Raw genomic sequence first — 112,144 nt, forward strand, 5'->3', positions numbered from 1 at the left:
GCCGTCGTCGTGGGTCGCTGGGACCTGCCAGCGCGGGCCCTCGAGGTCGAGCTGCTCGAGCAGGGCGCGACGGGCCGACCAGGGCTGTGTCGTCAGGTCCTGACCGAGCAGCCGCACCACGTCGAAGACGACGAAGGTCACCGGTCGGGCGGCCGCGGCCCGTGCAGCCTTGCGCGCGTCGGCCACGTGCATACGGTCGGCGAGCGCCGCGAAGGATGGTCTGCCGTCGACGAAGGAGACCACCTCGCCGTCGAGGAGCATGTCGTCGAAGAGGTCGGCCAGCGGGACCAGCTCGGGGAAGGCGACGGTGACGTCACGGCCGAGGATGCGCATGCCGTCCCACTTGACCTCGTGCACCCACTCCGGCCCGGGCGGGACGGTCTCGGTGAGGGTGGCGAGCATCGGGCGCATGGGTCCAATCCTGCAACACCGGACGTCGTGGGGACCTGACCGGCTAGAGGCTGCGTGGACGAGTGACGGCGGCGATCAGGCCAATCCCCATCAGCATCAGGCCGGTTGCTGCGCGGGGCGCACTGAGAGTGTCGTTGTACGCGATGTTGTAGTCCCAGGGAACCAGACCCGGGACGGACATGAAGATCGCGACGACGGTCGGCGTCACCACCCCCGGGCGCCCACGGGCCGCGAGCCCAACCAGGGTCAACCCCCAATACGCAAGCCAGAGGGCAGCGAGTTGCCCACTGGCGACCGTCGGTCCAAGGATCGTCAGCACGGTGGTCATCCCCAGCGCACTCAGGCACAGATGCATGGCGATGCGGACCGCATGAAGGGTGGTGTGGCGGCGGGGAGTCACCGCGACCAACCACGGCACGTCCCGGGTGAGCAGGTAGGCATGCGGCAGCGGCACGAACGCCAGGGCCACCCCGCCCCATTGCGTCAGCAACGTGGGCGGAAGGTCCACCCGTTGGGCCAGGTCCGGAAGCTCGAAGTGCGTCGCGGTCACCACCACGACCCACGTCGCGGCGAACCAGAGCAGCCAGCCCAGCGCTAGCCGCGGTGCACTACCGGGACCGAGTCCTGCCATGAGAGGCGGGTTCACGACGGCAGGTCGTCCACATCAAGCTCGCAATCCGTCGGGGGACGTTCCTGTCCGGCAAGCCAGTCCCGCACCTGTTCGTCGGGGAGATCGGCTAACCGGTCACCGAGGCGGATCGCGTTGTCCCACGCCGTTGGCTCGAGGACCTGAGCGATCATGGGCTGTGGGCCCGACCCGGCAGCGGCGAAGACGTCAATCGAGCGTTGCTGCCCCCACCACCGCAACAGCGCGATATTGGCACTGTTATCGAGGCACGGCCCCACGAGCAGGCTCACCGCCAGCTCGGCCTCCCACCGCTGGACGTCGACCCGTCGGGTCGGGGAATACCGCCCATCGCTCGGTTGCCACACGAGATAGCCGTCGTGGGCGATTCCTGGATAATCCGGCTCGGGCGGCTGTTCCCCGTGTCCGTCGCCGGCTGGTCCCGTCGAGGCCCGATCCGGACCGATGGTTGTCGGGCGCAGTTGAGACGGAAGGGGGGCCAGCGACAGGTTGGCTGCGCGCTGGTAGTCGGCCACACGGTTGGCGTAGCTCCCAAGTGTGCACATGCGGGGCGCCTCACCGGCGCACGTCACGTCAGTGCTGCCGGCGATCGGGGACCAACTCGGCGGTAGCAGCATGGTGGCTGCCAGCGCGACACTCAGGCACACCAAGGTCGGCCTCAGCCGCGCGCGGCCGAGACACGCCACGGCCAATGCTGTCATCGCCAGTGCCAGCCACCACGCCACCCGAACGATCGTGGACGAGGCCGTTGGTGAATCGAAATCCCAACCGGATGCGTCGTTGGACGCCAAGGCTGCCCAAGTAGCCCCGTCGCCTCGGGTGACCAAGAGCGCGTTCCAGGCGTAAGGGATCGCCACCGCGATTGGCAGAGCGAGAAATCCCGGTAAGAACCGAGCTGTAGCGACGCCGACGCTTGCCCAGCACACGGCGGAGCAAACCTGCACCGCGATGAGACCGGCCGATGCCCAGCCCAGCACCGGCCCGACGTCCACTGCCTTGGAGTAGCTCAGCCACACCATCGCGGCCAGCAGCATGAGGTAGCTGACTATGCCGCTGGTGGCACTGACCACCACGCTCGCGCGGTAACGAGCCTGCGCTGGTCGCGCTGACCCGACTGCCAGCTCACGCAGGAAGCCCGCGCGCAAGGGCAAGGCCAGCCAACAGCCGAAGCCGGCCACGACGCAGGTCCACACGAATGTCGGATCTTGGGAAGCGCTCACCGTTCCCGGCAGCCAGCCCAACCATTTGCCCCGGGTTGCCCAGACCATGATCAAGCCGGCTGCGGTGCACACAATGGTGATCCCCAACCAGAGCGCGGACACCCGCCGACGCAGCACAGGGGCGAGCCCGCGTGGCTGACCGCCTCGCCGACCCGCCGCTTGGCGAAAGTCGATACTCACGAGGTGAGTGGCGAGCTCATCCGCCGCAGGTAGAACGCGGCTCGGTCAGCGACATCCACGTCCGAGTTGGGTGCATCGATCGGTCGCAGCCCGCCGCCGACGGCTTCAATCGCTACGTCGGCGATGCTCGCCAAGTCCTCGAGGAGGTGTGTCGACAGCACGACGATCGACTCTTGCGCGACTAGTCGTAGGGCGTCGTACAGCGCAGTTCGGTGTTCGGAGTCGAGCCCGACGGTTGGTTCGTCCAAGAGGACGATCCGGGGAGTGGATATCAGCGCGGCCGCGAGCATCACTCGTCGCCGTTGCCCTCCCGACAGTCGGCCGACCGGCCGACCAGCGAGCTCACCCAATCCGGTAATGCTTAGGACACGCTCCTCTGCGTGTGGCCAAGCCTGCCTCGGCAGCTCCTTCAACCACGCCGCGTACCGCAGGACCTGAATCACGGTCGCCGAGCCGGGCATGTCGATCTCCTGCGGCACCCAGCCGACCTGAGTGCGATAGTCCCGCAGCGCCGCCGCGGAACCCCACACGTCCACCTCCCCATATAGAATCGATCCCGCGCGGGGTCTGATCAGCGTGGCGAGTGCGCGCAGCAGCGTCGACTTGCCCGCGCCGTTCGTGCCAACGACACAGGTGATCTCGGCCGCGAATCGCGCCGTGGCCTGCTCCAAAACATTCGTGCCCCCATACGCCAAGGTCAACCCGTCGATCTCCAACGCATCGGAGTGGGGGCGCCTCATGGCATCAATACTTGGCTGACGCAGTGCCGCACGGGTCAGGCACGCCGTTGATGTCCCGGCACAACCTGGATCGCAGGTTGTCGAAGTGACAGCCGGGAGCAAGGACTGTGACCGAACCGCCTCGCGTTACGTAGCTCGTCGAGTTGGTGTTCGGCGCGTACCGTCCCATCCACTTGTCAGTGCACGGCAGTGAAAACTCCACCTTCCCCGACGGGTACACGTACTTCGATGTCGAGTAGCTCCGGGTGCTTCCTGAGGAGTACCCGCCGTTGGAATAGGTCGCGGTGCGGACGTGAGAGCCCGACCCGTCGTTCGAGCCATAGGTGACGGCATGAGCGCCTAAAGGTGCTGCAATGATTGCCACCGCAAATCCAACTGCTGACGCGAACTGCCTCAGCCCCAACGACCGCTTGTTGCCATCCCCGAATTGATTCATGAACCTTGTCCCTCCCCTTGTCACGGATGTCCGTGACAATCACCCCTGACCTGATCGTCGTTGACCGGTTCCAGCGAGGATGATGTGGAGACAGAGGATGATGTGGAGACATCAGACCACGCTGTCGCTGCGGGCGCAATCACGGAGCGCTCGACGGCGGCCCGGGCTGTACTTCGGCATGCGCGACGCACCGTCTGCTCTGGCGGCGCCGCGAAGTTCGGGTGCTCGTCGACGAAGGAGACCACCTCGCCGTCGAGGAGCATGTCGTCGAAGAGGTCGGCCAGCGGGACCAGCTCGGGGAAGGCGACGGTGACGTCACGGCCCACTTGACCTCGTGCACCCACTCCGGCCCGGGTGGGACGGTCTCGGTGAGGGTGGCGAGCATCGGACGCATGGACCCATCCTGCCGTCGTCACGCGCCGACCGGGATATCGTGGCGCGGGGCGAAAGGACCGTGGGGACCTCGCCCAGCCAGCAGTCACGTCAGGGAGGGGACCTCGTGCGCCAGGACCAGAGCGCCGCACGCGCCGTCGTGGTCATCGGCGAGGGCCCGCTCGCTGCGGCGGCCGCGTCCATGCTCGCGGCGGCCGCCATCCGCCGTGAGGGCTACTCACTGCTGTCGAAGGGCGCCGAGCTGACGTCCAGTGGTCCCGGGGTCACCGTGGCGCACCGCCTGGCCCGGGGCGCGCAGGGACTGGTCATCGCGACGGCCAGCCACCCGCTGCACTGGGCGCAGGTCATCGACCGTGCCGACCAGGTCGTCATCGCCGCGACCACCGCCGACGTGGACTCCGCAGCGGCCAAGCTGCAGGCCCTCCACGGCTGGGGTGGCCGAGGAGCGGCCCTGGCCGCAGGGGCCGTCGTAGCGCTGTCCCGGGCCGACGCCCGGCACCCGGCGCCGAGCGAGGTGACCGCGAGGTTCGCGGGGCTCGCCCGCGCCACCCTCGTCGTGCCCCACGACCCGCACCCGCTGGCGGATCCGCTGCAGCAGGCAGCGCTCCCGCCTGCATCGCGCGTCGCGTGGGAGGGCGTGATGCAGGTCGTCGGTGAGGACGAGGTGCCCGAGGACGAGATGGACACCCAGCCGCGCATCGACGTGCGCGATCTCTTCGCGGGCGGACCCGCCGGTGGGTCAGCGGGTGGCGGACCAGCCGCTGGAGCCGGCCCGACGCCGGCCGGGTCCTGGGCCGGCCCGCCGAGCACCTGGGGTGCGCCCGCGCCAGCGCCCTCGCCCCGGCGAGGTCGCTGGGCACTGCTGGCCGCCGCGGTGGCGGTCGTCGTGGCGCTGGGGGCCACCCCCTTCGTCATCGCGGGGGGCCTGCCCTGGGGCGGGGACACCTCGACGGCCACCCCCGGTCTCTCGCCGGTGGGTCCGGTGCACGGCTGGACGAGCCAGACGGCATGGACCTCGCCGCCGATCGCGTCGGGTGACCGGGCGCCCACGGTGCTCTTCGCCGAGGGGACGGCGATCACCACCACGGGTGATGCCGCGTCTCCCGACATCACGGCACTGCGCGCCTCGGACGGTGCCGAGATCTGGTCCAGCCCGGTCGATGCGGCACTCACCGGCCCACCCCAGCTGATCACCTGGAAGGACGAGCCGGCCGTCATCGCCGCCACGGCCAACGACCTCTTCCTCTGGAGCGACCTCGACGCGACCGGCTCGGCTCCGACACCCCAGACGTGGAGCTTCACCGAGACGGACCTCGTGCTCGTCGCCGGCAGCCCGGTACCGCTGCTCGCCAACGAGGACACCCTCACCGCTCTCGTCCTGCACGACGGCGACCTGCGCAAGCGGACCCTGCCGTCGAGCGGTCACCCCGTGGCTGCTGACGCGGAGGGGCGCGTGCTGTCCGTCGGCTCGGCGGGTCACTGGTGGTCCTCCGGCGATGGTGGCGAGGTCACCACCGGAACGCTGCTCACCCCGCCGGCCTACGGGTCGTTGCCGGGCACCGTGCTCGGGGTCGGGGGCACGACCCTCGTGGTCAACTGGACCCGCAGCAACCAGACGACCCACCTGGTCGGGTACGACGTCTCGGACCAGATGAGCGTGGCGTGGAAGATGACCGTCCCCGGGAGGGTCGCGCAGGAGGACTTCCACATCTCCCCGGACGGGTCCTGGGCCACCGCCGGGACCGAGGCGATCGATCTGGTGACGGGCAAGAAGAACCAGCTGGGCCAGAACTGGGAGACCCTCCGGATCCTCGATGACCGGGCGTGGTCGCGCACGTCCTTGACGACGACGAAGGGAGCGGACACCGAGCCGCTCCCCAAGCCGGTCGTCGATCCCGACGGCGTACCCGTCGCGGTCACCGGCAAGGGACTAGGGTTGATCGTGGCGTCAGAGAGTGGCGGACCCTCGCGGATCTACGCTCTACGGCCCGACCCCGACGCGTAGGCTTCCACCGACCCACACCTGCGGGAGGACAGCATGCGTGCAATCTGGAAGGGCGCCGTCTCCTTCGGCCTCGTCAACGTCCCGGTCCGTCTGTACTCGGCGACGGAGAACCACGACGTCCAGTTCCGTCAGGTGCACCGCACCGACGGGGGCCGGATCAAGTACAAGCGCTTTTGCAGCAAGGACGGCGAAGAGGTCGCCTACGACGACATCGCCAAGGGGTACGAGACCGAGGACGGCAACATGATCGTCCTGACGGACGAGGACATGGCCGACCTCCCGACGCGCTCCAGCAAGGAGATCAGCGTCGAGAAGTTCGTCCCCGAGGACCAGATCGACCCGATGCTCCTCGACAAGAGCTACTACCTCGAGCCGGACAAGTCCGCGGCCAAGCCCTATGTCCTGCTGCGCGAGGCGCTCGAGGTCCAGGGCCGGATGGCGATCGTCACCGTCTCGATCCGCACCCGGATGACGATGGCCGTCCTGCGCGTGCGCGATGGCGTGATCGTCATGCAGACCATGCTCTGGCCCGACGAGGTCCGCGCTGCGGACTTCGCGACGATCGAGGACCAGGAGGTCAGCGACAAGGAGATGTCGATGGCCCGCATGCTCATCGACGAGCTGGCCGGCGACTACGACCCCAGCGAGTTCGAGGACGACTACGCGCTCGCCGTCGAGGCGCTCGTCAAGGCCAAGCTCGAAGGGGGCGAGGTCCAGCACGTGGAGTCCGACGAGGAGGAGTCCGGCGAGGTCGTCGACCTGCTCGCGGCGCTGGCCAGGTCGGTCGAGAAGGCCAAGGCCTCCCGCGGGGAGAGCGCTCCGGCTGCGAAGACTCCCGCCAAGAAGGCTCCGGCGAAGAAGGCGGCGCCGGCCACGAAGACCGCAGCCAAGAAGTCGACCACGAAGAAGGCTGCCACGAAGAAGGCACCCGCCAAGAAGACCGCAGCCAAGTCGTCGGCGGCGAAGAAGTCGGCTCCGAAGAAGAAGGCGAGCTGACCTCCCTTCGTCATGCCTGAAGGCCACACTCTCCACCGCCTCGCTCGCGACCTGCACGGCACCTTCGCCGGGCAGGTCGTCGAGGTGTCCTCCCCGCAGGGACGGTTCGGCGCTGGCGCGGCGCTACTCACCGACCACGAGCTGATCGAGGCGCGGGCACACGGCAAGCACCTCTTCGTCGAGTTCGCCGGCGATCGGGTCCTGCACGTGCACCTCGGGCTCATCGGGACCTTCACCATCGACTCCGCGGCGTACGTGGGGGAGCAACCGGTCGTCGGTCAGGTCCGCTGCCGGATCGCCACCGATGAGCACGTCGGGGACCTGCGCGGACCGATGACGTGCGCCGTCATCACGCCGGAGCAGGAGGACGCGGTCCATGCCAAACTCGGGCCGGATCCGTTGCGGGACACCGATGGTGGGCCGGCATGGGAGCGGATCCACCGGTCGCGCAAGTCGATCGCGGCGCTGCTCATGGAGCAGGACGTGCTCGCCGGTGTCGGCAACGTCTACCGGTGCGAGGTGCTGCACCGGCACCAGATCAACCCGGCGACTCCGGGTGAGCGGCTCAAGCGGGCCTCGTGGGACCTCATCTGGGCGGACCTGCGCCGCCTGCTGCCGCTCGGTGTCGCGACGAGCCGCATCGTCACCGTCGACGAGCAGATCGAGCAGGTCGAGTCCGCGCTGGCGATGGGGGAGGACGTGCACCTCGCCGAGCGGACGAGCTACGTCTACAAGCGGACCGGCCAGGAGTGCGACCGGTGCGGGTCGCAGGTCAAGGCCAAGGACGTCGCCGGTCGCGTCCTGTACTGGTGCGGGAACTGCCAGCGGCGCAGCTGATCAGGGCCGTTCGGGCCGCGTCAGGTGGACCACCTCCGGCGGTCGCCCCCACTCGTCACGGCCGAGCCGCGACATCGGGCGCAGCGCCTCCATGCTCGGGTGGCCGTCGACGAGGGCGTCGTCGGAGACGGTGATCGCGAGGACATCTCCGAGCACGAGGTGGCTGTTGCCCAGCTTGATGCTCGAGTGCAGACGGCACTCGATGGACACCGGTGAGTCCGCCACGCGCGGTACGGGGACGAGCTCGCTCGGCTCGAGGGTGATCCCGAGCGTGTCCGCCTCGTCCACCTCGGGGGCGAAGGGGGCGCTGCTCGCGTTGGCGAGGTCCGCGAGCTGCTCGCTGACGAGGTTGATGACGAAGTGCTGGGTCTGCAGGACATTGCGCAGCGTGTCCTTGCGGCCGACCGAGGTGAAGCTGACGATGGGGGGTCGCGCGCACGCGACATTGAAGAAGGAGTGCGGAGCGAGGTTGCCGGTGCCGTCGGACCCGATGCTCGTGATCCAGGCGATCGGCCGGGGCACGACCACGGAGGTGAGCAACGCGTAGGCGTTGGTGTCGGGATCGCTGACGTCGAAGACCGTGCGCATGACGTGAGCCTAGGTTGTCCACAGGGCAGGCGCTCTCGGCGCGCAGGCGCTGGGCCGCGACCCTAGTTTCGACGGCATGAGTCAGATCACCGGCGTCTCTGCCACCACGTCGATCCCGCGACCGCCGGTCACGGCACCGGTCCTCTCCGGTCGGCTGGCGGTGGGAGCCGCCGTGGGTTGGACGTTGGTCGCGGTCGCCAGCGCGGTCGTGGCCCTCGTGACGAAGGGGGAGATGCAGGCGTACGTCGAGGGCGCCGGCGACGAGTCACGCGGTTTCGTCATCCTCACGGTGCTGGGCGGTGTCCAGCTCGTGCTCATGAGCTGTGCATGGCTCGCCGGGTCGGTCTGGCTTCTGGGCGTGCGCGGTGTCGCGCGCGCGGTCGCTCCCCACCACCCGTACCGACGCTCGGACGTCTGGGCCGTCCTCGGCTGGATCGTCCCGATCGTCAGCCTCTGGTTCCCGCTCCAGGTGGTCAGCGACTCGTTGTCCGCCATGCGCGGAGCGACGCCTCGACGGCTCCTGACGATCTGGTGGACGGCCTGGCTCGTGGCGATCGTCCTCGGCAACGCCAGCTCCCGCATGGGCGCAGACCTCATGACGCCCGACCAGGTCGGCAGCTGGGTGCTCGGCACCTGCATCGCGGCCCTGCTCCTGCTCGTTGCCCTGCCGACATGGTGGGCGGTCGTGGCGAGCGTCAGCCGCGATGCGCACGAGGCTGCTCACCCCCCGACCCCCACGGCTGCCCAGACGCCGCCAGCCTCGTCAACGCGCTGATGGTGCTGGCCCTGGTGGACCTCGTGGCTCGTCACGATGCACCTGGGTCTCCAGTGGGGCGCGGTCGCTGCGGCGGGCCGGGGGAGGATGGGGTCATGAGCATCGTCAAGATCAACGCCATCAGCGTCCCCGAGCAGGCCCGCGAGGAGCTGGAGCGCCGCTTCGCCGCTCGTCAGGGAGCCGTCGACCAGTCGCCCGGCTTCGAGGGCTTCCAGCTGCTGCGCCCGACCGAGGGCGGCGACCGCTACTTCGTCGTCACCCGGTGGGCCGACGAGGAGTCCTTCGCCGCTTGGCGCGACGGGGACGCCCGAACCGCCCACTCCGGTGAGGCCAAGAAGCCGGTGGCCACGGGCGCGGAGCTGCTCGGCTTCGACGTCGTCCTCGACGTCCCGGCTCGCGCGCCAGAGTGATCAGGATCCGCTGAGAGCGAACACAGGGTGCACCCCACCGTGTCATGGAACAGGGTTGGGGGTACCTGCGTTGTGACCCCATGAGAGGCTCGCCGCCCGGCTCAGGCAGCGGGCACGGTTAGCATCGAGGTCAGAGCACCACGTGAAGGGGAGATCCCATGTTCGAACGGTTCACCGACCGGGCCCGCCGGGTCGTCGTCCTCGCCCAGGAGGAGGCGCGCCTCCTCAACCACAACTACATCGGGACCGAGCACATCCTGCTCGGCCTGATCCACGAGGGCGAAGGGGTGGCCAGCAAGGCACTCGAGTCGCTCGGCATCTCCTTGGATGCCGTCCGTGAGCAGGTCCAGGACATCATCGGCCCCGGCCAGCAGGCACCGTCGGGGCACATCCCCTTCACCCCCCGTGCCAAGAAGGTCCTCGAGCTCTCCCTCCGTGAGGCGCTGCAGCTCGGCCACAACTACATCGGGACCGAGCACATCCTGCTCGGCCTGATCCGCGAGGGCGAGGGTGTCGCCACCCAGGTCCTCGTCAAGCTCGGGGCAGACCTCGGGCGCGTGCGCCAGACCGTCATCCAGCTCATCTCGGGCTACCAGGGTGGCAAGGAGGGGCAGGCGGCCGGCGTCGGCGCCGGCGCAGGCCCCGCCGAGGGCCAGCCCGCGGGCTCCCTGGTGCTCGACCAGTTCGGCCGCAACCTGACCCAGGCCGCCCGTGAGGGGCAGCTCGACCCGGTCATCGGGCGCTCGCAGGAGATCGAGCGCGTCATGCAGGTGCTCTCGCGACGCACCAAGAACAACCCGGTCCTCATCGGTGAGCCCGGCGTCGGCAAGTCGGCCGTCGTCGAGGGTCTGGCCCAGGACATCGTCGACGACAACGTGCCCGAGACGCTGAAGGACAAGCAGCTCTACACGCTCGACCTCGGCTCCCTCGTCGCCGGCAGCCGTTACCGCGGTGACTTCGAGGAGCGCCTGAAGAAGGTGCTCAAGGAGATCAAGACGCGCGGCGACATCATCCTCTTCATCGACGAGATCCACACCCTCGTCGGTGCGGGTGCTGCCGAGGGCGCGATCGACGCCGCGAGCATCCTCAAGCCGATGCTCGCCCGTGGTGAGCTGCAGACCATCGGTGCGACGACGCTCGACGAGTACCGCAAGCACATCGAGAAGGACTCGGCCCTGGAGCGTCGCTTCCAGCCGATCCAGGTCGCCGAGCCGTCGCTGCCGCACGCCATCGAGATGCTCAAGGGCCTGCGCGACCGCTACGAGGCGCACCACAAGGTGACCATCACCGACCCGGCGATCGTCGCCGCGGTCACGATGGCCGACCGCTACATCAACGACCGCTTCCTCCCGGACAAGGCGATCGACCTCATCGACGAGGCGGGCGCGCGGCTGCGCATCCGTCGGATGACTGCCCCGCCGGAGCTGAAGGAGTTCGACGACAAGGTCGCCAAGGTCCGTCTGGAGAAGGAGTCGGCCATCGATGGCCAGGACTTCGAGAAGGCGGCGAGCCTGCGCGACGACGAGAAGAACTTGCTCGCAGAGAAGGCCAAGCGCGAGGCGGAGTGGAAGGCCGGCGACATGGATGTCGTCGCCGAGGTCGACGAGGAGCTGATCGCCGAGGTGCTCGCTGCCTCCACCGGTATCCCCGTCTTCAAGCTCTCCGAGGAGGAGTCGAGCCGACTGCTCAACATGGAGGCCGAGCTGCACAAGCGGGTCGTCGGCAACGACGAGGCCATCAAGGGCATCTCGCAGGCGATCCGTCGCACGCGCGCTGGTCTGAAGGACCCGCGTCGTCCCGGTGGCTCGTTCATCTTCGCCGGTCCGACCGGTGTCGGTAAGACCGAGCTGGCCAAGGCGTTGTCGGAGTTCCTCTTCGGCGACGAGGACAGCCTCATCACGCTCGACATGTCGGAGTACTCCGAGAAGCACACGGTCAGCCGACTCTTCGGCTCGCCTCCCGGCTACGTCGGCTACGACGAGGGTGGCCAGCTGACGGAGAAGGTGCGCCGCAAGCCCTTCTCGGTGGTCCTCTTCGACGAGGTCGAGAAGGCCCACCCGGAGATCTTCAACTCGCTGCTGCAGGTCCTCGAGGACGGGCGTCTGACTGACTCCCAGGGCCGGATGGTCGACTTCAAGAACACGATCATCATCATGACGACCAACCTCGGTACCCGGGACATCTCCAAGGGGTCCTTGGGCTTCACCTCCGGCTCCGACAACCAGTCGAGCTACGAGCGGATGAAGGACAAGGTCACCGACGAGCTGAAGCAGCACTTCCGCCCCGAGTTCCTCAACCGCGTGGACGACACGATCGTCTTCCCGCAGCTGAGCCCGGAGGAGATCGTGCAGATCGTCGACCTCGAGGTCGCCAAGCTCGACCAGCGGCTCAAGGACAAGGACATGGGTATCGAGCTCATGCCCGCGGCCAAGGAGCTGCTCGCCAAGCGCGGCTACGACCCGGTGCTCGGTGCGCGTCCGCTCAAGCGGACCATCCAGCGCGAGATCGAGGACGTGCTGTCCGAGAAGATCCTCTTCGGCGACCTCACTGCCGGCGAGATCGTCGCGGTGGACGTCGAGGGCGAGGGCAAGGCAGCGGTCTTCACCTTCAAAGGTTCACCCAAGATCGGCGATCTCGACGTCCCGCTCCTCGGAGCCGGTGACGGCGGCGCCGGGAGCTGATCCCGTCCGCAACGCTCCCTGAGGAGCAGCCGCAACGCTCCCTGAGGAGCTCGCGCAGCGAGCGTCTCGAAGGGCCGAAGGGAGGGTCCCACCAGCTGGTGGGACCCTCCCTTCGTCATGGGCCGTGTGCTGCCCTCAGGTCGGCGGAGACCACCTGGGGTCTCGCCCGATGAAGGCGAGGAAGCGGTCCTGATCGGTGGCATCTGGCGGCACCGGTTGCTGCTCACCGAACTGACCGGAGGCGCGGATCATCTCTGCCTGAGCGGTCATGCCCGCGAGCGCGCCGACGATGAAGTCTTCGTCGAGCCGGTCGTCCTGCCCAGTGGCCCGGGCGAGGTCCCAGGTGTGGAAGACGACATCGCTGGTGAAGAACTGGTCGAGCATCGCCGGCAGCGGCAGCTCGCCGATGTGCTCGTGGGCGAAGGTGACCTCCTGGCTCGCCGGGTCTTCCAGCAGGGCCCGGACCTGAGCATCGGTCGCGGCCCAGGCGCCGGCCGGGTCCTCGTCGGCGGACGGCACCGGGTCCAGCACGACCGGGCTGCCGGACGCGAGCAGGCCGGGCAGCCACGTGGTGAGGTGGCCGACGACGTCGCGAGCTCGCCACTCGGCCACGGGGGTGGGGGCGTCCCAGTCGCGGGTCCCGTGGACCCGGTCGGTGAAGGTGCCTGCCGCGGACCGGTAGCGATCCACGACGGACATCTCGGGCAGTGAGGTCATGCGACCTCCCCAGCCGCGAGCATCGAGTCGAGGGCCGCGTAGCCCTCGTTGATGCCGACCTCCATGCCGGAGGCGAGCATCGCCTCGCGGCCCTCGAAGGAGTCGACCAGCGACTGGCTGTGCAGGCGAGTCCAGCCGTCTCCGAGGTCTTCGAAGGTCATCGTCTCGAGCGAGACGCCGTCGGGGAAGCCCTCGAAGGTGAAGGTCTGCACGATGCGCTCGGGGGAGACCTCGTGGAAGCTGCCGTGGAAGCCGTACTCCTCGTCGCCGCGCGTGTTGAGGAATCGCCAGCTGCCGCCCGTGCGCGCATCCCAGTGGTCGATGACGGTGCCGACCGACTCCGGGCCGACCCATCGCGCGTAGAGCTGCGGGTCGGTGTGTGCAGCGAAGAGCTGCGCGGCGCTGGCCCGGAAGTCTCTGGTGATCCGGACGAGAGGTACGTCGGGGTCGGCCTCGATGGTCGCGGTCGTGATGCGGTCCGGGGTGGGGTTCATCGGTCTGCTCCTGATTCGGTGGTGTCGGACGAAGGGAGGTCCGCCAAGACCTCCTCGAGACGGGACATGCGCTGCTCGGCCCGCTGCTGGTGCCGCTCGATCCAACCGGTCATCGCGGCCAACGCCTGGCTCTCGAGATGGACCGGGCGGCGTTGGGCCTCCTTGCGCTGGCTGACGAGCCCGGCATCGGCCAGGACCTTCACGTGCTTGCTCACGGCTTGGAGGCTGATGTCGTAGGGGGAAGCGAGGTCGGACACGGTGGCGTCACCGATGGTGAGGCGGGCGACGATGTCCCGCCGGACGGGGTCGGAGAGTGCGGCGAATGCCCGGGAGAGCCGTTCGTCTGGGTGGTCCGTCACGCTGCTCCTTATTCAACCTTGAGGTTGAATACGACATTAGACCTGGGGGAGGTCAGGGTCAAGAGGGGAGTGGGTGAGTGGCCGGCGCGACGAGGGTCAGAGCCGCTTGCGCATGGCCTTCATCTGGTCGATCTGCTTCTGCTGGACGACATTGATGTCGTCGCCGAGCTCGCTCGTGCGCTCGTCTGATCCCTTGTCTCCCAGGGTCTTGCACATCGTCAGAGCGCCCTGGTGGTGCGTGGTCATCAGGTCGAGGTACAGGCGGTCGACGTCAGCACCCTTGGCCGTGGTGAGCGCGTCGAGCTGCTTCTGCGTGGCCATCCCGGGCATTTTTGCGTGCTGCGCGTGCCCGACCCTGGAGCCCAGGGTCGGGTTGGTCGCCTCGACCGGGACCTTTTCGTCCCAGGACTTCAGCGTTGCGGCCATGCCCTTCATCTCCGGCTTCTGCTCGTCCCGGATCCGACTGGCGATGCCGCTCACCTGCTTGTCGACCAGCCGCCCCTTGACCAGGTCGCTCATGACGATGGCCTGCGCGTGGTGGACGATCATGTCCTGCAAGAAGGTGACATCGGCATCGTTGTGGGTGACCTTGGGGGTCGCCACGGCAGAGGTCCCGCTCAACGAGGTGTTGGGTTCGCCCGGAGAGCCGGGCTGGAGCACCGGGGCATCGGGGGAGGTGGCCGGGGGCGTCGTCGGCTCGGCCGAGGTGCAGCCGCCCAGGGCCAACGTGAGGGTGAGTGCGAGCGGGAGTGCGAAGGGAGCGGCGAGGCGGCGGTTCACCCGGCCGACGGTAGCGGCCTTCGTCGCCGCGGCGGACCGCGTCGCGGGACCTGACCAAAACCTGACCCCACCGGGGAGCGATGCAGGAACCGTGGATGTGTGTTGCACGCAAGGGTGTGTCTACCCCCGCCGGGCACATCCCGCACCGGCGGACGCCACTTGGGAGGAACCATGCGTAGACCTACCCTGGCCGTCGCCGCGATCGCGGCACTGGCCTTCTCCGGCGCGGGCGTCGGCTCAGCCGTCGCCACCGGACCTGGTGATCGGATCGGCGTCTTTGGCACCGACCTGAAGACGGACGAGATCGGTCGCAGCGCCAATGTGAAGCATCTGGCCAACATCGCCCCGTCCGGAGCCCTCGCCGAAGGCCTCGGGACCGACATGGCCTTCCAGGACGGCAAGGCCTTCGTCGGCAACTACGACGGCTTCTCGATCATCGACGTCAGCAACCCCAGGCAGCCGCGGACCATCGTCCAGGTCAGCTGCCCCGGTAGCCAGAACGACATCTCGGTCTCGGGCGACCTGCTCTACCTGTCGACCGACTCCTCCCGCAGCGACGACTCGTGCGCCTCCACCTCTCAGTCGGCGACCCAGAAGGAGAGCTGGGAGGGGATCAAGATCTTCGACATCTCCGATGTGAAGAATCCCAAGTACCTGAAGTCCGTCGAGACCGCCTGCGGGTCGCACACCCACACCCTCGTCCCCGGCAAGGGCGAGACCAAGGGCAACGACTACCTCTACGTCTCGAGCTACTCGCCGCGCGCGCAGTACCCGGACTGCCAGACGCCGCACGACCTGATCTCGATCGTCAAGGTCGACAAGGCCAACCCGACGACGGCCGAGGTCATCGCCACGCCCAACCTCTTCCCCGACGGCGGCAACCCCGGTGGCCCCGGCCCGACGCCCATCGCCAACCGCTCCTCGACGACCGGTTGCCATGACATCACCGCGTTGCCGCACAAGGACATCGCTGCCGGTGCCTGCATGGGCGACGGGATCATCATGGACATCGCGGACCGGGAGCAGCCCAAGGTCATCGAGCAGGTCCAGGACAACGAGAACTTCGCCTTCTGGCACTCCGCGACCTTCAACGCCGACGCGACCAAGGTCGTCTTCACCGATGAGCTCGGTGGTGGCGGTGCTCCGACCTGCGACGCCGAGACCGGACCCGAGCGCGGCGCCAACGCGATCTACGACCTGTCCGCCGACCACGAGCTGACCTTCAGGTCCTACTACAAGATCCCGCGTCACCAGACCGAGACCGAGAACTGCGTGGCACACAACGGCTCGCTGATCCCGGTGGCAGGACGTGACCTGATGGTCCAGTCCTGGTACCAGGGCGGCGTGAGTGTCTGGGACTTCACCGACTCGGACAACCCGCACGAGCTCGGCTACTTCGAGCGGGGCCCGCTGCCCGCGGACGAGGGCATCGGGGGCACCTGGTCGACCTACTACTACAACGGTCACCTCTTCTCCTCCGACATCGCTCGCGGTTTCGACGTGCTGAAGTTCAACGACCCGGCGGTCAAGAGGGCTGACACGATCCGCATGGGCGAGCTCAACCCCCAGTCGCAGCCGGAGTACCCGGTGCGCTGATCTCCCTTCGTCCTGAGCCTGCGCCCCCGCCCTCGTGGTGGGGGCGTAGGTTTGTCCGGGTGACCCTGACCATCCGCCGCGCGCGCACCAGCGATGTGCGCGAGATCCGTTCCCTCGTGACGCCGTTGGCGCAGCGGCGAGTCCTCGTCAGCAAGGACACCGTCGCCTACTTCGAGGGGCTGCAGGAGTTCCGCATCGCGGAGGTCGACGGTCAGGTCGTCGGCTGCGGTGCGCTGCACGTCATGTGGGACGACCTCGCCGAGATCCGCACGCTCGCCGTCGCGGACGGTCAGCTGGGGAAGGGGGTGGGCGGAGCGCTCCTCGAGACCCTCGCGCAGGACGCGGTGGAGCTCGGCGTCGAGCGACTCTTCTGCCTGACCTTCGAGACCGACTTCTTCACCCGCCACGGCTTCGCCGAGATCGAGGGCCAGGCCGTCGACCCGGACGTCTACGTCGAGCTGCTGCGCTCCTACGACGAAGGCGTCGCCGAGTTCCTCAACCTCGAGCGGGTCAAGCCCAACACCCTCGGCAACACCCGGATGCTCCGCCAGCTCTGAGCGCCACCTGCGGCCTCGGCCCGCGCCGACGCCCTCCCCGGTGCGCTGCCCTGCATTGCCCTATGGCAATGCAGCCAGACGGGGACCTTGCATTGCCATAGGGCAATGCCCGCAGGGTTGCATTGCCCTATGGCAATGCTTCGTCTTGGCGTCGTGCGGTGCCCGGCTGGACGAAGGGGGAGGGCCGCTCAGCTGGGGAGGGCGTAGTGGTCGCCGGCACGCGGCTCGACCAGCCCGTCGTCGACCAGCGCTGCGAGGCAGCGCTCGAGCTTGCTCTCGTCGTCGGGCCAGGCAGTGCCCAGGGCACCGCGCGAGACCGGGTCGGGACTCTCGCGCAGCAGCTGGACGATGCGGCCGCGTACCTGCCGATCGGTGCCGTGCCAGGCCTGCCCGCGACGGACCGGTCCTTCATGGGCGGGACGGCCCGCGAGCTGCCACGCGCACAGGTGGGCGACGGGGCACTCGTCGCACCGTGGCGCGCGGGCGGTGCAGATGAGGGCGCCGAGCTCCATGGAGGCGGCATTCCACCGGTTGGCCTCGTCGGCGTCCTGCGGCATCGAGGCGTCGGCCAGGCGCATCTCGGCGGCGGTGAGCGCGGGTGCTGCGTGCTGCGTGCCGCTCACCGTTCGCGCCAGCACCCGCCGCACATTGGTGTCGACGACCGTGCGTGGGTCCTCGTACGCGAAGGACGCGACGGCCGCGGCGGTGTAGGAGCCGACCCCGGGCAGTGCCAGCAGGTGCTCATGATCGCGCGGGACCTGTCCCTCGTGCTGCTCGACCATGACCCGTGCCGACTCCCACAGCCGCAGTGCCCGCCGGGGGTAGCCGAGCCGGTCCCACATGCGCACGGCCTCACCGGGGGAGTCCGCGGCCAGGGCCGCAGGGGTGGGCCACCGCTCGAGCAACCGCTCCCAGACGGGCTGCACCCGCGCGACGGGGGTCTGCTGGGACATCACCTCGGACAGGTAGACACCCCATGGTGTGCAGTCCGGGTCACGCCAGGGCAGGTCGCGTCCGTGTCGGGCGTACCAGTCCAGCACGGCGGAACGCAGCGCCGGACCGGCGGCGGGGGCCGAGGGCTCGGGAGTCGTCACGGGAGGATGATCTCCTGGAAACGGGGCCGGTACATGTGCGGGTCGGTGCGGTAGAGACCGTGGTCCACGGGCGACTCGCTCCACGAGATGAGCAGCGTCCCCGCAGGGGTGACGAAGTCCGGGTGGGCCAAGGGCGTGTACCGCTGGATGCCGTCGGAGTTCTCCAGCGGCTCGATGATGTGCTTGGTCCAGGGCCCCGTGACGGAGGGCGACTTCCACACGGCGAGCGAGCGGCCCTGGAAGTCGCCCTCCTTGCTCACCGCGTACCAGGAGCCGTCGCGCTCGAAGACCGACAGGACGTGCGACACCCCCTGCTCCGCGGGGATCAGCTCGGCGGTGCCGTGGGCCGAGACGTCCGATCGCACCGCCCACCTCGTGCCGTCCCAGTACTCCCAGCGGTCCATGTCGCCGAGCTCGTCGGGCGTCGTGCGGGCGACGTGCAGGGACCAGCCGGCCGTCGTCTTGGTCTCGTTGCTGGCCGTGCCGAAGACGTAGACGTGATCGTCGTGGTCCCACATCGCGGCTCCCCAGGTCGGTATCCGGGGATCCTTCGAGTCCGCGGCCAGAGGCTGCTGGTCGACGACCTGCGGCATCCGGCCGGTCGGCACCTCGACGGTCACGAGCGAGGACCCGAGGGTCTGGAAGACGGAGGCGTCGCCGGTCTGGCGGACCCTGTTGGTGATGATCTGCACCTGGGTCCCTCCGGTGACGGCGACCGACCGCAGCGACATGGGCCAGTACCCGGTGTTGTCGGAGTCGTCGGGGATGAAGGCGTCCCCGGACGGGCCGGGTAGCGCCGTCACGCACCCCCGGTTGGCCACGAGAGCGGAGTTGCGGACCATGAAGGGGGACACCGTCACCGGGTCGCGGATGGTGTCGCCGTAGACGAAGAGCCGCCGCCCGTCGGCCAGAGCGGCGCTGCCGCCATGGTCGCCTCCCTGGAGGCGCGGCTCGCCGTCGAGCTGCTCCATCAGTCGGTTCATCCCGGCCGCGCCGACCGGTCGGGGCCGGCTGCAGGGTGGGCTGGCCGGGCTGTCCAGCAGCGAGATGGACGTGTCGGGGTCCGTGGTCAGCGGTGACGCCGCGCCGCCCGTGGACGAGGTCGTGTCGGTGGAGGGGGCCGCCACCGAGCTGGCGTCGGCCAGGAGGTCGTCGACGGTGCCGGCCCGGGACCATCCGACCCAACCCCCGAGGATGACGAGGATCCCGGCGCTCAGGGAGACGAGGAAGCGACCCACCGGTCGCTCAGACGTACCGCTCGAGGATCGAGGACTCGGCGAGTCGGGAGAGCCCCTCACGCACGGTCCTCGCGCGCAGCTCGCCGACCCCGTCGACGGCCATCAGGTCGTCGATGCCCGCGGCCAGGAGACGCTGCAAGGACCCGAAGTGGTCGACGAGTCGCTCGACGATCGCTCCCGGCAGGCGAGGGATCTTGCCGAGGATGCGCAGCCCCCGCGGGCTGACCGAGGCATCGATGGACTCACCGACGATGGCGAAGCCCATCGACTTGGCCACGTGCCCCAGGTCGAGCAGCTCGGTGGCATCGAGGGCGGAGAGGTTGTCGAGCACCTGGGCGCTGGAGGCCACGGCACCCTCGGGGTCGAGGTAGTCGAGGATCACGGCGTCGAGGGTGTCGTCCAACCCGGCCGTGAGCTCCTCGAGCTGCAGCGTGAGCAGGCGCCCGTCGACACCCAGCTCGAGGACGTACTCGGCGATCTCGGAGTGGATGCGCCGGACCATCTCGAGTCGCTGGAGGACGACTGCGATGTCACGCACGGTGACGAGGTCCTCGATCTCGAGGGCGGACAGCGTGCCGGTCACCTCGTTGAGACGGTTGGTGTAGCGCTCGAGGGTCTGCATGGCCTGGTTGGCCTGGGAGATCAGCTCGGTCGTCGTGCGCAGCACGTGCCGTCGTCCGTCGACGTAGAGCGCGATGATGTGCATCGACTGGCTCACCGAGACGATCGGGTGACCCGTCTGCTTGGCCACGCGCTCGGCCGTGCGGTGCCGGGTGCCGCTCTCGATGGTCTCGATGCTCGAGTCGGGCACGAGCTGCACCGCCGCCTTGAGGATGCGCGAGACGCTCGAGTCGACGACGACGGCACCGTCCATCTTGGCCAGCTCACGCAGCCGCGTCGCGGAGAACTCGATGTTGAGGTCGAAGCCGCCCGTGCAGAGGGACTCGACGAGCTTGTCGTGGCCGAGCACGATGAGGGCGCCGGTGTTGCCTCTCAGGATCCGCTCGAGGCCGTCGCGCAGCACGGAGCCCGGCGCGACCGCGGCAAGGGTCGACCGGAAGAGCTCATCATCGGTGTCGGGCACCACGCGAGTCTATGGGGTGCGGCTGGGCACGAGGTGTGGTCGGGCATGGCGGCCTCGGGCCCGGGTGATGGCCGTGGCGACGTCGACGACCTCGATGACCTCCATGCCCTGTGGGGCGGGGGAGTCGCCGAGAGCGCCCTTGGGCACCAGAGCCGTGCGGAAGCCCAGGCGGGCTGCCTCGGTCAGACGCCGCGCGACCCCGGCGGCGGGGCGCACCTCGCCGCTCAGACCCACCTCGCCCAGGGCCAGCAGGTCGTGCGCGATGGGCTCGTCGAGGACTGCGCTGGCGATCGAGACCGCGACGGCCAGGTCGCTCGACGGCTCGGTGATCTTGACCCCGCCGACGCTGGAGACATAGGTGTCCTGGTTGCCGATCGGGGCCCCCGCCCGCTTGTCGAGGACGGCGATGATCATGGCCAGCCGTCCGCTGTCGAGTCCGACATTGGCTCTGCGGGGTGTCGGGATCTGTGAGGGGCTGACGAGTGACTGGACCTCGACGACCAGCGGCCGGCGGCCCTCGAGCGTCACGGTCGCGCAGGTCCCCGGGACATTGATGTGTCGGCTGGAGAGGAAGAGCCCGCTGGGGTCGTCCAGGCCGATGATGCCCGTGTCGGACAGGTCGAAGCAGCCGACCTCGTCCGTCGGGCCGAAGCGGTTCTTCACGGCGCGCACGAGCCGCAGCCGCGAGTGCCGGTCGCCGTCGAACTGGACGACGACGTCGACGAGGTGCTCGAGCACGCGGGGGCCGGCGATCGACCCGTCCTTGGTCACGTGCCCCACGAGGAGCATCGCGAAGCCCGCGGACTTGGCGGCCTGGATGAGCGACCCGGCGACCTCGCGCACCTGCCCGACATTGCCGGGCGCACCGTCGACCTCGGTCGAGGAGATGGTCTGCACCGAGTCGATGACGACGAGGTCGGGACGGACCTGATCGATCTGGGCGAGGACGGTGGACAGGTCGGTCTCGGAGGCGAGGTAGAGGCCGTCGGTGACGGCGTCGATGCGCTCGGCGCGACCGCGCACCTGGGCAGCCGACTCCTCGCCGCTGATGTAGAGGACCCGGCGCTGCTCGCCCACGCGCGCGGCGACGTCGAGCAGGAGGGTCGACTTGCCGATCCCCGGTTCGCCGGCCACGAGCACGACCGAGCCGGGCACGAGGCCGCCGCCGAGCACGCGGTCGAACTCCGGCACCCCGGAGCTGCGGTGGGTCGCCGCCTCGGCGTCGACGTCGCGGATCGGTACGGCGGGACGCTCCACCCTCGCGGCAGCCAGCGTGCGCACGGTCGGGCCACCGACCTCGTCGACAGAGCCCCAGGCCTGGCACTCGCCGCAGCGGCCGACCCACTTGACGCTGGTCCAGCCACATTCAGTGCAGCGGTAGGTGGGGCCGCCCTTCTTCGATGCCATGCTCAGAACCTACGTGCCCACCCCGACAACGCCACGTCATCGGGGGGCCAGCCGCCCCGCGACCGTGAGCGCCGTGCGTTCAGAGGTCGGCGAACATCTTGCCGGGGTTGAGGATCCCCAGCGGGTCGAGTGCGGCCTTGACGGCCCGGTGGATGCCGCGGTTGCCCTCGTCGAGCTCGCGCGCCAGCCAACCCTGCTTGAGGTATCCGACGCCGTGCTCGCCGGTGATCGTCCCGCCGAGCTCGAGCCCGACCTCCATGATCTGGTCGAAGGCGGCGTCGGCTCGCGCGACGTCCTCGGCGTCGGACGCGTCGAAGAAGATCGACGGGTGGGTGTTGCCGTCACCGGCATGGGCGACGACCGCGAGGGTCAGCCCGGTCTCCGCCGCGATCTCGTCGAGGCGGTCGTAGAACTGCGGCAGCCGGTGCCGCGGGAGGCAGACGTCGTCGAGGAGCTGGCCTCCGCCGTGCGACTGGGCGTGGTGCTCGTAGGCCGTCTGCGCCAGGCGTCGCGCCGCGACGAGCGCCGCACTGTCGGCGGGGTCCTCCGAGAAGGCGACGTCGATCGCCTCGTTGGCCTCGGCGAAGGCGGCGAAGGCCTCGACCTCCGTGCGAGCCGTCTGCGGGTTGCCGCTGCCGTCCGACTGCATGAGCAGCATCGCGCCCGCCTCGTCGTCCAGCCCCATGTCGCGGTAGGCGTTGATCATCCGCAGGGTCGTGCCGTCCATGGACTCGAGCAGCGAGGGCTGCGCGCCCGAGGCCATCAGGTCGGCCACGGCAGCCGCCGCGTGGCGCAGGTCGGCGAAGGTCGCGACCGCGGTCAGCGGCTGCGGCAGGGCGGGGACGAGGCGCAGGGTGACCTCGACGACGACGCCGAGGGTGCCCTCGGACCCGACGAAGAGGCCGCGCAGGTCGAGGCCGGCGACCCCCTTCGCCGTCGTCGTGCCGATCGTCGTCAGGGTGCCGTCGGCGAGGACCACCCGCAGCTGCCGGACGTAGTCGCGCGTCACGCCGTACTTGACGCAGCACAGCCCGCCGGCGTTGGTCGCGACATTTCCGCCGATGGAGGAGATCGCCACCGACCCGGGGTCCGGGGGATAGGACAGCCCGTGCTCGACGAGCGCGTCCTTGAGGTCCTGGTTGATGATCCCCGGCTCGACGGTCACCGTGCGCTCGGACGCGTCGACGTCCAGCACTCGGGTCATCCGCTCCAGCGACAGCAGCAGGCAGCCCGGCACCGCGTTGGCCCCGCCGGACAGCCCGGTGCGCGCGCCCTGCGGCACGACCGGCACCCGGTGACGGGTGGCGAAGCGCATCGTCTCCTGCACGTCCTCGATCGTGCGCGCACGCACGAGCGCGAGCGCGCCCTCGTCGGGGCACCACAGCGCCTGGTCGCGCGAGTGGGACCCGACGACGTCTGGGTCGGTGACGAGCGCCCCGTCGCCGAGCAGCGGGCCCAGCTCGGACCGGATCGAGGTCGTGAGGTCGCTGGGCTCCACGGTCACTTCTGCTGGGCGGCGAGGGTGGCGGGGTGGACGAGCAGGGGCAGGAGGGCCCGGCCGGAGGGCGAAGGGCGGGACCCTCCCTTCGTCGTGGTGACGGCGGCGACGAGCGCCAGGTGGGCCTCGCAGCGCGCGGCGAGCTCCTCGTAGCCGGCGGCGCCCATGAGCTCGACGAGTCCGGCGCGCTCGGTGACGTAGACGGGGTCGACGGCGACGTGGGCGTCGGGGCTGCCGGAGCAGTACCAGTCCAGGTCGTGCCCGCCCGCGCCCCACCCTCGACGGTCGTACTCGCCGATGCTGACCTCGAGATAGCTGCTGTCGTCGGGCAGCTCGACCGTGCGGTAGGTGCGGCGGATCGGCAGCTGCCAGCACACGTCCGGCTTGACGGTGTGCGGCTCGACGTCGGTGAGCACCGCGTGCTGGTGGAGGGCGCAGCCCGCGCCGGCGGGGAATCCCGGACGGTTGAAGAAGATGCAGGCGCCGTCGACGACCTTGGTCTTGAGGTCCCCGTCCTCCTTCTCGGTCCACGCGGACTTGCGGGTGGAGCCGGGGTGCAGCTGCCACTCGTCCTCGCCGAGCTGGTCGGCGATCGCCTTGACCCGGGTGAAGTCGTCCTTGTCGGTGAAGTGCGCCCCGAGCACGCAGCAGCCGAAGTCGGGCTTGTCGGCGTCGATGCCGTGGCACCCGCTGCCGAAGACGCAGGTCCACGAGGACGTGAGCCAGGTCAGGTCGCAGCGAAAGCGCTGCTCGTCATCGCCGGGGTCCTCGAACTCGACCCAGGTGCGCGCCGTCGTCAGGTCGGTCTCGCCGGGGTGCTGGGGAGTGTCATCGCTCACGGCCGTCACCCTATGCCGCGGCAGCCACGACCCGGGCCCGCGGTGAGCAGGTTGTCCTCCTCCTGCGTCTACTGTGGCCACGTGCGCCTTGGTGTCATCGATATCGGTTCCAATACCGTCCACTTGCTCATTGTCGACGCCCACCACGGTGCGGCGCCGATCCCTGCGACGTCCCACAAGATCCTGCTGCGGCTCTCCGAGCACGTCGACGACGAGGGTCGGATCGACGAAGGGGGCGCTGCCGACCTCTCCCGGTTCGTCGCCGAGTGCCTCCAGGTCGCGGAGGACCACGGGGCCGAGGAGGTCTTCGCCTTCGCGACGAGCGCTGTCCGTGAGGCGCCCAACGGTGACGAGGTGCTCGCCAGGGTGCGCGCCGAGACGGGCGTCGACCTGCAGGTGCTCAGTGGTGAGGACGAGGCGCGTCTGACCTTCCTGGCCGCCCGACGGTGGGCCGGCTGGTCGGCGGGCAAGCTGCTCGTCATCGACATCGGTGGGGGCTCGCTCGAGCTGACCCTCGGTGACGACGAGGACCCCGACATCGCCAAGTCCCTGCTCCTCGGGGCCGGCCGCACGACCCGTGAGCTGCTGGCCGCGGACCCGCCGAGCGCGGACGAGATCAAGCAGGCGCGTCGCCACGTGCGGGCCACGCTCGCCAAGGAGATCCGCCCCTATGCCAAGGCCAGCTCGCCCGACACCGTCCTGGGCACGAGCAAGACGATGCGCTCGCTGGCTCGCATCGCCGGAGCCGCGCCCAGCACCGACGGGCCCTATGTCGAGCGTCGACTGCGCCGCTCCGACGTCACCGCGACGATCGCGCGGATCACGCCGATGACCGCGCTGGAGAGGGTCGAGCTGCCGGGCGTCTCGGCCTCACGGGCCCACCAGATCCTCGCCGGGGGCATCGTGGCCGAGGCCGCGATGGACCTGCTCGGTGTCGAGGAGCTGACGATCTGCCCGTGGGCGCTGCGCGAGGGCGTGCTCCTGCGGTACCTCGACGTGCTGGCCTGAGTCCGTCCCCCGCGCGGGGCTACGCTCGGTACATGCCAGATCCAGCACGCCAGCTGCCGGTGGGGCTGTCCACGGCCTCGGTCTATCCCGAGGGGGCGGCCGCGGCCTTCGAGACCGCCGCGCGACTCGGGTACGACGGCGTCGAGATCATGGTCTGGACCGATCCGATCTCGCAGAACGCCGGGGCACTGCGCGCGCTCGCCGACCACCACGGCATCGACATCGTCTCCATCCATGCACCGACGCTGCTGCTCACCCAGCGGGTGATGAGCCCGGACCCGTGGGGCAAGGTCGACAGGTCGATCGAGCTCGCGCACGAGGTGGGTGCGCCGACGGTGGTCCTCCACCCGCCCTTCCGCTGGCAGAAGGAGTACGCCCGCACCTTCGCCGACGGGGTCGCCGAGCGCGAGGACGAGAGCGGCATCGTCCTGGCCGTCGAGAACATGTTTCCGTGGGCGGCCCGCGGCCGGCAGGTGCAGGCATACCTGCCGCACTGGGACCCGGTGCCGCAGCCCTACGACCACGTGACGATCGACCTGTCGCACACCGCGACCGCGCGCAGTGACGCGATGCAGATGGTGCTCGACCTCGGTGATCGTCTCTCGCACATCCACCTCGCCGACGGCCACCTCACGACACTCAAGGACGACCACCTCGTCCCGGGCCGTGGGACCCAGCCGTGCGCCGAGGTCCTCCAGCACATCGCGACGAGCGGGTTCTCCGGATCGGTCGTGCTCGAGGTCGGGACCCGCCGCCGACCGCGTGAGCGCGAGGACGACCTGAGGGAGTCGCTCGAGTTCGCCCGGCGACACCTGGGCCAGGTCGAGGATGCCGGCGAGGCCGCGGTCGGCTCGGCGTCCTGATGGCCGCGCGGCGGATCAGATGACCCAGGACGCGATCGAGATCGACGGGCTGCGGGTCACGCGCCGGGGCAGGCTCGTCCTGCCGGGTCTCGACCTGCGGGTCCCCACCGGCCAGGTCGTCGGTCTCCTCGGGCCGAGCGGGGGCGGCAAGTCGACGGTGATGCGCGCGGTCGTCGGCGTGCAAGAGGTCGAAGGGGGCCGGGTCGAGGTCCTCGGCCTGCCTGCGGGGCACCCGGACCTGCGCCACCGGGTCGGCTACGTCACCCAGGCGCCGAGCGTCTACGGCGACCTGACCGTGGCCGAGAATGTTTCCCACTTCGCTCGGCTGCTCGGCGTGCGCGACCCCGGCGCTGCCGCCCGCGAAGCCGTCGAGCGGGTCGACCTCACCAGCCACGCGCAGTCGCGCACCGACGCCCTGTCCGGCGGGCAGCGCGGCCGAGCGAGCCTCGCGGCAGCGCTCGTCGGTGCTCCCGAGCTGCTCGTCCTCGACGAGCCGACGGTCGGCCTCGACCCCGTCCTGCGCCGTGACCTGTGGGGCCTCTTCCGTCAGCTCGCTGACGACGGCGTGACCCTCTTGATCTCCAGCCACGTCATGGACGAGGCCTCGCGCTGCGATCGTCTCGTCCTCCTGCGCGAAGGGGAGGTCCTCGCCGACGACACCCCGGCCCACCTGCTCCAGCGCACCGGGGCCGCCGACGCCGAAGGTGCCTTCCTGGCACTCGTGGACGAGGCGGCGGCATGAACCCGCGCCTGACGGTCGTCACCGCGGGCCGGGTCCTGCGACAGGTGCTCCGCGACCGCCGGACCCTGGCGCTCATGCTCGTCGTCCCCGTGGTCCTCATGTGCCTGCTCGCGTGGATCTATGCCGACGGGCCCCTCTTCGAGCGGGTCGGACCCACGCTGCTGACGGTCTTCCCCTTCGTCATCATGTTCGTCGTCACGAGCGTCGCGACCCTGCGGGAGCGCACGAGCGGCACCCTCGAGCGCTTGCTCACGACGCCGATGGGCAAGGGCGACCTCGTCCTCGGGTACGCGCTCGCCTTCGGCCTGCTCGCCGTCGTCCAGGGCATCGTCGTCACGTCGATCTCCGGGTGGCTGCTCGGGCTCGACACCGAGGCCTCTGCGGTCTGGCTCGTGCTCGTCGTCGTCGCGAGCGGCGTGCTCGGCACCTCGCTCGGCCTGCTCGCCTCGGCCTTCGCCGCCACGGAGTTCCAGGCCGTGCAGCTGATGCCGGCCACGGTGCTGCCGCAGTTCCTCCTGTGCGGCCTGCTCGTCCCGCGCGACCAGCTGCCACGTGCCCTCGAGCTGCTGTCGGACGTGCTGCCCCTGTCCCATGTCGTCGATGCCGCCACCGCCGTCGCGCAGCAGGTGCAGCCGCGAGGGGACCTCGCCACCCCGATGCTCGTCATCGCGGGGTGGATCGTCGTCGCCCTCGTCCTCGGGAGCCTGACCCTGCGTCGCCGTACCCCGTGACCTCCTGACCGTAGGCTGACGCTCGTGAGACGACTCCTCTTCATCGCCAATGCCTCCGCGGGGACCTCCGACAAGGAGAGCCAGGACGCTGCCCTGGCCGTCCTGCGCGCGGAAGCCGATGTCCTGGTGGTCGAGACCGAGTCGGTCGAGGAGCTCACCGAGGCCGTCGCCGGGCGTGATGGCCGCGAGGTCGTCATCGCCGGTGGCGACGGTTCGCTCAATGCCTTCGTCACTGCCCTGTGCCGTGCCGGCGACCTGGGCGAGGACCCGCCGACCGTGGGTCTGCTGCCCATGGGCACGGGCAACGACTTCGCCCGGTCGGTGGACCTCCCCACGGATCCCGCGGAGGCCGCCCGGGTCGTGCTGGCCAGCCCGGTCCGGCCCGTGGACGTGCTCATCGACGGTGAGGACATGCTCGTCGCCAATGCCGTGCACATCGGGGTGGGGGAGGAGGCCGGGCGGATCGCGGCCCCGTGGAAGGAACGTCTGGGCAAGCTGCACCTGGGGATCCTCGGCTACGCCATCGGGGGGATCGCCGCCGGCTTCGGCCAGCAAGGACGCCACCTCGAGGTCGTCGCCGACGACGAGGTGATCAGTGACGGCAGCCGGCGGGTGCTGCAGGTCGCCATCACGATCGGCACCAGCGTCGGCGGCGGCACCGAGCTCGCGCCGGATGCCCGCCCCGGCGACGGGCTCGCCGAAGTCGTCGTCTCCTACGCGGTCGCCCCCGCGCGTCGGGCCCGGTATGCCCTGGGCCTGAGCCGGGGCACTCACACCGACCTCGACGATGTCGTCACCACCAGAGCGCGCACCGTCACCGTGCGCGGGCGCCATCACAAGGTCGCCGCCAACTCCGACGGCGAGGCACTGGACCCCGCCCGCGAGCGCACCTGGCGCGTGGTACCCGGTGCCTATCGCCTGCACTCGCCGGCAGAGACCAGGTGAGCGCCCTGAACCCCGACCACCTGCGCACGCGTGTGCTCGACGGACTCCTGGCACCGCGACACCGCAATGCGGTCGCCCGTTCCCGAGTCATCGCCGCCGCCCGCGAGCGCTTCGTCTCCGGGGAGTCGATCGACGAGGCCGTCGTCACCGCAGCATGGCTGCGCCGCACCAACCGGCTGGCCGCCCTCCACCCGCTCCTGCCGGCCGCGACCGACACCGCGGGAGTCGAGGCCACGGTCGCCGAGGTGGTGACGGCGATCGAGCGGGTCGCCCCGGTGACCTCCGGCGGCGACTACCGGTCGGAGATCTACCTCGCTCCGGAGCATCTCGCGCTGGGGGCCGACCCCGTCCGGGCTGCTGACGCCCTGCGCCGCATCTGCCTCGTCGGGGACGAGCACCGGGTGGACGTGACCCTCCGCTCCGGTCCGCACAGCGACACCGACGCCCTCCTCGACCTCGTCCACCGGGCACGCGAGGAGCACCCGCGCCTCACGACCTCCCTCGTCGCCCGCCGGCACCGCAGCGAGGCCGACGCCCTCGAGCTCGCGGCCGCGGGAGCTCGCGTGCGGCTGGTCCGAGGCGGCACGGGTGAGCCCGGCTCGATCGCCTGGCAGGACCCGCACGAGGTCGACCTGGCCTTCGCCCGGTGCCTTGCGACGCTCCTCGGGAGCGGGGTCCACACAGTGGTCGCGACGCACGAACCGCTCCTCCTCGACCTGGCCGACGGCCTCGCCGACCAGTCCGGCCGCGGCCCCGAAGGCCTTGAGTACCAGTTCTTCCTCGGCGCCGACTCGGACCTGCAGCTGCGCACCGCTGATGCAGGCCACCGCGTGCGCGTGCTCGTTCCCTACGGTCCCGGATGGCTCGAGCACCTCCACGACCTCGCCCGCCGCCCCTCCGGGGTCCGCCGTCTCGTCGAGACGCTGACCGGCCGGGCATGACGACCTCCACCACCCACGAGCAGGAGCAGAGATGACGACCGCGATCTACGGAGTCGGCGCGATGGGCAGCGCGATCCTCGAGGCCCTCACGGCCGATGGCGAAGGGGAGGTCCTCGCCGTCGAGGGTGCGCCCGAGCGGGCCGACAGCCTGCGCCGGCAGTACGCCGACAAGGCGTCCGTCGAGATCGTCGACGCGACGACCGCGGCATCGCGGGCGGACGTGCACCTCGTCGTGGTCAAGCCCTACTCCGTGGCGGCCCTGCTCGCGCAGCTGGCTCCCTCCCTTCGCCCCGGGTCGATCGTGCTCTGCCTGGCCCTCGGGGTCTCCCTCGCCGACCTGTCCGAGGCGCTGCCGGACGGGGTGGCCGTGATCCGCGGCATGCCCAACACCCCGGCCCGCGTCGGTCAGGGGATGACCGTGCTCAGCCCGGCCGACGATGTCACCGACGAGCAGCTGCAGCAGGTGCGCGACCTGCTCGCGCCCACCGGGGAGACCATCGTCCTGCCCGAGTCCCAGCAAGGCGTGGCGACGGCCCTGTCGGGCTCAGCCCCGGCCTACTTCTACCTCGTCGTCGAGGCTCTGGTCGACGCCGGCGTGGCCCGAGGACTCACCCGTGCCGATGCGCTCGCGCTCGCCGGGCAGGCCGCCCGCGGGGCCGGCGCCATGCTCGTCGAGACGGGGGAGGAGGCCGCCCTGCTGCGCGCAGCCGTCACCTCGCCAGGCGGCTCGACCGCGGCTGCCCTGGCTCGTCTCGAGGCGCACGGCGTCCGCCACGCCTTCGCGGATGCCGTCGACGCCTGCACCGACCGGGCCAGCTGATGGACGACGGGTGGGGAGTGCGCCGCCTCTGCGGTGATGACTGGGAACGCCACCGCGCGGTCCGGCTGGCGATGCTCCTCGACCAGCCGGGGGCCTACGGGAGCACCTTCGCCCGTGAGGTGGCCTTCGACGAGACCACCTGGCGCGAGCGGCTCGACCACCCGGTCCTCCTCGCGGAGAGCGACGCGGGGCTGCCGTTGGGGGCAGCCACCCTCTATCGCCCCGACGAGTCCCACGACCCCGAGATCGTGGCCATGTGGGTGGCCGGGCACGCACGGGGACACGGCATCGCGGACGCTCTCGTGCAGGCCTGCGTCGATCTCGCCGGCGCGCGCGGGGACGCAGTGGTACGGCTGCACGTCATGCGCGACAACCCGCGGGCAGTGGCCTTCTACGAGCGGGTCGGGTTCGCCTTCGACGGGTCTGCCGGTGACATCGCCGGATGCGACCGGATGAGTCGGGTCCTACCGGCCTGAGGTGAACACTTCGTGACCCGGCAGGCCAATTCGCCCTCGGGGATGAGAGACTCACGCCATGAGTGAGATCACCGTGCGAGCCCTGGCCGAGGACGAGTGGGAGACCTACCGCAGCCTTCGTCTGGAAGCCCTGCAGGAATCTCCGGAGGCCTTCGTGGCCGACCACGACGCCGAGGCCGCCGAGGCCGAGGGGTTCTGGCGGGAGCGGATGGGCCGCAGCGACCGGCTCGTGGCCGAGGCCGAGGGCAAGCGCGTGGGCGTGGTCAGCCTCGGTGACGCCGAGGACAGCCAGGCCGACAATGCCGGCCAGCTCTTCGGCCTGTGGGTCCACCCCGAGTGGCGAGGGGCCGGCGTCGCCGCGCACCTCGTGCGCCAGAGCGCCAAGATCGCTGAGCGCAAGGGTCTGGGCCAGCTCTTCTACTGGGTCGGGTCCGACAACGGCCGCGCGGTCGCCTTCGCGTCGAGCTTCGGCTTCCGCCCCACCGACGACCGCCGTCCGATGCGCGTCGCCAACGCTGACGGCCAGGACGAGCAAGAGATCGCGCTCGTCCTCGCCCTGGGCGAGGACCGCGGCTGATCCGGCCCGCACGACGACGAGTGGCCCGCTCCCTTCGGCCGAAGGGAGCGGGCCACCGGTCTGCGTGCGCACGACCTCGAGGAGATGCGCACCTCAGGGGCACGGCCCTACGGTCGTGAGGCCATCCGCTCGATGAGCGCCGTCGGACCGCTGACGATGATCAGGTCGCCGTTGCGCACCTTGGTCTCCGGGCGCGCATAGGTGAAGTCCTGACCGGGTGACTTCACCCCGACGACGGTCACGCCGTACTTGCTGCGGATCGAGGACTGCTCGAGCGTGAACCCCACGGCCTCCTGGGGAGGGGTCATCTTGACGATCGCGAAGCCGTCGTCGAACTCGATGTAGTCCATCAGGCGGCTGCCGATGAGGTGTGCCAGACGCTTGCCCGACTCGATCTCGGGGGAGAGGACGTGGTGCACGCCGATCCGGTTGAGGATGCGAGCGTGCTCCGGGCTGACCGCCTTGGCCCACACCTTGGGCGCCTCGCCGTCGATGAGGTTGACCGCGGCGAGCACGCTCGCCTCGATCGAGGACCCGATGGCCAGGACGCTGGCGGAGAAGGTGTGCGGCTTCAGCTCCTCGATCGTCGTCACCGAGGTGGCATCGCCCTGGACGATCCGACCGACCCTGGCCAGGTAGGTCTCGGCCAGCGACGGGTCGAGCTCGAGTGCCGTCACCCGGTTGCCCAGACGGTGCAGCTCGGTGGCGACAGCGCCGCCGAAGCGGCCGAGGCCGAGGACGAGGACGTCCTCGTTGTGCAGACGCATGCGCGGCACGCGGTCCTCCGATCATCAGGGGGTCGTGGGAGAAGACACTAGCCGGGGTAGCGTTCCGGACCATGAGCACACAGGCGTGCGCCATCTGGGGCGAGGACTTCACGCGTTACGACTTCGGCGTCGGACACCCGATGTCACCGGTACGCCTCGACCTGACAGCGCGGCTGTGCCGCGAGCTCGGGGTCTTCGACGAGATGGACGTCGTCGACGTCGAGCCGGCGAGCGATGACGTGCTGGCGACGGTCCACGACCGCGACTACGTCGAGGCCGTCAAGAAGATCTCCGCCGACCCCACGAGTGCCGACGGGCACTGGGGGATCGGCACGGACGACGTGCCCGCCTTCGCCGGCATCCACGAGGCGAGCGCACGCATCGTCGCCGGCAGCATCGAGGCTGCCCGACGGGTGTGGAGTGGCGAGGCCGAGCACGCGGTCAACTTCACCGGCGGGATGCACCACGCCATGCGGGGTCGGGCTGCCGGGTTCTGCATCTACAACGACATCGCTGCGGCCATCGCCTGGCTGCTGGAGCAGGGCGTCGAGCGGGTGGCCTACGTCGATGTGGACGTCCACCACGGCGACGGTGTGCAGGAGATCTTCTACGACGACCCGCGGGTGCTCACGGTCTCGGTCCACGAGTCGGGGCGCACCCTCTTCCCGGGGACCGGATGGCCCGGCGACACCGGGGGCCCGGGTGCAGAGGGCACGGCCGTCAACGTCGCCCTGCCACCGGGCGTCACCGACGGTCCGTGGCTGCGGGCGATCACGTCCGTGGCCGCCCCGGTCGTCCGCGCCTTCGCGCCCCAGGTCCTGGTGACCCAGCACGGCTGTGACACCCACAAGGACGACCCGCTGGCACACATGGCGCTCTCGCTCGACGCGCAGCGGCAGGCGGCCGTCAACCTGCACCGTCTCGCGCACGAGGTGGCCGACGGGCGATGGCTGGCCGTCGGCGGGGGTGGCTACGACATCGCGAGCGCCGTCCCGCGCGCCTGGACGCACCTGACGGCCATCGCGGCGCACAAGCCGGTGCCGCCCTCGACCGAGACCCCGCAGGCCTGGCGAGACCATGTCGAGCTGGTCGCCGGTCAGGCGGGTCCCACCCGGATGGGTGATCTCCCCGACAAGGACCTCCCGATCTGGGTGCAGCCCTGGGCCATGGGATACAACCCGCACAGCGGGGTGGACCGAGCGGTGATGGCCACCCGCGAGGCGATCTTCCCCCTGCACGGTCTCGACGTCTGGTACGACTGAAGACCTGTAATCGAGCGGAAGTCATCGGCGTGTCGGGTGGACTTGGGTGAGATGAACGCCCTCCCATCTTCCCAGCCGTCACATCTGCCCCTATGGTGGACACCTGCAGGGCTCGTCGAGGTCCGCTGGCATCCGCCGGCGGCACGGTCCTGCGGATTACGAGGTGATCATGTCCAACGACCGTCTGGGTGAGGTGCGTTTCCTCACTGTTGCTGAGGTCGCGGCGATCATGCGCGTGTCCAAGATGACCGTGTACCGGATGGTCCACAACGGTGACCTGCCGGCCGTGCGCGTGGGTCGCAGCTTCCGGGTCCCCGAGGACGCGGTGCACACGTACCTCGAGACCTCCTTCGTCGAGACGGCCTGACCCTCAGCAGCACCCTGAACGAGGCCCCTTGCACGAAGCACTGCGGCGAGCGGATAGACTCTGTCGTCTGACTCGTTCTCGGTGGGGCCTGCGACTGCAGGACCAGCATCGCTCGAGGCACCACCGTCAGCACTGATCACGACACGAAGGACATCCGCATGGGTTCTGTCATCAAGAAGCGGCGCAAGCGCATGGCGAAGAAGAAGCACCGCAAATTGCTGCGCAAGACGCGCCACCAGCGTCGCAACAAGAAGTGACCTCACGAAGGGGGCCCCTCCGCACTGCGGACGGGCCCCCTTCGTCATGCCCGCGGGCGGGTGATCCCTGTCTCTCATCGCCGCAGACGACGCTCGGCCCTCCCGCAGAGGCCGTGGCGAGACTAGGCTGCGGCGCAGTCCATGACCCGTGGTCTTCGTCCTCAAGGAAGGTGTTCCGGTGCCCGAGACCGTTCTCGTTGCAGGCGTCTCCCGCCATCTCGGCGGTGCCTTCGCACGCCGCCTGAGTCGAGATGATTCCGTGGGCCGGATCATCGGCGTCGACGTCGTGCCACCGCGTCACGGCATCGGTCGCGCGGAGTTCATGCGGGCCGACATCCGCAGCCCTCTCATCAGCCGGATCATCTCGGGCAATGACGTCGACACCGTCGTCCACATGGGCGTCGTCGCGACGCCGCGCGCGGGTGGGGGACGGGCCACACAAAAAGAGGTCAACGTCATCGGCACGATGCAGCTCCTGGCTGCCTGCCAGCGAGCCGAGTCGGTCACCAAGCTCATCGTGAAGTCGACGGCCGGCGTCTACGGGTCGAGCCCGCGGGACCCGGCGATGTTCACCGAGGACATGTCGGCGAAGAAGATGCCCAGCTCCGGGTGGGCTCGCGACAGCGTCGAGGTCGAGGGCTATGTCCGTGGGCTCTCCCGCCGTCGTCCCGACATCGAGATCACGACCCTGCGCTTCGCCAATGTCATCGGCCCGCGGATCCGCACCGCCTTCACCGATCACTTCAGCCTGCCGGTCATCCCGATCCCCTTCGGCTACGACGCCCGCCTCCAGTTCGTCCACGAGGACGACTGCGTGGCCGCGCTCGTCCGCGCCATCGACCTGCCCGGCCTCGGCGCGGTCAATGTCGCCGGTGACGGGATCATCACCGCCAGTCAGGCGGCCAACCTCGCGGGACGCCCCTTCGTGCTCGTCCCACGGATGGCCACCGGCACCGTCACGGACCTGGCCAAGAAGTTCGGACTCATCGACATCGGCTCCGACCAGCTCGACCTGCTGAGCTTCGGTCGTGGGCTGGACACCACCCGCATGCGCGAGGAGCTCGGCTTCGAGCCGGCCTACACGACACGCGCCGCCTACGAGGACTACGCCCGCGCGACGAAGGGCAGGGTCTTCGACCGGCTGCCCTTCGCCCAGCCCGGATGGTCGGCCGTGCAGGCCGCAGAGGCCGCCATGAGGGCCGTGACGCCTACCCCCGAGAGTGAGAAGTGATGGTCGACAGCACCCGCGCCACCAGCCCCAGGACGGGCGCCGCGACCAAGAAGTCCGCGGCGACCAAGGTCTCGACGTCGAAGACCGCTGCGGCCAAGAAGGCTCCCGCCAAGAAGGCTCCCGCCAAGAAGGCCGCTGCGCAGAAGGCGGGCACGAAGAAGGCTGTCTCGGCTCCGGCCAAGAAGGCAGCCCGACCCAGCGCAGTCTCCGCGGCGGCTGACCGGGCCGGTGGCGAGCGCGCCCGCCGACGCAGCACCCCCCTTCTCACCGGTCCGTCCGCCCAGGTGTCCGGCACGGGTGCCGCCGTCCGGCCGAAGAGGGCGAGCACGTCGCGCAAGCCCACCCTGACCGTGGTGCCCGGACCCGACGGAGCGCCCACGGCGGCCAGGCGCACAGGGGCTGCCAAGAGCGGGACCCGGCGTCGGCCGCCCACCCGACGGGCCGACTCTGCTGCGCGTCCGGTGGCCGCCCCTCGCCCCGCCAACATCTCGACGTCGCACGGGACCCCCGAGAGCGGGCAGGCGGTCGTGCCGGGTCTGGCCGAGCTGCTCTCCGTGCTGCTGTCCGCCGGCCAGATGACCTCGCGCACCCTCGGCCTCGCTGCAGGTGCGGCCGCGGGGGAGGGCTGGGAGCGTCGTTTCACCGAGACCCTCCACTTCCTCCAACGGCGGGTCAAGGGCGACTACGCGGTGGACGACTTCGGCTTCGACGAGGACTTCACCATCCACACCGTCTTCCCGGTGCTGCGGCTGCTCAAGGACAAGTGGTTCCGCATCGAGGTGCGCGGGATCGAGAACATCCCGGCCGACAGCGGTGCGCTGCTCGTCTCCAACCACTCGGGCACCGTGGCCATCGACTCGGTCATGACCCAGCTGGCCATCCACGACGCCCATCCGCAGAAGCGCTTCCTGCGCATGCTCGGTGCGGACCTCGTCTTCCAGCTGCCGGTCGTCGGAGACGTCGCGCGCAAGACGGGCGCAACCCTGGCGTCCGCGGCCGACGCGGACCGGCTCATGCGCGGCGGCGAGCTCGTCGGTGTGTGGCCCGAGGGCTTCAAGGGCGTCGGCAAGCCCTTCCGGGAGCGCTACAAGCTGCAGCGCTTCGGCCGCGGCGGCTTCGTCTCGGCAGCGATCAAGGCCGAGGTCCCGATCATCCCGTGCTCCGTCGTCGGAGCCGAAGAGGTCTACCCGATGATCGGCAACATGAAGACCGTGGCGCGCCTGCTCGGTGCGCCCTACGCCCCGATCACGCCCTTCTTCCCCTTGCTCGGCCCGCTGGGTCTGATCCCGCTGCCGAGCAAGTGGATCATCGAGTTCGGTGAGCCGATCGACACCGCCTCGCTCGGCCCGGACGCAGCCGATGACCCGATGCTCGTCTTCGAGATCACGGACCAGGTGCGCGAGACGATCCAGCAGACCCTGTACTCCGTGCTCGTGACGCGTCGCTCGGTCTTCTTCTAGGAGGAGTGGTGAGTCCCCTTCCTGTTGCGCGGGTCGTCATGATCGGCCGAGAGGGCTGTCACCTGTGCGATGTGGCCCGCGAGGTCATCCAGGAGGTCGTGGCGCAGACCGGGGACAGCTTCGCCGAGGTCGACATCGATGCCGACCCCGAGCTGGCCCGATACACCGACGAGGTGCCGGTCACCTTCGTCGACGGGCGGCAGCACGACTACTGGCGGGTGGACGAAGGGCGGTTGCGCGCGGCCCTTCGCACGTGAGCCGGCCCGGCTGTCCACGCCTGATCCGCGACTTTGTGCATTTGTTCACAAGAGCGTAATCTCGAGGTGTTCGGTCGTCAGGTGGCGTTCGCCCCTGGACCGGGAGAGGAGCCGAGCCAAGCCGTGTCCGTCGATCAGGCCGCCAAGCGTGACATCCCCGACGCGACGGTTGCCCGACTCCCCGGATATCTGCGGGCACTGGGCCAGCTCACCGCCCAGGACGTGCTCTCCGTCTCCTCCGAAGAACTCGCGTACAGCGCCGGGGTGAGCTCGGCCAAGCTGCGCAAGGACCTCAGCCATCTTGGCTCCTACGGTGTGCGCGGCGTCGGCTACGACGTGGCCCACCTGACCTACCAGATCTCCCGTGCGCTGGGTCTGACCCATGACTGGCCGGTCATCATCGTCGGCATGGGCAACCTCGGCCGCGCGCTGGCCTCCTACGGCGGTTTCGCGACCAAGGGCTTCAAGGTCGTGGCTCTCCTGGACCGCGACCCCCAGCTGGTCGGCGACCGGCTCGACGATCTGACGATCCAGCCGATGGACGAGCTTGCCGACGTCGTCACACCCGGTGAGGCCTGCATCGGTGTCGTCGCCACCCCGGCTGCCTCCGCCCAGGACGTCGCGGACCTCCTCGTCACCGCCGGGGTCAGCTCCATCCTCAACTTTGCCGCCACCGCGATCCAGGTTCCCGAAGGGGTCCACATGCGCAAGGTCGACCTGTCCACCGAGCTGCAGATCCTAGCCTTCCACGAGCAGCAGCGCTCTGGTGCCGTGTCCGACGAGCTGCTGGAGGAGATCGGCTGATGAGCCTCCTCGCCTTCGGCCTCAACCACCGTCGGGCCCCGATCTCCGTCCTGGAGCGGGCCGCCCTCGACGAGGCGAGCCTGTCGCAGATCATCGCGGCGGCGACGGCCAGCCCCGACATCAGGGAGCACCTGGTCGTCGCGACCTGCAACCGCACCGAGATCTACGCCGAGGTCGCGGCCTTCCACGGCGCCGTCGCGGACCTCACCGAAGCGCTGACGCAGGCCACGGACATCACCCAGGACGACCTGAAGTCGCACCTGGACCTGCACTACGGCGATGCGGCCGTGGCCCATGTCTTCAATGTCGCGGCCGGGCTGGACTCGATGGCGGTGGGGGAGTCCCAGATCCTCGGCCAGATGCGCGATGCACTCGGGCGAGGGCAGGACGAGGGCCACGTCGGGACCAGCCTCAACGCCCTCATCCAGCAGGCTCTGCGCACCGGCAAGCGGGTCCACTCGGAGACCGCGATCGACGAGGTCTCTCGTTCGCTCGTGGGCGTGGGCCTCGACGCCGCCGCTGAGCACGTCGGCTCGCTGACCGGTGCGCACGTCCTCGTCGTGGGGGCGGGCGCGATGAGCGCCCTCGCCGCGACCAGCGCGATCCGCCGCGGGGTCGCCGAGCTCACCGTCGTCAACCGCACGCACGAGCGGGGAGTTGCCCTCGCCGAGCGCCTGGGCGGTCGGGCCCGCCCGGCCCACGAGATCGCCGAGGCACTTGCCGACGCAGACGTCGTGATCTCCTGCACCGGGTCGACCGGGCTGGCGATCACGCTGCCCGATGTCGCTGATGCCCAGGTCGCCCGAGGCGGCCTCCCGCAGGCCTTCATCGACCTCGCCCTGCCCCACGACATCGCCCACGACGTGGCGGACCTCAGCGGGGTCAGCCGACTGGGGCTCGCCGAGCTGGGCGACCGGCTCGGCTCCGGGGGCTCGGTCCCCGAGGTCGAGCAGGCCCGGGCGATCGTCGGCGACGCCGTCACCAAGCACCTGGGTCGGCGAGCCGCGAACATCGCCGGGCCGACGGTACGGGCCCTGCGCAGTGCGGCCCAGCAGGTCGTCGAGCGCGAGCTGGCCCGGCTGGGTCAGCGCACCCCCGACATGACCGAGAGTGACCGCGCGGAGGTCGACCTGGCCGTGCACCGCATCGTCGAGAAGCTGCTGCACCAGCCCACCGTGCGCGCCAAGGAGCTGGCCAGCGACGGTCGCTTCGGCGAGTACGAGGACGCCCTGCACCAGCTCTTCGACCTCCACGCCGAAGGGGGTGCCCTGTGACCTCCCTTCGTCTTGGTACTCGTCGCTCGGCCCTGGCCATGACCCAGTCCGGGCACGTCGCCGACGCGCTGCGCGCAGCCGGCCACGAGGTCGAGCTCGTCGAGATCGTCACCGAGGGTGACACCAACCGCGCCTCGCTCGCGAGCATGGGCGGCACCGGCGTCTTCGCCACGGCCCTGCGCGAGGCGATGCACGCCGGTGAGATCGACTTCGCCGTGCACTCCCTCAAGGACCTGCCGACCGCACCCGCCCCGGGACTGGTCATCGCCGCGATCCCTGCGCGGGTCGACCCGCGCGATGCCCTGTGCGCCCGCGACGGACTCACCCTGGGTGAGCTCGGCGAAGGCGCCGTCGTCGGGACCGGCTCACCGCGACGACGAGCCCAGCTCGCCGCGCTCGGCCTCGGGTTGGAGTTCCGCGACATCCGCGGCAACCTCGGTACCCGTCTGGCCATGGTCGGCCCGGGCGAGGACCAGCTCGACGCCATCGTCCTCGCGTCCGCCGGACTGACCCGACTCGGCCTGCGCGAGCAGATCACCGAGCTGCTCGAACCCATCCAGATGCTGCCCGCCCCCGGGCAGGGGGCCCTGGCCGTCGAGTGCCGTGAGGGTGACGAGCAGGTGCTCGCCGCCCTTCGCCCGCTCGACCACGCAGACACCCGCGCTGCCGTCACCGCCGAGCGCGGTGTCCTCGCGGAGCTCGAGGCCGGGTGTGCCGCCCCCGTCGGCGCCCTCGCCGAGGTCGTCGACGACGTCGACGGCCTCGCCATCTCCCTCCGAGCCGTGGTCGCTGCGACCGACGGCACCGGAGACCTGCGCCGGTCCATCACCGGCCCGATGAACGAGGCAGAGGACCTCGGTCGTCGCCTCGCCCGCACCCTCGTCGCCGACGGCGCCCCAGAGCTCGCCGACTTGCAAGCCACCCACCCTTCGACCGCTTCGGAGCATGTCCAGTGACCCCCCAGCGCTCTGCCGCAACCCCCTCCGCCGCCTCCCGCCGACCGGCGCGCGTCGCCTTCGTCGGTGCTGGACCGGGTGATGTCTCACTGATGACCGTTGCCGCGGTCGACCTGCTCGGTCGTGCGGACGCGGTCATCACCGACCAGCTGACCAACGAGGACATCGTCGCCTCGATGACGGGCGAGGGCGTCGACGTCGTCGACGCCAGCCACGGTGAGCACGGCCAGCAGCTGACGCACGCCATGCGTGCGCGGCTCGTCGTCAAGACGGCCAAGGCCCACAAGTGCGGTCTCGTCGTGCGTCTCATGGACGGCGACCCAGCGACCTTCAACGGCCTCGCCGAGGAGGCGCAGGCCCTCGTCAAGGCCGGCATCGACTTCGACATCGTCCCGGGCGTCTCCGCGGTCAGCGCGGTCCCGGCCTACGCCGGTGTGCCGCTGACCTCGCGCTCGACCAGTGCGCTGCACGTCGTGAGCGTCTCGGGCGGCAAGCGAGCGGACCTGTCCGCGTCGACCGGTGACGACGTCACCCTCGTGCTGCTCGGCCTGCCCGAGCACCTGAGCCAGGCCTTCACCGACCTGCTGGCTGCGGGCCGTGCGGGCGACACCCCCGTCGCCCTCACCCGCGGTGGCACGACGACGCACCAGACGACCCGGCAGACCACCCTCGAGGAGGCAGCCGAGACCATCGTCGGCCTCGAGGTGCCGACCCTGGCGGTCATCGGCTCGACCGTGGCACTGCGCGAGAACCTCTCGTGGTTCGAGACCAAGCCGCTGTACGGCTGGCGCGTGCTGATCCCTCGCACCAAGGACCAGGCCGGTCCGATGACCAAGCAGCTGCTCGGTCACGGTGCGACCAGCCAGGTCGTCCCGACGATCAGCGTCGAGCCGCCCCGCACCCCTCAGGCTGTCGAGCGCGCCGTGCGCGGTCTGGTCACCGGGCGCTACCAGTGGATCGGGTTCACCTCGGTCAATGCGGTCAAGGCCATCCGGGAGAAGTTCCAGGAGTTCGGTCTGGATGCCCGTGCCTTCTCGGGGCTGAAGATCGCCGCCGTCGGTGGCGTGACCGCTGATGCCCTGCGCGACTGGGGCCTGGAGCCCGACCTGGTGCCCACCGGTGAGATGTCGGCCAAGGGCCTGCTCGAGGAGTGGCCTCCCTACGACGAGGTGCTCGACCCGATGGACCGCGTCTTCCTCCCGCGAGCTGACATCGCCACCGACACGCTGGTCGCCGGCCTGCAGGACATGGGCTGGCAGGTCGACGACGTGACGGCCTACCGCACCGTGCGGGCCACGCCACCGCCTGCGCCCGTGCGCGATGCGATCAAGCAGGGCGCCTTCGACGCGGTCGTCTTCACCTCGTCCTCGACGGTGCGCAACCTCGTCGGCATCGCCGGCAAGCCGCACCCGTCCACCGTCATCGCCTGCATCGGCCCGGCAACCGTCAAGACGGCCGAGGAGGCCGGGCTGCGGGTCGACGTCATGGCGCCCGAGGCGACCGGCGAGAGCCTCGTCGAGGCCCTCGCGGCCCACGGCCGTGAGCTGGCCGCTGCTGCCCACGAGGCCGGTGAAGAGGTCACCCGTCCGAGCGAGCGGCGCAAGAAGTCGTCGAGCCGGCGCAAGGCGAAGGGGTGAGCCCCACCGGTTCTCGCCCTGTCGGGCCGGCGATCCGGCCGCGACGACTGCGGGGGAGCATCCCCCTTCGTCGGCTGGTCGCGCAGACCCGGCTGCACCCGGCCGACCTCGTCCTGCCGGTCTTCGTCCGCGAGGGCATCGACGCGCCCGTGGACATCTCCTCGATGCCGGGCGTCGTGCAGCACACCCTCGAGTCGCTCGTCGACGAGGCACGGGCCTGCGTCGACGTCGGCATCGGCGGGATCATGCTCTTCGGTGTCCCGCAGGCCAAGGACGCTCGTGGTTCCGGTGCGGACGACCCGCAAGGGATCCTCAATGTCGCGACCCGGGCCGTCGTCGATGCGGTCGGAGACCGCCTGGTCGTCATGACCGACCTGTGCCTCGACGAGTTCACCGACCACGGCCACTGCGGGGTGCTGACGACGGCCTCGGACGGGAGCATCGTCGTCGACAACGACGCGACCCTCGAGCGCTACGCCGACATGGCCCTGGCCCAGGCGGCCGCGGGCGCCCACGTGCTCGGGCTGTCCGGGATGATGGACGGTCAGGTCGGCCACGTGCGCGCGGCCCTCGACGAGGCCGGGTACACCGACACGCTCGTGCTGGCCTACGCCGCCAAGTACACCTCGGCGCTCTACGGGCCCTTCCGAGAGGCCGTCCAGTCCTCGTTGCGCGGCGACCGGGCGACCTACCAGCAGGACCCCGCCAACGCGACCGAGTCCCTGCGCGAGATCGAGCTCGACCTCGCCGAGGGTGCTGACATCATCATGGTCAAGCCGGCCCAGCCGCACCTGGACATCATCGCGGCAGCCGCCGAGATCTCGCCCGTGCCCCTTGCCGCCTACCAGATCTCGGGGGAGTACGCCCAGATCGTCGCGGCCGCCGAGCGCGGCTGGATCGACCGGGACGCGGCCGTCTTCGAGTCGCTGCTGCACATCAAGCGGGCAGGTGCGCAGATCGTGCTCACCTACTTCGCGCTCGAGGTCGCGGGTCGGCTGTGAGCGAGGAGACGCGCTGGCTGAGCGCGCGGGAGCAGGAGCACTGGCGTGCCTACCTGCGCGGGTCGCGCCTGCTCGAACGCGCGCTCGTCGACGACCTCGCGCCGCTGAACATCCAGCTGACCGAGTACGAGCTGCTCTCGATGCTCTCGGAGTCGCCCGATCAGCGCACCCGGATGTCGCGGTTGGCCGACGACATCATCCAGTCACGCTCTCGGGTCACCCACACGGCCACCCGGCTGGAGAAGCGCGGCTGGGTCGAGCGCTGTCGCTCCGACGACGACGGCCGCGGCGTCGAGATCTCGCTGACGGATGCCGGACGCGAGGCGCTCCAAGAGCTGTCGCGGGTACACGTCGAGTCGGTCCGACGGCACCTCGTGGACGCCCTGACGCCCGACGAGTTCGAGGGGCTGGGGGTCGCGATGGCTGCGCTGCGTGACCGGATGGCTCCTGCCCACCACGAGATCGGCCTCGACGACTGAGCTCTCGGGGGCTCACGGCCGCGGGCAGCCTGCGCCCCCGAGTCCCCCCGAAGGTCTGCGTGGCAGGGTTTGGGAGGATCGGGGTATGACGCTCTCGACGACTGGTTCGCAGGCCCTCTTCGACCGTGCCCGCACGGTGATCCCCGGTGGGGTCAACTCTCCGGTGCGCGCCTTCGGCGGAGTCGGTGGCGTGCCGCGCTTCATCGACAGCGCGAAGGGAGCCTGGCTCACCGACGTCGACGGCAACCGGTATGTCGACCTCGTCTGCTCCTGGGGACCGATGATCCTCGGTCACACGCACCCCGACGTGCTCGCTGCGGTGACCGCTGCCGCGGCCAAGGGATTCTCCTTCGGCACCCCGAGTGAGAACGAGGTGGCACTGGCCGCCGAGATCGTCGACCGGGTCGAGCCGCTGGAGCAGGTGCGGCTGGTCTCCTCCGGTACCGAGGCGACCATGTCCGCCCTTCGCCTGGCCCGTGGTGCCACCGGACGGTCGGTCGTCGTGAAGTTCGCCGGTTGCTACCACGGCCACGTCGACGCCCTTCTCGCGCAGGCCGGCTCGGGTGTCGCGACCTTCGCGCTGCCCGACTCCGCCGGCGTTCCGGCGTCGGCGGCGGGGGAGACCGTCGTCCTTCCCTACAACGACCTCGCCGCCGTCGAGGAGCTCTTCGCCGTCCGCGGTGAGGAGATCGCCGCGGTCATCACCGAGGCGGCCCCGGGCAACATGGGCGTCGTCCCGCCGGAGCCGGGCTTCACCGAAGGGCTGCGGCGCGTCACGGCCGCGCACGGCGCCCTGCTCATCAGCGACGAGGTCATGACCGGGTTCCGCGCCAGCCGTTCCGGTTGGTACGGCCTCGAGACAGGCCCCACCGGTGGCAACCCGGGCGGCTACGCAGGTGGCGCCCCAGACCTCTTCACCTTCGGCAAGGTCATGGGCGGCGGTTTCCCGGCCGCGGCCTTCGGCGGTCGCGCCGACCTCATGGCCAACCTCGCCCCGGACGGACCCGTCTACCAGGCGGGCACGCTCTCGGGGAACCCCGTCGCGACGGCCGCAGGTCTGGCCACCTTGCACGGCTGCACCGAGGGGCTCTACCCACGGCTGGAGTCGACCGCCCGGACCATCGCCGACGCCGCGTCGGCCGCACTGTCCGCCGAGGGCGTCGCCCATCGCGTCCAGTGGGCCGGCTCGATGTTCTCCATCTTCTTCCGCGACGGGCAGGTGCGCTCCTTCGCCGATGCGCAGGCCCAGGACACCAGGGCCTACGGCCGCTTCTTCCACGCGATGCTCGAGGCCGGCGTGCACCTGCCGCCCAGCGCCTTCGAGGTCTGGTTCGTCTCCGACGCCCTTGACGAGACGGCGCTCGACACGATCCGCGCCGCCCTGCCCCTCGCCGCCAAGGCTGCTGCAGCAGCCTGACCGGTTGCCGGCCGTCGTAGAGGTCGGCCCGGAAGGATGGGTCCGCGCGGGCCGAAGTCCTTGGTCATCGTCCGAGCCAGGTGTCGTTCTCGACTTCGGCTCGAGTCGCGCGAACCCACCCTTCCCGGCCTTCCCCTTCGTCCCTCAGGTGACCCAGCCCGGCGTCGAACTGCGGGGTTGGCTGACGCCAGAACGTCAGCCAACTGGGCACAACGACGCCAACCCGGGCAGGGGTCAGGCGCGGGTGAGGTAGAGCGCGTACTCGAGGCGACGCCCTTCGCGCTCGACCTCGAGGAGCACCTCGTCGGTGGGTGCGAGGGCCTCGAGGCTGGCCAGCAGGGCGGGCTCGCGCTGGGCCGCCCAGATCGCGAGGACACCGCCGGACGTCACTCGGGAGAGGGCTGCCTGCAGGGCATCGGCACGGGGGAGACCCTCGTTGCCCTCGCGGACGAGGAAGCGCGGTCCGTTGTCGAGGAGCACGAGGTCCCACGGTCCGGCCGGGTCGGCCGCGCCCTGCAGCACGCGGTCGACGTCACCGGCGTGGACCGTGACGCGCGGGTGCCGGGCCACGAGGCCGAGGGTCGGGGCGAGGCCCAGCCGAGCCCACCCGACGAGGTCCTCCTCGATCTCCACCACGTCGACGTGTCGCACCCGCTTGTCCTTGAGTACCTGCCAGGTGGTGAATCCCAGTCCGAGCCCGCCGACGAGGACCCGGGCGGGAGCCTCGGTGCGAGCCAGTGCCTCCTGCGCGAGGGCCACCTCGATCGAGGTGTCGAGACTGTCCATGGCGAAGACCCCGGCGACGACCAGCTCGTGCACGACTCCCGACCCGTCGGGGTCCGGACGCTCGCGCAGGGCGATCTCGCCCCGGGGGGTGGTCGCCGACACGATCGTCTCGAAGGGGGTGTCCATGAGTTCCTCCAGTCAGGCCCCGCAATTTCGGGACATGTGTGTTGTCTATTACGTCACGGTAACCGGAGCAATGTCACATGCGCGAAGGGAGCCCGGGTAGGGTGTGCCCGCTCACAACGGGGTACCTTGAGCCCGTGGCTACTACGACCCTCCCCGCGAAGAAGAAGGGGGTGGCGTCGTCTTCCATCGGGCTCAAATTCCTCATGGCAGGCACCGGCGTCATCTTCATCCTTTATGTGCTGCTGCACATGTACGGCAACCTCAAGGCCTTGGCCGGTCAGGAAGCCTTCGATACTTATGCGCACCACCTGCGCACCTTCGGTGAGCCGATGCTCCCGTACGGCGGCCTGCTGTGGGTCGTGAGGATCGTGCTGATCCTCGCGCTCGTCGGGCACGTCTACGCGGCACTGCGGCTCATCGCCCGTAACAATGCGGCGCGACCGGTCAAGTACCAGGTGAAGAAGAACGTCGGCTCGACGCTCGCCTCGCGCACCATGCGCTGGGGTGGGCTCGCCCTCTTCGCCTTCATCATCTTCCACCTGATCCAGTTCACGATCGTCAAGCCCAACCTCTACGGTGCGGCTGACTCGGAGGCGATCAAGGAATCTCCCTACGTGATGATCAGCGCAGCCTTCGCGATGTGGTGGGTCCTGCTCATCTACGTGATCGCACTGGTGGCCTTGGGCATGCACCTCTACCACGGCATCTACAGCGCCTCCCAGACGATGGGTCTGAACAACACCGCAACGGCCCGCGCCCGCGCTCGTGCGATCGGCGCCGTCGTTGCTGCGGTGATCGTGGTCGGGTTCTTGATCCCGCCCGTCTACATCTTCATCGACAGTCTCTGAGCAGGAGCACCGACACATGACTGAAACTCTCAGCGAGTACTTCTCCGAGGGCACGCCCATCGCGGACACCAAGGCGCCCGACGTCGCCGACATCAACACGATGTGGACGCAGCACCAGTTCGACTCCGCCCTGGTCAACCCGTCCAACCGTCGCAAGCTCGACGTGATCATCGTCGGCACCGGACTGGCCGGCGCCTCCGCCGCCGCGACGATGGGAGAGGCCGGCTACAACGTCAAGAGCTTCTTCTACCAGGACAGCGCCCGTCGCGCTCACTCGATCGCCGCGCAGGGCGGGATCAACGCCGCGAAGAACTACAACGACGACGGTGACTCGGTCTACCGACTCTTCTACGACACGGTCAAGGGCGGCGACTACCGCAGCCGCGAGTCCAATGTCTTCCGTCTGGCCCAGGTCAGCAGCAACATCATCGACCAGTGCGTCGCGCAGGGTGTTCCCTTCGCCCGCGAGTACGGCGGTCTGCTGGACAACCGTTCCTTCGGTGGCGTCCAGGTGGCTCGCACCTTCTACGCGGCGGGCCAGACCGGTCAGCAGCTGCTCATCGGTGCCTACCAGGCCATGGAGCGTCAGGTCGCCAAGGGCACGGTCACCGAGTACAGCCGTCACGAGATGCTCGAGGTCGTCATCGTCGACGGTGTCGCCCGTGGCATCATCGCGCGGGACATGGTCACGGGTGAGATCGAGACCCACCTGGCCGACGTCGTCGTGCTCGCCAGCGGCGGCTACGGCAACGTCTTCTTCCTCTCGACCAACGCCATGGGCTGCAATGTCACCGCCGCCTGGCGTGCGCACCGCAAGGGCGCCTACTTCGCCAACCCCTGCTACACGCAGATCCACCCGACGTGCATCCCGGTCTCCGGCGACCACCAGTCGAAGCTGACCTTGATGTCGGAGTCGCTGCGCAACGACGGTCGCATCTGGGTGCCCAAGCGCGCCGAGGACTGCGACAAGGACCCGCGGCAGATCCCCGCGGAGGACCGCGACTACTACCTGGAGCGGATCTACCCCGCCTTCGGCAACCTCGTGCCCCGTGACATCGCCTCCCGTCAGGCCAAGAACATGTGCGACGAGGGCCGCGGCGTCGGCCCGCTCGTCGACGAGGTCGACGCGGACGGCAACAAGCGCCAGATGCGTCGCGGCGTCTACCTCGACTTCGCTGCTGCCATCGAGCGTCTGGGCCGGGCCGCCGTCGAGGAGAAGTACGGCAACCTCTTCGACATGTACGCCCGGATCACGGGGGAGAACCCCTACGAGGTGCCGATGCGCATCTACCCGGCCGTGCACTACACGATGGGTGGCCTGTGGGTCGACTACGACCTGCAGACCTCGGTCGAGGGCCTCTTCTCGGTCGGCGAGTCCAACTTCTCCGACCACGGAGCCAACCGCCTGGGCGCCTCCTCGCTCATGCAGTGTCTGGCGGACGGCTACTTCGTCCTGCCCAACACCATCCGTGACTACCTGGCCAAGGGGCCCTTCGACAAGATCCCCGAGGACCACCCTGCAGTCGTCGAGGCCAAGACCGCCGTCACCGACCGGATCGAGAAGTTCCTGTCGATCAACGGTGAGCGCAGTGTCGACTCCTTCCACCGCGAGCTCGGCCACATCATGTGGGAGTACTGCGGCATGGAGCGCACGGACGAAGGTCTGCGCAAGGGCATCGCCCTCATCCGTGAGCTCAAGGACGAGTTCTGGAGCAATGTCCGGGTGCTCGGCACCGCGGACTCGCTCAACCAGAGCCTCGAGAAGGCCGGCCGCGTCGCCGACTTCCTCGAGCTCGGTGAGCTCATGTGCATCGACGCGCTGAACCGTCGCGAGTCCTGTGGCGGCCACTTCCGTGCCGAGTCCGTGACCGAGGACGGCGAGGCGCTGCGCCACGACGACGAGTTCGCGTATGTCGCGGCCTGGGAGTACGGCGACGATGCACCTGTCCTGCACAAGGAAGACCTGAACTACAAGTTCATCGAGCTGAAGCAGCGGAGCTACAAGTGAGCATGAATCTGACCCTCAAGATCTGGCGCCAGGCCGGACCCACGGCGAAGGGCGAACTCGTCACCTACCAGGTCGCCGACATCTCTCCGGACATGTCCTTCCTGGAGATGCTCGATGTCCTCAACGAGCAGCTCATCAACGAGGGGACCGAGCCGGTCGCCTTCGACAGCGACTGTCGCGAGGGCATCTGCGGCATGTGCGGCCTGATGATCTCCGGTCAGGCGCACGGTCCCGAGCGGACCACCAGCTGCCAGCTGCACATGCGCTCCTTCCGTGACGGCGAGACCATCACGATCGAGCCGTGGCGGGCCAACGCCTTCCCGATCATCCGGGACCTCGTCGTCGACCGGAGCGCCTTCGACCGGATCATCCAGTCCGGTGGCTTCGTCTCCGTCAACACGGGTGCGGCTCCCGAGGCGCACTCGGTGCCGGTGCCGAAGGAGAAGGCCGACCGGGCCTTCGACTCCGCCAAGTGCATCGGCTGCGGCGCCTGCGTCGCGGCGTGCCCCAATGCCTCGGGCATGCTCTTCCTCGGCGCCAAGGTCACCCACCTGGGTGAGCTGCCGCAGGGCCAGCCGGAGCGCAACGGGCGCGTCGTCAAGATGCTCGAGACGCACGACCTCGAGGGCTTCGGTGGTTGCACCAACATCGGCGAGTGCTCCGCGGCCTGCCCCAAGGAGATCCCGCTCGACGTCATCAGCACGCTCAACGCGGACCTGCGCAGGGCCGCTTCCAGCGGGTCCTGAGACCTGTTGACGAGGGACACCTCATCACCACGCACATGACACGACCACGGCGCCGCGCCAGCATCCTGCTGACCGGCGTCGTGGCCGTTTCGCTGAGCGGCTGTGGTCTCGTCGCCGGTGGCGGCGAGCCGGAGTCGTCGACGACACAGGTGCCTCTGACGACGACCACGACGAGCGCGCCGACGGCGTCGTCGTCGACAAGCAGTGGGTCGACGAAGAACCCACCGAGTGGCAGCAGCATCCTGACGGAATCACGCTCGTACATGGCGGCCACCAACAATGTGACGATCTCCGGCACCCTCTACGATCCCGACCGCGAGCTGACGGTCACGATCCGCGCCGAGGGCTCCACCGGGGGCCTGCTGTCGACGTCGAAGAGGGCTGGCATCTCCCGCACGACCTTGTCCGTCCCCGACGGTGGAACCCTGGACACCCTCGCCGTGGGGACCGACCACTATCTCAAGGTCGACAAGGCGTGGCTGGACGCGATGGATGCGCCGCGCGACAGCTCGTTGCGCAGGCGCACCGGCGCCTGGGTCCAGGTGCCCTTCGACAACTCGCCGATTGATGCCTACCGGCCGCAGACGCTGCTCCAGCAGACCTTCTACGGCAAGTCGCTCACTCCCTACGACGCCAAGCAGAGCCCGGCGAGCTTTGACCGGCTCGACGGCCGGGAGACCTACCGGGTGGCGATCCGCAAGGCGGACGCGTCCGCCGCAGGGGAGCGGATCCTGTGGGTCTCGACCGAGCCGGGGAAGCCGGCCCCGATCCGACTGAGCTACGGCGAGGGTGAGCAGCGTTCGGTGCTGAAGTACACGCACTGGGGGAGCAGCCGCGAGGACTGGTCGCGCCCCAAGAAGGTCGCGTCCCTCGACGGGCTCAGCGCTGACTTCTGACCGCAGCCGCGGGGACGGTCAGCCCAGCCAGGTCAGCCGGGTGGCCAGCAGCGCATAGCCGACGAAGGCGACGACGTCGATGACCCAGTGCGCGATGAACATCGGGGCGACGCGTCGCACGCGCAGGTACACGGCTCCCAGCAGCAGGCCCATCGCCACGTTGCCGACGAAGCCACCCAGACCTTGGTAGAGGTGGTAGCTGCCACGCACGAGGGCGCTGACGACGACGATGACCACGGGTGACCAGCCGGCCTCACGCCACCGGGTGAAGAGGTATCCGAGCATGATGACTTCTTCGAGGAGGGCATTCTGCCCCGCGGCGAGGACGAGCACCGGGATGGCCCACCAGGCTGCGGAGAGGTCGGACGCGGCGATCGTGGTGTTGAGGTCGAGGGCCCGGGCCACGAGATAGAGTCCGAGGCCCGGGATGCCGATCGTCGCGGCCAGGGCGAGTCCCTGACCGAGGTCGCGCAGGGGTGCGCGCCTGTCGAGGCCGATGAGACGCAAGGGGTCCGCGTGCTGGCGCGCGAGCAGGTGCAGCGCGAGTACCACGGGGACGAGGGCCAGGCCGACGCCGACGATCTGGTGGGTCAGGTCGAGCCACGGGCGGTCCGGCGTCACCGACTGGTTCATCGCGGTGACCTGGCCGGAGAGGCCGCCCTGGGCGGTCAGCTTGCGCGCCAGCGACAGGGCCGACCAGAGCGCGGAGGCGCCCAGGGAGACGCCGAGGACGAGCAGGGACTCGCTCAGCGCCGTCCGTCGGGGGAGGGCTTCCGGTGCAGCGGACATGGCGTCAGCCTAGATCCGCAGCACCCGGGGCCCGGTCCGTGGTGCGGATCCAGGGCGTCAGTTGAAGGCGAGACGGCTGTAGTACGCGAAGAGCGGCTCGCGGCGCGCGACGCGGACGCGGCGGTTCCGGCTGAAGAACTGGAAGGCGGCGATGCCCACCGAGATGACGAGGACGGCCAGCGCGATGCCCACGAGGGCGAGGGCGGCGGTGAGAAAACCGGAAATGGTGGCGATGCTCATGATGTGCATTCCTTTCTACATCTGTTGAAGACAGGCAAGAATCTACACACGTAGAAGATTCTTCGTCAACTCGACGTCGTCGCCCCCGTGAATACGTCCCTTCGTTCGGGTGGCCGGTAGCGTGGCGGGGATGAGTAGGCACGAGAGCGCACCCCTGTCGCCGCGGATGCACCTGATCCTCGAGTCGGCGACCAAGGTTGTCGCGGCCGGTGGCATGCGAGGACTGACCCACCGGGCGGTCGACGCAGAGGCCGGTCTGTCCCAGGGCTCCACCTCGGGCTACCTGCGCACCCGGCTGGCGCTGGTGTCGGCGCTTGCGGAGTACATCGCCGCCGGACTCATCGACAGTGTCGAGGCGCTGGCGGGGGAGCAGCAGGCCGGCGAGTCCGATGCCATCGTCGTCGAGCATGCACTCGACCTCTTCGCCGGCTGGCTGCGCGAGCCGGAGGCACTCCTGGCCAAGGCGGAGCTGGGGCAGGAGGCGATGCGGCAGCCCGAGGTCGCCGAGGCTCTGGAGCCGGCTCGCCAGCGCATCGAGGGGATCGTCGGGCAGATCTTCGTGCGGGCGGGTGTCGACGACGTGCAGACCTCCGCGCAGGCGATCATCGCGGCGATGGAGGGTGTCCTGGCCAGTGCGCTGGCGAAGCCGGCGGCCGAGCGTGAGGCCTACGTGCGCGGGGTCGGCAAGCGCATCATCACGGCCTTCGTCCCCACCGTGGGCTGAGCGTCAGGTCGCTGCTGGTCCGCGGGTGCGACGCCGGCGAAGTCTGGCGTAGAGGGTGAAGACCTTGATGAGCATCGCCGCGAGGACGATGAGCACGAGCACGACGAGCACCGGCAGGAAGACCGCGACGAGCGCGATGCCCACGGAGGCTCCGTCCTCGACGGTGGACGCCACGGGCGCCCCCAGGCCGAGGGTCCCGGCGTTGACGACCGGCCGGGCTGCGGCCTTGCCCGTGTGCACGAGCCCCGACACGACGACGCCGAGCACGACCCCCACCCAGGCGTGCTCCTGCATCCATGTCGATCCGTCGAGAGTGCTGGCGCCCGCGGTCGCCGCTCCCATCAGACCTCCCATGCTGGGTCTGATGAAGGTCTGTACGGCGTCGTTGATGCTGTCGACCGCAGGGATCTTGTCGAGGGTGAGCTCGGTGACGAGGAGCAGCGCCCCGACACCGATCGCCCACCACGAATCCATCCACTCCAGGCCGGTCGGCAGCACGACGATGTCGCTGAACCGCGCGAGCAGGGCCACCAGCAGGAAGGGGATGTAGGCATTGAGCCCGGCGGCGGCGCTCAGCCCCATCCCGGTCAGTGCGGCGATCATCGACATGACCTCTCGACGGCGCGGGCGGTCCCCGCGCGCTCACGGCAGGCTAGCGCCGATGGAAGGGTGGTCCCGGGAACCTAGGATGAGTCGCATGAAGGTTCTCTCCGCTGTTGCCTGGCCGTACGCCAACGGCCCTCGTCACCTCGGTCACGTCGCCGGTATCGGAGTCCCCTCGGACGTGTTCAGCCGGTACATGCGCATGGCGGGACACGACGTGCTCGTCGTGAGCGGATCGGACGAGCACGGCACGCCGATCCTCGTGCAGGCCGACAAGGAGGGCATCTCGGCGCACGAGTTCGCCGACCGCAACCACCGGATCATCGCGCAGGAGCTCGTCGACCTCGGGTGCTCGTACGACTTGTACACGCGCACGACCTCGCGCAACCACTACCGGGTCGTCCAGGACCTCTTCGAGCAGTGCCTGGCCAACGGCTACTTCATCGAGCAGACCCAGCAGGTCGCGCTCGACCCTCGCACCGGGCGCACGCTGCCTGACCGGTACATCGAGGGCACCTGCCCGATCTGCGGGTACGAGGACGCCCGCGGCGACCAGTGCGACAACTGCGGCAACCAGCTGGAGCCGACGGATCTGGTGGCGCCGCGCAGCAAGATCGACGGAGCGACCCCGCAGTTCGGCGAGACCGAGCACTTCTTCCTCGACCTGCCCGCGCTCGCCGATGCGCTGCGGGAGTACCTGCAGGGCCGTGAGGCGACGGGCACGTGGCGCCACAACGTCATCAACTTCAGCCTCAACATCCTCGACGACATCCGTCCGCGCGCGATGACCCGGGACATCGACTGGGGCATCCCCCTTCCCGGTGAGTACGGGGACAAGTACCCGACCAAGCGCTTCTACGTGTGGTTCGACGCCGTCATCGGTTATCTGTCGGCCTCCATCGAGTGGGCGCGCCGCACGGGCGACGCGGAGCGCTGGCGTGAGTGGTGGAACGACGCGGACGCGCAGTCCTACTACTTCATGGGCAAGGACAACATCACCTTCCACAGCCAGATCTGGCCGGCCGAGCTGCTCGCCTACTCCGGCAAGGGAGCGAAGGGGGGCAAGCCCGGGGCCTTCGGCGAGCTCAACCTCCCGACCGAGGTCGTGGCCAGCGAGTTCCTCACGATGGAGTCCAAGCAGTTCTCCTCCAGCCGCGGTCACGTCATCGGCCTGCGCCACGTGCTCGAGACCTACGGCCCCGACCCGCTGCGCTACTACATCTGCGCGGCCGGCCCGGAGACCCAGGACTCCGACTTCACCTGGCCCGACTTCGTCCAGCGCAACAACTCCGAGCTCGTCGCCGGCTGGGGCAACCTCGTCAACCGCACGGCGTCGATGGTTGCGAAGAACTTCGGGGAGATCCCGCAGCCCAGCGACCTCGAGGAGGTCGACTCGGCCGTCCTCTCCCGGGTCGCCGCGGCCTTCGACGAGGTGGGCGGGCTGCTCGCCCGCAACCGGGTCAAGGCGGCGCTGGCCGAGGTGATGCGCGTCGTGGGCGATGTCAACAAGTACGTGTCGGACACCGAGCCCTTCCGGCTCAAGGGAGACGACCAGCGCGAGCGCCTCGCGACGGTCCTGCACACGCTCGTGCAGGCGACGAGCGACTGCAACCTGCTCCTGGCCCCCTTCCTCCCGCACGCGGCCAACCGGGTCGACGCGGTCCTCGGGGGCGCCGGTGACCTGGTGCCGATGCCTCGCGTCGAAGAGGTCGAGGACCTCGACGGCGGTCCCGGGTACCCGGTGATCACCGGTGACTACGCGGGCTTTCCCGCGTGGGCGAGCACCCCTGTGACAGTGGGCAGCCCGATCGCCAAGCCGAGCCCTGTCTTCGTCAAGCTCGACCCCGAGGAGGTCGTCGCCACGGAGCGTGCGGCCATGTCGGACGACGACTGATGGCGGGGCGAGACGAGGTCGCGGCGCGGCCGGACCCCCTTCCGCTCGCCGTCGTCGACAACCACACGCACCTCGACATCCGTCGGCATGACATCCCGGACGCCATCGCACCCGACGGGAGTGACGATCGGACGACCGCCGACGTCGCTGCTGCGCTTGCGACCGCTGCCTCGGTCGGCGTCGACCGGGTCGTCCAGGTGGGGTGCGACCTGGAGAGCGCTCGGTTCACCGTCGACCAGATCGATCGGCATCCGACGATGCTGGGCGCCGTTGCCCTGCACCCCAACGAGATCCCCGAGCTCGCTGAGTCCGGGCGGCTGCAGGACGCGTGGGACGAGATCGATCGCCTTGCCGCACACCCGCGGGTGCGCGCCATCGGGGAGACCGGCCTCGACTACTTCCGTACCGGGCCTGAGGGGCACGCTGCGCAGCAGGAGTCCTTCCGCTGGCACATCGACCTGGCCAAGCGCACCGGCAAGGCCCTGCAGATCCATGACCGCGACAGCCACGAGGACGTCCTGCGGGTGCTCGCCGACGAAGGGGCCCCGCAGACCACGGTCCTGCACTGCTTCAGCGGCGACCTCGCGATGGCGCGTGAGTGCGTCGAGCGCGGGTACCTGCTGTCGTTCGCCGGCACCGTGACCTTCAAGAACGCGGCGGGGCTGCGCGAGGCCCTGGCCCACACGCCCATCGAGCAGGTGCTTGCCGAGACGGATGCGCCGTACCTGACCCCGTCCCCCGAGCGGGGCCGAGCCAATGCGCCGTACCTGCTGCCGCACACGGTCCGGGTCATGGCGCGCACCCTCGGCGTCGACGTCGCGACCATGTGCACGGCGATCTCCGACAACAGCGAGCGCGTCTACGGTCCGTGGTAGACGTCACAGGCTGACCCCACACAGGACGATCGACGCTGGTTTTCTGGGGCAGCCCGGGGGTGCAGGTCGCCCCGCAAACGTGAGCCCCCGGGGTGCTCCGTTATCAAAACTTGACCTTCGAGGGATCGCTGGTGCATCGTGGTCCGCTGTTGGCCGGGGCCGGTTTCCCCTGTTGTTGTTACTCGCTGACACTGGTGCCCGCCAACCTTGGGTCCCCGTGCGCGGACCCACCGGTGCCCGGGAAATACGATCATCGGAGCACCGTGAGTTCATCCACGATCCGTCGCGCCACCCAGGCCGGCGTCGTCTGCGCCCTTGCCCTCGGAGTTTCGGGCGTTGTCGTCATGGACAAGTCCGTCGCACTGTCCGTCGACGGACAGAAGTCGACCGTCCACTCCTTCGGCGGCACCGTCGCTGATGTCCTCGACAAGCAGGGCATCGAGCTCGGCGAGCACGATGTCGTGACCCCGTCGGTCCAGACCTCGGTCGATGACGGTCAGACGATCGTCGTGCGCTACGGCCGCAAGCTCGCGGTCACGGTGGACGGCAAGGAGCGGGTGTACTGGACCACGGCCTCGACCGTCGGCGACGCGCTCCAGGAGCTCGGCATCCGCGGTAGCGACGACGCGGTCCTGTCCGCCTCTCGCAGCGCGGGCATCGGTCGTGACGGGCTGGAGCTGAAGATGTCCACCCCGAAGGACGTCAAGCTGCTCGTCGGCGGCAAGCGCAGCACCGCGACCGTGACGGCGTCGACCGTCAAGGCCGCGCTGAAGGAGGCCGAGGTCCGCTTCGACTCCAACGACCTCATCAAGCCCGGTGCCTCCACCACGGTGAAGGACGGCATGACGATCCGTGTGGACCGCGTCGACACCAAGGGCGATCGGCGCACCGAGAGCATCCCCTTCACCACGGTCGTCAAGAAGGACTCCTCGCTGCTCGAGGGCACGACCAAGGTCGAGCGCGAGGGCCGCGACGGTCAGCGCACCAACAACGTGAAGCTCGTCTACAAGAACGGCAAGGTCTCCGCCAGCAAGGTGACCAGCAGCAAGGTGACCCGCCAGCCGATCAGCAAGATCGTCATCCAGGGCACCAAGGCCAAGCCGGCTCCCGTCGTGAGCACGCCGAAGAAGACCTCGGCCCCCAAGGCCGCTGCACCCGCGCCTGCGCCCAAGCCGTCCGCGCCGTCGACCCCCACGACGACCTCGGCCCCGGCCCCCACCCAGAGCACGTCCGGCCTCAACCTGGCCAATGCGGACATGTGGGACCGGATCGCCCAGTGCGAGTCGACCGGTAACTGGTCGATCAACACGGGCAACGGCTACTACGGCGGTCTGCAGTTCGACATCCAGACCTGGCTCGGTGCCGGTGGAGGCGACTTCGCCCAGCGCGCCGACCTGGCCTCGCGTGGCGAGCAGATCACCGTGGCCAACCGCGTCAAGGCCTCGCGTGGCCTGTCCCCGTGGGGTTGCGCGCACGCGGCCTGATCCGCTCCAGCGACGACGGGCCCCCGAGACCTCACGGTCTCGGGGGCCCGTCGTCGCTGCGATTGTCGAAGCCATCCCATCGATGAATAGAGTCCCCTCATGAGCACCGACCTGCCCGAGTCCGCTGGCGGCTCCGGCCTGCTCGGGGCAGGCCGTGTCCGCGAGCTGGCGGAGCAGCTGGGCGTGCGTCCCACCAAGCAGTGGGGGCAGAACTTCGTGGTCGATGCCAACACGGTGCGTCGCATCGTCCGGGCGGGGGATGTCACGCCCGACGACCACGTCGTGGAGATCGGGCCCGGTCTCGGCTCGTTGACCCTCGCGCTGCTCGAGCAGGCCTCCCGGGTCACCGCGGTCGAGGTCGACCCCGTGCTGGCATCCGCGCTGCCCGCGACCGTGGCGGTTCAGCTGCCCGGGGCCCAGGAGCGCCTCGAGGTCGTGCACGCGGACGCCCTGAAGGTCACCGAGCTGCCGGGCCCGGCGCCCACCGCGCTCGTGGCCAACTTGCCGTACAACATCTCTGTCCCTGTCGTCCTGCACTTCCTGGAGACCTTCCCGAGCATCGAGCGGGTGCTCGTCATGGTGCAGCTCGAGGTCGCCGAGCGGCTGGCAGCAGGACCGGGGAGCAAGACCTACGGGGTGCCGAGCGTCAAGGCGGCCTGGTGGGCGGAGGTGGGGCTCGCGGGGCGCGTCTCGCGCAGCATCTTCTGGCCCGTACCGAATGTCGACTCCGGGCTCGTGAAGTTCGTGCGGCACGACCCGCCGGTCACCGAGGCGACGCGCCAGCAGGTCTTCGCGGTCGTCGACGCCGCCTTCGCCCAGCGCCGCAAGACCCTGCGAGCAGCGTTGCGCGGCATCGCGGGATCCGGTGAGGTGGCCGAGGCGGCTCTCCTCGCGGCCGGTGTCGACCCGAGAACCCGCGGTGAGCAGCTCGACGTCCTGGCCTTCGCGCGGATCACCGAAGAGCTCATGGCTAGGGTGACGGCATGACCTCTGTGCTCGAGCTGCCCGCGGCCGTGACCGTGCGTGCGCCGGCCAAGGTCAACCTCGAGCTCTTCGTCGGGCCGCTGCTCGATGACGGCTATCACGCCCTGTCGACCGTCTACCAGGCCGTGGGGATCCACGACGACGTGACCGCGGCGGAGTCGAATGAGTGGGGCTGCTCGGTCCGCGGACGCGACGCCGACAAGGTGCCGACGGACGAGTCGAACCTCGCTCTGCGCGCCGCGCTGGCGCTCGCCGAGCACACCGGTGGTCAGGATCCCGTCCACCTGTCGATCCACAAGCAGATCCCGGTCGCCGGTGGCATGGCCGGTGGCTCCGCCGATGCTGCCGCTGCGCTCGTGGCGTGCGACGCGCTGTGGGGCACGGCCCTGCCCAAGGAGGAGCTCGAGGAGATCGCGGCCGGTATCGGCAGCGACGTCCCCTTCCTCCTGCATGGAGGGACCTGCGTCGGCTCGGGCCGCGGCGAGGTGGTCACCCCGGTGCTGGCGAAGGGGGCCTACCACTGGGTCTTCGTGCCCTCGGCGGCGACCGGCCTGTCGACGCCGAAGGTGTACTCGGCCTTCGACCGGCGCACTGCAGGCACCGAGGTCCAGGACCCGCGGCCGAGCACCGCACTGATGAGCGCGCTGCGATCCGGTGACCCGGCCGCACTGGCGCCCGTGCTCGACAACGACCTGCAGGCCGATGCGATCGCCCTGCAGCCCGCGATCGGCGAGCTCATCGAGGCCGCGATGGGTTTCGGCGCCCTCGCTGCCATCGTCTCCGGCTCGGGCCCGACCGTCGCGATGCTTGCCTCGGGGGCCGAGGGCGCCATCGACCTGGCCGTGGCGCTCACTGCGTCCGGCGTTGCCGGGGACGTGCTGCGGGCGACCGGGCCGACGCAGGGCGCCCACGTCCTGCCCACGGTGCGTGCGAGCTGATGGCCACACCTCTCCTCGGAGCGGAATCGCTCCACCTCGAGTACCCCACGCGTGTCGTCTTCGACTCGGTCAGCCTCGGCATCGAGGAGGGCGACCGGATCGGTCTGGTCGGCCGCAACGGTGACGGCAAGTCGAGCCTGCTGGGCATGCTCGCCGGCACGATCGAGCCGCAGTCGGGCCGGATCACCCGACGCGGCGGAGTCCGCTTCGGCGTCCTCGCCCAGTCCGACGACCTCGATCCGGACCACACCGTGGGTCACTGCATCGTCGGTGATCGACCCGAGCACGAGTGGGCCGGCGACCCTGTCGTGCGCGACGTCATCGGCGGTCTCGTCTCCGACGTGCCGTGGGAGGCGCGCATCGGCGACCTGTCCGGTGGGCAGCGCCGCCGCGTCGCGCTCGCGGCGCTCCTGGTGCACGACTGGGACCTCGTCGCGCTCGACGAGCCGACCAACCACCTCGACGTCGAGGGCATCTCCTGGCTCGCCGAGCACCTCAAGCGGCGCTGGGCCAAGAACCTCGGCGGCCTGCTGGTCATCACTCACGACCGCTGGTTCCTCGACGAGGTCTGCACCGAGACGTGGGAGGTCCACGACGGGATCGTCGAGCCCTTCGAGGGGGGCTACGCGGCCTACGTCCTGCAGCGTGTCGAGCGTGACCGGATCAACGCGGCCACGGAGACCAAGCGTCAGAACCTCATGCGCAAGGAGCTCGCCTGGCTGCGTCGCGGCGCTCCTGCCCGCACCTCGAAGCCGAAGTTCCGCATCGAGGCCGCCAATCAGCTCATCGCCGACGTGCCCCCCGTGCGCAACCCCATCGAGCTGCAGCAGATGGCCGTGGCCCGACTGGGCAAGGACGTCATCGACATCGAGGACGCCAGCGTCGCCTTCGGCGACCGCACGATCCTGCGCGACATCACCTGGCGGATCGCGCCGGGGGAGCGCACGGGGATCCTCGGCGCCAACGGCGTGGGCAAGTCGACGCTCCTCGCGCTGATCGCCGGCGACCTGGAACCCTCCAGCGGGCGGGTGAAGCGTGGCAAGACGGTCAAGTTCGGCTTCCTCGACCAGCAGTTCTCCCAGCTGGCGCAGATCCGTACGGACCGGGTGCGCGAGGTGCTCGCCCGGACCAAGACGACCTTCACGATCGACGGCAAGGACCACACCCCGGCGCAGCTGCTGGAGCGGCTCGGTTTTGCGAGGGAGCACCTGTCGGCGCGCGTCGGTGAGCTCTCGGGTGGCCAGAAGCGGCGGCTGCAGCTGCTCCTGCTCCTGCTCGCCGAGCCCAATGTCATCGCCCTGGACGAGCCCACCAATGACGTCGACTCGGACATGCTCGCGGCGATGGAGGACCTGCTCGACTCCTGGCCGGGCACGCTCATCGTGATCTCGCACGACCGTTACCTGCTCGAGCGGATCACCGACCAGCAGTACGCGATCCTCGACGGCCGCCTGCGGCACGTCCCGGGTGGCGTGGACGAGTACCTGCGGCTGCGGGCCGCCCAGGGGAAGACCGGAGGCCCCAGCGCGATGGCAGCCGCCACCTCGACCACGGCGAAGGGGGGAGGGCAGCCCCCTTCGTCCTCCACGTCGGCGGTCGACCCCGCCGCGCAGCGGGAAGCGCGCAAGAGGATGGCGCGGATCGAGAAGCAGCTGGCCAAGCTCGATGCTCGTGAGAACAAGCTGCACCACGAGATGGCGGATGCGGTGCACGAGCACACGCGGCTGTCTGAGCTCACTGCGACGCTGGGCGCCATCAGGGACGAGAAGGAGCTGCTCGAGCTGGAGTGGCTGGAGGCGGCCGAGCTCGTCGACTGACTCAGCGGGACAGGTGCTGGGTCAGCATCCAGTCGCACCACTCGACGCTGGCCCGCGCAGACCTGATGCCGAGCTCCACAGCAGCGAGGTTTGACCAGTTGGCCGCCTGCTCTGCGTCCGAGACCATCCACAGTGACCACACGTCGACGGTCTCGACATCACGCACCGCCTGATCGACATCACCGAGCACCCACGTCTCGTGGGCTCGTCGACCGGTCGAGGTCCTCAATAGGTGACCGGAGAGCTCCCGAAGAAGTGACTCCTGGTCACGCCTCGAAGGGGGCGAGCAGCCGCTTGAGCGCGCGCGTCAGTGCATCCCGCTCGGCGGGTGCCATGTCGTCCAGGAGCTCGCCCTCGCGCGTCAGCAGGTCGGCCATGGCGGAGTCGACCGCAGCCTGGCCCCCCTTCGTCAGGCGGACGATGACGCCGCGGCGGTCGGAGGGCGAAGGGAGGCGCTCGACCCATCCCTTGGTCGCCAGGCGGTCGATGCGGTTGGTCATGGTGCCGGACGTCACGAGCGTCTCCTGGACCAGACGACCGGGGGAGAGCTCGTAGGGCTCGCCGGCGCGGCGCAGCGCGGACAGGACGTCGAACTCCCACCCCTCGAGCTCGTGGCGGGCGAAGGCGGTGGTCCGGTCGAGGTCGAGCAGCCGGGCCAGCCGGGAGATGCGCGAGAAGACGTGGAGGGGTTCGACGTCGAGGTCTGGGCGTTCGCGCCGCCAGGCCTCGACGATGGCGTCGACGTCGTCGGAGGGATCGTGGCGGCTGGTCATGCATCGAGAATACCTGCCATCGTGAATCTTGATGTCGAGACAAAAGCTTCGTCGGCGGTTACGCTCGTCGGACGCTACCGAGGAGGCAACATGACGGTGACCTGGGACCCGAGCCGGTACGGGCAGTTCTCCGACGAGAGAGCGCGTCCCTTCACGGACCTCATGGGTCGCGTCGCGGCCACGGAGCCGCGTCTCGTCGTCGACCTGGGGTGTGGCAACGGCCCGCTCACCCTCTCGCTCGCCCGACGCTGGCCACAGGCGCGCGTCGTGGGCGTCGACAGCAGTCCCGAGATGCTGGCGGCAGCCCGGGCCGAGGACACCGACTCACGCATCGAGTGGGTCGAGGCCGACCTCGCCGACTGGGACATCGCCAGTCTGGGTGCCGCTCCTGACGTCATCGTCAGCAATGCTGCGCTGCAGTGGGTCCCGCGCCACCTGCCGCTCGTCGAGAGCTGGGCCGCGGCGCTCGCGGACGGCGGCTGGTTCGCCCTGCAGGTGCCGGGCAACTTCGATGCCCCGACGCACGCGCTCATGCGCGAGGTGGCGGTCGACCACCCGCGCAGCGGCGAGCTCGAGGCGGCGACCGATCGCTACGGGGCCGGCGATCCCTCGACCTACCTCCAGGTCCTCACCGCGGCTGGGCTCGCCGTGGACGCGTGGGAGACGACCTACACGCACGTGCTCGACCCGCAGGCCGAGAGCGACAACCCGGTGCTGGACTGGGTCTCGGGCACGGGGTTGCGCCCGATGCTCGAGGTGCTGACGGACGAGACCGAGCGCGCGGACTTCCTCGCGACCTACGCCGAGCGGGTCGGCGAGGCCTATCCGCGGACCCCGGCGGGCGTGCTGCTGGCCTTCCGTCGAGTCTTCGCGGTGGGGCACAAGGCATGAGCGTCGGCCTGCACCATGTCCAAATCGCCTGCCCGGCAGGCAGCGAGGACGCGCTGAGGGCCTTCTACTCCGGGGTTCTCGGGCTGCCGGAGATCGCCAAGCCGCCCGTGCTGGCCGCCCGGGGCGGCGCGTGGTTCCGGGTCGGTGACCACGAGCTGCACTGCGGGGTCGAAGGGGACTTCCGCCCGGCGCTCAAGGCACACCCGTGCCTGCTCGTGGAGGACGTCGAGGGCGTGGCAGCGGCCGTCCTCGCGGCAGGTGGCGAGGTGCGCTGGGACGAGGCGATCCCCGGCATCCGCCGCTTCCACACCGATGACCCCGTGGGCAACCGCGTCGAGCTGCAGCAGGCCTGAGCGACAGGCGCCCGGCCGGCCCGCCGCGACCGGACCTGCCGACCAGGGCAACCGGCAGACCTGCATTGCCCTAGGGCAATGCAGGAAAGCGTGCATTGCCCTAGGGCAATGCAGGTCCACCCAGACCGGCGAGGCCGCCCCAGGCGAGGCCGGCCATGTGGGAGGCCACGACCTCCTTGTCGGGAGCGCGGGTCTCGAGCCACCACTGACCGGTGAGGGAGACGAGACCGACCAGCATCTGCGCGTACATCGGCGCGTGCTCGGCGTCCAGATCGCGCACCGCGAAGGCATCGGAGAGCAGGTGGGCCACCTCCGCCGCCACATCTGACAGGAGCGAGGCGTAGGTGCCGGAGGGAGCCTCCCCCGAGACATCGCGCACGAGGATGCGGAAGCCGTCGGGTGAGCCCTCGATGTAGTCGAGCAGCGCCAGCGCTGCGCGCTCGATCGTCTCCCGGTCGGTGCCACCGGCGGTCAGGGCCGCTGTCACCCGGACGGTCAGCGCGCTGAGCTCGCGGTCGACGACGACGGCGTAGAGGCCCTCCTTGCCGCCGAAGTGCTCGTAGACGACGGGCTTGGAGACCGCTGCCGTGGCGGCGATCTCCTCCACGGAGGTGCCGTCGATCCCCTTCGCCGCGAAGACTCCTCGGCCCACGGCCACGAGCTGCTCCCGACGGGCGGCACCCGTCATCCGAGGTCGCCGGGGGAGGCGTGCCGCGTCCTGCTGATCGGTCATGCGCCCATTGTCCGTGATGACCGGCGGCGGGAGTCGACTACCCTGACCCGTGCCGCTTCGGTGGCGTTCCCCGGTTGGTCTGCCGGCAGGGCCCGCCTGACTTTGAATCAGGACTAGCGACGTAGGTTCGACTCCTACCCGGGGAGCTCATCCGTCTTCAGGGACAATCACCTCGTGACCGCACCACACGAGACGCCCACCCGACGTCGGCGCAGCCTCCCCCGCACGCTGATCACCGGAGTCCTCGTCCTCGCCCTCGTCGCGATGTTCGCCGCCGGTGTCGTGTCCTTCCTGCCCGGCGGGCTCGCCGGACTGACCGGCCGGGTCGGGCCGCCCGAGGTCGAGGGCAAGGTGCTGTGGACGAGCGAGGACCTCGCGATCCAGCTGGGGCCCAACGGTTGGCTCACCCACCCCGGCGAGGGCGGCGACTACGTCGCCCGCAATGTGCGCACCGGCGCGTCGTGGACCATCGGCGACCTCTCCTCCCGACGGGAGATCACCCCTGACGGGGTCGTCGTGCAGCCCGAGGGGCAGCGGATCCTCGTGCAGCGCGAGGGAGCCACGCACACGACCAGCACGACCAAGATCCTCGCGGAGTTCGGCGACGACCGGCTCTGGCCGGGCACCAACAGCCAGTTCGTCGGCGTGAGCGAGCGCCATGTCGCCGTGCTCACCTGCCTGGCCCCGAAGCCGTCGAGGCTCATGGACGAGGTCGAGGGAGGGCGCGCCGTCCTCGCCGGGGTCGACCTCCGGGACGCCTCGGTCGACTGGACCCGGGACACGGGGGCAGGCTGCGGGAGCGACGTGGTCCAGGGCTTCTACCCGAGCACATTGCCCGCGCAGCGCTACCTCCTCCTCGAGCCGGCCGAGGAGCAGGTCATGGCGGTGGACCTGGACACCGGCTCGGTCGCCCAGCGGTGGTCCGGGGCCAAGCGCCACTGGTTCGCCGTCCAGGGCGAGCACGTGCTCGCGACGGACGGGCAGGGGGCCGCGACGTGGAGCTCCCTGCGCACCGGCAAGCAGATCGCCGAGGTGAGCTGTCCGTTGATGTCCATCGGCAACCCGGGGGACGTCTCGCGCCAGCTCTCGCCGGAGGCGACGCCCTTCGTCGAGTGCCGCGACAGCGTCCAGGTGGTCGACGAGGACGGGTTCACCGAGATCACCACGCCGCCCTTCGACGAAGGGGAGCCGATCTCCGACGGCGACGAGGTGGCTGTCGGGCACCTGGTCCTGCGGCGGGAGGGTGCCGTCATCCACCTGAGCGACGGACTGACCGGCGAGGCCATCGGCGACCTCGACGTCCCGGAGGACTTCCAGGTCGGGCGCTACGCACCATCGGGTCGGCTGCTCCACTTCGTGGCCTGGAAGGACGGCGGCCCCCGCAACACCGGCAGCTACCGTGCCTTCGACACGATGACCGGCGAGCTGGTGGTCTCGACCGGTGAGGGGATGCGCACCGGTGCCGACGCCTCGCCCGACGGGATCATCGTCGTCGAGTCCGATGACGAGGACCTCGAGGGGACCCGGCTCTGGGTCGCCGGGACGAAGGAGGCCTCGTGAGTGCGACGCCCAGCAAGAGCGCCGACCTGGCCAAGCTCGTGGCAGCCTTCGTCGTCGCGGCGCTCGCCGTTGCCCTCGGCGGGTGGTGGCTGTTGACCAGGACCGGTGGTGTCGACGGTCGGGTCTTCCACAGCGGTGATCGTCCGGCCAGCATGACCATCGGACCCAATGGATGGTTCGCCTACTCCGACGACGAGGGCGAGTGGGTCGAGCACGCTCCGACCGGTGAGCGCTGGGGAGGCGAGCGGCTCTACGGCTCGCCCGTCCTGACCTCCGACGGGACAGCGGTGTCGACCCTGGGTCCGGACGTGCGCATCGCCCGAGCGAGCGGCCTCGTGGTCACAGAGGGCAGCGACCTGCTGGTGGCCCACGGCGACAAGGAGCTGCTGCCCGGCGACGAGGTCGAGGTCATCGGCTTGTCGACGCAGCACGCGGCCGTCGTCTCGTGCCTGTCGCCCGCCGGCCAGGCCCGTCTCGGCAAGGACGTCCCCGGCGGACGCCTCGTCGTCTCCGGCGTCGCGCTCGAGGACGGTCAGGTGGACTGGAGCCACGACACCGAGGTTGGTTGCGCGACCAGGCTCGCGACCCTCTACCCGCACGGTCTGCCCGAGCAGCGTCACGTGCTGCTCACCCCCGCGGAGGAGACCACCCAGGCACTGGACCTCGACACCGGCGCGATCGCGGAGACCTGGCAGCAGGCTCCGCGCGGTCGCGTCATCGTCCGCCAGGACGAGGCGGTCCACCGGTCCGGCGACACGGTGAGCGTGACCTCCCTTCGGTCGGGCAAGGAGCTGGCACGCACCAGCTGCCCCGGAGCGCGGCTCGACGGGATCGGTGAGTCCGGTGGACGTCTGGCCGCGGAGGGGACGCCGCTCGTGCGCTGCGGTGACAGCGTGCGGCTGCTCGGGGACGACGGGTTCGTCACCGTCGACAGCCCGCCGGTCGAGGAGAGCCAGGAGGTCGCCGACGGCCACTCGGTCGTCTTCGACCGCTTCCTCATCTCACGCAGCGGAGACTCGCTGACCCTCCGGGATGCGTTGGTGGGCAAGGATGTCGGGGCCGTCGATGTCCCCGAGGGATATCGCATCTCGACCAACGACCTGCGCGGGCGACTCATCGTCTTCTACCGTCCGGCGGACAAGTTGTTGAGCGATGCGGCGGAGAGCTCCTTCCACATCGTCGACACCCGCACCGCCGCGCTCGTGGCCACGACGGACAACGACCTGTCGCCCGGGGCCGAGGTGTCGACGGACGGGTACGCCGTCCTCGGCGAGTTCGTGGAGCGGCGCCGCACCCGACCGTCGTACAGCAAGGCCTGGCTCGTCGGGGTCGAGGACGTGCAGCGGCCGTCCTGACGGTCGGTCCCTCGGCGCCGTCGACCGCTCAGCCGATCTCCTCGCCCGAGAGGGCCTTGGCCGCCAGGCGCTCCTCCTCGCTGACCTCCCACACCTCCCAGGCCGCATGGAGGGCGATGAGGATGATGGCGCAGCCCAGGACCAGGTCCGGCCAGCCGGACGATGTCCACAGCGTCACGACGGCCATGCCGATGACGGCGACGTTGACGAGCACGTCGTTGCGCGCGGAGAGGAAGGCCGCTCGGCTGAGCGAGCCCCCGGCGTGCCGCACACCCGCCAGCAGCCATCCGCTCGTGCCGTTGACGACGATCGCGCCGAGCGAGGCGAGGACGACGGGCAGCACCTCGGGGGCGACCGGGTCGGCGAAGCGACGGGCCGCCTCGACACCGGCCACCGTTGCCGGTACGAGGATTGCCAGGGCCATCGCCTTGCCCATCAGGGCGCGCCGGGCGAGCGGCCAGCCGAGCGCCACGAAGATCAGCAGGTTGATCGCGGTGTCCTCGAGGAAGTCGACGCTGTCCGCGAGCAGCGACACCGACCCGGCGCCCAGGGCGACGGTGAACTCGACGAAGAAGTAGGCGAAGTTGAGCAGCGCCACGACGAGCACGAGCCGTCGCAGTCGGCGAGCGTCGATCCCCAGAGGGTGCACGGTTGCGCTCATGCCGCGACGATATCGGCTTGCGGTGCCGCCCTCCTCGGCGCTCAATGGTCTGGTGAGCGCACCGCGGACCGTCGTGCTGGTCGAGGGGGAGAGCGACCGGCTGGCGCTGCGCGCGCTCGCACCCCGGCTCGGGATCGACCTCGCCGAGACCGACGTCGCAGTGCTGCCCATGGGTGGCGTCACCAATGTTCGGACCTTCGCCGAGCGCCACGGCCCCCACGGTCTCGGTCAGCGGGTCCTCGGCCTCTACGACGTCGGCGAGGAGCGTCATGTCCGAAGGGGGTTGCTCGCCGCCGGCCTGCCCGTGGACGAGGCGACCGGTCCGGCAGGGAGGGGCTTCCACGCGTGCCACGTCGACCTCGAGGACGAGCTGCTGCGTGCGCTCGGGACGGACGGCGCCGAAGCCGTGATCGAGTCGGCAGGCGAGGGGCGCTCCCTTCGTCTGCTGGCGAGGATGCCTGCGCAGCAAGGCTGGTCGCGGGAGAAGGTGCTCCGACGGTTCCTGGGCTCGCAGTCGGGACGCAAGGCACGCTATGCCGGGCTCTTCGTCGATGCCATGCCCCTCGAGCAGGCGCCCGCACCGCTGGTGGCCCTCCTCGAGCAGGTCGGTGCCACGTAACCTGCAGGCGTGCGACTCCTCCTCATCCGCCATGGCCAGACTCCCAACAACGTCTCGGGTGCGCTCGACACCGCCTTCCCGGGCGCAGGCCTGACCGACCTCGGGCAGGCGCAAGCGGCCGCGGTCCCGGCCGCGCTCGCCGACGAGGACGTCAGCGCGGTCTACGCCTCGCCGCTCGTGCGGACCCAGCTGACGGGCAACCCACTGGGCGTGGAGCGCAGGATCGAGGTGCACGTGCGCGAGGGGCTCGAGGAGATCGCAGCCGGCGCCTTCGAGATGCGCTCGGACCAGGAGGCGGTCGAGGCCTACCTCGGCGGGTTGGCGGCCTGGCTGCACCGGGACCTCGATCACGCCCTGCCGGGCGGGACCACCGGCCACGACTTCATGGATCGCTACGACCGTGCGGTGCGGGGCATCGCCGAGCGGCACGGTCGGGAGGACACCGTCGCCCTCTTCAGCCACGGTGCCGCCATCCGCGTCTTCGCGACCCTCGCGGCCGGACTCGACGCCGACGAGGTCGAGGGCATGTGGATCAACAACACGGGCATGATCCTGCTCGAGGGACACCCGAGCGACGGCTGGGGGCTCGTGCGCTGGACTGGTGAGCCGCTCGGTGGTGCCCACCTGGCGGGGGTCCGCGCCCACGACGTCACGGGTGAGGCGATCGACGAGGAGCTCGACGACTGACTGCGATGTCCGTCAGCGGGCGAAGTCGTCCGTCGCCCGCACGATGATCCCGTCCGTGACCTCGGCGCCGCTGTGGTCCTCGCCCTCCACGACGTGCAGCGTGGCGAGCGGCAGACGCTCGACGAGGCGATGGACCACGCCCAACGGTGCGGCGATGTCGAGCCGGCCCCTGACGAGAACCGCGGGGATGCCCGCGATCGAGTCGAGGCGCCCGCTGATCCCGTCCGGTGGCAGGAAGCCGTAGTGGCCGAAGACGTGGGTCACGAGTCGAGCGAACCCCAGAGCGAAGGTGGGATCCGCGTAGCGCGGGCTGGCCACGGGCGGCCCGGTCAGCGTGGCCAGACGCTCCTCCCAGTCGCACCATGCCCGGGCGGCTCGGTGGTGGACCGCTGGATCGGGGTCCGCGAGCAGCTCGTGGATCGCGGCGGGCAGATTGCCGCCACGTTCGACGTCCGGGACGAGGGAGCGCAGGGAGTCGAAGGCCTCCGGGTAGACCTCACCCATCGTCCAGGTGAGCCAGTCGACCTCCTCGCGGGTGGTCGTCACGGCGCCCCAGAAGACCATCTCGCTGACCCGCTCGGGGTGGGTGACCGCATAGGCCAGGCCCAGCGTCGAACCCCACGACCCACCGAGGACGAGCCACCGGTCGACGCCGTGAAGGGCGCGCAGTGCCTCGATGTCGGCGATCAGGTGCTGCGTCGTGATCGTCGACAGGTCAGCGTGCGGGTCGCTCGCCAGCGGTCGGCTGCGCCCGCAGCCCCGCTGGTCGAAGAGGGTCACGCAGTAACGGTCGGGGTCGAAGTAGCGGCGCCACCACGGTGCGGCGCCGGACCCGGGTCCTCCGTGCAGGACGACAGCGGGCTTGCCCGTCGGGTTGCCGACCCGCTCCCAGTGCACGTGGTGACCGTCGGAGGTGTCGAGCACGCCCTCCTCGAAGGGGTCGACGAGCGGGTACCGGGCCATCTCTCAACCCTCCCAGATGCCCTGACGCATGACCGCTGAGACCGTGAGTCCCTCGTCGAGCACGACGAGGTCGGCGCGGGCGCCCGCCTCGACCCGTCCGACATCGGTGAGTCCGAGAGCGGCGGCCGGAGCCCGGGTGGCTGCGTCCACCGCTTGCTCGAGCGTGAATCCGCTCGCCACCGAGTGCCGAACCGCTCCCGCCATCGTGAGCGTGGACCCCGCGATGGCGCCGCTGGGTGTGCGCGCCACCCCGTCACGCACCTGCACGTGGATCGGGCCCAGGTGGTAGTCGCCGTCGTCCGCTGCCGCCGCGCCCATGGCGTCGGTGACGAGCATGATCCGCCCCGGCGCGGCAGCCAGGGCCAGGCGAAGCATGGCCGGGTGCACGTGCACCCCGTCGGAGATCAGCTCGACCCACACGCGCTCGTCCTCGAGCAGGGCGGCGATCGGGCCGGGGCGGCGGTGGTGCAGCCCGCGGATCTGGTTGAAGAGGTGCGTTGCGACGCTCGCCCCGGCATCGATCGCTTCACGGGCCTGCTCCCAGCTCGCGTCGCTGTGGCCGACCCCGACCACGACACCTGCGTCGGCGATCCGGTGGACCGCGTCCATCGCGCCGTCGAGCTCGGGGGCGATCGTCACCATCCGCAGGGCATCGCCTCCGGCAGCGAGCAGTCGGTCGACGTCCGCGGGCGAAGGGGGACGCAGCAGGCTCGGCTCGTGGGCGCCGCAGAAGTCCCGCGACAGCCACGGTCCCTCGAGGTGGACCCCGGCGAGGACTCCGTCGGTGACGAGCTCGCCCAGGACGCGGACGTGACGCTCCAGCTGCGGCACCTCGTCGGTGACGAGGCTGGCCACCAGGCTCGTCGTGCCGTGGCGCAGGTGGGCGGCGGCCACGTCCATGGCCTCGTCGGCGTCGCCGACGGTGAAGGAGGCCCCGCCACCGCCATGACAGTGCGCGTCGACGAAGCCCGGCACGAGGGTGCCCGTCAGGACCACATCGGCAGGCGAGGGGGGACCCCCTTCGCCCACCTCCTCGATGCGCTCGGACACCACGCGCACCCACCCCGGGGCGAGCGTGCGCCCCGGGGTGACGATGCGATCGGCGGTGAGGATCACGCGCTGTCGTCCGCGGTGACCAGGGACTCCTCGCCCTCGTCCTCACGACCGGGGGTGCGCAGGTTCCACCTGCGGATGACGACGCGGAAGAGCACGTAGTACACGACCGCATAGCCCAGCCCGATGACGATGAGCAGCAAGGGTTTGGTCGCGATGTTGAAGTTGAGCACGAAGTCGAACAACCCTGCGGAGAAACCGAACCCGTCCTTGATGCCCAGGGCATTGACCAGTGCGAGTGACGAACCGGTGAGCAGGGCGTGGATGACGTAGAGCGGCCACGCGACGAACATGAAGGCGAACTCGAGGGGCTCGGTGACGCCGGTGAGGAAGGCGGTCAGGGCGGTGGAGCCCATGATGCCGCCGACGAGCTTCTTCTGCGCCGGCTTGGCCTCCTGGTAGATGGCCAGGGCAGCGGCCGGGAGGGCGAACATCATGATCGGGAAGAAGCCGGTCATGAAGGCTCCGGCGGTCGGGTCGCCGTTGAGGAAGCGCGGGATGTCGCCCGTGACGGTCTCGCCACCTGCAGTGGTGTACTCGCCGAGCAGGAACCACGGAGGGTTGTTGAGGATGTGGTGCAGACCGGTCGGGATGAGCAGCCGGTTGACCGTGCCGTAGACGAAGCCACCGAGGACCTCGTTGTCGGCGACCCACTCACCGAGGTTGGTGATGCCCGCGTCGAACCACTGGTAGACGAAGCTCATGAGCACCGAGAGGATGATCGCCGCCACGGCGGTGATGATCGGGACGAAGCGTCGCCCGCCGAAGAAGGCGAGGTAGGTCGGCAGCTTGATCCGGTGGTACTTCTGCCACAGCCAGGCCGCGGTGAGCCCCATGACGATGCCACCGAGGACACCGTAGTTGATCAGGGCCTGCTCTTCTCCCTCCGCCGCCGCGCCGAGGACGAAGGGGGACATGGCATCCCCGACTCCCTTGAAGACGAGGTACCCCACGACTGCCGCGAGGGCCGTCGAACCGTCTGCCTTCTTGGCCATGCCGATGGCGATGCCCACCGCGAAGAGGATCGGCAGGTTGTCGAAGAGGGCGCTACCGGCGGCGCCGATGATCGGCGCCACGTGCGTCCAGCCGAGGCCGTCCGCGCCGAGGAGGTCCGGCTGCCCCAGACGCAGGAGCAGTCCGGCGGCCGGCAGGGCCGCGATGGGCAGCATGAGGCTGCGGCCGAACTTCTGGAGCGGTGCCAGGTTGAGCTTCTTCTTGCGCGCCGGCTGGTCGCCGGGCACGTCGATGGGCCCGTCTGCTGTGGTCACGAGCGATTCCCTTCGGGTGGTGCCGGGGTTGGGTCGTCGTCCCGGCTCAACGACATGTGCAGCTGGTAGCGGTCCCCGCGGTAGCGGGAGATCACGTGCTCGACCGGGTGGCCGAGACTGGTGGAGAGGCGACGAAACACGAGGAGGGGAGTGTGCTCCGGGCTGGCGAGCACTCGAGCGACGCGGCCCTGGGCGCTCTCGCCCCAGAGGGTCTGCTCGGCGGCGTCGATGACGATGTCGTACTCGTCGGCGAGGAGCGCGTAGAGCGAGTCGCCGAGGTCGTGGGAGTCCAGGTCGGGCAGCAGGGCGGCCGAGTACCAGCTCTCCTCGAGGGCGATGGGCTGACCGTCGGCGAGACGGAGTCGGTCGACTCGCCAGGCGTGAGAGCCGCCGAGCCAGTCCATGACCTCCCTTGGGGGAGCGGTGAGCTCGATGTCAAGGAGTCGGGTCGAGGGCTCGAGGCCGCGGCGGCGCATGTCCTGGCTGAAGCTCGCGAGGTGCAGTCGGCTCTCGAGGCGCGGTCGCGCGACAAAGGTGCCCTTGCCGTGGACCCGGTGCAGCAGACCGTCGCCGATGAGGGTCTCGATGGCCTTGCGCACCGTGGAGCGTGAGACGTCGAAGCTGACCATGAGCTCGCGCTCGGAGGGGATGGCTGCGTCCGGGCCCAGCTGTCCGGCGAGCTCGGTGAGGGCGTCGCGCAGCTGGACGTGCTTGGGGCGTGGCCCCGACAGGGGTGCTCGTGGCACTTCCGGATCCTCACCTTCATTGGTACGGTCTGGTACGTACCAGTGAGGATCCACGTCGAGGTGGGAGGTGTCAAGCATCGTGACCGTGATGGCCGACGAGATCGCCGAGCAGCCGGAGGCGATCCGACGCACCCTTGCCGCGCTGCTTCCTCTGCGCGCCGACCTCTGCACCCTCTTCGCCGGTCACCGTCGTGTCCTCTTCGTCGCGCGCGGTTCCAGCGACAACGCCGCGATCTACGGCCGCTATCTCCTGGAGGCCTGCGCCGGGGTGAGCGCCGCGCTCGCTGCCCCGAGCATCGCCACCCACTACCGCGCGGACCTCGACCTCACCGACACGCTGCTCGTGGCGGTGTCGCAGTCAGGGGCGACGACGGAGATCATCGAGTGCGTCGACTGGGCGCGCTCCCACGGTGCCGCGATCGTGTCCGTGACCAATGTCGCCGGCTCCCCCCTGGCGAAGGGGGCGGACGTCGCCCTGATCACCCGGGCGGGGCCGGAGATGGCCGTGCCGGCCACGAAGACCTATCTCACGCAGCTGGTTGCCATGGCCGTGCTCGCCGACGCCCTCGGCGCCGACCTCGAGCCCGATCTCGCCGGAGTCGCTGACGAGGTGGCCTCGGCGGTGGCGTGCGTCGAGCTCGTCGATCCTGCGGTCGGCCTGCTGCGCGATGCCGCGCATGTCGTCGTCACGGGTCGTGGCCTGTGCCTGGGGACAGCGCTCGAGACCGCGCTGAAGATCGAGGAGACCTGTCTGATCCCGGTGCGCGGGTACTCGTACGCCGACCTGCGCCACGGACCGATCTCGGTCATCGAGCCCTCCGTCGTCGCGGTGCTCTTGGCTGCCTCCGACGGGCCGATGCTCGAGCCCTTGACGGACCTTGCCGATGACCTGCGCCGCAGAGGGGCGCGGGTCGTCGGCATCGGTGGGGACGCCCCCTTCGCCCGGGCCTGCGACGTGCACGTGCCCGGACCGGACCTGCCGGAGCCGGTCGCACCCCTCGGGCTCGTCGTGCCCGCCCAGCTGCTCGTCGAGCGGCTCGCGCGGGCGCGTGGTCACGACCCTGACAACCCCCGCGGTCTGGCCAAGGTCACCCGCACCGACTCACACTGATCCACCACCACTGAAAGGGACTTCACCATGGCAACCAAGGCAGAGCAGATCCTCGCCGGCCTCGGCGGCGCGGACAACATCGTCGAGATCGAGCCGTGCATCACCCGGCTGCGGACCGAGGTCAAGGACGGGTCCTTGGTCGACCAGGCCGCGCTCAAGGCGGCGGGCGCCCACGGAGTCATGGCTCAGGGCACGGTCGTCCAGGTCGTCGTCGGCCCCGAGGCGGACAACCTCGCGGACGACATCGAGGACCTGATGTGAGCGAGGTGCTCGCCCCCTGCGCGGGGAGGGTCCTGCCCATCACCGAGTGCGTCGACGAGGTCTTCGCCGGGCAGCTCGTCGGTCCCGGGCTGGTCATCGAGCCGCCGGACGGCATCCAGACCGTGGTCGCCCCCATCGCCGGGGCGGTCATGAAGATCCACCCCCATGCCTTCGTCGTCGTGGGGGAGGGCGCCGGCGTGCTCGTCCACCTCGGGATCAACACGGTGCGGCTCGAGGGGGCGGGCTTCGAGGTGCACACGACCCAAGGGTCCACCGTCTCGGTGGGGGACCCGATCATCTCCTGGGACCCCGCCACGCTCCCGAGCGAGGCTGCGGGACAGGCGATCTCGCGTCAGGTGCCCGTGGTGGTCCTTGACGCCCCCGCCGACTCGCTCGACCTGTCGGACCTGCCCGCCGACGTCGTCCCCGGCGCCTCCCTCTTCGCATTGCCCTAGGGCAATGCACACATCCACCGACCACGACCAGGAGCACCACATGCCCAGTCGCACCGCCACCATCGCCTCGTCCGTCGGCCTCCACGCGCGGCCCGCAGCCCTCTTCGTCAAGCAGGCCAACGAGTCCGGCCTCGACGTGCAGGTCGCTCGTCCCGGCGAGGAAGCCGTCGACGCGACGAGCATCCTCGGCGTCATGACCCTCGGGGCCAAGCACGGGGAGCAGGTCGAGATCACCGCCGAAGGGAAGGGGGCCGAGCAGGTGCTCGACGCCCTCGTCACCCTCCTCGAGACCGACCTCGACGCGCAGGGTTGAGCCCCGTGGCCGACGAGGAGCGCACCCACCGCGGCATCGGGGTGTCCCCGGGCTGTGCCTACGGCCCGGTGGTGCTCGTCTCGCCGCCGGTCCGTGCGCCCGAGGGCGAGGCGGCAGCGGCCGACCCGCAGCAGGCGCTCACCCAGGTGAAGGCGGCCTTCGAGTCGGTGGCCCGCGACCTCGAGGAGCGGGCCGGCCGGGTCGAGGACACCGCCGCGGAGATCCTCACGGCCACCGCACTCATGGCCCGCGACAAGGGCCTGCTCAAGGCCGCTGGCACGCACCTGGACGAAGGGGAGGGGCCCGCGACCGCGATCGAGTCCGCCGTGTCCGAGTTCGTCGTGCAGTTCGAGGCCCTCGGTGGGTACTTCGCCGAGCGGGTCGCCGACCTGCGTGATGTCGGTGCCCGAGCCGTCGCTGCCGTCCTCGGCGTACCCGCTCCCGGGGTCCCCGACCTCGCCGAGCCCAGCGTGGTGGTGGCGCAGGACCTTGCCCCGGCGGAGACCGCCGTCCTCGACCGCACCCTCGTCCTGGCCATCGTCACCAGCGGTGGTGGTCGCACGAGCCACACCGCGATCCTCGCCGCCCAGCGAGGGATCCCCGCCGTCGTGCAGTGCGACCGAGCTCTCGAGCTGCCCGTCGGCGCACTCGTCGCCGTGGACGGTGACCTGGGCACGGTGACCCTGGAGCCGGGTGAGGCCTTCGTCGCCGACCTCGCCGTGCGCAACGAGCGCCGCACCTCGGCCCTGGACGGGTCCTTCGGACCCGGACGCACCAGCGACGGACATGCCGTCGCACTCCTGGCCAACATCGGCGATGTGGCGGACGCAGAGGCGGCCGCCGCGCAGGACCTCGAGGGGGTCGGGCTCTTTCGCACCGAGTTCCTCTTCCTCTCCGCCACCTCGGCCCCGACGCTCGACGAGCAGGCCGAGGTCTACGCCCAGGTGTTCGCACCCTTCGGGCGCCGTCGCGTCGTGGTGCGCACCCTCGACGCAGGTGCTGACAAGCCGCTCGCCTTCGCCGACCTCGGCCCGGAGGAGAACCCGGCTCTCGGGCGCCGAGGTCTGCGCCTGTCGGCGGAGCGTCCCGACCTGCTCGACGTCCAGCTGCAGGCGCTCGCCATCGCGACCCGGGAGACCGGCGCGGACGTCCGGGTCATGGCGCCGATGGTGGCCACGGCGGAGGAGGCGGACTGGTTTGCCCGCCGGGTCCGCGAGCACGGGCTTCCCACGGCTGGTGTGATGGTCGAGGTGCCGGCCGCCGCCCTGCGCTCCCGGCACGTCCTGGCCGACATGGACTTCGCGAGCATCGGCACCAACGACCTCTCGCAGTACACGATGGCGGCCGATCGGATGCAGGGCGCACTGTCCGAGCTGCTCGATCCGTGGCAACCCGCAGTGCTCGACCTCGTCGCCGCGACCTGTGCCGGAGGTGCAGCGACCGGCACCCCCGTCGGGGTGTGCGGTGAGGCGGCTGGCGATCCACTCCTGGCGCTCGTGCTCGTCGGCCTCGGTGTCTCGAGCCTGTCGATGGCCCCGAGCAGGATCCCGATGGTCCGGCTCGCCCTCTCGCGCCACTCGTTGCCCGAGTGCCAGCGGATCGCGACTGTGGCGCTGGGCGCGCGCACTGCCGCTGCGGCGCGGACTCGCTGCCTCGAGCAGGCCGTGGTGGAGATCACCGACCTGCTCTGAGGTCGGGCTCGGTCGAGCACGGCACGGTCCGGCCGCTACAGTTGGTGAGCGGCCCAGACGGCCAGCCGCACCCCCGAGACCTCGGAGTACACCGCGTGAACGACGTCCGTCCCGACGCAGTCATCATCCTCGCCGCGGGCGAGGGAACCCGGATGAAGTCGACCCTCCCCAAGGTCCTGCATCCCATCGGCGGTGCCCCTCTCCTGGGGCACGCGATGCGAGCCGCGGCCGGTGCCGGTGCGAGCGAGACCGTCGTGGTCGTGCGTCACCAACGCGACCGGGTCGCCGCCTTCATCGACGAGTACGCGACGCAGGCGCACCTCACCTGCCGCACCGCCGACCAGGACGAGGTCAAGGGCACCGGGCGTGCGGTCGAGTGCGGTCTCGAGGTCCTGCCGGCCGACCTGCAGGGCACCGTCGTCGTCACCATGGGTGACGTGCCGCTGCTGTCCGCCGAGACGATCAGCGAGCTGACCCGCGCCCACGTCGGGGCGGGTGCCGCCGTCACCGTCATCACCTCGGTCCTCGACGATGCCAAGTCCTACGGCCGCATCGTGCGCGATGCCGAGGGCGGCGTCGAGCGGATCGTGGAGTTCAAGGACGCCACGGAGGCCGAGCGCGGGATCCGGGAGATCAACTCCGGCATCTACGCCTTCGACGCCGCCGTGCTGCGCCGTGAGCTGGCCAATGTCACCTCGGACAATGTCCAAGGTGAGAAGTACCTGACCGACGTCCTCCAGCTGGCCCGGGCCGCTGGCGGCACCGTCACCGCGCACGTGCTCACCGACCTCTGGCAGACGGAGGGCGTCAACGACCGCGTCCAGCTCGCCGAGCTCGGCAAGGTCCTCAACCAGCGCGTCCTCGAGCGCCACATGCGCGCCGGCGTGACGATCGTCGACCCGGCCACGACGTGGATCGACGTCGACGTGACCATCGGGCAGGACACGCGCGTCCTGCCCGGCACCCAGCTGCTGGGCGCCACGAGCATCGGCGCCGAGGCCACGATCGGCCCGGACGTCACCCTCACCGACTGCGAGGTCGGCGACGGCGCCGAGGTCAAGCGCGCCGAGGGCCACCTCGCCGTCATCGGCGCGGGCGCCACGGTCGGCCCCTTCTCCTACCTGCGTCCGGGCACGGAGCTCGGGGCGAAGGGGAAGATCGGCGGCTTCGTCGAGACCAAGAACGCCAAGATCGGCGACGGGGCCAAGGTCCCGCACCTCACCTACGCCGGCGACGCCGTGATCGGGGAGGGCGCCAACATCGGCGCCGGCACGATCTTCGCCAACTACGACGGTGTCAGCAAGCACCAGACCGTCATCGGCAAGCACTCCTTCGTCGGCTCCGACACCGTGCTCATCGCGCCGGTCGAGGTCGCCGACGGTGCCTACGTGGCTGCCGGTTCGGCCCTCACCGACGCAGTCGGCGCCGGGCAGCTCGGCATCGCCCGTGGCCGCCAGCGCAACATCGACGGCTGGGTTGCCACGCACCGAGCCGGCACCTCGACCGACGCCGCCGCACAGGCGGCGACACAGCCCCCTTCGACCGACCCCACCCCCGAGAGCAGCGAGGCCCCCCAGTGAGCGGCATCCACAGGACCCCGGAGAAGAACCTCATGGTCTTCTCCGGACGCACCCACCCGGCATTGGCCGACGCCGTTGCGGCGGAGCTCGACATCGAGCTGGTGCCCACGAGCGCGTACGACTTCGCCAACGGTGAGATCTATGTGCGCTACGAGGAGTCGGTGCGTGGCTGCGACGCCTTCGTGCTGCAGAGCCACTCCACCCCGATCAACGAGGCGATCATGGAGCACCTGCTCATGGTCGACGCCCTCAAGCGCGCCAGCGCCAAGCGGATCACCGTGGTCATGCCCTTCTACGGGTATGCGCGTCAGGACAAGAAGCACCGCGGTCGCGAGCCGATCTCGGCGCGTCTGATGGCCGACATGTTCAAGACCGCTGGCGCCGACCGCCTGATCACGGTCGACCTGCACACCGACCAGATCCAGGGCTTCTTCGACGGCCCGGTCGACCACCTCATGGCGCGACGGATCCTGGCCACGTATGTCAACGAGAAGTACGGCGATCGCAAGCTCGCCGTCGTCTCCCCGGACGCCGGTCGGATCAAGGTCGCCGAGCAGTGGTCGCGTCAGCTCGGCGGCGTGCCGCTGGCCTTCATCCACAAGACGCGCAACATCGACCGTCCCAACGAGTCCCTCGCCAACCGCGTGGTCGGTGAGGTCGAGGGCCGCTGGTGCGTGCTCGTCGACGACATGATCGACACGGCCGGCACGATCACCAAGGCCGCCGACGCCCTCATGGAGGACGGCGCCGCCGGCGTCATCATCGCTGCCACCCACGCGATCTTCTCCGGTCCGGCCGTCGAGCGGATGCAGGCCTGCGCGGCCGAGGAGATCATCGTCACCGACACCCTCCCGCTGACGGACGCGCAGCGCTTCGAGGGGCTCACCGAGCTCTCCATCGCCCCGCTCGTCTCCCGCGCGATCCGCGAGGTCTTCGAGGACGGCTCGGTCACCAGCCTCTTCAACTGACCCGATACGACACGAGCCCCGCAGCCACCCGGCTGCGGGGCTCGTCGTCTTTGCGGGCGGGCGAGGGCGGGCCCGCGACAGGAGATGTCGGCGCCACTCAAGCCGAAGTCGAGAACGAGAACGCACCCGGACGACGACGAAGGACTTCGGCCGGCGCCGACGTGTCCTGCCGGGGGGTCGCAGAGGGGTCCGCGGGCGCGGGGACGCTCAGCCGCCCTGCCGCGACCGGTAGGCAGCGGCGGCGAGCCGGTTGCCGCAGCCCCCTTCGCAGTAGCGCTTGCTGCGGTTGCGCGAGAGGTCGGCGAGCACGTCGTCGCAGTCGTCGGCGGCGCACACCCGCAACCGGGACAGCTCACCGGCACGGATGACGTCGACGAAGGCCATCGCCGCCTCGACCTGCATCCGTCGCGCGAAGGGGGCGTCGGTGTCCGTGGCATGGATGTGCCAGCCGTAGCCGTCATGGTCGACGAGCTGCGGGAGGGCCCGGCCATCGCGCAGCAGCTCGTTGACCAGCTCGGCCGCAGCCACGTCGTCGTCGGCGGCCTGCCACACGGCACGCAGCCGTCCGCGCAGCGCGCGGGCCTGCTCCAGCTCGGCGGCGTCCCCGTCGAAGCGTCCTGTCCAGCCCCAGGTCTCGTAGAAATCCCGAAGGGCCTCGACGCTCGAGAGGGTGTCCTGCGCGTCATCGGCGCGGATGCCGACAGCGGTGTTGACCAGTGCAGCCGCCGTGCGCAGTGCAATGTCCGTGTCATGGGCAAAGGCCATGTTGACTCCTGACGTCGTGGAGGTCTAGCGTCATCACCAACAGGTTACGTGACTCATGACGCAAGGAGCAGCCGTGCAGGCCGTCATCTCCACCCCGCAACGGGCCCCCTTCGTGCTGGGGCTGCTCGTCGCGCTCTTCTCCGCGGCGACCTTCGGCTCCTCAGGCACCTTCGGCGCCTCGCTCCTGGCGACAGGGTGGAGTCCCGGCGCCATCGTCACGCTGCGCATCTGCGGCGCGGCGCTGGTGCTGCTCGTCCCGACGGTCATCGCCATGCGCGGCCAGTGGCACCTGTTGCGCCGCAACGCCCTTCGCATCACGGCGTACGGGCTCTTCGCGGTCGCGGGGTGCCAGTTCGCCTACTTCATGGCGGTCGACCACCTGTCGGTCGGGGTGGCCCTGCTGCTCGAGTACCTCGCGCCCGTGCTCATCGTGGGCTGGGTCTGGGTCAGGCACGGCCGGCGGCCCTCGCCGCTCACCGCGGCCGGCGTCGCCGCGGCCGTCCTCGGTCTCGTCCTCGTCCTCGACGTCACGTCCGGGGCCCAGCTCGACCTGGTCGGGGTGCTGTGGGGTCTGCTCGCGGCCGTCGGCCTCGTGGTCTTCTTCCTCGTCGCAGCGGACGAGCAGGACGCCCTCCCGCCGATCGGTTTCGCCGGTGCGGGCCTGGCCGTGGGTGCCGTGAGCCTGCTCCTCGCGGCCGCCGTCGGTCTGCTGCCGATGACCGCCAACACCTCTGCCGTCGACCTCGCCGGATGGTCGGCTCCCTGGTGGGTCCCGATCATCGAGCTCGCAGTCGTCGCGGGCGCTGTCGCCTATGTCTCCGGCATCGCCGCTGCACGCCTGCTCGGCGGCACCGTCGCTTCCTTCGTCGGCCTGAGCGAGGTGCTCTTCGCTGTCGTCTTCGCCTGGCTGATCGTCGACGAGGCGATGTCTCCGGTGCAGATCGTCGGCGGAGTGGCCGTCCTCGTGGGGGTCGTCGCGGTCAAGCTGGGCGAAGGGGAACGCAATGGCCCACCGCTGCCCACCGATGATGTGGACGCCGTCCTGATGGCGGTCGCAGATGAGGAGCCGATCCCCGGCTTTGCCGAGTCGCAGCGGGTCCACTAGTATCTCGGGGTTGCCTCGGCGAGGGACGCTGCACGGTCGCAGCGGTCCGTAATCGACGCGGTGCCGCCCCGTGGGTTCGCCTGCGCGTCGACATCCCGTCCGCGCCGCGTCCCGCGCCGAGGCCACCGCATCCCCGAGACACTGCCCGCTCCCTTGCGCGGGCCGATCACCACAAGGAGCACCACATGGCCCACGACGAGATCCGCATCGACTCCGAGACCCGCACCCAGTTCGGCAAGGGCGCGGCCCGCAAGCTGCGTCGCGCCGAGAAGGTCCCCGCCGTCCTCTACGGCCACGGCGAGGCCCCGGTCCACCTCGCGCTGCCCTTCCACAGCACCTTCCAGGCGCTGAAGAACCCCAACGCGCTGCTCACCATCGCCGTCGAGGGCGAGGCGGACCAGCTGGCCCTGGCCAAGGACGTCCAGCGCGACCCGATCAAGCCGGTCATCGAGCACGTCGACCTCGTCATCGTCAAGCGTGGCGAGAAGGTCACCGTCGAGGTCCCCGTCCACATCGAGGGCGACGCCGCTCCCGAGACCGTCGTGACGGTGGACGCCCAGACCCTCGAGATCGAGGCCGACGTCACCAACCTGCCCGACAACCTCACCGTCTCCGTCGAGGGCCTCGCGAGCGGCACCATGCTCCACGCCAGCGACGTCGAGATGCCTGCCGGCGCGACGCTCGTCTCCGACCCGGAGCTGCTCGTCGTCAACATCACCCAGCAGATCTCCGAGGACGAGCTCGAGGCCGAGCTCGCCGACGCCGAGGCCGAGGCCGGCATCGAGCACGACGCCCCCGAGGACGAGGCCGCCGAGTCCACCGAGGGTGGCGAGGAGTCCTCCGACAAGGAGTGACCACACGCACCACGACGACGGGCGGGACCTCCTCACGGGGGTCCCGCCCGTCGTCCGTCCTCGCCTCAGCGTCGGCCGAAGAGCCCTCCCTCGATGAGCCAGAAGATGGCATCGGAGATCGGTGTCGACCCATCACGGCTGTCCAGGAGAGCCGGGCTGGTCGGCCCGGGCACCGGCGTGGGGATGAGGGCCAGGTCCCCGATCTCATCGGCCAGCTCAGTCACCTCGTCGAGCAGCAGGGTCGCCTGCGCCGGGTGTGACTCCACCTGCTGCCCGGCGAGATCCAGCCCGGCCCGGGCCTCTGCGAGTCGCTGGTGCAGAACCTCGATGTCGTCCGGCGTCAGATCGTTGTGGGGGTGGGTGTGCACATGCTCGAGGCGGCGACCGATGATGGCCATGCGCATGCGCGCGTTGCGAGCCCGGATGTCGAACTCTTCACGGGTGGACGGGTCAGGACGAGGGTGCGAGCCAGGAGCCATGCTCAGGACGTTGCCACGCGGACGACCGCCTCGCAGGGCGGGCAGCTTCAGGCTGTGGACGGCTGCGGCGTGGACGTGCGGGACCTCCCTTCGCCATTGCCTAGAGTGGGGCCCCGTGAGTGATGACACCTGGCTCGTGGTCGGCCTCGGCAATCCCGGCCCTCAGTACGCCGGCAACCGGCACAACATCGGCGCGATGGTCATCGACCACCTCGCCGAGCGAGCAGGGGCTCGGCTGAGGACCCACAAGGCCGGCGCGAGCGCCGAGTCCATCCGGCTGGGGACGCCTCCCGGCACGCGGGCGATCATCGGGATCCCGCACTCCTACATGAATGTCTCCGGTGGGCCGACCAAGGGGCTCGCGAGCTTCTTCTCCGTCCCGCCCGAGCGCATGATCGTGCTGCACGACGAGCTGGACATCCCCTTCGGCGAGGTACGCCTCAAGCTCGGCGGGGGCGAAGGGGGGCACAACGGGCTGCGCTCGATCTCCAGCTCCTTCGGGACCAAGGACTACCTGCGCGTGCGCATCGGCATCGGCCGCCCGCCCGGGCGGATGGACGCCGCGTCGTACGTGCTCAAGGACTTCTCGTCGACGGAGCGCAAGGAGCTGCCCTTCCTCATCGACGATGCAGCCGACGCCGTCGAGCTGCTCGTCGCCAAGGGCCTGACCGACGCCCAGCAGGTCGTGCACGCGCCGCGTCCCTGAGGCACCACCCCGGGACAACGCAGGTCAGAGCCCTGCGCCGCCGTTGTCGTTGCGGGTGCCGATGGTCTCGGCGACAGCCCTGCCGTGACCGTCGTGGTCGCTGCCGCCCTCCATGGACCCGCCTCGCCGCGCGATCACGGTCCCCAAGCCGCCGCACACCAGCGCCAAGCCTCCGATGATCCACCACATGCTGTTCCCCCTCCAGCGGCGGAGCGTCCGCCGCAAGCCAAGCCTCCCAGAAGTCGGAGTCCGGCGGGGATCGATGATCTGCCGTGAATCGACGAAGGACCGCCCGCTCGAGCGGGCGGTCCTTCGTCGACCCGGGTGCATCAGTGGCCGGTCAGTCCCTCCTGCTGCGGCGCAACCTCATGCGCTCGAGGACGTGCCGCTGGAACTGCGCGCCCTTGTCGTTGTGGTCAAAGGTCTCCATGGACCCGCCACGCCGGCCGATGATTGCGCCTAGGCCGGACGCGGCGAGGACGAAACCACCGATCAACCACCACATGCTGCGGCGCTCAGCCCTGGTTCTTCAGCGCAGCCAGCCGCGCCTCGATCTCGGCGTCCTGGCTGTGGTCCTCGAGCTCGGCGAACTGGTCGTCGAGGGAGGCCGACTGCGCCTCGGCGCGACCCTGGACAATCGCCTCCTGCTCGCGGATCTTCTGCTCGAAGCGGCCGAGGTCGCTCGTGGGGTCCATGACGTCCATCGAGCCGACGGCCTCCTGGACGCGGGACTGGGCCTCGGCGCTGCGGGCGCGGGCGACGAGAGCCGAGCGGCGGGACTTCAGGTCCTCCAGCTTGGTCTTCATCGTGATCAGGCCGGCCTTGAGCTGCTCGACCTGGGCGTTCTGCGCCGTGATGGCCGGTTCCGCCGTCTTCGCCTCGTTCTCGTGCTGGATCTGGCGGCCCAGCGCGACCTTGGCGAGGTTGGTGAACTTGTCCGCGCCGGCCGTGTCCCCGGCAGCGCTGAGCTCGCCGGCCTTCTTGGCGGCCGCAGCGGCCTTGTGGCCCCACTCGGTCGCGGCCTCCTGGTCGCTCCTGAGGTCGCCCTCGGCCATCCGCACGTGCGCGATCGTCTGGGCCACGGCCTCTTCGGCCTCGGCGATGGAGTTGGTGTAGTCCCGCACGAGCTGGTCGAGCATCTTCTCCGGGTCCTCGGCACGGTCGAGGAGGCTGTTGATGTTGGCCTTGGCCAGCTGGCTGACGCGGCCGAGGATCGTCTGCTTCTTGGTCATGGTGCGTTCCTCCTGGCGGTGGGACCGCCGGTCGTGGTGCCTGGTGATCGGTTCACTTGCGGATCGGGACAACTCTCGGGGTCCGTCGGACCGTTCGTCTGCATTCCCCTAGGGCAATGCAGGGTCAGGGAGCGAAGGGGGCGTGGCACTGGTTCAGAAACGGCCACCTCCGCCGAAGCCGCCTCCGCCGCCGCCCCCGCCGAAGCCGCCGCCACCGCCGCCCCCGCCGAAGCCGCCGCCACCGCCACCGCCGCCGAAGCCGCCGGAGGAGCCGCCCCAGCCACCACCTCGGCCGCCGAAGCCGCCGGAGAGGATGCCACCGAGGACGAGGGAGCCGATGTCGATGCCGTTGTTGCGGCCACCGCCCATACCGCCGATACCGCCGCCGAAGCCGCTGTAGTCGTCGTCATGGTGGGAGTTGATGGAGGCGACGACCCGCTCGACGAGCACCTCTGCCTGCGTGAGGTGCTCCGACGCCTGGTCGAGGTCACGGGTGCGCTCGGTGTGCGCGGCGGCGAGCAGGCGCGAGGCCTCGCGGATCTGGGTGCGCGGTTGCGAGCCCACCATCCCGCGGACGGTGTCGATCTGGCGCTCGGTCGTCACGATGCGGGTGCGCACGTTTTCGTAGCGGCGGTCGAACTTCTCCGTCCGCTGCGCGGTCCGGTCCGCGTCCTTGCGGTACCGCTCCAGAGCGGTGTCGAGGTAGTGCTCCGCGCGCTCGAGTGCAGCGAGCGCGCCGAGCACGTCGCCGCCGGATCGGGCTCGGGTGCCCAGCGCGGCCGCCTTCTGGGCCTCGTCGACTGCCGAGACGGTCATCTGGTCGTTGGCCTGCAGCCGCTTGGCGTCGATGAGGTCGGAGGAGATGGAGGCGAGCGCCGTGTCGAGCGAGGTGGTGGCGTCATCGAGCACCGCTCGTGCGGAGATGACCATCTCGAGCCGCGCGTCGGCCTGGCCCAGTGCGTCCTCGGCAGCCCGTGCGGCGGACACGGCCGAAGGGCGGTCCCCGGCGTCGATGTGCTGCTCACCGGTGGTGACGAAGCCCCGCGCCGACTCGATGAGTCGTGGTGCCTGCTGCATGTGGTCGCTGAGGGTTGTCAGGGACTCGCGGGGGTGGGTCGCGGACAGCCCGGCCAGCTCTTGGGTGGCGACCGGGATGCGGGCCTCGACCTCGGAGATCCGGGTGCGCAGCGACGCGAGGAACTGGGGGGCATCGGCCTCGAGATTGCGCAGCTTGGTGAACTCCGCCTCCTGCGCATCCAGCTCGGCGTCGGCCGCGCTCGTCAGGTCGAGGATCTGGGCGAGGCGGGCTCGCTCCTCGGGCTCGTCGAGCCGGCCGGCCCCGCGAGCGATGTCGAGCTCCTGCTGGATGCGGAAGGCGTCGGCCGCCCGCCCGCGGGCCTCGTCGAGAGCGGTCGTGAACTGCTGCGTGGCCTGCTCGCCGAACTGGGCCTGGGCGAAGGAGAGCTCCTGGGTCGACGAGCGGATCGCGTTGTCCAGGTCGACGAGCGCGGTCGCGACCTCCTGTCGCAGCTGATCGGTGCTTTTGGTCGACATGACCGGCGCCGGCTGGTCGATCGGGGGCGGCACCGCGCTGGGCTCCTTCCGGCGCGTGATCGACCTGATGATCCGGCCGACGATGGGGAGCACGAAGATGACGATGAAGAAGAGCGAGAAGGGGGAGAGGAAGGAGAAGAAGGAGAAGATCCCGCCACCGCTGCCGCCCCCGCTGCCACCGCTGTCGTCGGAGGCCGGGTCGTCGACCTGGCGCTGCAGGCCGGTGACGGCTGCTGAGACCGCGCCGGTCCAGTCATCGTTGCCGAGGGCGGGCTCGACGTCGCGGGACTGCACCTGCGTGACATCGGCCTCGCTGAGCCCGGAGTCCCCGGTGGTCCACATGCCATAGGCGCGGTCCTCCACGGCCACCGCGAGCAGCACGTCATTGCCACCCATGCCGGACGTCTCGAAGGTCTGCTGCGTCCACTGCGCCCCCGACGACCCGTCGAAGGAGTCGACGTAGACGACGAAGAGCTGGATCCCGGCGTCCGTGCGCAGGCCGTCGAGCTCGGACTGGAGCACGCTGACGTCGCCGAGGACGTCGGCGCGGTCGGTGATGTCCTCGGAGACGCTGAACGGGGCGTCGGCCGGGAGTGCCGTGGCGGGGGCGGACGCGGCCCACAGGACGGCGAAGACCGCCACGAGGGCTGCGAGCAGGCTCGCTGCGCGGTGCGTCCGACTGGTCCCTGTCACGTGGCCCCCTGGTCCGTGTCCGTCCCGCCGCGGATGACGGTGTCGAGTCGTACGTTGCCACACGGGAGCCAGCCGTGGCAGGGCTGTCGGTGGGATACGGCAGAATCGAGGAAGAATGACTTCCTCACTCGCCCCGCTCATGAGCGCGATCGCCGGCCTGCCCGGACTCGCGGACATCCCCCGACACCGCGCCTCGAGCGATCAGGTGGACATCGTCGCCCCGACCGGGTTGCGGGCGCCGACCGTCGCCCTCATCGGTGGCGACGCCCCCTCGGATGCGCCACGGCTGGTGATCACCTCGACCGCCCGCGAGGCCGATGACATGGCCTCGGCGCTCACGGAGCTCGTCGGCCACGACCTCGTCGCGACCTTCCCCAGCTGGGAGACCCTGCCGCACGAGCGGCTCAGCCCCCGCAGCGACACCGTCGGTCGGCGCCTGGCCGTGCTGCGCCGGTTGCGTCACCCCGACACGACGGGGGAGGGACACGGCCGACCCGGCTATGTCATCGCCTCCGTGCGGGCCGTCCTCCAGCCGATCGCCAAGGGTCTGGCCGACCTCGAGCCGGTGCGTCTGAGGGTCGGGGACGAGCGAGCGCTGCCCGAGGTCACCGCGGCGCTCGCCGCAGCGGCCTATGTGCGCACCGATCTCGTCGAGCGACGCGGCGAGTTCGCCGTGCGCGGCGGCATCCTCGATGTCTTCCCGCCGACCGAGGACTCTCCGGTGCGCGTGGAGTTCTTCGGCGACACCGTCGACGAGATCCGGTGGTTCAAGGTTGCCGACCAGCGCAGCTCAGACGCGGCGGAGGAGCTGTGGGCGCCGCCGTGCCGCGAGATCCTCCTGACCGACGCGGTCCGGGAGCGGGCCGCGACCGTCGCCCAGGAGCTGCCAGGTGTCGCCGACATGCTGCTCAAGGTCGCCGAGGGGATCGCCGTCGAGGGCATGGAGTCCCTCGGCCCGGTCCTCGTCGACGGCATGGAGTCGATACTCGACGTGCTGCCGAAGGGGGCGGGCGTCGTCCTCCTCGACCCCGAGCGGGTCCGGGCGCGCGCCCACGACCTCGTCTCGACGAGCGAGGAGTTCCTCCAGGCCAGCTGGGCCAACGCCGCGGCCGGCAACGCCGTCCCCGTCGATCTCGAGGGCGTCCTCGGGACCGCCTCGCACTGGACCTTGGCGCAGGCCCGCGAGCACGCGCTCGACCTCGACCTGCCGTGGTGGACGGTCACCCCCTTCGCCGTCGACGACGAGCTGGCTGCTCTCGCAGCGGACATGGACGACCGTGTCGACCACGACCACGTCGGGCTGCGCGTGCCGGCCCAGGAGCCGCCGCACTTCCGGGGCAACACCGAGGCCGCGGTCGCCCAGCTCGCCGCGTGGAGCGGTGCGGGTTGGCGAGTCGTCGTCGCCACCGATGGCGCAGGTCTGGTCGCGCGCGTCGCGGAGGTCCTCGGCGAGGCGGACGTCGCCACACGCACGACCGGACCCGATGATCAGGTCGAGCTCTCGGACGGGATCGTGACGCTGACGCGGGCGAGTCTCGGCACCGGCTTCGTCGCCGAGGAGCAGCGGCTGGCCGTCATCACGGAGGCCGACCTGCTGGGCTCCAGCGGTACGGGCGCCACGACGCGCGACATGCGGCGGATGCCGTCGCGTCGCCGCAAGCAGGTCGACCCCTTGCAGCTGCGCCCGGGCGATCACGTCGTCCACGAGCAGCACGGCGTCGGGTCCTTCGTCGAGATGATCCAGCGGACCGTGCAGGGCGCGACCCGCGAGTACCTCGTCATCGAGTACGCGCCCTCGCGTCGTGGGCACCCCGGTGACCGACTCTTCGTCCCGACCGACCAGCTCGATCAGGTGACCCGCTATGTCGGCGGCGACGCACCGCCGCTGAACAAGATGGGCGGCGGCGACTGGCACAAGACCAAGTCGCGGGCCCAGCGACACGTCAAGCAGATCGCTGCCGAGCTGATCCGCCTCTACAGCGCACGCATGGCGACACCGGGGCACCCCTTCGGCCCCGACACGCCGTGGCAGCGCGAGCTCGAGGACGCCTTCGCCCACGTCGAGACGCCCGACCAGCTCGGCACGATCGACGAGGTCAAGGCCGACATGGAGAAGACAGTGCCGATGGATCGGCTCATCTGCGGTGACGTCGGCTACGGCAAGACCGAGATCGCCGTCCGCGCCGCCTTCAAGGCGATCCAGGACGGCAAGCAGGTCGCGGTGCTCGTGCCGACGACCCTGCTCGTCCAGCAGCACCTCAACACCTTCTCCGAGCGCTACGCCGGCTTCCCGGTCACGGTCAAGGCGCTCAGCCGGTTCCAGACCGACAAGCAGGCCAAGGAGGTCCTCGAGGGGATGGCCTCCGGGGCCGTCGACCTCGTCATCGGCACCCACCGGATCCTCGGCAACGAGGTGAAGTTCAAGGACCTCGGCCTGGTCATCATCGACGAGGAGCAGCGCTTCGGCGTCGAGCACAAGGAACAGCTCAAGGCGATGCGCACCAATGTCGACGTGCTCGCCATGTCGGCCACGCCCATCCCGCGCACCCTGGAGATGGCCGTCACCGGCATCCGGGAGATGTCCACTCTCGCAACGCCCCCCGAGGAGCGCCACCCGGTGCTCACCTTTGTCGGTGGGTACGAGGAGAAGCAGGTCGCAGCCGCGATCCACCGTGAGCTGATGCGTGAGGGACAGGTCTTCTTCGTCCACAACAACGTCAGCAGCATCGACCGGACCGCGGCCCGGATCCGGGAGCTCGTGCCGGACGCCAGGGTCGAGGTCGCCCACGGCAAGATGGGCGAGCACCGCCTCGAGCAGGTCGTCCTCGACTTCTGGGAGCGCCGCTTCGACGTCCTGGTCTGCACGACGATCGTCGAGACCGGCCTGGACATCTCCAACGCCAACACCCTGATCCTCGACCGGGCCGACCGCTTCGGCCTCAGCCAGCTGCACCAGCTGCGCGGCCGGGTCGGCCGGGGCCGGGAGCGGGCCTACGCCTACTTCCTCTACCCGCCGGACAAGCCGCTCACCGAGACCGCCCACGACCGGCTGCAGACCATCGCGAGCAACACCGACCTCGGGTCGGGCATGCAGGTCGCGATGAAGGACCTCGAGATCCGCGGAGCAGGCAACCTCCTCGGTGGCGAGCAGTCCGGGCACATCGCCGGCGTCGGATTCGACCTCTACGTGCGGATGGTCGGGGACGCGGTCGCCGACTTCAAGGGCGAAGGGGAGGTCGCGCCCGCCGAGGTCAAGATCGAGCTCCCCGTGGACGCGCACCTGCCGCACGAGTACATCCCGGGGGAGCGGCTGCGTCTCGAGGCGTACAAGAAGTTGGCGTCGGCAGAGACCGAGGCTGACCTGGACGAGATCATCGAGGAGCTCACCGACCGCTACGGCGAGCCGCCGGAGCCGGTGCGCAACCTCGTCGAGGTCGCGCGGCTGCGCATCGTCGTGCGCTCGGCGGGCCTGACCGATGTGGTCGCCCAGGGCGGCAATGTGCGTTTCGCCCAGGCCCAGCTGCGGGAGAGCAAGCAGCTGAGGCTGTCGCGGCTCTACCCGAGGTCGAGCTACAAGGAGGGCACCGGCACGGTGCTCGTCCCCAAGCCCATGACGGCGCGCATCGGGGGCTCGCCACTGCGCGACACGGCGGTGCTGACCTGGGCCACTGAGCTGATCCGTCAGGTCATGCTCGATGATGTCATCGTGGACACAGGGGCGACGGCGCCCCGAGACACCTCACGCTCGCGCTGAGGACCGACGAAAGGACCACCAGTGCTCGGTCGACACCCCATCCGTCGCCCCGCTCGGGCGGCCGCACTCGCGGCCGTCGCTGCCCTGACGCTGAGCGCCTGCGGTGGCTCCGACGGCGCGCCCGCCGAGGGCAGCAGCGCAGTCGCCGCCGCGGTCGCGGGGGAGGACATCACCGTCGGCGACGTGCAGCGCACGACACGTGAGCTGCGAACCTTCCTCGAGGCGCAGGCCGCGAGCACCGGCCAGCAGCCGCAGCAGCTCGACGCGGGCAGCGTCGTCACCCTGCTCGTCCAGGCGCCCGCGGTGCTGGACTTCGCCGAGCAGGAGAAGCTGAAGATCCCGTCCGCCGGATCGGTGCGCCAGAGCGTCGCCGAGGTGTTGCCGGCGCCCTCCGAGGAGACGGTCAACTTCCTGCGGGCCAACGCGCTCAGCAGCCAGCTCGACCCGAAGACGCGCGACAAGCTCATCGCCCATCTGGAAGAGCAGCAGGTCACGATCAGCCCTCGGTACGCGGCCGCGACCGGTCAGACCCCCGACTGGCTCGAGCAGCCGGTCGAGCAGCAGGCCCCCGTGGAGGCACCCTGACCTCCGGTCGGCTCGTCCTGCTCGCCACCAGCCCGCGGGTCTCACCCGGCCTGCTGAGTCGTGATGCCTGGCGCTCGATCGAGAGTGCCGACCGGGTCCTGGCCGCTGACAGCGCCGACGTCCTCCCGCTCGCGCTCGTCGACGACGGCGTCACGGTCGAGGTCATCGGGTCGGACACCGCGCACGAGCGAGCCCGCGAGCTCGTCGAGACGGCGCGCGAGTGCGTCGTGCTCTGGGCGGGCTCACCCGATGGCGATCCCGGGCTCAGCGACGCGATCGCGGCCGAGGTCTCCCGACTCGAGGACGCGCCCGAGGTCGAGGTGCTCGTCGGCTCCTGGGACGTCGAGGGCGGACGGCTGCTCGACGCCGTCGCCGTGATGGACCGGCTGCGCTCGCCGGGTGGTTGTGCCTGGGTGGCGGCGCAGGACCACGCGAGCCTGGCCCCCTTCGTCATGGAGGAGGCGCACGAGGTGACCGAGGCGCTCGAGGCGGTCATCGTCGACCCCGACGACGTCCGGCTGCGTGCGGATCTGACCGATGAGCTCGGCGACCTGCTCTTCCAGGTGCTCTTCCACGCCCGGGTCGCTGCGGACCACGTCGGCGCTCCCTTCACCGTCGACGATGTCGCTGCCGCGCTCGTCGACAAGCTGGTGCGCCGCAACCCGCACGTTTTCGCGGACGCGCAGGCCGAGACGCTCGCGGAGATCGAGGCGCAGTGGCAGGCGATCAAGCTGCAGGAGAAGGCCGCGCGCGTCGACCGTGACTGACCGCTCCACCTCTCTATGGTCGTGCGCATGGACCAGCGGATCAGCTTCGTCACCCTCGCCGTCGCCGACCTCGACGCGAGCCGTCGTTTCTACCTCGACGGGCTGGGCTGGCACGCCGACCTCGACGTGCCGGGCGAGGTCCTGATGATCCGGACCGGCGAGCAGCTCGTCCTCTCGCTGTGGGACGCGACCCAGTTCGAAGGGGAGGTCGGTCCGATCCGTCGTGGCGAAGGTCTGGCGCCGATCACCTTGGCGCACAATGTCGCCGCGCCCGCGGAGGTCGACGAGATCCTCGCGCTGGCCCGTTCTGCGGGTTCGTCGGAGGTCGCGTCCGGGCAGGCCCGGGACTGGGGCGGGTACACCGGCTACTTCGCCGACCCCGACGGATTTCGCTGGGAGATCGCGCACAACCCGGGGCCGATCGGTCAGGTGGTCCTGCCGCCCTCGTCCCGCGCAGAGGTCCGGAGCAACGAGCACGGCCAGCCCATCGGTCCGCAGATCGCGGGCTGGACGCCGCCTCCCCACCCGACGATCGAAGCCATCACCGGCGCCCACTGCACCCTCGAGCCGCTGACCGCAGCCCACACCGACGAGCTCTTCGCCGAGCTCGGCAGCATCGACCACTCGCTGTGGACCTACCTGGGGGAGGACCCGATGACCGAGGCGGCTCCCTTCGCCCAGTACGTGGCCGGTCGGCTGGACGACGACTCGGTCGAGGTCGTCATCCGTGATGGCGACGGCGTGGCGAGCGGGCTGGTGGCGCTCATGCGGATCGACACGGCGAACGGCGGCGTCGAGATCGGCAATGTCCTGCTCGGCCCCCGCCTGCAGCGCACCACCGCCGCGACCGAGGCGATGTCGCTGCTCGCCGGGCACGTCTTCGACCTCGGGTACCGCCGCTACGAGTGGAAGTGCGACTCCCTCAACGCGCCCTCCCGACGCGCGGCCGAGCGGCTCGGCTTCTCCTACGAGGGCACCTTCCGGCGGCACCGCGTGACGAAGGGGAGGTCCCGCGACACCTCGTGGTTCGCCATGACCCTCGACGACTGGCCGCGCGTGCGGGCCGCGCACGAGGCGTGGTTGGCCGAGGGCAACTTCGTCCAGGGCGACCAGCGACGCCGACTGGCCGACCTCCTCGCCGCGGGCTGACCTCCCTTCGTGACCCTCGGTCGGTGAGCGTGTGACGCGGGGCGCGTGGGTGGGTCGGACCGCGACCCGTCCGCTGCGAGCGGTTACGCTCGGACACGTTCTTCCCGTGTTGATCCAGCACCACCAAGGAGCCGGTAGTGGCCAGCATCGAAGCAATAGGCGCCCGCGAGATCCTCGACTCGCGCGGCAACCCGACCGTCGAGGTCGAGGTCGCTCTCGACGACGGCACGATCGCTCGGGCGGCCGTCCCGAGCGGTGCGTCCACCGGAGCCTTCGAGGCCGTCGAGCGTCGTGACGGCGACAAGGACCGGTACCTCGGCAAGGGTGTCGAGGACGCGGTCCGCGCGGTCGAGGACGACCTGACCCCCCGCCTCGTGGGCTTCGACGCCAGCGAGCAGCGCCTCATCGACGGCGAGATGCTCGCCATCGACGGCACGGACAACAAGAGCGAGATCGGCGCCAACGCGATCCTCGGCGTCTCGCTCGCGGTGGCCAAGGCTGCTGCCGAGTCGGCGGGCCTGCCGCTCTTCCGCTACATCGGCGGCCCCAACGCGCACATCCTGCCGGTCCCGATGATGAACATCCTCAACGGCGGCTCGCACGCGGACTCCAATGTCGACATCCAGGAGTTCATGATCGCCCCGATCGGTGCGCCCTCCTTCCGGGAGGCGCTGCGCTGGGGCACCGAGGTCTACCACTCCCTCAAGGCCGTCCTCAAGGACAAGGGCCTGTCGACCGGCCTCGGTGACGAGGGTGGCTTCGCGCCCGACCTCGGCAGCAACCGCGAGGCGCTCGACCTGATCCTCGACGCCATCACCAAGGCCGGATACGAGCCGGGCACCCAGATCGCGCTGGCGCTCGACGTCGCTGCCAGCGAGCTGCACGAGGACGGTCGCTACACCTTCGAGGGCAAGCAGATCAGCGCCTCCGAGCTCGTCGACTACTACGCCGAGCTCGTCGACGCCTACCCGCTCGTCTCGATCGAGGACCCGCTCGACGAGGAGGACTGGGAGGGCTGGCAGACGATGACCGAGCGCCTCGGCGACAAGGTCCAGATCGTCGGCGACGACCTCTTCGTCACCAACCCCGAGCGTCTGGCCCGCGGCATCGCCGACAAGGCTGCCAACGCGCTCCTGGTCAAGGTCAACCAGATCGGCTCGCTCACCGAGGCGCTGGACGCGGTGGCGCTCGCGACCCGCAACGGCTTCGCCTCGATGATGAGCCACCGCTCCGGCGAGACCGAGGACGTGACGATCGCCGACCTGGCCGTCGCCACCAACTGCGGCCAGATCAAGACCGGCGCCCCGGCCCGCTCCGAGCGCGTCGCCAAGTACAACCAGCTCCTGCGCATCGAGGAGGAGCTCGACGACGCCGCGATCTACGCCGGCGCCGGAGCCTTCCCGCGCTTCAAGGGCTGATCCAGGTCATGGCAGGTACGCCACGTCGCCGCCCCGCCCGCTCCGGCGGGCCGGGGGCGGCGCGGCGACCCCGCACGACCCGTCCCGCAGGACGCGCAGGGGCCCGCACGCCGCGGCCGCGGACCGGGGCGGCAGCCCGGCAGGCGCAGCAGCGTCGGGCCGTGATGACGACCCGTCGCTGGGTGGTCCTCGGGTCACTCGGTCTGCTCCTGGCCGTCATGCTCCTGCCGACCGGCAAGTCCTGGTACGACCAGCGGCAGCGGCTCGCGGAGCTGAACCAGCAGGTCTCTGCGCAGGAGGCCAATGTCGACACCCTCAAGCGGGAGCGGGACCTGTGGGCGACCGACGAGTACGTCGAGGCGCAGGCTCGCAAGCGACTGAAGTTCGTCATGCCGGGCGAGCGGGCCTACACGGTCATCGACCCCGACGCGGAGAGCCCAGCGGTCGACCCGCAGACCGGAGCGGTGACGGCACCGTCCACCCAGCCCTGGTACGAGCAGATCTCCTCCTCCGCGTCGTCCGCCGACAACCCCACCCCAGCGCGGTGAGGCCTGACGAGAGGGGCAACGACCTCGACCGTGTCGACCCCGTGGACCTGGAGATCGTCCACCGTCAGCTCGGGCGACCGGCTCGGGCGACCGTCGACGTGGCTCATCGCTGCCCGTGCGGGGGGCCCACCGTCCTGCGCACGGAGCCTCGACTGCCCGGCGGGACCCCCTTCCCCACGACCTTCTACGCGACCTGCCCCCGCCTGACGGGGGCGATATCCACCCTCGAGACCAGCGGGCTGATGGCGCAGATGTCGCAGCGTCTGCTCGACGACGAGGACCTGGCCGCGCGCTACCGCGCGGCCCACGAGGACTACCTGGCTCGGCGCGCCGAGCTCGGTGACGTCCCCGAGATCGAGGGCATCTCCGCCGGCGGCATGCCGACGCGCGTCAAGTGCCTGCACGTCCTCGTCGCGCACTCGCTGGCCGCAGGGCCCGGCGTCAACCCGCTCGGCGACGAGGCCCTCGACCTGCTGCCCCAGTGGTGGTGCACCAGCCCGTGCGTCAGCGCGGACGAAGGGAGCGAGCGATGAGAGTCGCCGCCATCGACTGCGGGACCAACTCGATCCGCCTGCTCATCGCGGACCTCGACGAGGCCGGTGCCGAGACCACGGCCTTGGTCGACGTCGTGCGTCGCGTCGAGGTCGTGCGTCTTGGACAGGGTGTGGACACCACCGGCTACCTGGCGCCAGAGGCGCTCGCCCGGACCCTGGACATGTGCCGTGAGTACGCGGAGCAGTGCCGTCACCACGCAGTGCCACCCGGCAATGTCCGCTTCGTCGCGACGTCGGCCTCGCGGGACGCCAGCAACGCTGACGAGTTCGTCGCCGGTGTGCGTGAGGCCTTCGGTGACCTCGACGTCGCCCCCGAGGTCGTCGCAGGGTCCGAGGAAGCGGCGCTGAGCTTCACCGGCGCCACGGGTGGGCTGCTCGCGGCCGGCTACGAGGGGCCCTACCTCGTGGCCGACATCGGCGGTGGCTCGACCGAGCTCGCGCGGGGCACCCACGAGGTCGTCGAGGGTACCTCCCTCGACATCGGCTCCGTGCGGCTCACCGAGCGGCACCACCGCTCGGACCCGCCCACCCAGGACGTGATCGACGCGGCGCGCTTCGACATCGCCGAGGCGCTGGACGAGGCCGAGGCCCAGGTCGGCCTCGGTGGCGTCACGACGATCGTCGGTCTGGCCGGGTCGGTCACCACGGTGGCGGCGCTCGCCCTCCAGCTGGACTCCTACGACCCCTCCGCGATCCACCTGGCCCACATCTCCATCGACGAGATGATGACCGCCTGCGAGCGGCTGATCCTCAGCACGCGCGCCGAGCGTGCGGCCCAGCCCTTCATGCACCCGGGTCGGGTCGACGTCATCGGCGCCGGTGCGCTCATCTGGTGGGAGATCCTCGAGCGGGCCCGTGGCGCCAACGGTCCCGACCTCGTCGTGACGGTCTCCGAGCGCGACATCCTCGACGGCATCGCGCTGTCGATCGTGCATCCTGCTGTCGTGGAGGACGAGTCCACGACGGACTGACCGTCGTCACGCCCCCGTAGTCCAACTGGCAGAGACGCGCCACTTAAAATGGCGACCGGTGCGGGTTCGAGTCCCGCCGGGGGCACGTGATGGTTTCGGCGCCGGCCCGAGAGGTAGGACCGCTGTCCGGGGGTCTGACGAGGTGGTCACACGCCGGAGCTCACGTCGGGTGTCCTCAGTCCTCGATCGTGCCCGACGGCTGTCCCGGGATCCTTCAGGAGGGCAGGTCAGGCGGGGCCGGGCGGGGTGTCGCGGCGGACGAAGGCGACGTCTGCGTCGGGGACGAGCCCGCCGTGGGGGTCGACCAGGGCGGCACGCACGCGTTCGTGGGACCCGGTGGTCAGTGGCAGCACGCGCGACCCCTGCGGCTGGGGCACGTGCGTCTCGCCCCACTGCTGCAGGGCGACCATGACCGTCTTCAGCTCCTCGCCCGCTGGCGTGAGGTCGTAGGCGTCGCGGGTGCGCTGTCCGGGCTCCTGGTAGGGCACCCTTTCGAGGACCCCCTGATCGATCAACGACGCCAACCGGGCGGTGAGGACGTCGGACGCGATGCCCAGGCGGTCGCGCAGCTGGCCGAAGGTCCGCGAGCCGAGGAAGGCCTCGCGGATGATCAGGAAGCTCCACGAGTCGCTGAGCACTCCGAGGCTGCGGATGATGGCGCACGGGTTGTCCAGCGCGCGGGCGAGGGTCGGCGACTGTCGTGGCATGTGGCCATCCTCCCTGACCTGATCGGGACGAGGCATGGACAAATGCTCGCCTCTGTGTTGGTATAACCAATTTAGCATCCCTCGCCACGACGCCCAGGAGCCACGGCATGACGCACCCCGCGACCAGCACGCTCATCGCCGCCCGGGGCGCTGCGGGCGCTCCGGGACATGCGGGTCGGGCGAGGACCTTCTGGGCTGCCGCCTCCGTGCTCGCCCTCGCCCTGTGGTCGTCCGGGGCCCCGAGCGTGCTGTACCCGATCTACGCCGCGCGGTGGGATCTGACGCCGATCGTCGTCACGTCGGTCTTCGCGACCTACCAGCTCGCGCTGATGGTCGTGCTGCCGCTCTTCGGCAACCTGTCCGACCTCATCGGGCGCCGACGGGTCATGCTTGCGGGCATCGCCCTGATCGGTGCCTCCGCGCTCGTCTTCGCCATGGCGCCCCACGTCGGCTATCTCTTCGTCGGGCGCATGCTGCAGGGCGCAGGAGCCGGCCTCGCGATGGGCGCGGCGACGGCCTCCCTCATCGAGAACAACACCAGCGGGAACCCGCGCTTCGCCAGCACCGTGGCGACGGTCGCGACGGCCGCCGGCCTGACCCTCGCGCTGGTGGTCAGCGGGATCTTCGCCGAGTACCTGCCGCTGCCCCTGGTGTGGAGCTACGTCGTCCTGCTCGCGCTCTCGGTGGTGTCCGTCATGGCCCTGCTCGCCTCACCTGACGATCGCCCGGCCGTGCGGGTCGGGTGGCGGCCCCAGGTCCCCTTCGTGCCAGCGGGGATCCGCATCGGCTTCGTCATCGCGACGCTGTCGGTCTCCCTCGCGTACAGCGTGGGCGCGATCTTCCTCTCCCTGGGCGCACACATGATCGGCCAGTTCACCAGCACGGACAACACCGCCGTGGTCGGCGTCCTCCTGGCACTGTCGGCCTTCTTCATCGGCGGCACCGGGCTCTTCCTCGCCAAGGTGCCGGCCCGCACCCTCGTGTGGTCGGGAACTGCCCTCACGCTGCTCAGCCTGGCGCTCATGGCCGCAGCCAGCGCGGTCCGGTCGCTGCCCCTCTTCGTGGCCTGGTGCGTCGTCGGCGGCATCGCCTACTCGCTGGCCTTCACCGGAGGTCTCGGCCTGATCAACCAGCTCGCCCCGCAGCGCCACCGTGGCGCGATCCTCTCCCTGCTCTACCTGATCGCGTACACCCTGCAGGCCGTGACGGCGCTCGGCGTCGGTGCGCTCGCGACCTCCGGGACGCTCGGGCTGGCCGTCGGCGTGGGTGCCCTCGGGCTGGGTGTCCTGTGCCTGGTCGTGGTGGTCCTCCTCCTCGTCCACCCTGCCCGGGCGCGGAGCACGCAGGTGGCGTCCCGGCAGGGGCAGCCGACCGGCGGGTGATCCGGGTCAGGCCTCGATCGTGCCGATCGGCATCTTCTTCTCCGCCTGGAAGGCGTCCTCGGTGCGACCGCGGGCCCAGTAGCCCGAGATCGAGATGGCCGCGCGCGGCACCTCGCGCCGCTTGAGGGCGGCGCGCACGGACTTGATCGACTCGCGCTCACCATGGGCGAAGACCTGCACGGACTCCGCCGTCAGCTCCTGCGGCCAGGCCGCCGCGTCGACGGCGCGGGCGAGGAAGTCGACGTCGGTGATGTCGGGGTTGACGAGCCAGCTGACCCGGACACCGTCCGGCGCGTCGAGCTCGAGGACGTCCTCCTCCAGCTCGACCTCGATGAGGGCGACTCCCTTCGCCTCCGTGGGGAGTGCCTCGAGCGAGGCCGCGATGGCGGGTAGCGCCGACAGGTCACCGGCGAAGAGGTGCCAGCCGACGTCGGCCCGAGGGGCGTAGCCACCACCCGGCCCCATGACGACGGCGACGTCACCCCCCTTCGCCTGCTGGGCCCAAGGGCCGGCGAAACCGACGTCTCCGTGGGTCACGACGTCCAAGGTCAGGCGCAACGCGGCCCGGTCGACGGCCCGGACGGTGTAGGTGCGGGTCACCGGCTGCTGGTCGGCCGGGAGACTCTCGCGCAGCGCTGCCAGGTCGAAGGGAGGCTCCAGCCCCAGGTCGGGGTCGACGAAGAGCAGCTTCACGTAGGCGTCCGTCGACTCCTGAGCGCCGAAGTCCGCCAAGGACTCGCCCGTGAGGACGAGGCGCACGAGGTGCGGGCCGAGGCGCTCGGTGGACTCGACGGTGAGCACGCGCTGCGGGCGCGGCTTCCGGGGGGAGGGAGGCATGGGGGTCCGATCACTCGAGGTCCGGCGGCTCGTGGCCGGGGAAGGTTGTGGTCTAAACCAAGGATACCCTTACCTGATCCCGGGGTGGTGGTCGCCCCCGGTTGTCGGGCGCCCGGTCGGGGGGCGGTGTCCACCGCCCGGTGATCCGTGCCACGATGCTGAGCATGCAGATCGCAGACCACATCACGGACCTGATCGGCAACACGCCGCTGGTCAAGCTCTCCTCCGTCGTCCCCGCTGAGTCCGGCCTCGTCGCAGCCAAGGTCGAGTACCTGAACCCCGGCGGCAGCGTCAAGGACCGGATCGCCCGCAAGCTCATCGACGCGGCCGAGGCCTCCGGCGAGCTCAAGCCGGGTGGCACCATCGTCGAACCGACCTCCGGAAACACCGGCGTCGGTCTGGCGCTCGTCGCGCAGGCGCGCGGCTACCGCTGCATCTTCGTCTGCCCGGACAAGGTCGGCAAGGACAAGATCGACGTGCTGCGCGCCTACGGCGCCGAGGTGCAGGTCGTCCCGACGTCCGTCGCGCCGGACCACCCCGACAGCTACTACTCCGTGAGCGACCGCCTCACGCAGGAGATCGACGGGGCGTGGAAGCCCAACCAGTTCTTCAACCTGGGCGGCCCGCAGGCGCACTACGAGAGCACCGGCCCGGAGATCTGGGAGCAGACCGACGGCGAGATCACCCACCTCGTCGCCGGGATCGGGACCGGTGGCACGATCACCGGCACCGGGCGCTACCTCAAGGAGATCTCGCAGGGTCGCGTCAAGATCATCGGAGCCGACCCCGAGGGTTCGGTGTACTCCGGCGGGACCGGTCGCCCGTACCTCGTCGAGGGAGTCGGCGAGGACATGTGGCCCGGCGCCTACGACCCGTCGGTGCCCGACGAGGTCATCGCCGTCAACGACGCCGACGCCTTCGCGATGACGCGTCGGCTCGCCCGCGAGGAGGGCCTGCTCGTCGGCGGCTCGAGCGGGATGGCCGTCGTCGCGGCGCTGCAGATCGCCGAGCGCGAGGGACCCGACGCAAAGATCGTCGTCCTCCTGCCCGACGGTGGCCGGGGCTACCTGGGCAAGATCTTCGACGACGACTGGATGGCGTCCTACGGATTCCTCCCCGGCGACGAAGGGAGCGAGTCCAGCGTCGGAGATGTGTTGCGCGGCAAGGGCGGCGAGCTGCCTTCGCTGGTCCACACCCACCCCAACGAGACCATCCGCGAGGCCATCGACATCCTGCGCGAGTACGGCGTCTCGCAGATGCCCGTCGTCGGCGCGGAGCCCCCGGTCGTCATCGGCGAGGTCGCCGGAGCGGTCAACGAGCGTGATCTGCTCACCGCAGTCTTCGAGGGGCACGCCTCCCTCGCCGACCCGGTGAGCGCGCACATGGGCGCCAAGCTGCCGCAGATCGGTGCCGTCGAGCCCGTCGGTGCGGCCACCGAGGCGCTCGAGCACGCGGATGCGCTCCTCGTCGTCGAGGGTGGCAAGCCACTGGGCGTCATCACCCGGCAGGACCTGCTGGGCCACCTGTCCAACCGAGCGAAGGGCTGACCATGGGAGAGCACAAGAGCGCGGCGGACGCCCGCTCGAGCCAAGGATTTTCCACCCGCGCCATTCACGCGGGCTACGAGCCGGACCCGCTGACCGGCGCGGTCAACGTGCCGATCTACGCGAGCTCGACCTTCGCGCAGGACGGCGTGGGCGGCATGCGCAGCGGCTTCGAGTACGCCCGCACCGGTAACCCGACCCGTCGGGCACTCGAGGCCAACGCGGCCTCGATCGAGTCGGGCACCTACGGTCGTGCCTTCGCCTCCGGCATGGCGGCGACGGACGCGATCCTGAGGGCCTCCCTTCGTCCCGGGGACCACCTGGTCATCCCCGACGACGCCTACGGGGGCACCTTCCGCCTCATCGACAAGGTCTTCGCCGAGTGGGGCATCGAGCACACGCCGGCCCCGGTCGGTGACGTCGACGCGATCCGCGCGGCGATCCGGCCCAACACCAAGCTCGTCTGGCTCGAGACGCCGACCAACCCGCTGCTCAACATCGGCGACATCAGCGCGAGCGCCGAGGTGGCGCGTGCTGCCGGTGCCCGCCTGGTCGTGGACAACACCTTCGCCAGCCCCTACCTGCAGCAGCCGCTGACCCTGGGCGCCGACGTCGTGGTGCACTCGAGCACCAAGTACCTCGGTGGGCACAGTGATGTCGTCGGTGGGCTCCTCGTGACCGACGACGAGGAGATCGACGCTCAGGTCGCCTTCCTGCAGAACGGATCGGGTGGCGTGCCCGGACCCTTCGACGCGTATCTGACCATGCGGGGGATCAAGACCCTCGGCGTGCGCATGGACCGTCACTGCGACAACGCCGAGGCCGTCGTCGACATGCTGTCGGCCCGGTCCGAGATCACCACGGTGCTCTACCCCGGGCTGCCCGAGCACCCCGGCCACGACGTCGCCGCCCGGCAGATGTCGCGCTTCGGCGGGATGATCTCGGTCCGTCTGGCTGGTGGTCGCGAGGCCGCCCAGCAGCTGTGCGCCCGTACCGAGGTCTTCACCCTCGCCGAGTCCCTCGGTGGGATCGAGTCGCTCATCGAGCACCCGGGGGCGATGACCCACGCGTCGACCGCCGGCTCGATGCTCGAGGTCCCCGACGACCTGGTGCGTCTGTCCGTCGGTATCGAGGACTGCTCGGACATCCTCGCCGACCTCGAGCAGGCGCTCGACGGGCTGGCCTGAGGCTCCTCCCGCTCGCTGACCGGGCACGTCGACCGGCCCCGTACCGCCTCTGGTGGTGCGGGGCCGGTCGACGTCTGTGGATGGCGGGAACACCGAGCGTCCCCCGAGCGCTTAGTCTGGTGACAGTCGGCGGCGACCTGGCCGCGCCAGCCCCTCACCAGGAGCAGACATGAGCAACCCGATCCTCGACCGGGTCGAGAAGGACGCGCAGCGTGGCTACGCGGGTTTCCGCGACACCGGCGCCCCTCAGCAGGGCTACAGCCAGCCCCAGGCGGGGTACGGCCAGCAGGGCTACGCGCCCCAGCAGGGCGGCTACGGTCAGGCACCTGCCGGCTACGGCCAGCAGCCCTACGGCCAGGCGCCGGCCGGCTACGGCCAGCAGCCGCAGCCCGGCTACGGCCAGCCCGGTCCCGGTAGCGGCTTCGGTGGCGACGGTGGTGGTGGTCGCGCGATCACCCTCGACGACGTCCTGATGCGCACCGGTGCGCTCTTCGCCGTGATGCTCGCGGTCGCCGCGGTCGGCTGGGGACTCTCGGCGATGGTCCCGGCACTCGGCAGCATCATGCTGATGGTCGGCCTCGTCGGCACCATCGGCATGAGCCTGTTCATGATGTTCCGTCGCAAGCCGGTGGGCGCCGTCGTCGCCGTCCTCTACGCGGTCCTCGAGGGTGCCTTGGTGGGCCCGATCAGCGGGTTCTACCACGCGATCTACGACGCGCCCGGAACGAGCGTCTTCGAGTCGATCGTCACCCAGGCGATCCTGGCCACCCTGTGCGTCTTCGGCGCGATGCTCGTCCTCTACCGCACCGGTGTCATCAAGGTGACGGCGAAGTTCCGCGCGATCGTCAGCATGATGATCGTCGGCTACTTCGTCTTCTCCCTGATCAACCTCGGCTACATGATGTTCTTCGACGGCTCGCCCTTCGGCTTCGGCGGCACCGGCTGGTTGGGCATCGCCATCTCCGTCTTCGGCACCGGCCTCGCGGCGGTCACCCTTGCGCTCGACTTCGACGCGATCGACACCGCGATCCGGACGAGCGCTCCGGTCAGCTATGGGTGGCACCTGGCCATCGGTCTGCTGGTCACCCTCGTGTGGCTCTACCTCGAGCTGCTGCGCCTGCTGGCCCGGCTCCGCTCGGATTGATCCCGGACGACATCGCGACGGAGCTCGGCCGCGCGGTCCGCAGGTGGCAGCAGCTGCCGCTGGACCGCGCGGCCGACGCGCTTCCCGGGGTCCTCGCGCTGTGCGCCGATCTGGCGGGTGAGCCCCTCCCGGATCTCGGCCCCGGGGTCGCGATGGATCAGCTGCGGGTGGTCGTCTTCGACATCTGCCGGGGCGAAGGGAGCCCCCCGCACCTCGCGCAGCGGCTCGCCGAGCTCCGCCTGACCTGGACCTGAGTGACCCCGGGTGGAGGTGAACGCGCCGACGAATCGCCCACGCGTTCACCTTCAATCGCCTTGGTGCCGGCCGCTCAGAGGTCGGTGACCTCGTGCTCCCCGCGCCGGCGCAGCATCGCCCACGGTCCGCGTGGCCCGGCGCGACGTCCGCTGACCTCTGCCGGACCCACCTCGGTGCCGGGGGAGGCTGCGGCGCGCTCGGCCGCGTCGTCCAGCGCGCCGATGCCCTCGCCCAGCTGGGCCTCCGGCTCGGTGTCCTTCTCCGCTCCCTCCGGCCAGGCGTCGACCTCGGCCGCGACAGATGGCAGCAGTGCGGACGCGACCCTCGCATAGCCAGCAGGGGAGGGGTGGAAGCGGTCCTGGCTGAACATGATCTTGGGGCTGGCGGCGAACTCCGGCCCGAGCAGGTCGGCCAGCGACACCGTGCGCGCCCCGGCCTCGACGGCGGCGACCGTCTGGGCGGTGGCGAGCTCTCGGCTCCACTGCCGCAGCAGCTTGTTGAGGGGGAAGGGGATCGGCTCGACCGTGCCGAGGTCGGGGCAGGTGCCGACGACGACGGGGATGTCGAGGGTGCGCAGGTAGCGCACCGTCCGCTGCAGGTGCTGGACGGAGATCGCCCGGTCGATCTTGTGGGTGACGTCGTTGGCGCCGACGAGGATGACTGCGACATCGGGGGCGTCCACGCGGGCGAGGGCCCGCGACAGCTGCGCGGTCAGGTCCGAGGACTCGGCGCCGACGACCGCTTCGTTGGTCAGCTCCACGGGTCGGCCCATGATGGCGGCGAGCCCGGTGGACAGGATCGCGCCGATCGTCTGGTACCGGTTGTCCGCGCCCATCCCGGCCGCCGTCGAGTCCCCGAGGACGAGGAGCTGGACCGGGTCGCCCGGTGCAGCGCCGTAGACGCCGTCGTCGTCAGGCGCCCCGTCGAAGGGGTTGCCCACGATGCGCCGGGTGATCTTGGCCTCGGCCTGGATGAGCCCGTAGCCCAGCCCGGCGAGGGTGGCGCCCGCGGCCGCGGTACCCGCCGCGCCCAGCGCGGCGCGTCCCAGCGCGCGTCCCAGCTCTGCCATGGCTCTCCCTCGTGTTGGCCCTGCTGTCGCCCAACCTTGTCATCCCTGCGGGACAATGCCAACGAGCGCTCGGACCGGACCGCCACGTGGGTACGGTCGGCGCAAGACGTTGCTGCCCGACCGAGGACGATGATGACCGAGTACCCGCACCTCTTCACGCCCCTGGACCTGGGGTTCACCACCCTGCGCAACCGGACGATCATGGGGTCGATGCACACCGGGTTGGAGGACCGGTCGAGCAACTTCGAGCGGCTGGCCGCCTTCTACGCCGAGCGGGCGAAGGGGGGCGCCGGCCTGATCGTCACCGGTGGTTTCGCGCCCAACGTCGAAGGCACCCTCTACCCCTTCGCCTCCAAGCTGACGACCCGCCGCGAGGCGCGCCACCACCGGGAGGTCACGGACGCGGTCCACCGCGAAGGGGGCAAGATCGCCCTCCAGATCCTCCACGCGGGGCGCTACTCGTACCACCCGTACTCCGTCTCGGCCGCCAGCGGCAAGTCGCCGATCACCCCCTTCGCCGCTCGGGGGTTGAGCGAGAAGGGAGTGCGCCGGCAGATCCGTGCCTTCGCCCGGGCCGCCGAGCTGGCCCGGTCGGCGGGCTACGACGGCGTCGAGGTGATGGGCTCCGAGGGCTACTTCATCAACCAGTTCCTCGCGCCGAGGACCAACACGCGCACCGACGGGTGGGGCGGCACTCCCGCCAACCGTCGGCGCATCGCGACCGAGATCGTGCGTGCGGTGCGGGCTGCCGTCGGGGAGGACTTCATCGTCGTCTACCGCCTGTCGGTCCTCGACCTCGTCGAGGGCGGTCAGACCTGGGAGGAGATCCTCGCGCTGGCCACGGAGATCGAGGCAGCGGGCGCGACGATCCTGTCCACGGGGATCGGCTGGCACGAGGCCCGCGTCCCGACCATCGTCACGTCGGTGCCGCGGATGGCCTTCACCGAGGTCGCCGAGCGGCTGCGCCCGCACGTGAGCATCCCCGTGGTGACGAGCAACCGGATCAACATGCCCGACCAGGCCGAGCAGGCCCTGGCCGGTGGCCAGGCCGACCTCGTGCAGATGGCGCGGCCGTGGCTGGCGGACCCGCAGTGGGGGACCAAGGCGGCGGCAGGGCAGGGCGATCGGATCAACACCTGCATCGCCTGCAACCAGGCCTGCCTGGACCACACCTTCCAGCGGAAGGTGGCCTCCTGCCTGGTCAACCCGCGTGCCGGCCACGAGACGAAGCTGGTCCTCTCACCCACCACCCGACGCAAGCGGGTGGCCGTCGTCGGAGCCGGGCCCGCTGGGCTGTCCGCCGCGGTCTCTGCCGCGGAGCGTGGCCACGAGGTCGAGCTCTTCGAGGCCGGTCAGGACATCGGCGGGCAGTTCGCCCTCGCCATGCGCATCCCCGGCAAGGAGGAGTTCGCCGAGACCGTCCGCTACTACCGTGGCGAGCTCGACCGTCGTGGCGTCACCCTGCACCTGGGCACCCGGGTCGGCGTCGACGACCTCGCTGGCTTCGACGAGGTCGTGCTCGCGACCGGGGTCACCCCGCGCGTGCCCGAGATCGAAGGCATCGACCACCCGATGGTCCTCACGTACCCCGAGGCCGTCCTCGGCACCCGCGAGGTGGGCGAACGAGTCGCCGTCATCGGCGCCGGCGGCATCGGCGTCGACATCACCGAGCTGCTGACGACCGTGGAGTCGCCGACCCTGGACATCAAGGAGTGGCAGGACGAGTGGGGCGTCGACCCGACCTCAGCCGAGCGGGGTGGTCTCAAGGACGCGCACCCCGCGCGGTCGCCGCGCACCGTCTACCTCGTCCAGCGCAAGGAGAGCAAGATCGGGGCCGGGCTGGGCAAGACCACCGGCTGGGTCCACCGCGCTGCGATCAAGGCCAAGGGCGTCCACCAGATCACCGGCGCCTCGTACGAGCGGATCGACGACGAGGGGCTGCACATCACCGTGGACGGCAAGGCCAAGACCCTCTCCGTCGACAACATCGTCGTGTGCACCGGGCAGGAGTCCGTGCGTGATCTCGTCGAGCCGCTCCAGGCGAAGGGGGTCGCCGTCCACGTCATCGGTGGCGCCGACGTGGCGGCCGAGCTCGACGCGAAGCGGGCGATCCGACAGGGGACGGAGCTGGCGGTGGCGCTGTGATGCGGCGCGTGATCACCGTGCTCATCGCCCTTTTCCTGCTGGCCGGGTGCGGCTCAGGGGGCAACCAACCGGCGCAGAAGTCTGTCGACGAGCGAGGCATGCGCACCGACCTCGACCCGTTGACGCGACGGTTCCCCGCGATCGGGGACCCGGCGTCCGCGCACTGGCAGTCGGGGACCTATGGCGACGACCGGGTTCCCGGGCCGTCGACCCGCTGGATCGACGCTGTCGTCGAGCTCGACCCCGAGGTCGCCAACCGATTGCGGCTCGACACCGGGCCTCCCACCGGGACCCGGCCGGATCTCGTACCAGACATCGACGCGCAGGTGCCCGACCTCCGACTGGCCCCTGTCACCGGGTTCGGCCACGGTGACGGCGTCGCGACGGGATGGTCCGTGCAGGGGTGGCTCGTCGAGGGCAGCGACACCCTGGTCCTGTCTGCGCAGGGGCAGTGACCCTGACCGGTCACACCCGGTCACACCGGTCAATCGGTCAGGTCGGCGGGGCGATGTCCTGCTGGGCCGGGAGCTGGTCCTGCCGCAGGATGCCCACCTGACAGGTCAGTCCGGTGGGCCCGTGGTTGCAGTACCCGCCGGGGTTCTTGTGCAGGTACTGCTGGTGGTAGTCCTCGGCGTACCAGAAGGGCCCGACCTCGTCGGCCGGGCGCATCTCCGTGGCGACCGGCGGCAGCTGGTGGCGCTTCAGCTCCTCGCCGAAGCTGGCCGCCGTCGCCTCGACGGCTGCCCGCTGCGCATCGGTCGTCCAGTAGATCGCCGAGCGGTACTGCGTGCCCATGTCGTTGCCCTGACGGTTGGGCGTCGTCGGGTCGTGGTTCTCCCAGAAGGACTTGAGCAGCAGCTCCGGGTGCGTCTGCTGCGGGTCGTAGGCGACGAGCACGCTCTCGGTGTGCCCGCTCTTGCCGCTGCAGGTCTCCTCGTAGGTGGGGTTGGGCGTGAAGCCGCCCATGTAGCCCGCGGCCGTCGTCACGACACCCGGCAGCTGCCAGAAGATCCGCTCGGCACCCCAGAAGCAGCCCATCGCGACGTACATGACCTCGGTGCCCTCGGGCCACGGACCCTCGAGCGGGGTGCCGAGCACCTCGTGCCGCTCAGGCAGGTCGAAGGGACGCTGCTCACGACCGGGCAGTGCGCTCTCGGCGGTGGGCATGGGGGGCAGTTGGCGACCGAACATGCCTCCAGTCTCTCAGCCACGTGGCGAAGGGGGGAGTCCTCCCCATCGTGGAGGGTGGCCTGACGTCTCTAGGCTGTGGACAAGACCACGAAGGAGGACGGCACATGCCCCAGCACATCAGTCACGGCGCGGACGTCGAGCAGCTCGACGACATCGCCGTCCGGCTGTGGCGTCAGGGCGAGCGGATCGCCGACGCCGGAGAGCGGGGGGTCCGCCTGCTGGAGACCTTGCGGGTGGCGTGGGACGGCCCCGACTTCGAGGAGTTCGTCGGCAAGTGGCGTGCCGCCCACAGAGGCATCGACGACGCCCAGGTCGCGCTGCGCAGCCACAGCCGCAAGCTCCTCGACGAGTCGGACGCGCAGCGTCGGGTCTCCGGTCTGTCCTCCGGTCAGGGTGGCAGTCACGCAGGCGGCGGGGACGGGGGAGCGGCCGTGGACCGGGTGGTGCCGGCGAAGCACGGTGCGATCTTCTGGGACTGGCTGCACCTCCCGGTGACGGGCTCCCCCTTCGTCGCGGACATGGCGCCCGTGCTCCCGGCACTGCCCGGGGCGGAGGACGTGGCACTGCCCACGGCGGGCAGCCCGGCGCTCGAGCGGTCGCTCCCGTGGGCTGCAGACCAGATGCCTGGTGAGGGGGGCGAGCTTCCGGGCTCCACGGCCAGCGCACCCACGCAGGTGCCGACGAGCGAGGGCGCGCACCTGACCACGACGACCGACTCCGCAGGGCAGCGCAGCGTCGCCTTCGACCCGACGATCCCGGCACTCAGTGGCGGGTACGCGAAGGGCGGTCACGACCAGTGGTCGTGACCGCCCCCGTGCCGAGCGTGTCTCAGGCGGAGTAGGGCTTCGCCGAGAGGATCTTGACCTCGATGATCTTGCCGTTGGGTGCCTCGTAGGTGGCGGTCTCGCCGACCTTCTTGCCGTTGATGCCGCGGCCGACGGGCGACTGCTCCGAGTACACCTGGATGGTGTCGCTGCCGTCAGCGATCTCGCGCGAGCCGAGGAGGAAGGTCTCTTCCTCGTCGAACATCTCGACGGTCACGACCATGCCGGGCTCGACGACACCGTCGTCCGGCGGGGCCTCGCCGACGACCGAGGTGTCGAGGATCTGCTTGAGCTGGCGGATGCGGGCCTCCATCTTGCCCTGCTCCTCCTTGGCGGCGTGGTAGCCGCCGTTCTCCTTGAGGTCGCCCTCCTCGCGGGCGTCCTCGATGCGCTTGGCGATCTCGACACGACCCGGGCCCGAGAGCTCGCGCAACTCGGCCTGGAGCCGGTCGAAGGCCTCCTGGGTCAGGTACGACGCGTTGGACGCAGTCTGGGTCACGGGAACTCCCTTGCTTCAGGTCGTGCAGGACCGTGAATCGATCCCCCACAGACGGTGAACCGCGGCGCACCCGGTTCACCCGGTGATGCACAAAGGTCTGGACCCAGCGGTCCAGACCCACGGTTGCGTGTAAGTACCCAGTATAACGCGCCCCAGCCGCAGACGCAGGTGTCAGTCCACCGCAGCGCAGTCCGCCACCGTGGCGGTCACGGCCGTCGTCGTCGTGCGCACAGCCGAACGCACGCGCGTGGTGCTCTCCTCGCTCGCGGGCACGGACTGCCTCTTGGTGCCCACCCGTGCGTAGTTGCCGTCCATCGCGGTCACGGTGCACGTCAACGCCGTGCCCGTGGGGCGGGTGACGTCGAAGATCATCACGATCTCGCGCTCACCATTTCGCTCGAACCCGATGTCGGTGCTCGTCACCGCACCCTGAGTGGCCGACACGCCGTACCAGATCGTCATGGCCGCCGCCACGGCGACGAGGAGGCCACCGATGCCCCACCACAGGCGCCGCCCGCGATCGGGATGCGCTTCTGCCTGCGCCTCCTCGCGCTCCGGGTCCCAGTCGGGTTCGGTCTGCGGGGCACCGGACGTCATGACTGCTCCTGAGGCGTTGGGGGAGTGTGGCCGGCTGTCGTCGAGGACCCAGCGAGCGGTGAGAGGATGGACTCCATTGTCCGTGACACCAGACCGCGGCGGCACACCGGGCCGCGTGGCGCACCCCTCCCCGGGAGGACCCAGCAGTGGAAGCACTCAGGCTCATGGCCGTCCATGCCCACCCCGACGACGAGTCGAGCAAGGGCGCAGCGACGACGGCCCGATACGTCGACGAAGGCGCGGAGGTCCTCGTCGTGACCTGCACCGGCGGGGAGCGCGGGGACGTGCTCAACCCCGGGCTCAAGGACGACCCGCACATCCAGCGGGACATCGTGCAGGTGCGACGTGAGGAGATGGCCAAGGCGGCCGCCTTCCTCGGCGTGCAGCACACGTGGCTGGGCTTCGTCGACTCCGGTCTCCCGGAGGGGGACCCGTTGCCTCCTCTGCCGGCCGGGTGCTTCTACCTCGAGCCGCTCGAGGTGGCCACGGAGGCCCTGGTGCGGGAGATCCGCCGCTTCCGTCCGCACGTCGTCACCACCTATGACGAGAACGGTGGCTACCCGCACCCGGACCACATCATGACCAACCGGATCTCCGAGGCGGCCTTCGCCGCGGCAGGTGACCCCGACGCCTACCCCCACGCGGGCGAGCCGTGGCAGCCGCTGAAGCTCTACTACATCGGCGGTTTCAGCATCGAGCGGATCCGCACCTTCCACGAGGCGCTCGTCGCCCAGGGTGCGGACTCTCCCTTCGAGTCATGGATGGAGCGCGCGGGCAGCCGGCCGCAGCGTCAGCTCACCACGTGGGTGCCGTGCTCGGACTACTTCGACGCGCGCGACAACGCCCTGCGCTCGCACGCCACCCAGATCGACCCCAACGGCTTCTTCTTCGCGGTGTCCAACGACGTCCAGGCCGACCTCTGGCCGACCGAGGAGTACGAGCTCGCGGTGAGCCATGTGCCGACGCAGGAGCGCGAGGACGACCTCTTCGCCGGGATCCCGTCGAGCCTTGCCGAGGCCGATGCCCTGGCCCTTGGCACCGGTGGGGCCGAGCCCGTCCTGGACCGCCGGGTCGAGCCGACCGTCAAGGAGTGGAAGTGAACACACCCAGCAGCGAGGTCAGCCCCGGACTGTGGGCCTTTGCCGCCTTCTTCGTCCTCGCCATCGCCCTGTGGCTGCTCATGCGCAACATGTTCGTGCGGCTGCGTCGGATGAACCTCGCCGAGCGCGTCGAGCAGGAGCGGCAGCGCGAGGAGGAGCGAGCCCGTGAGGAGATGGCCGAGCGGGCCCGGGAGATCGACGACGCAGGCAGGCCGGAGTCAGGCGGAGTTGGCGATGGGCCCGAAGAGGGCCAGGGTCGCCGCGACGAAGTGTGAGATGAAGGCCAGGATCGTCAGCGCGTGGAAGATCTCGTGGAAGCCGAACCAGCGCGGTGACGGGTTGGGCCGCTTGAACCCGTAGACGATCGCGCCTGCCGTGTAGAGCGCGCCGCCGGCGATGACGAAGGCCAGGATGGTCCACCCGCCGTGGGTCAGCAGCGGCTGGATGTAGAAGACGGCGACGAAGCCGAGCGCGACGTAGACCGGCACGTACAGCCAGCGCGGCGCGCCGATCCACAGGACGCGGAAGAGCACGCCCATGATGGCGCCGCTCCAGACGATGACGAGCAGGGTCACGGCCTGCGTGCGCGGCAGCATCAGCGCGAAGGGGGTGTAGCTCCCGGCGATGATGAGGAAGATGTTGGCGTGGTCCCACCGCCGCAGGGCGCCGCCCATCTTGGCTCCCCACTTGCCGCGGTGGTAGACGGCCGAGGTGCCGAAGAGCAGTCCGGCGGTGATGGTGAAGACCATCGCCGCGATCCGGCCGTTCTGCGTCGGCGCCGTGGAGGTCAGGATCAGCCCGCCGATGAGGGCCAGCGGGGCCATCACGAGGTGAAGCCAGCCGCGCAGGTGGGGCTTGACCGCGTCGACGAAGGCGTCGACGTGCTCGCCGACCTCGTTGGCCAGCTCCTTCATCTCTGCGCGCGGGGACTCCATACATCGACGGTAACCTACGCACCCGTAGGTTGGCCATGTCGTGGAGCACGTCGATGCCCTGGCCGGAGCCGGTGACGGCCCGGCGGTAGGTTGGGCGCACTGACCTCGCCCGAAGGGACACCCGCGAGTGCGCAACCCGCTCTACACCGCCTACGAGCGCCGGCTCGTCCGCCAGCTCGACCCCCACTCGGTGCCGCGACACGTGGGCATGATCGTCGACGGCAACCGCCGCTTCGCCAAGGCTCGCGGGGCCAACGCCGACGACGGTCACCGGGCCGGCGCGGCCAACGTGGGCAGCTTCCTCGAGTGGTGCGAGGACGCCGGAGTCGAGGTCGTCACCCTCTGGCTGCTCTCGACCGACAACCTGACCCGACCGCCGCAGGAGCTGGACCCGCTGCTGCGGATCATCGAGGGTCTGATCGCCGACCTCGCCTCTGCAGGACGGTGGCAGCTCCACGCCGCCGGAGCGCTCGACATGCTCCCCGTGCAGACGGCAGCCGCGCTGCGGCGGGCCGAGGAGGAGACGTCCGGGGTCGACGGGCTCATCGTCAACGTCGCGGTCGGTTACGGCGGACGCCAGGAGATCGCCGATGCCGTGCGCTCGCTGCTGCGCACCCGCGCCGCAGAGGGGGCAAGTCTCGACGAGGTCGCGCAGGAGCTGACCGTCGAGGACATCAGCGGTCACCTCTACACCAAGGGCCAGCCCGACCCGGACCTCGTCATCCGGACGTCGGGGGAGCAGCGACTCTCCGGCTTCCTGCTGTGGCAGTCGGCGCACAGCGAGTACTACTTCTGCGAGGTGTACTGGCCCGAGTTCCGTCGGGTCGACTTCTTGCGGGCGCTGCGCGCCTACGCCGACCGGCACCGCCGCTTCGGCTCCTGACCCTCCCTTCGCAGCCGACCAACCCCGCCTGCCCCCCTCCTGCATTGCCATAGGGGAATGCAGACCGCAGCAGGCCGAACCACCCCGCCCGGCCCTCCTTCCTGCATTGCCATAGGGGAATGCAGACCGCAGCAGGCCGAACCACCCCGCCCGGCCCYCCTTCCTGCATTGCCATAGGGGAATGCAGACCGCAGCAGGCCGAACCACCCCGGTCCCCGCCGCTCGCTTTCCCTTCTCCACCTCGTCCTGCTCGTGGTCGACCTGACACGCGGCGGGTGCGCGCAGGGGAGTGGCGAAGGGGGTTGGAGTGACGGATGTGACGGGTGAGGGTTGCGAGGGCGTGAACATCGCGACGCCCGGCCCGACACGCCCGCGGGTTGGCGTGCGTGTCGGCCGACCGGTCCTACGTTGATCGGGACGAACTGCACACGGCAGGACGTCCGGGAGGCCCTCAGCCATGGAGCTCACGCTCAGGAGAAGGGGCCGGACCCGGCCTCGGCTCCAACCGACGGCCCCGTCCCGGCACCAGCACCGAGAGTAGGCGCGCACGCGCCATCCGGCGCGGCGCCCGTGGAGGAGATCGACGTGGACGACCTGAT

The 112,144-nt window shown here is 70.3% G+C and carries 119 protein-coding genes and 2 tRNA genes (1 of these 121 running past the window's edge); 78 read left to right on the forward strand and 43 right to left on the reverse strand.

The window, feature by feature from the left end; translation table 11 throughout:
* The 5 genes from ASG73_RS07025 to ASG73_RS18540 form a co-directional block, all read right to left on the reverse strand.
* Positions 1-411, reverse strand: the beginning of a protein-coding gene (locus ASG73_RS07025; protein ID WP_055992994.1) for an ATP dependent DNA ligase. The gene continues 483 nt to the left of window position 1, outside the view; only the first 411 of its 894 coding nucleotides appear in the window; the start codon lies at positions 409-411; the stop codon falls past the left edge of the window.
* A 43-nt stretch (positions 412-454) separates the two neighbouring features.
* On the reverse strand, positions 455-961 hold the full coding sequence (locus ASG73_RS07030) for a hypothetical protein (RefSeq protein WP_156466185.1): 507 nt from the start codon (positions 959-961) through the stop codon (positions 455-457).
* A 92-nt stretch (positions 962-1,053) separates the two neighbouring features.
* Complete coding sequence (locus ASG73_RS07035; protein ID WP_156466186.1) at positions 1,054-2,379, reverse strand: hypothetical protein; 1,326 nt, start codon at positions 2,377-2,379, stop codon at positions 1,054-1,056.
* A gap of 74 nt (positions 2,380-2,453) precedes the next feature.
* On the reverse strand, positions 2,454-3,197 hold the full coding sequence (locus tag ASG73_RS07040; RefSeq protein WP_055993000.1) for an ABC transporter ATP-binding protein: 744 nt from the start codon (positions 3,195-3,197) through the stop codon (positions 2,454-2,456).
* A 456-nt stretch (positions 3,198-3,653) separates the two neighbouring features.
* Positions 3,654-3,959 carry a hypothetical protein gene (locus ASG73_RS18540; protein WP_055993002.1) on the reverse strand — a complete coding sequence of 102 codons (306 nt, stop codon included), beginning with the start codon at positions 3,957-3,959 and terminating at the stop codon, positions 3,654-3,656.
* Between the two features lie 173 nt (positions 3,960-4,132).
* Here ASG73_RS18540 and ASG73_RS07050 point away from each other — a divergent pair, with 173 nt between their 5' ends.
* Genes ASG73_RS07050 through ASG73_RS07060 form a run of 3 tightly spaced genes read left to right on the forward strand, consistent with a single transcriptional unit; the run spans position 4,133 to position 7,864 of the window.
* The gene (locus tag ASG73_RS07050) at positions 4,133-6,031 is read left to right on the forward strand and encodes a hypothetical protein (protein WP_156466187.1); all 1,899 of its coding nucleotides are present in this window, start codon (positions 4,133-4,135) and stop codon (positions 6,029-6,031) included.
* Between the two features lie 33 nt (positions 6,032-6,064).
* Positions 6,065-7,027 carry a non-homologous end joining protein Ku gene (gene ku / locus ASG73_RS07055; RefSeq protein ID WP_055993006.1) on the forward strand — a complete coding sequence of 321 codons (963 nt, stop codon included), beginning with the start codon at positions 6,065-6,067 and terminating at the stop codon, positions 7,025-7,027.
* 12 nt (positions 7,028-7,039) lie between these two features.
* On the forward strand, positions 7,040-7,864 hold the full coding sequence (locus ASG73_RS07060) for an Fpg/Nei family DNA glycosylase (RefSeq protein ID WP_055993008.1): 825 nt from the start codon (positions 7,040-7,042) through the stop codon (positions 7,862-7,864).
* Here the strand turns inward: ASG73_RS07060 and ASG73_RS07065 are convergent, their stop codons facing one another.
* Positions 7,865-8,452: a flavin reductase family protein gene (locus ASG73_RS07065; RefSeq protein WP_055993010.1), complete on the reverse strand. Its 588-nt coding sequence runs from the start codon at positions 8,450-8,452 to the stop codon at positions 7,865-7,867.
* A 76-nt stretch (positions 8,453-8,528) separates the two neighbouring features.
* Here ASG73_RS07065 and ASG73_RS07070 point away from each other — a divergent pair, with 76 nt between their 5' ends.
* From ASG73_RS07070 to ASG73_RS07080, 3 genes are all read left to right on the forward strand, one after another.
* The gene (locus ASG73_RS07070; RefSeq protein WP_055993012.1) at positions 8,529-9,227 is read left to right on the forward strand and encodes a DUF4328 domain-containing protein; all 699 of its coding nucleotides are present in this window, start codon (positions 8,529-8,531) and stop codon (positions 9,225-9,227) included.
* Between the two features lie 95 nt (positions 9,228-9,322).
* Positions 9,323-9,637, forward strand: a complete 315-nt coding sequence (locus tag ASG73_RS07075) for an antibiotic biosynthesis monooxygenase family protein (RefSeq protein WP_055993014.1) — start codon at positions 9,323-9,325, stop codon at positions 9,635-9,637.
* A gap of 158 nt (positions 9,638-9,795) precedes the next feature.
* Positions 9,796-12,318 (forward strand): ATP-dependent Clp protease ATP-binding subunit, encoded by a 2,523-nt coding sequence (locus tag ASG73_RS07080; RefSeq protein WP_055993016.1) that lies wholly within the window; start codon positions 9,796-9,798, stop codon positions 12,316-12,318.
* A 135-nt stretch (positions 12,319-12,453) separates the two neighbouring features.
* On the opposite strand, the gene ASG73_RS07085 is transcribed toward ASG73_RS07080, so the two are convergent.
* The 4 genes from ASG73_RS07085 to ASG73_RS07100 all read right to left on the reverse strand — a co-directional run bounded on the left by ASG73_RS07085 (position 12,454) and on the right by ASG73_RS07100 (position 14,668).
* Entirely contained in the window at positions 12,454-13,035 is a 582-nt protein-coding gene (locus ASG73_RS07085; RefSeq protein WP_082567074.1) for a TIGR03086 family metal-binding protein, read from the reverse strand.
* Entirely contained in the window at positions 13,032-13,529 is a 498-nt protein-coding gene (locus ASG73_RS07090) for an SRPBCC family protein (RefSeq protein ID WP_055993017.1), read from the reverse strand. Before ASG73_RS07090 ends, ASG73_RS07085 begins: the two co-directional genes overlap by 4 nt.
* A complete protein-coding gene (locus ASG73_RS07095; RefSeq protein ID WP_055993020.1) occupies positions 13,526-13,888 on the reverse strand; it encodes an ArsR/SmtB family transcription factor in 363 nt (120 codons plus the stop codon). Before ASG73_RS07095 ends, ASG73_RS07090 begins: the two co-directional genes overlap by 4 nt.
* Before the next feature lie 96 nt (positions 13,889-13,984).
* Positions 13,985-14,668 (reverse strand): DUF305 domain-containing protein, encoded by a 684-nt coding sequence (locus ASG73_RS07100; protein ID WP_055993022.1) that lies wholly within the window; start codon positions 14,666-14,668, stop codon positions 13,985-13,987.
* A 171-nt stretch (positions 14,669-14,839) separates the two neighbouring features.
* Here ASG73_RS07100 and ASG73_RS07105 point away from each other — a divergent pair, with 171 nt between their 5' ends.
* Both ASG73_RS07105 and ASG73_RS07110 read left to right on the forward strand, forming a co-directional pair.
* Entirely contained in the window at positions 14,840-16,264 is a 1,425-nt protein-coding gene (locus ASG73_RS07105; protein ID WP_055993024.1) for an LVIVD repeat-containing protein, read from the forward strand.
* Between the two features lie 59 nt (positions 16,265-16,323).
* On the forward strand, positions 16,324-16,821 hold the full coding sequence (locus tag ASG73_RS07110; RefSeq protein WP_055993026.1) for an amino-acid N-acetyltransferase: 498 nt from the start codon (positions 16,324-16,326) through the stop codon (positions 16,819-16,821).
* 188 nt (positions 16,822-17,009) lie between these two features.
* Here ASG73_RS07110 and ASG73_RS07115 read toward each other — a convergent pair whose 3' ends face one another.
* The 6 genes from ASG73_RS07115 to ASG73_RS07140 form a co-directional block, all read right to left on the reverse strand.
* Positions 17,010-17,915, reverse strand: coding sequence for an A/G-specific adenine glycosylase (locus ASG73_RS07115; RefSeq protein WP_055993028.1), 906 nt, complete (start codon positions 17,913-17,915; stop codon positions 17,010-17,012).
* A complete protein-coding gene (locus tag ASG73_RS07120; RefSeq protein ID WP_055993030.1) occupies positions 17,912-19,153 on the reverse strand; it encodes a DUF4185 domain-containing protein in 1,242 nt (413 codons plus the stop codon). The genes ASG73_RS07115 and ASG73_RS07120 overlap by 4 nt, the downstream gene beginning before the upstream one ends.
* 7 nt (positions 19,154-19,160) lie before the next feature.
* On the reverse strand, positions 19,161-20,237 hold the full coding sequence (disA, locus tag ASG73_RS07125) for a DNA integrity scanning diadenylate cyclase DisA (RefSeq protein ID WP_082567150.1): 1,077 nt from the start codon (positions 20,235-20,237) through the stop codon (positions 19,161-19,163).
* 9 nt (positions 20,238-20,246) lie between these two features.
* Complete coding sequence (gene radA, locus ASG73_RS07130) at positions 20,247-21,644, reverse strand: DNA repair protein RadA (RefSeq protein ID WP_055993034.1); 1,398 nt, start codon at positions 21,642-21,644, stop codon at positions 20,247-20,249.
* A 79-nt stretch (positions 21,645-21,723) separates the two neighbouring features.
* Entirely contained in the window at positions 21,724-23,148 is a 1,425-nt protein-coding gene (locus ASG73_RS07135) for an FAD-binding oxidoreductase (RefSeq protein WP_055993036.1), read from the reverse strand.
* On the reverse strand, positions 23,145-23,981 hold the full coding sequence (locus ASG73_RS07140) for a hypothetical protein (protein WP_055993037.1): 837 nt from the start codon (positions 23,979-23,981) through the stop codon (positions 23,145-23,147). The genes ASG73_RS07135 and ASG73_RS07140 overlap by 4 nt, the downstream gene beginning before the upstream one ends.
* A gap of 123 nt (positions 23,982-24,104) precedes the next feature.
* Here ASG73_RS07140 and ASG73_RS07145 point away from each other — a divergent pair, with 123 nt between their 5' ends.
* Genes ASG73_RS07145 through ASG73_RS07185 form a run of 9 tightly spaced genes read left to right on the forward strand, consistent with a single transcriptional unit; the run spans position 24,105 to position 31,084 of the window.
* Positions 24,105-24,989, forward strand: coding sequence for a Ppx/GppA phosphatase family protein (locus ASG73_RS07145; protein ID WP_442905344.1), 885 nt, complete (start codon positions 24,105-24,107; stop codon positions 24,987-24,989).
* A gap of 32 nt (positions 24,990-25,021) precedes the next feature.
* The gene (locus ASG73_RS07150) at positions 25,022-25,852 is read left to right on the forward strand and encodes a sugar phosphate isomerase/epimerase family protein (protein WP_055993043.1); all 831 of its coding nucleotides are present in this window, start codon (positions 25,022-25,024) and stop codon (positions 25,850-25,852) included.
* 19 nt (positions 25,853-25,871) lie between these two features.
* On the forward strand, positions 25,872-26,594 hold the full coding sequence (locus ASG73_RS07155; RefSeq protein WP_055993045.1) for an ABC transporter ATP-binding protein: 723 nt from the start codon (positions 25,872-25,874) through the stop codon (positions 26,592-26,594).
* On the forward strand, positions 26,591-27,325 hold the full coding sequence (locus ASG73_RS07160; RefSeq protein WP_055993046.1) for an ABC transporter permease: 735 nt from the start codon (positions 26,591-26,593) through the stop codon (positions 27,323-27,325). Before ASG73_RS07155 ends, ASG73_RS07160 begins: the two co-directional genes overlap by 4 nt.
* A 24-nt stretch (positions 27,326-27,349) precedes the next feature.
* On the forward strand, positions 27,350-28,270 hold the full coding sequence (locus tag ASG73_RS07165; protein WP_055993048.1) for a diacylglycerol/lipid kinase family protein: 921 nt from the start codon (positions 27,350-27,352) through the stop codon (positions 28,268-28,270).
* Positions 28,267-29,211 carry a hypothetical protein gene (locus ASG73_RS07170; protein ID WP_055993050.1) on the forward strand — a complete coding sequence of 315 codons (945 nt, stop codon included), beginning with the start codon at positions 28,267-28,269 and terminating at the stop codon, positions 29,209-29,211. Before ASG73_RS07165 ends, ASG73_RS07170 begins: the two co-directional genes overlap by 4 nt.
* 31 nt (positions 29,212-29,242) lie before the next feature.
* Positions 29,243-30,031 carry a pyrroline-5-carboxylate reductase gene (gene proC / locus ASG73_RS07175; protein WP_055993052.1) on the forward strand — a complete coding sequence of 263 codons (789 nt, stop codon included), beginning with the start codon at positions 29,243-29,245 and terminating at the stop codon, positions 30,029-30,031.
* A complete protein-coding gene (locus tag ASG73_RS07180) occupies positions 30,031-30,507 on the forward strand; it encodes a GNAT family N-acetyltransferase (protein ID WP_055993054.1) in 477 nt (158 codons plus the stop codon). Before proC ends, ASG73_RS07180 begins: the two co-directional genes overlap by 1 nt.
* A gap of 58 nt (positions 30,508-30,565) precedes the next feature.
* A complete protein-coding gene (locus ASG73_RS07185; RefSeq protein WP_055993056.1) occupies positions 30,566-31,084 on the forward strand; it encodes a GNAT family N-acetyltransferase in 519 nt (172 codons plus the stop codon).
* A 107-nt stretch (positions 31,085-31,191) separates the two neighbouring features.
* Here ASG73_RS07185 and ASG73_RS07190 read toward each other — a convergent pair whose 3' ends face one another.
* Positions 31,192-31,851 carry a potassium channel family protein gene (locus tag ASG73_RS07190; RefSeq protein ID WP_055993058.1) on the reverse strand — a complete coding sequence of 220 codons (660 nt, stop codon included), beginning with the start codon at positions 31,849-31,851 and terminating at the stop codon, positions 31,192-31,194.
* A 71-nt stretch (positions 31,852-31,922) separates the two neighbouring features.
* Between ASG73_RS07190 and ASG73_RS07195 the strand changes: the two genes are divergently transcribed.
* The 13 genes from ASG73_RS07195 (at position 31,923) to hemL (ending at position 44,253) form a co-directional block, all read left to right on the forward strand.
* Positions 31,923-33,113: an acetoin utilization protein AcuC gene (locus tag ASG73_RS07195; protein WP_055993060.1), complete on the forward strand. Its 1,191-nt coding sequence runs from the start codon at positions 31,923-31,925 to the stop codon at positions 33,111-33,113.
* Positions 33,114-33,282: 169 nt separating this feature from the next.
* Positions 33,283-33,480, forward strand: coding sequence for a helix-turn-helix domain-containing protein (locus ASG73_RS07200; protein ID WP_055994366.1), 198 nt, complete (start codon positions 33,283-33,285; stop codon positions 33,478-33,480).
* 158 nt (positions 33,481-33,638) lie between these two features.
* Positions 33,639-33,737: a 30S ribosomal protein bS22 gene (locus tag ASG73_RS17505; RefSeq protein ID WP_003792170.1), complete on the forward strand. Its 99-nt coding sequence runs from the start codon at positions 33,639-33,641 to the stop codon at positions 33,735-33,737.
* Between the two features lie 178 nt (positions 33,738-33,915).
* Positions 33,916-34,968 carry an NAD-dependent epimerase/dehydratase family protein gene (locus ASG73_RS07205; RefSeq protein ID WP_082567151.1) on the forward strand — a complete coding sequence of 351 codons (1,053 nt, stop codon included), beginning with the start codon at positions 33,916-33,918 and terminating at the stop codon, positions 34,966-34,968.
* Positions 34,968-36,428, forward strand: a complete 1,461-nt coding sequence (locus ASG73_RS07210) for a lysophospholipid acyltransferase family protein (protein ID WP_055993063.1) — start codon at positions 34,968-34,970, stop codon at positions 36,426-36,428. The genes ASG73_RS07205 and ASG73_RS07210 overlap by 1 nt, the downstream gene beginning before the upstream one ends.
* A gap of 8 nt (positions 36,429-36,436) precedes the next feature.
* On the forward strand, positions 36,437-36,685 hold the full coding sequence (locus ASG73_RS07215) for a glutaredoxin family protein (protein WP_327077483.1): 249 nt from the start codon (positions 36,437-36,439) through the stop codon (positions 36,683-36,685).
* Positions 36,686-36,808: 123 nt separating this feature from the next.
* Positions 36,809-37,489 carry a redox-sensing transcriptional repressor Rex gene (locus ASG73_RS07220; RefSeq protein WP_055993067.1) on the forward strand — a complete coding sequence of 227 codons (681 nt, stop codon included), beginning with the start codon at positions 36,809-36,811 and terminating at the stop codon, positions 37,487-37,489.
* On the forward strand, positions 37,489-38,763 hold the full coding sequence (locus tag ASG73_RS07225; protein WP_055993068.1) for a glutamyl-tRNA reductase: 1,275 nt from the start codon (positions 37,489-37,491) through the stop codon (positions 38,761-38,763). The genes ASG73_RS07220 and ASG73_RS07225 overlap by 1 nt, the downstream gene beginning before the upstream one ends.
* The gene (gene hemC / locus ASG73_RS07230; RefSeq protein ID WP_055993070.1) at positions 38,760-39,719 is read left to right on the forward strand and encodes a hydroxymethylbilane synthase; all 960 of its coding nucleotides are present in this window, start codon (positions 38,760-38,762) and stop codon (positions 39,717-39,719) included. Before ASG73_RS07225 ends, hemC begins: the two co-directional genes overlap by 4 nt.
* Complete coding sequence (locus tag ASG73_RS07235) at positions 39,716-41,356, forward strand: uroporphyrinogen-III synthase (protein WP_055993072.1); 1,641 nt, start codon at positions 39,716-39,718, stop codon at positions 41,354-41,356. Before hemC ends, ASG73_RS07235 begins: the two co-directional genes overlap by 4 nt.
* The gene (gene hemB, locus ASG73_RS07240; protein ID WP_200946723.1) at positions 41,353-42,357 is read left to right on the forward strand and encodes a porphobilinogen synthase; all 1,005 of its coding nucleotides are present in this window, start codon (positions 41,353-41,355) and stop codon (positions 42,355-42,357) included. The genes ASG73_RS07235 and hemB overlap by 4 nt, the downstream gene beginning before the upstream one ends.
* Positions 42,354-42,836 carry a MarR family winged helix-turn-helix transcriptional regulator gene (locus ASG73_RS07245; RefSeq protein ID WP_055993074.1) on the forward strand — a complete coding sequence of 161 codons (483 nt, stop codon included), beginning with the start codon at positions 42,354-42,356 and terminating at the stop codon, positions 42,834-42,836. Before hemB ends, ASG73_RS07245 begins: the two co-directional genes overlap by 4 nt.
* Positions 42,837-42,921: 85 nt before the next feature.
* The gene (gene hemL, locus ASG73_RS07250; protein WP_055993076.1) at positions 42,922-44,253 is read left to right on the forward strand and encodes a glutamate-1-semialdehyde 2,1-aminomutase; all 1,332 of its coding nucleotides are present in this window, start codon (positions 42,922-42,924) and stop codon (positions 44,251-44,253) included.
* A 234-nt stretch (positions 44,254-44,487) separates the two neighbouring features.
* Here hemL and ASG73_RS07255 read toward each other — a convergent pair whose 3' ends face one another.
* The gene (locus ASG73_RS07255; RefSeq protein WP_055993079.1) at positions 44,488-45,165 is read right to left on the reverse strand and encodes a hypothetical protein; all 678 of its coding nucleotides are present in this window, start codon (positions 45,163-45,165) and stop codon (positions 44,488-44,490) included.
* Positions 45,166-45,299: 134 nt separating this feature from the next.
* On the opposite strand from ASG73_RS07255, the gene ASG73_RS07260 reads away from it, so the two are divergent.
* From ASG73_RS07260 to ASG73_RS07275, 4 genes are read left to right on the forward strand one after another with little or no spacing between them, the layout of a single operon-like run.
* On the forward strand, positions 45,300-46,013 hold the full coding sequence (locus tag ASG73_RS07260) for a succinate dehydrogenase cytochrome b subunit (protein WP_055993081.1): 714 nt from the start codon (positions 45,300-45,302) through the stop codon (positions 46,011-46,013).
* A gap of 16 nt (positions 46,014-46,029) precedes the next feature.
* Positions 46,030-48,021 carry a fumarate reductase/succinate dehydrogenase flavoprotein subunit gene (locus ASG73_RS07265; protein ID WP_055993083.1) on the forward strand — a complete coding sequence of 664 codons (1,992 nt, stop codon included), beginning with the start codon at positions 46,030-46,032 and terminating at the stop codon, positions 48,019-48,021.
* Positions 48,022-48,023: 2 nt separating this feature from the next.
* Complete coding sequence (locus ASG73_RS07270; RefSeq protein ID WP_055993085.1) at positions 48,024-48,767, forward strand: succinate dehydrogenase/fumarate reductase iron-sulfur subunit; 744 nt, start codon at positions 48,024-48,026, stop codon at positions 48,765-48,767.
* 35 nt (positions 48,768-48,802) lie between these two features.
* Positions 48,803-49,663, forward strand: a complete 861-nt coding sequence (locus ASG73_RS07275; RefSeq protein ID WP_055993087.1) for a hypothetical protein — start codon at positions 48,803-48,805, stop codon at positions 49,661-49,663.
* Positions 49,664-49,681: 18 nt separating this feature from the next.
* Here ASG73_RS07275 and ASG73_RS07280 read toward each other — a convergent pair whose 3' ends face one another.
* The gene (locus ASG73_RS07280; protein WP_055993089.1) at positions 49,682-50,452 is read right to left on the reverse strand and encodes a CPBP family intramembrane glutamic endopeptidase; all 771 of its coding nucleotides are present in this window, start codon (positions 50,450-50,452) and stop codon (positions 49,682-49,684) included.
* A 57-nt stretch (positions 50,453-50,509) separates the two neighbouring features.
* On the reverse strand, positions 50,510-50,692 hold the full coding sequence (locus ASG73_RS07285; protein ID WP_156466188.1) for a hypothetical protein: 183 nt from the start codon (positions 50,690-50,692) through the stop codon (positions 50,510-50,512).
* Positions 50,693-50,822: 130 nt separating this feature from the next.
* On the opposite strand from ASG73_RS07285, the gene ASG73_RS07290 reads away from it, so the two are divergent.
* Positions 50,823-51,416, forward strand: a complete 594-nt coding sequence (locus ASG73_RS07290) for a TetR/AcrR family transcriptional regulator (RefSeq protein WP_156466189.1) — start codon at positions 50,823-50,825, stop codon at positions 51,414-51,416.
* 3 nt (positions 51,417-51,419) lie between these two features.
* Here ASG73_RS07290 and ASG73_RS07295 read toward each other — a convergent pair whose 3' ends face one another.
* Positions 51,420-52,019 (reverse strand): DUF4126 domain-containing protein, encoded by a 600-nt coding sequence (locus tag ASG73_RS07295; RefSeq protein WP_055994375.1) that lies wholly within the window; start codon positions 52,017-52,019, stop codon positions 51,420-51,422.
* 94 nt (positions 52,020-52,113) lie between these two features.
* Here ASG73_RS07295 and metG point away from each other — a divergent pair, with 94 nt between their 5' ends.
* The 6 genes from metG to ASG73_RS07325 all read left to right on the forward strand — a co-directional run bounded on the left by metG (position 52,114) and on the right by ASG73_RS07325 (position 60,011).
* Positions 52,114-53,913 carry a methionine--tRNA ligase gene (metG, locus tag ASG73_RS07300; protein ID WP_200946724.1) on the forward strand — a complete coding sequence of 600 codons (1,800 nt, stop codon included), beginning with the start codon at positions 52,114-52,116 and terminating at the stop codon, positions 53,911-53,913.
* On the forward strand, positions 53,913-54,788 hold the full coding sequence (locus ASG73_RS07305; RefSeq protein WP_055993098.1) for a TatD family hydrolase: 876 nt from the start codon (positions 53,913-53,915) through the stop codon (positions 54,786-54,788). The genes metG and ASG73_RS07305 overlap by 1 nt, the downstream gene beginning before the upstream one ends.
* Positions 54,789-55,051: 263 nt before the next feature.
* Entirely contained in the window at positions 55,052-56,272 is a 1,221-nt protein-coding gene (locus tag ASG73_RS18545) for a resuscitation-promoting factor (RefSeq protein WP_055993100.1), read from the forward strand.
* Positions 56,273-56,371: 99 nt separating this feature from the next.
* Entirely contained in the window at positions 56,372-57,259 is an 888-nt protein-coding gene (gene rsmA, locus ASG73_RS07315) for a 16S rRNA (adenine(1518)-N(6)/adenine(1519)-N(6))-dimethyltransferase RsmA (protein ID WP_055993101.1), read from the forward strand.
* Complete coding sequence (locus tag ASG73_RS07320; protein ID WP_055993103.1) at positions 57,256-58,194, forward strand: 4-(cytidine 5'-diphospho)-2-C-methyl-D-erythritol kinase; 939 nt, start codon at positions 57,256-57,258, stop codon at positions 58,192-58,194. Before rsmA ends, ASG73_RS07320 begins: the two co-directional genes overlap by 4 nt.
* Complete coding sequence (locus tag ASG73_RS07325) at positions 58,194-60,011, forward strand: ABC-F family ATP-binding cassette domain-containing protein (protein ID WP_055993105.1); 1,818 nt, start codon at positions 58,194-58,196, stop codon at positions 60,009-60,011. Before ASG73_RS07320 ends, ASG73_RS07325 begins: the two co-directional genes overlap by 1 nt.
* Before the next feature lies 1 nt (position 60,012).
* Here the strand turns inward: ASG73_RS07325 and ASG73_RS07330 are convergent, their stop codons facing one another.
* On the reverse strand, positions 60,013-60,201 hold the full coding sequence (locus tag ASG73_RS07330) for a hypothetical protein (RefSeq protein ID WP_055993107.1): 189 nt from the start codon (positions 60,199-60,201) through the stop codon (positions 60,013-60,015).
* Positions 60,202-60,277: 76 nt separating this feature from the next.
* Entirely contained in the window at positions 60,278-60,784 is a 507-nt protein-coding gene (locus ASG73_RS07335) for a MarR family winged helix-turn-helix transcriptional regulator (RefSeq protein ID WP_055993109.1), read from the reverse strand.
* Between the two features lie 90 nt (positions 60,785-60,874).
* Here ASG73_RS07335 and ASG73_RS07340 point away from each other — a divergent pair, with 90 nt between their 5' ends.
* Together ASG73_RS07340 and ASG73_RS07345 are read left to right on the forward strand one after the other, a co-directional pair.
* Positions 60,875-61,675, forward strand: coding sequence for a methyltransferase domain-containing protein (locus ASG73_RS07340; RefSeq protein ID WP_055993111.1), 801 nt, complete (start codon positions 60,875-60,877; stop codon positions 61,673-61,675).
* On the forward strand, positions 61,672-62,028 hold the full coding sequence (locus ASG73_RS07345) for a VOC family protein (RefSeq protein ID WP_055993113.1): 357 nt from the start codon (positions 61,672-61,674) through the stop codon (positions 62,026-62,028). Before ASG73_RS07340 ends, ASG73_RS07345 begins: the two co-directional genes overlap by 4 nt.
* A 100-nt stretch (positions 62,029-62,128) precedes the next feature.
* Here ASG73_RS07345 and ASG73_RS07350 read toward each other — a convergent pair whose 3' ends face one another.
* Positions 62,129-62,716, reverse strand: a complete 588-nt coding sequence (locus tag ASG73_RS07350; RefSeq protein WP_055993115.1) for a TetR/AcrR family transcriptional regulator — start codon at positions 62,714-62,716, stop codon at positions 62,129-62,131.
* A gap of 112 nt (positions 62,717-62,828) precedes the next feature.
* Between ASG73_RS07350 and ASG73_RS07355 the strand changes: the two genes are divergently transcribed.
* The 3 genes from ASG73_RS07355 (at position 62,829) to ASG73_RS07360 (ending at position 65,676) form a co-directional block, all read left to right on the forward strand.
* Positions 62,829-62,907 (forward strand) — tRNA-Gln (locus ASG73_RS07355).
* Between the two features lie 28 nt (positions 62,908-62,935).
* The gene (locus tag ASG73_RS17510; protein WP_082567078.1) at positions 62,936-64,321 is read left to right on the forward strand and encodes a hypothetical protein; all 1,386 of its coding nucleotides are present in this window, start codon (positions 62,936-62,938) and stop codon (positions 64,319-64,321) included.
* Positions 64,318-65,676 (forward strand): hypothetical protein, encoded by a 1,359-nt coding sequence (locus tag ASG73_RS07360; RefSeq protein ID WP_055993117.1) that lies wholly within the window; start codon positions 64,318-64,320, stop codon positions 65,674-65,676. The genes ASG73_RS17510 and ASG73_RS07360 overlap by 4 nt, the downstream gene beginning before the upstream one ends.
* A 28-nt stretch (positions 65,677-65,704) precedes the next feature.
* Here the strand turns inward: ASG73_RS07360 and ASG73_RS07365 are convergent, their stop codons facing one another.
* Entirely contained in the window at positions 65,705-66,337 is a 633-nt protein-coding gene (locus ASG73_RS07365; protein WP_055993119.1) for a cation transporter, read from the reverse strand.
* On the opposite strand from ASG73_RS07365, the gene ASG73_RS07370 reads away from it, so the two are divergent.
* Entirely contained in the window at positions 66,336-66,956 is a 621-nt protein-coding gene (locus ASG73_RS07370; RefSeq protein ID WP_082567079.1) for a TOPRIM nucleotidyl transferase/hydrolase domain-containing protein, read from the forward strand. The genes ASG73_RS07365 and ASG73_RS07370 overlap by 2 nt on opposite strands.
* A 9-nt stretch (positions 66,957-66,965) precedes the next feature.
* Complete coding sequence (locus tag ASG73_RS07375; RefSeq protein WP_055993121.1) at positions 66,966-67,643, forward strand: histidine phosphatase family protein; 678 nt, start codon at positions 66,966-66,968, stop codon at positions 67,641-67,643.
* A gap of 12 nt (positions 67,644-67,655) precedes the next feature.
* Here the strand turns inward: ASG73_RS07375 and pip are convergent, their stop codons facing one another.
* The 4 genes from pip to ASG73_RS07395 are packed head-to-tail and all read right to left on the reverse strand — an operon-like array spanning position 67,656 to position 71,733.
* Positions 67,656-68,606: a prolyl aminopeptidase gene (pip, locus tag ASG73_RS07380; protein WP_055993123.1), complete on the reverse strand. Its 951-nt coding sequence runs from the start codon at positions 68,604-68,606 to the stop codon at positions 67,656-67,658.
* A gap of 3 nt (positions 68,607-68,609) precedes the next feature.
* Positions 68,610-69,722 (reverse strand): N-acetylglucosamine-6-phosphate deacetylase, encoded by a 1,113-nt coding sequence (nagA, locus tag ASG73_RS07385; protein ID WP_156466190.1) that lies wholly within the window; start codon positions 69,720-69,722, stop codon positions 68,610-68,612.
* Entirely contained in the window at positions 69,719-70,987 is a 1,269-nt protein-coding gene (locus ASG73_RS07390; RefSeq protein ID WP_442905348.1) for a PTS transporter subunit EIIC, read from the reverse strand. Before ASG73_RS07390 ends, nagA begins: the two co-directional genes overlap by 4 nt.
* A complete protein-coding gene (locus ASG73_RS07395) occupies positions 70,984-71,733 on the reverse strand; it encodes a GntR family transcriptional regulator (RefSeq protein ID WP_055994388.1) in 750 nt (249 codons plus the stop codon). Before ASG73_RS07395 ends, ASG73_RS07390 begins: the two co-directional genes overlap by 4 nt.
* Before the next feature lie 88 nt (positions 71,734-71,821).
* Here ASG73_RS07395 and ASG73_RS07400 point away from each other — a divergent pair, with 88 nt between their 5' ends.
* From ASG73_RS07400 to ASG73_RS07430, 7 genes are all read left to right on the forward strand, one after another.
* On the forward strand, positions 71,822-72,844 hold the full coding sequence (locus ASG73_RS07400; RefSeq protein ID WP_055994391.1) for an SIS domain-containing protein: 1,023 nt from the start codon (positions 71,822-71,824) through the stop codon (positions 72,842-72,844).
* Between the two features lie 27 nt (positions 72,845-72,871).
* Positions 72,872-73,105: a glucose PTS transporter subunit EIIB gene (locus tag ASG73_RS07405; RefSeq protein ID WP_055993125.1), complete on the forward strand. Its 234-nt coding sequence runs from the start codon at positions 72,872-72,874 to the stop codon at positions 73,103-73,105.
* Positions 73,102-73,560 carry a PTS sugar transporter subunit IIA gene (locus ASG73_RS07410; RefSeq protein WP_055993127.1) on the forward strand — a complete coding sequence of 153 codons (459 nt, stop codon included), beginning with the start codon at positions 73,102-73,104 and terminating at the stop codon, positions 73,558-73,560. The genes ASG73_RS07405 and ASG73_RS07410 overlap by 4 nt, the downstream gene beginning before the upstream one ends.
* Before the next feature lie 40 nt (positions 73,561-73,600).
* Entirely contained in the window at positions 73,601-73,873 is a 273-nt protein-coding gene (locus tag ASG73_RS07415) for an HPr family phosphocarrier protein (protein ID WP_055994395.1), read from the forward strand.
* A 5-nt stretch (positions 73,874-73,878) separates the two neighbouring features.
* Positions 73,879-75,564 carry a phosphoenolpyruvate--protein phosphotransferase gene (gene ptsP, locus ASG73_RS07420; RefSeq protein ID WP_055993129.1) on the forward strand — a complete coding sequence of 562 codons (1,686 nt, stop codon included), beginning with the start codon at positions 73,879-73,881 and terminating at the stop codon, positions 75,562-75,564.
* 95 nt (positions 75,565-75,659) lie between these two features.
* On the forward strand, positions 75,660-77,144 hold the full coding sequence (glmU, locus tag ASG73_RS07425) for a bifunctional UDP-N-acetylglucosamine diphosphorylase/glucosamine-1-phosphate N-acetyltransferase GlmU (RefSeq protein ID WP_082567080.1): 1,485 nt from the start codon (positions 75,660-75,662) through the stop codon (positions 77,142-77,144).
* Positions 77,141-78,112 carry a ribose-phosphate diphosphokinase gene (locus ASG73_RS07430; RefSeq protein WP_055993132.1) on the forward strand — a complete coding sequence of 324 codons (972 nt, stop codon included), beginning with the start codon at positions 77,141-77,143 and terminating at the stop codon, positions 78,110-78,112. Before glmU ends, ASG73_RS07430 begins: the two co-directional genes overlap by 4 nt.
* Positions 78,113-78,319: 207 nt before the next feature.
* Here ASG73_RS07430 and ASG73_RS07435 read toward each other — a convergent pair whose 3' ends face one another.
* A complete protein-coding gene (locus tag ASG73_RS07435; RefSeq protein WP_055993134.1) occupies positions 78,320-78,877 on the reverse strand; it encodes a CGNR zinc finger domain-containing protein in 558 nt (185 codons plus the stop codon).
* Between the two features lie 73 nt (positions 78,878-78,950).
* On the opposite strand from ASG73_RS07435, the gene ASG73_RS07440 reads away from it, so the two are divergent.
* Positions 78,951-79,982, forward strand: coding sequence for an EamA family transporter (locus tag ASG73_RS07440; protein ID WP_055993136.1), 1,032 nt, complete (start codon positions 78,951-78,953; stop codon positions 79,980-79,982).
* A 185-nt stretch (positions 79,983-80,167) separates the two neighbouring features.
* Complete coding sequence (locus ASG73_RS07445) at positions 80,168-80,836, forward strand: 50S ribosomal protein L25/general stress protein Ctc (protein ID WP_055993138.1); 669 nt, start codon at positions 80,168-80,170, stop codon at positions 80,834-80,836.
* Between the two features lie 65 nt (positions 80,837-80,901).
* On the opposite strand, the gene ASG73_RS07450 is transcribed toward ASG73_RS07445, so the two are convergent.
* Entirely contained in the window at positions 80,902-81,315 is a 414-nt protein-coding gene (locus ASG73_RS07450; RefSeq protein ID WP_055993140.1) for a hypothetical protein, read from the reverse strand.
* A 115-nt stretch (positions 81,316-81,430) separates the two neighbouring features.
* On the opposite strand from ASG73_RS07450, the gene pth reads away from it, so the two are divergent.
* Positions 81,431-82,021 (forward strand): aminoacyl-tRNA hydrolase, encoded by a 591-nt coding sequence (gene pth, locus ASG73_RS07455; RefSeq protein WP_055993142.1) that lies wholly within the window; start codon positions 81,431-81,433, stop codon positions 82,019-82,021.
* Positions 82,022-82,045: 24 nt separating this feature from the next.
* Here the strand turns inward: pth and ASG73_RS17865 are convergent, their stop codons facing one another.
* The 4 genes from ASG73_RS17865 to ASG73_RS18495 all read right to left on the reverse strand — a co-directional run bounded on the left by ASG73_RS17865 (position 82,046) and on the right by ASG73_RS18495 (position 85,500).
* Positions 82,046-82,210, reverse strand: a complete 165-nt coding sequence (locus tag ASG73_RS17865; RefSeq protein ID WP_156466191.1) for a hypothetical protein — start codon at positions 82,208-82,210, stop codon at positions 82,046-82,048.
* Between the two features lie 151 nt (positions 82,211-82,361).
* Positions 82,362-82,517, reverse strand: coding sequence for a hypothetical protein (locus ASG73_RS17870; protein WP_156466192.1), 156 nt, complete (start codon positions 82,515-82,517; stop codon positions 82,362-82,364).
* Between the two features lie 19 nt (positions 82,518-82,536).
* A complete protein-coding gene (locus ASG73_RS07460; RefSeq protein WP_055993145.1) occupies positions 82,537-83,253 on the reverse strand; it encodes a PspA/IM30 family protein in 717 nt (238 codons plus the stop codon).
* Positions 83,254-83,406: 153 nt separating this feature from the next.
* Entirely contained in the window at positions 83,407-85,500 is a 2,094-nt protein-coding gene (locus ASG73_RS18495; RefSeq protein ID WP_055993147.1) for a TPM domain-containing protein, read from the reverse strand.
* A 115-nt stretch (positions 85,501-85,615) separates the two neighbouring features.
* Between ASG73_RS18495 and mfd the strand changes: the two genes are divergently transcribed.
* Complete coding sequence (gene mfd / locus ASG73_RS07470) at positions 85,616-89,254, forward strand: transcription-repair coupling factor (protein ID WP_055993149.1); 3,639 nt, start codon at positions 85,616-85,618, stop codon at positions 89,252-89,254.
* A 21-nt stretch (positions 89,255-89,275) separates the two neighbouring features.
* Positions 89,276-89,839, forward strand: a complete 564-nt coding sequence (locus ASG73_RS07475; RefSeq protein ID WP_055993151.1) for a hypothetical protein — start codon at positions 89,276-89,278, stop codon at positions 89,837-89,839.
* A gap of 41 nt (positions 89,840-89,880) precedes the next feature.
* Here ASG73_RS07475 and ASG73_RS18345 read toward each other — a convergent pair whose 3' ends face one another.
* Positions 89,881-90,024: a hypothetical protein gene (locus tag ASG73_RS18345; RefSeq protein WP_235499387.1), complete on the reverse strand. Its 144-nt coding sequence runs from the start codon at positions 90,022-90,024 to the stop codon at positions 89,881-89,883.
* Positions 90,025-90,066: 42 nt separating this feature from the next.
* Here ASG73_RS18345 and ASG73_RS07480 point away from each other — a divergent pair, with 42 nt between their 5' ends.
* From ASG73_RS07480 to ASG73_RS07515, 7 genes are all read left to right on the forward strand, one after another.
* Positions 90,067-90,606, forward strand: a complete 540-nt coding sequence (locus ASG73_RS07480; protein WP_235499388.1) for a MazG nucleotide pyrophosphohydrolase domain-containing protein — start codon at positions 90,067-90,069, stop codon at positions 90,604-90,606.
* Positions 90,607-90,633: 27 nt separating this feature from the next.
* The gene (locus tag ASG73_RS18550; protein ID WP_200946726.1) at positions 90,634-91,755 is read left to right on the forward strand and encodes a GNAT family N-acetyltransferase; all 1,122 of its coding nucleotides are present in this window, start codon (positions 90,634-90,636) and stop codon (positions 91,753-91,755) included.
* Between the two features lie 137 nt (positions 91,756-91,892).
* Entirely contained in the window at positions 91,893-93,173 is a 1,281-nt protein-coding gene (eno, locus tag ASG73_RS07495) for a phosphopyruvate hydratase (protein ID WP_055993155.1), read from the forward strand.
* Positions 93,174-93,337: 164 nt separating this feature from the next.
* Entirely contained in the window at positions 93,338-93,721 is a 384-nt protein-coding gene (locus tag ASG73_RS07500) for an FtsB family cell division protein (protein ID WP_055993157.1), read from the forward strand.
* Positions 93,718-94,254: a DUF501 domain-containing protein gene (locus ASG73_RS07505; RefSeq protein WP_055993158.1), complete on the forward strand. Its 537-nt coding sequence runs from the start codon at positions 93,718-93,720 to the stop codon at positions 94,252-94,254. Before ASG73_RS07500 ends, ASG73_RS07505 begins: the two co-directional genes overlap by 4 nt.
* Positions 94,251-95,246 (forward strand): Ppx/GppA phosphatase family protein, encoded by a 996-nt coding sequence (locus ASG73_RS07510; protein WP_055993160.1) that lies wholly within the window; start codon positions 94,251-94,253, stop codon positions 95,244-95,246. The genes ASG73_RS07505 and ASG73_RS07510 overlap by 4 nt, the downstream gene beginning before the upstream one ends.
* A gap of 10 nt (positions 95,247-95,256) precedes the next feature.
* Positions 95,257-95,331 (forward strand) — tRNA-Leu (locus tag ASG73_RS07515).
* A 142-nt stretch (positions 95,332-95,473) separates the two neighbouring features.
* Here the strand turns inward: ASG73_RS07515 and ASG73_RS07520 are convergent.
* Positions 95,474-95,953, reverse strand: a complete 480-nt coding sequence (locus ASG73_RS07520; protein ID WP_055993162.1) for a winged helix-turn-helix transcriptional regulator — start codon at positions 95,951-95,953, stop codon at positions 95,474-95,476.
* Positions 95,954-96,060: 107 nt separating this feature from the next.
* On the opposite strand from ASG73_RS07520, the gene ASG73_RS07525 reads away from it, so the two are divergent.
* A complete protein-coding gene (locus ASG73_RS07525) occupies positions 96,061-97,335 on the forward strand; it encodes an MFS transporter (RefSeq protein WP_235499389.1) in 1,275 nt (424 codons plus the stop codon).
* 6 nt (positions 97,336-97,341) lie between these two features.
* On the opposite strand, the gene ASG73_RS07530 is transcribed toward ASG73_RS07525, so the two are convergent.
* On the reverse strand, positions 97,342-98,172 hold the full coding sequence (locus ASG73_RS07530; protein WP_055993164.1) for a siderophore-interacting protein: 831 nt from the start codon (positions 98,170-98,172) through the stop codon (positions 97,342-97,344).
* A gap of 164 nt (positions 98,173-98,336) precedes the next feature.
* On the opposite strand from ASG73_RS07530, the gene ASG73_RS07535 reads away from it, so the two are divergent.
* The 4 genes from ASG73_RS07535 (at position 98,337) to ASG73_RS07550 (ending at position 102,301) form a co-directional block, all read left to right on the forward strand.
* Positions 98,337-99,719 (forward strand): cystathionine beta-synthase, encoded by a 1,383-nt coding sequence (locus ASG73_RS07535; RefSeq protein ID WP_055994407.1) that lies wholly within the window; start codon positions 98,337-98,339, stop codon positions 99,717-99,719.
* 2 nt (positions 99,720-99,721) lie between these two features.
* Positions 99,722-100,903: a cystathionine gamma-synthase gene (locus tag ASG73_RS07540; RefSeq protein WP_055993166.1), complete on the forward strand. Its 1,182-nt coding sequence runs from the start codon at positions 99,722-99,724 to the stop codon at positions 100,901-100,903.
* A 169-nt stretch (positions 100,904-101,072) separates the two neighbouring features.
* Complete coding sequence (locus ASG73_RS07545; protein ID WP_055993168.1) at positions 101,073-102,047, forward strand: Bax inhibitor-1/YccA family protein; 975 nt, start codon at positions 101,073-101,075, stop codon at positions 102,045-102,047.
* Positions 102,044-102,301 carry a hypothetical protein gene (locus ASG73_RS07550; protein WP_055993170.1) on the forward strand — a complete coding sequence of 86 codons (258 nt, stop codon included), beginning with the start codon at positions 102,044-102,046 and terminating at the stop codon, positions 102,299-102,301. The genes ASG73_RS07545 and ASG73_RS07550 overlap by 4 nt, the downstream gene beginning before the upstream one ends.
* A 74-nt stretch (positions 102,302-102,375) precedes the next feature.
* Here ASG73_RS07550 and ASG73_RS07555 read toward each other — a convergent pair whose 3' ends face one another.
* Positions 102,376-103,371 (reverse strand): SGNH/GDSL hydrolase family protein, encoded by a 996-nt coding sequence (locus ASG73_RS07555; protein WP_055993172.1) that lies wholly within the window; start codon positions 103,369-103,371, stop codon positions 102,376-102,378.
* Between the two features lie 132 nt (positions 103,372-103,503).
* Here ASG73_RS07555 and ASG73_RS07560 point away from each other — a divergent pair, with 132 nt between their 5' ends.
* A complete protein-coding gene (locus ASG73_RS07560; protein ID WP_055993174.1) occupies positions 103,504-105,516 on the forward strand; it encodes an NADPH-dependent 2,4-dienoyl-CoA reductase in 2,013 nt (670 codons plus the stop codon).
* An 8-nt stretch (positions 105,517-105,524) separates the two neighbouring features.
* Positions 105,525-105,971 carry a hypothetical protein gene (locus ASG73_RS07565; protein ID WP_156466195.1) on the forward strand — a complete coding sequence of 149 codons (447 nt, stop codon included), beginning with the start codon at positions 105,525-105,527 and terminating at the stop codon, positions 105,969-105,971.
* A 37-nt stretch (positions 105,972-106,008) separates the two neighbouring features.
* On the opposite strand, the gene msrA is transcribed toward ASG73_RS07565, so the two are convergent.
* Positions 106,009-106,707: a peptide-methionine (S)-S-oxide reductase MsrA gene (gene msrA, locus ASG73_RS07570; RefSeq protein WP_055993178.1), complete on the reverse strand. Its 699-nt coding sequence runs from the start codon at positions 106,705-106,707 to the stop codon at positions 106,009-106,011.
* A gap of 104 nt (positions 106,708-106,811) precedes the next feature.
* On the opposite strand from msrA, the gene ASG73_RS07575 reads away from it, so the two are divergent.
* Positions 106,812-107,513 (forward strand): WXG100 family type VII secretion target, encoded by a 702-nt coding sequence (locus ASG73_RS07575; protein WP_055993180.1) that lies wholly within the window; start codon positions 106,812-106,814, stop codon positions 107,511-107,513.
* A 22-nt stretch (positions 107,514-107,535) separates the two neighbouring features.
* Here the strand turns inward: ASG73_RS07575 and greA are convergent, their stop codons facing one another.
* Both greA and ASG73_RS07585 read right to left on the reverse strand, forming a co-directional pair.
* Positions 107,536-108,030, reverse strand: a complete 495-nt coding sequence (greA, locus tag ASG73_RS07580; protein ID WP_055993182.1) for a transcription elongation factor GreA — start codon at positions 108,028-108,030, stop codon at positions 107,536-107,538.
* A 171-nt stretch (positions 108,031-108,201) separates the two neighbouring features.
* Positions 108,202-108,627 (reverse strand): DUF4307 domain-containing protein, encoded by a 426-nt coding sequence (locus ASG73_RS07585; RefSeq protein WP_055993183.1) that lies wholly within the window; start codon positions 108,625-108,627, stop codon positions 108,202-108,204.
* Positions 108,628-108,791: 164 nt separating this feature from the next.
* Between ASG73_RS07585 and mca the strand changes: the two genes are divergently transcribed.
* Positions 108,792-109,727: a mycothiol conjugate amidase Mca gene (mca, locus tag ASG73_RS07590; protein ID WP_055993185.1), complete on the forward strand. Its 936-nt coding sequence runs from the start codon at positions 108,792-108,794 to the stop codon at positions 109,725-109,727.
* Positions 109,724-110,002, forward strand: coding sequence for a hypothetical protein (locus ASG73_RS07595; RefSeq protein ID WP_055993187.1), 279 nt, complete (start codon positions 109,724-109,726; stop codon positions 110,000-110,002). The genes mca and ASG73_RS07595 overlap by 4 nt, the downstream gene beginning before the upstream one ends.
* Here the strand turns inward: ASG73_RS07595 and trhA are convergent.
* A complete protein-coding gene (gene trhA, locus ASG73_RS07600) occupies positions 109,946-110,662 on the reverse strand; it encodes a PAQR family membrane homeostasis protein TrhA (protein WP_055993189.1) in 717 nt (238 codons plus the stop codon). The genes ASG73_RS07595 and trhA overlap by 57 nt on opposite strands.
* 127 nt (positions 110,663-110,789) lie before the next feature.
* Between trhA and ASG73_RS07605 the strand changes: the two genes are divergently transcribed.
* Entirely contained in the window at positions 110,790-111,545 is a 756-nt protein-coding gene (locus ASG73_RS07605; protein WP_055993191.1) for an isoprenyl transferase, read from the forward strand.
* The last annotated feature ends 599 nt before the right edge of the window (positions 111,546-112,144 follow it).

It is taken from the genome of Janibacter sp. Soil728 (assembly GCF_001428305.1).
GTDB lineage: Bacteria > Actinomycetota > Actinomycetes > Actinomycetales > Dermatophilaceae > Janibacter.

Bases quoted from the DNA above. Each gene is read 5' to 3' on its own strand.
- ASG73_RS07040 (WP_055993000.1), bottom strand. From the start codon at position 3,197: ATGAGGCGCCCCCACTCCGATGCGTTGGAGATCGACGGGTTGACCTTG.
- ku (WP_055993006.1), top strand. From the start codon at position 6,065: ATGCGTGCAATCTGGAAGGGCGCCGTCTCCTTCGGCCTCGTCAACGTC.
- ASG73_RS07060 (WP_055993008.1), top strand. From the start codon at position 7,040: ATGCCTGAAGGCCACACTCTCCACCGCCTCGCTCGCGACCTGCACGGC.
- ASG73_RS07065 (WP_055993010.1), bottom strand. From the start codon at position 8,452: ATGCGCACGGTCTTCGACGTCAGCGATCCCGACACCAACGCCTACGCG.
- ASG73_RS07070 (WP_055993012.1), top strand. From the start codon at position 8,529: ATGAGTCAGATCACCGGCGTCTCTGCCACCACGTCGATCCCGCGACCG.
- ASG73_RS07075 (WP_055993014.1), top strand. From the start codon at position 9,323: ATGAGCATCGTCAAGATCAACGCCATCAGCGTCCCCGAGCAGGCCCGC.
- ASG73_RS07080 (WP_055993016.1), top strand. From the start codon at position 9,796: ATGTTCGAACGGTTCACCGACCGGGCCCGCCGGGTCGTCGTCCTCGCC.
- ASG73_RS07085 (WP_082567074.1), bottom strand. From the start codon at position 13,035: ATGACCTCACTGCCCGAGATGTCCGTCGTGGATCGCTACCGGTCCGCG.
- ASG73_RS07090 (WP_055993017.1), bottom strand. From the start codon at position 13,529: ATGAACCCCACCCCGGACCGCATCACGACCGCGACCATCGAGGCCGAC.
- ASG73_RS07105 (WP_055993024.1), top strand. From the start codon at position 14,840: ATGCGTAGACCTACCCTGGCCGTCGCCGCGATCGCGGCACTGGCCTTC.
- radA (WP_055993034.1), bottom strand. From the start codon at position 21,644: ATGGCATCGAAGAAGGGCGGCCCCACCTACCGCTGCACTGAATGTGGC.
- ASG73_RS07150 (WP_055993043.1), top strand. From the start codon at position 25,022: ATGCCAGATCCAGCACGCCAGCTGCCGGTGGGGCTGTCCACGGCCTCG.
- ASG73_RS07155 (WP_055993045.1), top strand. From the start codon at position 25,872: ATGACCCAGGACGCGATCGAGATCGACGGGCTGCGGGTCACGCGCCGG.
- ASG73_RS07160 (WP_055993046.1), top strand. From the start codon at position 26,591: ATGAACCCGCGCCTGACGGTCGTCACCGCGGGCCGGGTCCTGCGACAG.
- proC (WP_055993052.1), top strand. From the start codon at position 29,243: ATGACGACCGCGATCTACGGAGTCGGCGCGATGGGCAGCGCGATCCTC.
- ASG73_RS07180 (WP_055993054.1), top strand. From the start codon at position 30,031: ATGGACGACGGGTGGGGAGTGCGCCGCCTCTGCGGTGATGACTGGGAA.
- ASG73_RS07185 (WP_055993056.1), top strand. From the start codon at position 30,566: ATGAGTGAGATCACCGTGCGAGCCCTGGCCGAGGACGAGTGGGAGACC.
- ASG73_RS07190 (WP_055993058.1), bottom strand. From the start codon at position 31,851: ATGCGTCTGCACAACGAGGACGTCCTCGTCCTCGGCCTCGGCCGCTTC.
- ASG73_RS07195 (WP_055993060.1), top strand. From the start codon at position 31,923: ATGAGCACACAGGCGTGCGCCATCTGGGGCGAGGACTTCACGCGTTAC.
- ASG73_RS07200 (WP_055994366.1), top strand. From the start codon at position 33,283: ATGTCCAACGACCGTCTGGGTGAGGTGCGTTTCCTCACTGTTGCTGAG.
- ASG73_RS17505 (WP_003792170.1), top strand. From the start codon at position 33,639: ATGGGTTCTGTCATCAAGAAGCGGCGCAAGCGCATGGCGAAGAAGAAG.
- ASG73_RS07210 (WP_055993063.1), top strand. From the start codon at position 34,968: ATGGTCGACAGCACCCGCGCCACCAGCCCCAGGACGGGCGCCGCGACC.
- ASG73_RS07225 (WP_055993068.1), top strand. From the start codon at position 37,489: ATGAGCCTCCTCGCCTTCGGCCTCAACCACCGTCGGGCCCCGATCTCC.
- hemL (WP_055993076.1), top strand. From the start codon at position 42,922: ATGACGCTCTCGACGACTGGTTCGCAGGCCCTCTTCGACCGTGCCCGC.
- ASG73_RS07255 (WP_055993079.1), bottom strand. From the start codon at position 45,165: ATGGACACCCCCTTCGAGACGATCGTGTCGGCGACCACCCCCCGGGGC.
- ASG73_RS07265 (WP_055993083.1), top strand. From the start codon at position 46,030: ATGACTGAAACTCTCAGCGAGTACTTCTCCGAGGGCACGCCCATCGCG.
- ASG73_RS07270 (WP_055993085.1), top strand. From the start codon at position 48,024: ATGAATCTGACCCTCAAGATCTGGCGCCAGGCCGGACCCACGGCGAAG.
- ASG73_RS07275 (WP_055993087.1), top strand. From the start codon at position 48,803: ATGACACGACCACGGCGCCGCGCCAGCATCCTGCTGACCGGCGTCGTG.
- ASG73_RS07280 (WP_055993089.1), bottom strand. From the start codon at position 50,452: ATGTCCGCTGCACCGGAAGCCCTCCCCCGACGGACGGCGCTGAGCGAG.
- ASG73_RS07285 (WP_156466188.1), bottom strand. From the start codon at position 50,692: ATGAGCATCGCCACCATTTCCGGTTTTCTCACCGCCGCCCTCGCCCTC.
- ASG73_RS07290 (WP_156466189.1), top strand. From the start codon at position 50,823: ATGAGTAGGCACGAGAGCGCACCCCTGTCGCCGCGGATGCACCTGATC.
- ASG73_RS07295 (WP_055994375.1), bottom strand. From the start codon at position 52,019: ATGATCGCCGCACTGACCGGGATGGGGCTGAGCGCCGCCGCCGGGCTC.
- metG (WP_200946724.1), top strand. From the start codon at position 52,114: ATGAAGGTTCTCTCCGCTGTTGCCTGGCCGTACGCCAACGGCCCTCGT.
- ASG73_RS07305 (WP_055993098.1), top strand. From the start codon at position 53,913: ATGGCGGGGCGAGACGAGGTCGCGGCGCGGCCGGACCCCCTTCCGCTC.
- rsmA (WP_055993101.1), top strand. From the start codon at position 56,372: ATGAGCACCGACCTGCCCGAGTCCGCTGGCGGCTCCGGCCTGCTCGGG.
- ASG73_RS07320 (WP_055993103.1), top strand. From the start codon at position 57,256: ATGACCTCTGTGCTCGAGCTGCCCGCGGCCGTGACCGTGCGTGCGCCG.
- ASG73_RS07325 (WP_055993105.1), top strand. From the start codon at position 58,194: ATGGCCACACCTCTCCTCGGAGCGGAATCGCTCCACCTCGAGTACCCC.
- ASG73_RS07335 (WP_055993109.1), bottom strand. From the start codon at position 60,784: ATGACCAGCCGCCACGATCCCTCCGACGACGTCGACGCCATCGTCGAG.
- ASG73_RS07340 (WP_055993111.1), top strand. From the start codon at position 60,875: ATGACGGTGACCTGGGACCCGAGCCGGTACGGGCAGTTCTCCGACGAG.
- ASG73_RS07345 (WP_055993113.1), top strand. From the start codon at position 61,672: ATGAGCGTCGGCCTGCACCATGTCCAAATCGCCTGCCCGGCAGGCAGC.
- ASG73_RS07350 (WP_055993115.1), bottom strand. From the start codon at position 62,716: ATGACGGGTGCCGCCCGTCGGGAGCAGCTCGTGGCCGTGGGCCGAGGA.
- ASG73_RS07370 (WP_082567079.1), top strand. From the start codon at position 66,336: ATGCCGCGACGATATCGGCTTGCGGTGCCGCCCTCCTCGGCGCTCAAT.
- ASG73_RS07365 (WP_055993119.1), bottom strand. From the start codon at position 66,337: ATGAGCGCAACCGTGCACCCTCTGGGGATCGACGCTCGCCGACTGCGA.
- pip (WP_055993123.1), bottom strand. From the start codon at position 68,606: ATGGCCCGGTACCCGCTCGTCGACCCCTTCGAGGAGGGCGTGCTCGAC.
- ASG73_RS07400 (WP_055994391.1), top strand. From the start codon at position 71,822: ATGGCCGACGAGATCGCCGAGCAGCCGGAGGCGATCCGACGCACCCTT.
- ASG73_RS07405 (WP_055993125.1), top strand. From the start codon at position 72,872: ATGGCAACCAAGGCAGAGCAGATCCTCGCCGGCCTCGGCGGCGCGGAC.
- ASG73_RS07415 (WP_055994395.1), top strand. From the start codon at position 73,601: ATGCCCAGTCGCACCGCCACCATCGCCTCGTCCGTCGGCCTCCACGCG.
- ASG73_RS07435 (WP_055993134.1), bottom strand. From the start codon at position 78,877: ATGGCCTTTGCCCATGACACGGACATTGCACTGCGCACGGCGGCTGCA.
- ASG73_RS07445 (WP_055993138.1), top strand. From the start codon at position 80,168: ATGGCCCACGACGAGATCCGCATCGACTCCGAGACCCGCACCCAGTTC.
- ASG73_RS07450 (WP_055993140.1), bottom strand. From the start codon at position 81,315: ATGGCTCCTGGCTCGCACCCTCGTCCTGACCCGTCCACCCGTGAAGAG.
- ASG73_RS17865 (WP_156466191.1), bottom strand. From the start codon at position 82,210: ATGTGGTGGATCATCGGAGGCTTGGCGCTGGTGTGCGGCGGCTTGGGG.
- ASG73_RS07460 (WP_055993145.1), bottom strand. From the start codon at position 83,253: ATGACCAAGAAGCAGACGATCCTCGGCCGCGTCAGCCAGCTGGCCAAG.
- mfd (WP_055993149.1), top strand. From the start codon at position 85,616: ATGACTTCCTCACTCGCCCCGCTCATGAGCGCGATCGCCGGCCTGCCC.
- ASG73_RS18550 (WP_200946726.1), top strand. From the start codon at position 90,634: ATGGACCAGCGGATCAGCTTCGTCACCCTCGCCGTCGCCGACCTCGAC.
- ASG73_RS07500 (WP_055993157.1), top strand. From the start codon at position 93,338: ATGACGACCCGTCGCTGGGTGGTCCTCGGGTCACTCGGTCTGCTCCTG.
- ASG73_RS07510 (WP_055993160.1), top strand. From the start codon at position 94,251: ATGAGAGTCGCCGCCATCGACTGCGGGACCAACTCGATCCGCCTGCTC.
- ASG73_RS07520 (WP_055993162.1), bottom strand. From the start codon at position 95,953: ATGCCACGACAGTCGCCGACCCTCGCCCGCGCGCTGGACAACCCGTGC.
- ASG73_RS07525 (WP_235499389.1), top strand. From the start codon at position 96,061: ATGACGCACCCCGCGACCAGCACGCTCATCGCCGCCCGGGGCGCTGCG.
- ASG73_RS07530 (WP_055993164.1), bottom strand. From the start codon at position 98,172: ATGCCTCCCTCCCCCCGGAAGCCGCGCCCGCAGCGCGTGCTCACCGTC.
- ASG73_RS07535 (WP_055994407.1), top strand. From the start codon at position 98,337: ATGCAGATCGCAGACCACATCACGGACCTGATCGGCAACACGCCGCTG.
- ASG73_RS07540 (WP_055993166.1), top strand. From the start codon at position 99,722: ATGGGAGAGCACAAGAGCGCGGCGGACGCCCGCTCGAGCCAAGGATTT.
- ASG73_RS07545 (WP_055993168.1), top strand. From the start codon at position 101,073: ATGAGCAACCCGATCCTCGACCGGGTCGAGAAGGACGCGCAGCGTGGC.
- ASG73_RS07555 (WP_055993172.1), bottom strand. From the start codon at position 103,371: ATGGCAGAGCTGGGACGCGCGCTGGGACGCGCCGCGCTGGGCGCGGCG.
- ASG73_RS07560 (WP_055993174.1), top strand. From the start codon at position 103,504: ATGACCGAGTACCCGCACCTCTTCACGCCCCTGGACCTGGGGTTCACC.
- msrA (WP_055993178.1), bottom strand. From the start codon at position 106,707: ATGTTCGGTCGCCAACTGCCCCCCATGCCCACCGCCGAGAGCGCACTG.
- ASG73_RS07575 (WP_055993180.1), top strand. From the start codon at position 106,812: ATGCCCCAGCACATCAGTCACGGCGCGGACGTCGAGCAGCTCGACGAC.
- ASG73_RS07585 (WP_055993183.1), bottom strand. From the start codon at position 108,627: ATGACGTCCGGTGCCCCGCAGACCGAACCCGACTGGGACCCGGAGCGC.
- mca (WP_055993185.1), top strand. From the start codon at position 108,792: ATGGCCGTCCATGCCCACCCCGACGACGAGTCGAGCAAGGGCGCAGCG.
- trhA (WP_055993189.1), bottom strand. From the start codon at position 110,662: ATGGAGTCCCCGCGCGCAGAGATGAAGGAGCTGGCCAACGAGGTCGGC.